Origin of the sequence: Mycobacterium sp. SMC-18 (assembly GCF_045310895.1) — a bacterium.
In the GTDB taxonomy this organism is placed as follows: Bacteria; Actinomycetota; Actinomycetes; order Mycobacteriales; family Mycobacteriaceae; genus Mycobacterium.
In genome coordinates this window covers 55,762-171,104 of the sequence record NZ_JBJIAL010000013.1, presented here as the reverse complement: position 1 = coordinate 171,104, position 115,343 = coordinate 55,762, and the positions used below count along the sequence as shown (strand labels likewise).

The 115,343-nt window shown below is 67.5% G+C and carries 97 protein-coding genes and 1 tRNA gene; 46 read left to right on the top strand and 52 right to left on the bottom strand.

The features are described 5' to 3' along the window. Positions 1-302: 302 nt before the first annotated feature. Positions 303-1,133 carry a hypothetical protein gene (locus ACJH6J_RS14370; RefSeq protein ID WP_212813573.1) on the bottom strand — a complete coding sequence of 277 codons (831 nt, stop codon included), beginning with the start codon at positions 1,131-1,133 and terminating at the stop codon, positions 303-305. Between the two features lie 99 nt (positions 1,134-1,232). Further along, positions 1,233-1,322 (bottom strand) — tRNA-Ser (locus ACJH6J_RS14365). A gap of 64 nt (positions 1,323-1,386) precedes the next feature. On the opposite strand from ACJH6J_RS14365, the gene ACJH6J_RS14360 reads away from it, so the two are divergent. Further along, complete coding sequence (locus ACJH6J_RS14360) at positions 1,387-2,358, top strand: NAD(P)H-quinone oxidoreductase (RefSeq protein ID WP_406804110.1); 972 nt, start codon at positions 1,387-1,389, stop codon at positions 2,356-2,358. 143 nt (positions 2,359-2,501) lie between these two features. Beyond that, complete coding sequence (locus ACJH6J_RS14355; RefSeq protein WP_212807475.1) at positions 2,502-2,900, top strand: thioesterase family protein; 399 nt, start codon at positions 2,502-2,504, stop codon at positions 2,898-2,900. On the opposite strand, the gene ACJH6J_RS14350 is transcribed toward ACJH6J_RS14355, so the two are convergent. Then, the gene (locus tag ACJH6J_RS14350) at positions 2,901-4,097 is read right to left on the bottom strand and encodes a cysteine desulfurase-like protein (RefSeq protein ID WP_212807477.1); all 1,197 of its coding nucleotides are present in this window, start codon (positions 4,095-4,097) and stop codon (positions 2,901-2,903) included. Between the two features lie 109 nt (positions 4,098-4,206). Here ACJH6J_RS14350 and ACJH6J_RS14345 point away from each other — a divergent pair, with 109 nt between their 5' ends. The 6 genes from ACJH6J_RS14345 (at position 4,207) to ACJH6J_RS14320 (ending at position 10,089) form a co-directional block, all read left to right on the top strand. Beyond that, the gene (locus ACJH6J_RS14345; RefSeq protein ID WP_406804109.1) at positions 4,207-6,165 is read left to right on the top strand and encodes a DUF6541 family protein; all 1,959 of its coding nucleotides are present in this window, start codon (positions 4,207-4,209) and stop codon (positions 6,163-6,165) included. Between the two features lie 13 nt (positions 6,166-6,178). Further along, a complete protein-coding gene (locus ACJH6J_RS14340) occupies positions 6,179-6,709 on the top strand; it encodes a bacterial proteasome activator family protein (RefSeq protein WP_406804108.1) in 531 nt (176 codons plus the stop codon). A gap of 3 nt (positions 6,710-6,712) precedes the next feature. Beyond that, a complete protein-coding gene (locus tag ACJH6J_RS14335; protein ID WP_406804107.1) occupies positions 6,713-7,516 on the top strand; it encodes an ABC transporter ATP-binding protein in 804 nt (267 codons plus the stop codon). A 5-nt stretch (positions 7,517-7,521) separates the two neighbouring features. Then, complete coding sequence (locus tag ACJH6J_RS14330) at positions 7,522-8,448, top strand: glycosyltransferase (protein WP_406804115.1); 927 nt, start codon at positions 7,522-7,524, stop codon at positions 8,446-8,448. Further along, positions 8,445-9,275: an ABC transporter permease gene (locus ACJH6J_RS14325; RefSeq protein WP_406804106.1), complete on the top strand. Its 831-nt coding sequence runs from the start codon at positions 8,445-8,447 to the stop codon at positions 9,273-9,275. The genes ACJH6J_RS14330 and ACJH6J_RS14325 overlap by 4 nt, the downstream gene beginning before the upstream one ends. Positions 9,276-9,453: 178 nt before the next feature. Continuing rightward, positions 9,454-10,089: a hypothetical protein gene (locus ACJH6J_RS14320; RefSeq protein WP_406804105.1), complete on the top strand. Its 636-nt coding sequence runs from the start codon at positions 9,454-9,456 to the stop codon at positions 10,087-10,089. A gap of 98 nt (positions 10,090-10,187) precedes the next feature. Here the strand turns inward: ACJH6J_RS14320 and ACJH6J_RS14315 are convergent, their stop codons facing one another. Continuing rightward, a complete protein-coding gene (locus tag ACJH6J_RS14315) occupies positions 10,188-11,603 on the bottom strand; it encodes a hypothetical protein (protein ID WP_267325935.1) in 1,416 nt (471 codons plus the stop codon). Positions 11,604-12,018: 415 nt separating this feature from the next. Then, positions 12,019-12,669 (bottom strand): winged helix-turn-helix transcriptional regulator, encoded by a 651-nt coding sequence (locus ACJH6J_RS14310; RefSeq protein WP_406804104.1) that lies wholly within the window; start codon positions 12,667-12,669, stop codon positions 12,019-12,021. Positions 12,670-12,749: 80 nt separating this feature from the next. On the opposite strand from ACJH6J_RS14310, the gene ACJH6J_RS14305 reads away from it, so the two are divergent. After that, on the top strand, positions 12,750-13,649 hold the full coding sequence (locus ACJH6J_RS14305) for an alpha/beta fold hydrolase (protein ID WP_406804103.1): 900 nt from the start codon (positions 12,750-12,752) through the stop codon (positions 13,647-13,649). Here the strand turns inward: ACJH6J_RS14305 and ACJH6J_RS14300 are convergent. Next, complete coding sequence (locus ACJH6J_RS14300) at positions 13,618-14,100, bottom strand: carboxymuconolactone decarboxylase family protein (protein WP_406804102.1); 483 nt, start codon at positions 14,098-14,100, stop codon at positions 13,618-13,620. The two genes, ACJH6J_RS14305 and ACJH6J_RS14300, sit on opposite strands and share 32 nt — an antisense overlap. A gap of 49 nt (positions 14,101-14,149) precedes the next feature. On the opposite strand from ACJH6J_RS14300, the gene ACJH6J_RS14295 reads away from it, so the two are divergent. Continuing rightward, a complete protein-coding gene (locus ACJH6J_RS14295; protein ID WP_406804101.1) occupies positions 14,150-15,568 on the top strand; it encodes a PLP-dependent aminotransferase family protein in 1,419 nt (472 codons plus the stop codon). Here ACJH6J_RS14295 and ACJH6J_RS14290 read toward each other — a convergent pair. After that, a complete protein-coding gene (locus ACJH6J_RS14290) occupies positions 15,558-16,181 on the bottom strand; it encodes a metal-dependent phosphohydrolase (RefSeq protein WP_406804100.1) in 624 nt (207 codons plus the stop codon). The two genes, ACJH6J_RS14295 and ACJH6J_RS14290, sit on opposite strands and share 11 nt — an antisense overlap. A gap of 46 nt (positions 16,182-16,227) precedes the next feature. Between ACJH6J_RS14290 and ACJH6J_RS14285 the strand changes: the two genes are divergently transcribed. From ACJH6J_RS14285 to ACJH6J_RS14240, 10 genes are all read left to right on the top strand, one after another. Continuing rightward, positions 16,228-16,689 carry a GtrA family protein gene (locus ACJH6J_RS14285; RefSeq protein ID WP_406804114.1) on the top strand — a complete coding sequence of 154 codons (462 nt, stop codon included), beginning with the start codon at positions 16,228-16,230 and terminating at the stop codon, positions 16,687-16,689. Positions 16,690-16,714: 25 nt separating this feature from the next. Beyond that, a complete protein-coding gene (locus ACJH6J_RS14280; protein ID WP_406804099.1) occupies positions 16,715-18,127 on the top strand; it encodes an FAD-binding protein in 1,413 nt (470 codons plus the stop codon). A gap of 18 nt (positions 18,128-18,145) precedes the next feature. Then, the gene (locus ACJH6J_RS14275; protein ID WP_406804098.1) at positions 18,146-18,925 is read left to right on the top strand and encodes a decaprenylphospho-beta-D-erythro-pentofuranosid-2-ulose 2-reductase; all 780 of its coding nucleotides are present in this window, start codon (positions 18,146-18,148) and stop codon (positions 18,923-18,925) included. Continuing rightward, on the top strand, positions 18,925-20,811 hold the full coding sequence (locus ACJH6J_RS14270) for a galactan 5-O-arabinofuranosyltransferase (protein WP_406804097.1): 1,887 nt from the start codon (positions 18,925-18,927) through the stop codon (positions 20,809-20,811). The genes ACJH6J_RS14275 and ACJH6J_RS14270 overlap by 1 nt, the downstream gene beginning before the upstream one ends. Positions 20,812-20,822: 11 nt before the next feature. Next, positions 20,823-24,020, top strand: coding sequence for an arabinosyltransferase domain-containing protein (locus ACJH6J_RS14265; RefSeq protein WP_346415248.1), 3,198 nt, complete (start codon positions 20,823-20,825; stop codon positions 24,018-24,020). A gap of 307 nt (positions 24,021-24,327) precedes the next feature. Further along, entirely contained in the window at positions 24,328-27,582 is a 3,255-nt protein-coding gene (locus ACJH6J_RS14260; RefSeq protein ID WP_346415249.1) for an arabinosyltransferase domain-containing protein, read from the top strand. Between the two features lie 20 nt (positions 27,583-27,602). After that, on the top strand, positions 27,603-30,797 hold the full coding sequence (locus ACJH6J_RS14255; protein WP_244872734.1) for an arabinosyltransferase domain-containing protein: 3,195 nt from the start codon (positions 27,603-27,605) through the stop codon (positions 30,795-30,797). A 183-nt stretch (positions 30,798-30,980) separates the two neighbouring features. Beyond that, positions 30,981-31,781, top strand: coding sequence for a DeoR/GlpR family DNA-binding transcription regulator (locus ACJH6J_RS14250; protein ID WP_212807507.1), 801 nt, complete (start codon positions 30,981-30,983; stop codon positions 31,779-31,781). A gap of 78 nt (positions 31,782-31,859) precedes the next feature. Then, positions 31,860-33,098: a glucose-1-phosphate adenylyltransferase gene (gene glgC / locus ACJH6J_RS14245; RefSeq protein ID WP_212807509.1), complete on the top strand. Its 1,239-nt coding sequence runs from the start codon at positions 31,860-31,862 to the stop codon at positions 33,096-33,098. A 53-nt stretch (positions 33,099-33,151) separates the two neighbouring features. Next, a complete protein-coding gene (locus ACJH6J_RS14240; protein ID WP_371824588.1) occupies positions 33,152-33,508 on the top strand; it encodes a WhiB family transcriptional regulator in 357 nt (118 codons plus the stop codon). 31 nt (positions 33,509-33,539) lie between these two features. Here the strand turns inward: ACJH6J_RS14240 and ACJH6J_RS14235 are convergent, their stop codons facing one another. Next, positions 33,540-34,454, bottom strand: coding sequence for a LysR family transcriptional regulator (locus ACJH6J_RS14235; protein ID WP_318983975.1), 915 nt, complete (start codon positions 34,452-34,454; stop codon positions 33,540-33,542). A 58-nt stretch (positions 34,455-34,512) separates the two neighbouring features. Here ACJH6J_RS14235 and ACJH6J_RS14230 point away from each other — a divergent pair, with 58 nt between their 5' ends. Continuing rightward, entirely contained in the window at positions 34,513-35,277 is a 765-nt protein-coding gene (locus ACJH6J_RS14230) for an SDR family NAD(P)-dependent oxidoreductase (protein ID WP_318983976.1), read from the top strand. 13 nt (positions 35,278-35,290) lie between these two features. Here ACJH6J_RS14230 and ACJH6J_RS14225 read toward each other — a convergent pair whose 3' ends face one another. From ACJH6J_RS14225 to ACJH6J_RS14205, 5 genes are all read right to left on the bottom strand, one after another. Beyond that, entirely contained in the window at positions 35,291-36,688 is a 1,398-nt protein-coding gene (locus tag ACJH6J_RS14225; RefSeq protein WP_318983977.1) for a nitrate/nitrite transporter, read from the bottom strand. 173 nt (positions 36,689-36,861) lie between these two features. Beyond that, on the bottom strand, positions 36,862-37,605 hold the full coding sequence (narI, locus tag ACJH6J_RS14220) for a respiratory nitrate reductase subunit gamma (RefSeq protein WP_318983978.1): 744 nt from the start codon (positions 37,603-37,605) through the stop codon (positions 36,862-36,864). Next, the gene (gene narJ, locus ACJH6J_RS14215; protein WP_318983979.1) at positions 37,602-38,288 is read right to left on the bottom strand and encodes a nitrate reductase molybdenum cofactor assembly chaperone; all 687 of its coding nucleotides are present in this window, start codon (positions 38,286-38,288) and stop codon (positions 37,602-37,604) included. Before narJ ends, narI begins: the two co-directional genes overlap by 4 nt. Beyond that, positions 38,285-39,880 (bottom strand): nitrate reductase subunit beta, encoded by a 1,596-nt coding sequence (gene narH, locus ACJH6J_RS14210; RefSeq protein WP_318983980.1) that lies wholly within the window; start codon positions 39,878-39,880, stop codon positions 38,285-38,287. Before narH ends, narJ begins: the two co-directional genes overlap by 4 nt. 12 nt (positions 39,881-39,892) lie before the next feature. Next, positions 39,893-43,558 carry a nitrate reductase subunit alpha gene (locus tag ACJH6J_RS14205; RefSeq protein ID WP_406804113.1) on the bottom strand — a complete coding sequence of 1,222 codons (3,666 nt, stop codon included), beginning with the start codon at positions 43,556-43,558 and terminating at the stop codon, positions 39,893-39,895. A 557-nt stretch (positions 43,559-44,115) separates the two neighbouring features. Between ACJH6J_RS14205 and ACJH6J_RS14200 the strand changes: the two genes are divergently transcribed. After that, the gene (locus tag ACJH6J_RS14200; protein ID WP_318983982.1) at positions 44,116-45,354 is read left to right on the top strand and encodes a DUF222 domain-containing protein; all 1,239 of its coding nucleotides are present in this window, start codon (positions 44,116-44,118) and stop codon (positions 45,352-45,354) included. Positions 45,355-45,471: 117 nt separating this feature from the next. On the opposite strand, the gene ACJH6J_RS14195 is transcribed toward ACJH6J_RS14200, so the two are convergent. The 12 genes from ACJH6J_RS14195 to glf form a co-directional block, all read right to left on the bottom strand. Then, a complete protein-coding gene (locus tag ACJH6J_RS14195) occupies positions 45,472-46,398 on the bottom strand; it encodes an alpha/beta fold hydrolase (protein WP_318983983.1) in 927 nt (308 codons plus the stop codon). A gap of 157 nt (positions 46,399-46,555) precedes the next feature. Further along, positions 46,556-48,130 carry an acyl-CoA carboxylase subunit beta gene (locus tag ACJH6J_RS14190; protein ID WP_212807528.1) on the bottom strand — a complete coding sequence of 525 codons (1,575 nt, stop codon included), beginning with the start codon at positions 48,128-48,130 and terminating at the stop codon, positions 46,556-46,558. A 10-nt stretch (positions 48,131-48,140) separates the two neighbouring features. After that, entirely contained in the window at positions 48,141-53,579 is a 5,439-nt protein-coding gene (pks13, locus tag ACJH6J_RS14185) for a polyketide synthase Pks13 (RefSeq protein ID WP_406774513.1), read from the bottom strand. 45 nt (positions 53,580-53,624) lie between these two features. Next, positions 53,625-55,508 carry a long-chain-fatty-acid--AMP ligase FadD32 gene (fadD32, locus tag ACJH6J_RS14180; protein ID WP_406804096.1) on the bottom strand — a complete coding sequence of 628 codons (1,884 nt, stop codon included), beginning with the start codon at positions 55,506-55,508 and terminating at the stop codon, positions 53,625-53,627. A gap of 219 nt (positions 55,509-55,727) precedes the next feature. Beyond that, positions 55,728-56,741: a cutinase family protein gene (locus ACJH6J_RS14175; RefSeq protein ID WP_212807532.1), complete on the bottom strand. Its 1,014-nt coding sequence runs from the start codon at positions 56,739-56,741 to the stop codon at positions 55,728-55,730. 114 nt (positions 56,742-56,855) lie between these two features. Continuing rightward, positions 56,856-57,725 (bottom strand): alpha/beta hydrolase-fold protein, encoded by an 870-nt coding sequence (locus ACJH6J_RS14170; protein WP_406774526.1) that lies wholly within the window; start codon positions 57,723-57,725, stop codon positions 56,856-56,858. Positions 57,726-57,968: 243 nt separating this feature from the next. After that, positions 57,969-58,970: an esterase family protein gene (locus ACJH6J_RS14165; RefSeq protein ID WP_133426184.1), complete on the bottom strand. Its 1,002-nt coding sequence runs from the start codon at positions 58,968-58,970 to the stop codon at positions 57,969-57,971. A gap of 163 nt (positions 58,971-59,133) precedes the next feature. After that, a complete protein-coding gene (zomB, locus tag ACJH6J_RS14160) occupies positions 59,134-61,128 on the bottom strand; it encodes a flagellar motor control protein ZomB (RefSeq protein ID WP_371824498.1) in 1,995 nt (664 codons plus the stop codon). Beyond that, complete coding sequence (locus ACJH6J_RS14155) at positions 61,125-62,039, bottom strand: decaprenyl-phosphate phosphoribosyltransferase (protein ID WP_212807536.1); 915 nt, start codon at positions 62,037-62,039, stop codon at positions 61,125-61,127. Before ACJH6J_RS14155 ends, zomB begins: the two co-directional genes overlap by 4 nt. Continuing rightward, entirely contained in the window at positions 62,036-62,575 is a 540-nt protein-coding gene (locus ACJH6J_RS14150; protein WP_212814508.1) for a phosphatase PAP2 family protein, read from the bottom strand. The genes ACJH6J_RS14155 and ACJH6J_RS14150 overlap by 4 nt, the downstream gene beginning before the upstream one ends. A 26-nt stretch (positions 62,576-62,601) precedes the next feature. Next, the gene (locus ACJH6J_RS14145) at positions 62,602-64,551 is read right to left on the bottom strand and encodes a glycosyltransferase (protein WP_212807538.1); all 1,950 of its coding nucleotides are present in this window, start codon (positions 64,549-64,551) and stop codon (positions 62,602-62,604) included. A 5-nt stretch (positions 64,552-64,556) separates the two neighbouring features. After that, the gene (gene glf / locus ACJH6J_RS14140; protein ID WP_212807540.1) at positions 64,557-65,786 is read right to left on the bottom strand and encodes a UDP-galactopyranose mutase; all 1,230 of its coding nucleotides are present in this window, start codon (positions 65,784-65,786) and stop codon (positions 64,557-64,559) included. A gap of 201 nt (positions 65,787-65,987) precedes the next feature. On the opposite strand from glf, the gene ACJH6J_RS14135 reads away from it, so the two are divergent. Next, the gene (locus ACJH6J_RS14135; protein ID WP_212807542.1) at positions 65,988-66,980 is read left to right on the top strand and encodes a hypothetical protein; all 993 of its coding nucleotides are present in this window, start codon (positions 65,988-65,990) and stop codon (positions 66,978-66,980) included. A gap of 155 nt (positions 66,981-67,135) precedes the next feature. Continuing rightward, positions 67,136-68,752, top strand: coding sequence for an N-acetylmuramoyl-L-alanine amidase (locus tag ACJH6J_RS14130; protein ID WP_212807544.1), 1,617 nt, complete (start codon positions 67,136-67,138; stop codon positions 68,750-68,752). 10 nt (positions 68,753-68,762) lie between these two features. Here the strand turns inward: ACJH6J_RS14130 and ACJH6J_RS14125 are convergent, their stop codons facing one another. The 3 genes from ACJH6J_RS14125 to ACJH6J_RS14115 are packed head-to-tail and all read right to left on the bottom strand — an operon-like array spanning position 68,763 to position 71,090. Then, entirely contained in the window at positions 68,763-69,575 is an 813-nt protein-coding gene (locus tag ACJH6J_RS14125) for an HAD family hydrolase (RefSeq protein WP_212807546.1), read from the bottom strand. After that, on the bottom strand, positions 69,575-70,312 hold the full coding sequence (locus ACJH6J_RS14120) for a 1-acyl-sn-glycerol-3-phosphate acyltransferase (protein WP_212807548.1): 738 nt from the start codon (positions 70,310-70,312) through the stop codon (positions 69,575-69,577). The genes ACJH6J_RS14125 and ACJH6J_RS14120 overlap by 1 nt, the downstream gene beginning before the upstream one ends. A gap of 4 nt (positions 70,313-70,316) precedes the next feature. After that, complete coding sequence (locus ACJH6J_RS14115; protein ID WP_212807550.1) at positions 70,317-71,090, bottom strand: 1-acyl-sn-glycerol-3-phosphate acyltransferase; 774 nt, start codon at positions 71,088-71,090, stop codon at positions 70,317-70,319. 52 nt (positions 71,091-71,142) lie between these two features. On the opposite strand from ACJH6J_RS14115, the gene ACJH6J_RS14110 reads away from it, so the two are divergent. Genes ACJH6J_RS14110 through ACJH6J_RS14100 form a run of 3 tightly spaced genes read left to right on the top strand, consistent with a single transcriptional unit; the run spans position 71,143 to position 73,789 of the window. Then, complete coding sequence (locus ACJH6J_RS14110; RefSeq protein ID WP_406804095.1) at positions 71,143-71,820, top strand: phosphotransferase; 678 nt, start codon at positions 71,143-71,145, stop codon at positions 71,818-71,820. Positions 71,821-71,858: 38 nt separating this feature from the next. Next, complete coding sequence (locus tag ACJH6J_RS14105) at positions 71,859-73,421, top strand: Rieske 2Fe-2S domain-containing protein (protein WP_212807554.1); 1,563 nt, start codon at positions 71,859-71,861, stop codon at positions 73,419-73,421. Continuing rightward, a complete protein-coding gene (locus tag ACJH6J_RS14100; RefSeq protein ID WP_212807556.1) occupies positions 73,418-73,789 on the top strand; it encodes a hypothetical protein in 372 nt (123 codons plus the stop codon). Before ACJH6J_RS14105 ends, ACJH6J_RS14100 begins: the two co-directional genes overlap by 4 nt. 14 nt (positions 73,790-73,803) lie before the next feature. Here the strand turns inward: ACJH6J_RS14100 and ACJH6J_RS14095 are convergent, their stop codons facing one another. Together ACJH6J_RS14095 and ACJH6J_RS14090 are read right to left on the bottom strand one after the other, a co-directional pair. Then, positions 73,804-74,052: a hypothetical protein gene (locus ACJH6J_RS14095; RefSeq protein ID WP_244872731.1), complete on the bottom strand. Its 249-nt coding sequence runs from the start codon at positions 74,050-74,052 to the stop codon at positions 73,804-73,806. A 69-nt stretch (positions 74,053-74,121) separates the two neighbouring features. Further along, on the bottom strand, positions 74,122-74,931 hold the full coding sequence (locus tag ACJH6J_RS14090) for a DUF5718 family protein (RefSeq protein WP_406804094.1): 810 nt from the start codon (positions 74,929-74,931) through the stop codon (positions 74,122-74,124). Between the two features lie 105 nt (positions 74,932-75,036). Here ACJH6J_RS14090 and ACJH6J_RS14085 point away from each other — a divergent pair, with 105 nt between their 5' ends. Then, on the top strand, positions 75,037-75,762 hold the full coding sequence (locus ACJH6J_RS14085; RefSeq protein ID WP_406804093.1) for a hemerythrin domain-containing protein: 726 nt from the start codon (positions 75,037-75,039) through the stop codon (positions 75,760-75,762). Here the strand turns inward: ACJH6J_RS14085 and ACJH6J_RS14080 are convergent. Next, on the bottom strand, positions 75,759-79,073 hold the full coding sequence (locus ACJH6J_RS14080) for a BTAD domain-containing putative transcriptional regulator (RefSeq protein ID WP_406804092.1): 3,315 nt from the start codon (positions 79,071-79,073) through the stop codon (positions 75,759-75,761). The two genes, ACJH6J_RS14085 and ACJH6J_RS14080, sit on opposite strands and share 4 nt — an antisense overlap. A 20-nt stretch (positions 79,074-79,093) precedes the next feature. Beyond that, positions 79,094-80,350, bottom strand: a complete 1,257-nt coding sequence (gene serS / locus ACJH6J_RS14075; protein ID WP_406804091.1) for a serine--tRNA ligase — start codon at positions 80,348-80,350, stop codon at positions 79,094-79,096. Positions 80,351-80,472: 122 nt separating this feature from the next. Between serS and ACJH6J_RS14070 the strand changes: the two genes are divergently transcribed. Genes ACJH6J_RS14070 through ACJH6J_RS14060 form a run of 3 tightly spaced genes read left to right on the top strand, consistent with a single transcriptional unit; the run spans position 80,473 to position 82,548 of the window. After that, complete coding sequence (locus ACJH6J_RS14070) at positions 80,473-81,948, top strand: septum formation family protein (RefSeq protein WP_406804090.1); 1,476 nt, start codon at positions 80,473-80,475, stop codon at positions 81,946-81,948. A gap of 2 nt (positions 81,949-81,950) precedes the next feature. Next, positions 81,951-82,301 (top strand): metallopeptidase family protein, encoded by a 351-nt coding sequence (locus ACJH6J_RS14065; RefSeq protein ID WP_406804089.1) that lies wholly within the window; start codon positions 81,951-81,953, stop codon positions 82,299-82,301. Positions 82,302-82,350: 49 nt separating this feature from the next. After that, positions 82,351-82,548 (top strand): hypothetical protein, encoded by a 198-nt coding sequence (locus ACJH6J_RS14060; RefSeq protein WP_406804088.1) that lies wholly within the window; start codon positions 82,351-82,353, stop codon positions 82,546-82,548. On the opposite strand, the gene ACJH6J_RS14055 is transcribed toward ACJH6J_RS14060, so the two are convergent. Both ACJH6J_RS14055 and pheA read right to left on the bottom strand, forming a co-directional pair. Next, positions 82,549-83,223 carry a histidine phosphatase family protein gene (locus ACJH6J_RS14055; RefSeq protein WP_406804087.1) on the bottom strand — a complete coding sequence of 225 codons (675 nt, stop codon included), beginning with the start codon at positions 83,221-83,223 and terminating at the stop codon, positions 82,549-82,551. After that, the gene (pheA, locus tag ACJH6J_RS14050; RefSeq protein ID WP_061010121.1) at positions 83,220-84,125 is read right to left on the bottom strand and encodes a prephenate dehydratase; all 906 of its coding nucleotides are present in this window, start codon (positions 84,123-84,125) and stop codon (positions 83,220-83,222) included. The genes ACJH6J_RS14055 and pheA overlap by 4 nt, the downstream gene beginning before the upstream one ends. A gap of 121 nt (positions 84,126-84,246) precedes the next feature. On the opposite strand from pheA, the gene ACJH6J_RS14045 reads away from it, so the two are divergent. The 3 genes from ACJH6J_RS14045 (at position 84,247) to ACJH6J_RS14035 (ending at position 86,536) form a co-directional block, all read left to right on the top strand. After that, the gene (locus ACJH6J_RS14045) at positions 84,247-85,041 is read left to right on the top strand and encodes a DUF2470 domain-containing protein (RefSeq protein WP_406804086.1); all 795 of its coding nucleotides are present in this window, start codon (positions 84,247-84,249) and stop codon (positions 85,039-85,041) included. Positions 85,042-85,066: 25 nt separating this feature from the next. Then, positions 85,067-85,834, top strand: coding sequence for a CPBP family intramembrane glutamic endopeptidase (locus ACJH6J_RS14040; protein WP_406804085.1), 768 nt, complete (start codon positions 85,067-85,069; stop codon positions 85,832-85,834). A gap of 153 nt (positions 85,835-85,987) precedes the next feature. Then, positions 85,988-86,536: a ferritin gene (locus ACJH6J_RS14035; protein ID WP_064861164.1), complete on the top strand. Its 549-nt coding sequence runs from the start codon at positions 85,988-85,990 to the stop codon at positions 86,534-86,536. Positions 86,537-86,539: 3 nt separating this feature from the next. On the opposite strand, the gene ACJH6J_RS14030 is transcribed toward ACJH6J_RS14035, so the two are convergent. Genes ACJH6J_RS14030 through ACJH6J_RS14020 form a run of 3 tightly spaced genes read right to left on the bottom strand, consistent with a single transcriptional unit; the run spans position 86,540 to position 88,753 of the window. Next, the gene (locus ACJH6J_RS14030) at positions 86,540-87,394 is read right to left on the bottom strand and encodes a glycerophosphodiester phosphodiesterase (protein ID WP_406804084.1); all 855 of its coding nucleotides are present in this window, start codon (positions 87,392-87,394) and stop codon (positions 86,540-86,542) included. Between the two features lie 4 nt (positions 87,395-87,398). Next, positions 87,399-88,349, bottom strand: coding sequence for a DUF4328 domain-containing protein (locus tag ACJH6J_RS14025; RefSeq protein ID WP_406804083.1), 951 nt, complete (start codon positions 88,347-88,349; stop codon positions 87,399-87,401). 59 nt (positions 88,350-88,408) lie between these two features. Then, a complete protein-coding gene (locus tag ACJH6J_RS14020; protein ID WP_406804082.1) occupies positions 88,409-88,753 on the bottom strand; it encodes a rhodanese-like domain-containing protein in 345 nt (114 codons plus the stop codon). Positions 88,754-89,148: 395 nt separating this feature from the next. On the opposite strand from ACJH6J_RS14020, the gene ACJH6J_RS14015 reads away from it, so the two are divergent. The 4 genes from ACJH6J_RS14015 to ACJH6J_RS14000 all read left to right on the top strand — a co-directional run bounded on the left by ACJH6J_RS14015 (position 89,149) and on the right by ACJH6J_RS14000 (position 91,668). Next, on the top strand, positions 89,149-89,304 hold the full coding sequence (locus ACJH6J_RS14015) for a hypothetical protein (RefSeq protein ID WP_212807585.1): 156 nt from the start codon (positions 89,149-89,151) through the stop codon (positions 89,302-89,304). A gap of 144 nt (positions 89,305-89,448) precedes the next feature. Beyond that, positions 89,449-90,072 carry a superoxide dismutase gene (locus ACJH6J_RS14010; RefSeq protein WP_212807586.1) on the top strand — a complete coding sequence of 208 codons (624 nt, stop codon included), beginning with the start codon at positions 89,449-89,451 and terminating at the stop codon, positions 90,070-90,072. A gap of 219 nt (positions 90,073-90,291) precedes the next feature. Continuing rightward, complete coding sequence (locus ACJH6J_RS14005) at positions 90,292-90,822, top strand: peptidase (RefSeq protein ID WP_212807587.1); 531 nt, start codon at positions 90,292-90,294, stop codon at positions 90,820-90,822. Between the two features lie 447 nt (positions 90,823-91,269). Continuing rightward, positions 91,270-91,668: a transcriptional regulator gene (locus ACJH6J_RS14000; protein WP_406804081.1), complete on the top strand. Its 399-nt coding sequence runs from the start codon at positions 91,270-91,272 to the stop codon at positions 91,666-91,668. Between the two features lie 48 nt (positions 91,669-91,716). Here ACJH6J_RS14000 and ACJH6J_RS13995 read toward each other — a convergent pair whose 3' ends face one another. The 3 genes from ACJH6J_RS13995 to ACJH6J_RS13985 form a co-directional block, all read right to left on the bottom strand. Beyond that, complete coding sequence (locus ACJH6J_RS13995; RefSeq protein ID WP_318984003.1) at positions 91,717-92,883, bottom strand: hypothetical protein; 1,167 nt, start codon at positions 92,881-92,883, stop codon at positions 91,717-91,719. Next, positions 92,880-93,371, bottom strand: a complete 492-nt coding sequence (locus ACJH6J_RS13990) for an ImmA/IrrE family metallo-endopeptidase (RefSeq protein ID WP_061006642.1) — start codon at positions 93,369-93,371, stop codon at positions 92,880-92,882. The genes ACJH6J_RS13995 and ACJH6J_RS13990 overlap by 4 nt, the downstream gene beginning before the upstream one ends. Positions 93,372-93,433: 62 nt before the next feature. Beyond that, positions 93,434-94,312 (bottom strand): hypothetical protein, encoded by an 879-nt coding sequence (locus tag ACJH6J_RS13985; protein ID WP_318984004.1) that lies wholly within the window; start codon positions 94,310-94,312, stop codon positions 93,434-93,436. 1 nt (position 94,313) lies between these two features. On the opposite strand from ACJH6J_RS13985, the gene ACJH6J_RS13980 reads away from it, so the two are divergent. The 4 genes from ACJH6J_RS13980 to rraA all read left to right on the top strand — a co-directional run bounded on the left by ACJH6J_RS13980 (position 94,314) and on the right by rraA (position 96,792). Further along, positions 94,314-94,463 carry a hypothetical protein gene (locus ACJH6J_RS13980; RefSeq protein ID WP_406784083.1) on the top strand — a complete coding sequence of 50 codons (150 nt, stop codon included), beginning with the start codon at positions 94,314-94,316 and terminating at the stop codon, positions 94,461-94,463. Between the two features lie 723 nt (positions 94,464-95,186). Beyond that, positions 95,187-95,843 carry a DUF6474 family protein gene (locus ACJH6J_RS13975; RefSeq protein WP_212807597.1) on the top strand — a complete coding sequence of 219 codons (657 nt, stop codon included), beginning with the start codon at positions 95,187-95,189 and terminating at the stop codon, positions 95,841-95,843. Between the two features lie 21 nt (positions 95,844-95,864). Next, entirely contained in the window at positions 95,865-96,287 is a 423-nt protein-coding gene (locus tag ACJH6J_RS13970; protein WP_318984006.1) for a hypothetical protein, read from the top strand. Between the two features lie 25 nt (positions 96,288-96,312). After that, positions 96,313-96,792 (top strand): ribonuclease E activity regulator RraA, encoded by a 480-nt coding sequence (rraA, locus tag ACJH6J_RS13965; RefSeq protein ID WP_212807599.1) that lies wholly within the window; start codon positions 96,313-96,315, stop codon positions 96,790-96,792. Between the two features lie 54 nt (positions 96,793-96,846). On the opposite strand, the gene ACJH6J_RS13960 is transcribed toward rraA, so the two are convergent. After that, positions 96,847-98,316, bottom strand: a complete 1,470-nt coding sequence (locus ACJH6J_RS13960; protein ID WP_406804080.1) for a flavin-containing monooxygenase — start codon at positions 98,314-98,316, stop codon at positions 96,847-96,849. Positions 98,317-98,394: 78 nt separating this feature from the next. Here ACJH6J_RS13960 and ACJH6J_RS13955 point away from each other — a divergent pair, with 78 nt between their 5' ends. Continuing rightward, positions 98,395-99,027 carry a TetR/AcrR family transcriptional regulator gene (locus ACJH6J_RS13955; protein ID WP_406802584.1) on the top strand — a complete coding sequence of 211 codons (633 nt, stop codon included), beginning with the start codon at positions 98,395-98,397 and terminating at the stop codon, positions 99,025-99,027. Between the two features lie 17 nt (positions 99,028-99,044). Here ACJH6J_RS13955 and ACJH6J_RS13950 read toward each other — a convergent pair whose 3' ends face one another. From ACJH6J_RS13950 to ACJH6J_RS13940, 3 genes are read right to left on the bottom strand one after another with little or no spacing between them, the layout of a single operon-like run. Continuing rightward, the gene (locus ACJH6J_RS13950; RefSeq protein ID WP_406804079.1) at positions 99,045-100,229 is read right to left on the bottom strand and encodes an FAD-binding domain; all 1,185 of its coding nucleotides are present in this window, start codon (positions 100,227-100,229) and stop codon (positions 99,045-99,047) included. Further along, positions 100,226-100,717: a nitroreductase family deazaflavin-dependent oxidoreductase gene (locus ACJH6J_RS13945; protein WP_406804078.1), complete on the bottom strand. Its 492-nt coding sequence runs from the start codon at positions 100,715-100,717 to the stop codon at positions 100,226-100,228. The genes ACJH6J_RS13950 and ACJH6J_RS13945 overlap by 4 nt, the downstream gene beginning before the upstream one ends. Before the next feature lie 42 nt (positions 100,718-100,759). After that, positions 100,760-101,386, bottom strand: a complete 627-nt coding sequence (locus ACJH6J_RS13940) for a TetR/AcrR family transcriptional regulator (RefSeq protein WP_406804077.1) — start codon at positions 101,384-101,386, stop codon at positions 100,760-100,762. 57 nt (positions 101,387-101,443) lie between these two features. Here ACJH6J_RS13940 and dinB point away from each other — a divergent pair, with 57 nt between their 5' ends. Both dinB and ACJH6J_RS13930 read left to right on the top strand, forming a co-directional pair. Beyond that, on the top strand, positions 101,444-102,667 hold the full coding sequence (gene dinB / locus ACJH6J_RS13935) for a DNA polymerase IV (protein ID WP_406804076.1): 1,224 nt from the start codon (positions 101,444-101,446) through the stop codon (positions 102,665-102,667). Between the two features lie 28 nt (positions 102,668-102,695). After that, complete coding sequence (locus tag ACJH6J_RS13930) at positions 102,696-103,127, top strand: pyridoxamine 5'-phosphate oxidase family protein (protein WP_406804075.1); 432 nt, start codon at positions 102,696-102,698, stop codon at positions 103,125-103,127. Here the strand turns inward: ACJH6J_RS13930 and ACJH6J_RS13925 are convergent. From ACJH6J_RS13925 to ACJH6J_RS13910, 4 genes are read right to left on the bottom strand one after another with little or no spacing between them, the layout of a single operon-like run. Then, on the bottom strand, positions 103,124-103,516 hold the full coding sequence (locus ACJH6J_RS13925) for a hypothetical protein (protein WP_406804074.1): 393 nt from the start codon (positions 103,514-103,516) through the stop codon (positions 103,124-103,126). The genes ACJH6J_RS13930 and ACJH6J_RS13925 overlap by 4 nt on opposite strands. Next, positions 103,513-103,833, bottom strand: a complete 321-nt coding sequence (locus ACJH6J_RS13920) for a DUF4333 domain-containing protein (protein ID WP_406804073.1) — start codon at positions 103,831-103,833, stop codon at positions 103,513-103,515. Before ACJH6J_RS13920 ends, ACJH6J_RS13925 begins: the two co-directional genes overlap by 4 nt. A 28-nt stretch (positions 103,834-103,861) precedes the next feature. Beyond that, positions 103,862-104,284 carry a hypothetical protein gene (locus ACJH6J_RS13915; RefSeq protein ID WP_406804072.1) on the bottom strand — a complete coding sequence of 141 codons (423 nt, stop codon included), beginning with the start codon at positions 104,282-104,284 and terminating at the stop codon, positions 103,862-103,864. Positions 104,285-104,294: 10 nt separating this feature from the next. Continuing rightward, positions 104,295-105,299 (bottom strand): PHP domain-containing protein, encoded by a 1,005-nt coding sequence (locus ACJH6J_RS13910; RefSeq protein WP_406804071.1) that lies wholly within the window; start codon positions 105,297-105,299, stop codon positions 104,295-104,297. 72 nt (positions 105,300-105,371) lie between these two features. Here ACJH6J_RS13910 and ACJH6J_RS13905 point away from each other — a divergent pair, with 72 nt between their 5' ends. Continuing rightward, positions 105,372-106,223 (top strand): LLM class F420-dependent oxidoreductase, encoded by an 852-nt coding sequence (locus ACJH6J_RS13905; protein WP_406804070.1) that lies wholly within the window; start codon positions 105,372-105,374, stop codon positions 106,221-106,223. 532 nt (positions 106,224-106,755) lie between these two features. On the opposite strand, the gene ACJH6J_RS13900 is transcribed toward ACJH6J_RS13905, so the two are convergent. The 4 genes from ACJH6J_RS13900 to gltB form a co-directional block, all read right to left on the bottom strand. Next, entirely contained in the window at positions 106,756-107,547 is a 792-nt protein-coding gene (locus ACJH6J_RS13900; RefSeq protein WP_406804112.1) for a polysaccharide deacetylase family protein, read from the bottom strand. A 186-nt stretch (positions 107,548-107,733) separates the two neighbouring features. After that, a complete protein-coding gene (locus ACJH6J_RS13895) occupies positions 107,734-109,065 on the bottom strand; it encodes a glycosyltransferase 87 family protein (RefSeq protein ID WP_406774503.1) in 1,332 nt (443 codons plus the stop codon). 148 nt (positions 109,066-109,213) lie between these two features. Beyond that, a complete protein-coding gene (locus tag ACJH6J_RS13890; protein WP_406784081.1) occupies positions 109,214-110,680 on the bottom strand; it encodes a glutamate synthase subunit beta in 1,467 nt (488 codons plus the stop codon). After that, positions 110,673-115,280 carry a glutamate synthase large subunit gene (gene gltB / locus ACJH6J_RS13885; protein WP_406774525.1) on the bottom strand — a complete coding sequence of 1,536 codons (4,608 nt, stop codon included), beginning with the start codon at positions 115,278-115,280 and terminating at the stop codon, positions 110,673-110,675. Before gltB ends, ACJH6J_RS13890 begins: the two co-directional genes overlap by 8 nt. Between the last annotated feature and the right edge of the window lie 63 nt (positions 115,281-115,343).

Below are 115,343 nucleotides of genomic sequence, written 5' to 3'. Positions count from 1 at the left end.
AGGAAGGCGAGGTTCTTCGAACCCTCTCTCCAGCCTTAGCAGCATGGCCGGTTCAAACTGGGTTTGCACGCCGATGTCTCCGCCTGTCATGCCCAGTGCTGCCCGTCTCAAGCCCACGGTCGATGGTGCCCGCTGGTGAGCAGCGGCGGCACCGGCCGTACGCCTCTGAGTGGACGGGCTTGACAGCATCGTTCAGCCAGGAGTCGGCGCCGTCACTCGCCGGTGCACCAGAAGTAGCCCGCGTGTGCAGAGCAGTACCTGGACGACCAATGTCGAGCACTGGCTTGACAGCTTGGCCGCCACTACGGCGTATGACGAAGACGCATCCAGTCGTCGATAAGTTCCCACACCGAATTGCGCTTTCCCGCGTAGGAGACAAACTCGCCTGAATCGGTAGCCCAGATGTCGGTGTCCTCTGGGTCGGTGTCCACAAGGATGCAGGCGGAGGTGTTTTCGTCATAGACGATGAAGAGCGTTTCAGTGTTCGGCAGCCGTACTGGCGTGGGAGTCTGAAACCGAACATCAGCACTGTCTTGGGTACTCCATGACTTCCAGTCGATCAGTTCCCCGCTCCGAATGATGCCCATCGGTACTTGAAGGTGGTATCCGATGCCGTCGTGTAGTGACGTGTAGAAGGTTTGGAATTCTGGCGAAAAATTCGTCGCCGGAGGCGTGAGCTGCGCCGTCGGTGGGTACCCAATGATGAACTTCTGACCCCGCCCCGCAGTTTCAATGGCGTAGAGCAAACCCAGACCGTCGTACAAGTCGGATGTCGCTTTCACCAACACAACATCGATGCCCTCGCTTTCGAGCACCTGCAGAAAGCGGGGCAACTGCGTCGGCAACGCCTTGCGCCAGTGTTCAATGGCGATCTGTACTGCGCTCAATGGATCGGCGGTCACCAACTGGAGCCACCATGCAGGTATTGTTTGCTGCTCCTCGAGGGTGAGCGTGCCGATCTCGTCGACCAAGGTCAGTGTGCCGTGCATTTTCGAGGAAGAGGAGTCGGCCAAATCCTTGCGGGACAAGGTAATTCCTCCATCTTTGGTGAACTGTTGTGGTTCAGTCGGTGCCGCGCTCGAGCGAGTGTTTGGCGAGGTCAAGCCGTGGTTGTTTTCGGTGGACACAGTCACGATCCGGGCGTTGCTGTCACGCGGCGAGAGAAGCGCTCAACAGCAACAACGACGCCAGAACGCTGTCCTGATCAGTTTCAACGCAAAGAAGCGAACATTTGGCGGTGGCGGAGGGATTTGAACCCCCGGTTGGGTTTAACCAACTCTCGCTTTCAAGGCGAGTGCATTAGGCCGCTCTGCCACGCCACCGCCGAACAGCCTAAGGGGTCCGGGCCCGAACAAGCTCAGAGGGTCCGTGTGTAGCGTTGCGACTATGCGCGCGATAGTCGTCGAATCCCCAGGTCAACTGGCATGGTCCGAGGTACCGGACGTGACGGCCGCCGATGGCGAGGTCGTCATCGACGTCACGACTGCGGGAGTGAACAGGGCCGATCTACTGCAGGCCGCCGGCCTGTATCCGCCCCCGCCGGGCGCCAGCGACATCCTGGGACTCGAGGTTTCGGGCGTCATCTCCGAGGTCGGTGCCGGTGTCGGGAACTGGGCTGTCGGTGACGAGGTGTGCGCTCTGCTGGCCGGCGGCGGCTATGCCGAGAAGGTGGCCGTGCCTGCGGCCCAGGTCATGCCGATCCCCGCGGGGGTGAGCCTGCAGCATGCGGCCGGTCTGCCGGAGGTCGCCGCCACGGTGTGGTCCAACCTGTCCATGACCGCCCACCTGCGGTCCGGCCAGCTGGTGCTGCTGCACGGCGGCGCCAGCGGCATCGGCACGCATGCGATCCAGGTCGCGCACGCGCTGGGCGCCCGCGTCGCGGTCACCGCGTCACTCGAAAAGCTGGAGCTGTGCCGCGAACTGGGCGCCGACATCCTGATCAACTACCGCGACGAAGACTTCGTCGAGCGGATCACCGAGGCGGGCGGCGCCGACGTCATCTTCGACATCATGGGTGCGGCGTACCTGGACCGGAACATCGACGCCCTGGCGCCCGACGGCCGCGTGGTGATCATCGGTATGCAGGGCGGCGTCAAGGGCGAACTGAACATCGCCAAGCTGCTGGGTAAACGGGCCGGCGTCATCGCCACCGCGTTGCGCTCCCGCCCGCTCGACGGGCCGTCCGGCAAGGCCGCGGTGATCTCCGAAGTGGTGCAACATGTTTGGCCCATGATTGCCGACGGCCGGGTGAAGCCCATCATCGGCGCCGAGCTGCCCATCGAACAGGCGGCGGCAGCCCACCAGCTCCTGCAGGCGGGGGCGGTATCCGGGAAAGTGCTTCTGCAAGTCAGGGATTGAGCTCGCCGAAACTGACCACATGGCGGTTTCGAGGCCGGTTTTCCGCCACCAGGTCACGCTCGCGGCGCTGAGCGGAATCGATGAACTCACCGAAAGCGCAACGCCCTGAACGCAGGATCAACCGAGGCCGATAGGTTGGCAGAGTGACGTTCACGTACACCGCGCCGGTCCGCTATCTCGAGGTCGACCAGCAGGGCGTGGTCTTCAACATGTGGTACCTGGCCTACATGGACGAGGCCTTCGGCGCGTTCATCGCCCGGACGGCGTCATGGCGCGACATCTTCGAGGCGGGCGTCGACGCCCAGGTGGTCCACACCGAACTGGACTGGTCAGGCTCCCTGAAGTGGGGCGACCAGATTCACGTCGACGTCACCGTGCCGGCCCGGGGCCGCACCTCGTTCACCGTCGAATTCCTCATCCACGCAGGCGATTCCGCGCGGCCCATCGTCACCGCGCGGACCGTCTACGTCTGTATCGCGACCGACGGCTCCGGGAAGGTCGAACCGCCGCAGCTGCTGCTCGACGCTCTGGCCTACGCGTAACTAACCGAGCGACGCCAGCGCCCGGACGAGCTGGTCCACTTCGGCCGTCGTCGTGTAGTGCCCGAGACCGACCGTCACGGCACCGCCGACGTCATTGACGCCGATGGCCTCCAGCACCCGGGAGTTGCCGTCCGACACGGCCAGTACGCCGTTGTCGGCGAGCCGGCTGATGACGCGGTCGGCGGGCACGCCCTGGACGGCGAAGCTCAGCACCGGAATGGCGGCCTCGGGTGCGCCGAGCACCATGACCAACGGCAACGACCGCAGCGAGTTACGCAGGTACCCGAACACCCGGCTGAGGTAGGCCTCGGCCGACTGCATGGATCGTGCGAGCCGTTCGCGGCGGGAGCCGGTCGCGGCGTCGTCGAGGTTCGCCAGGTACTCGATACTGGCGACGACGCCACCGAGCAGTCCGAACTGGTGCGCGCCCACTTCCAGGCGCGCGGCCCCGGTGGCGTTCGGATCGAGCGAAACCGCCGCCAGGGTGTCGATCATCGCGGGGTCGCGGAACACGAGCGCACCGATCGGCGGGCCACCCCACGCGATCGCGTTCAGCGCCACCACATCGGCGTCGACGTCGTTGATGTCGAGCAGTCGGTAAGGCGCGGCCACCGAGTGGTCGACGACGACCATGCCGCCGTTCTCCCGGGCCATTTTGGTCACGGGCCGCAGATCAGTGACGGTGCCGAGCTTCGAGGATGCCGACGTGATCGCGATCAGCCGGGTCGGCCGGGTGATGAGCGTCTCCCACTGCCAGCTGGGCAGTTCGCCGGTCTCGATGTCGACCTCGGCCCACTTCACCTTCGCGCCATAGCGATTCGCGGCCCGCAGCCACGGCGCGATGTTGGCCTCGTCGTCCAGGCGGGTGACGACCACTTCGTAGCCCAGCCCCGACCGCGACGCCGACGCCTCGGCCAGCGAGTTCAGCAGGACGGCACGGTCGGCGCCGAACACCACGCCGCGCGGGTCGCCACCGACGAGATCGGCGACCGCCTGTCGCGCGGCGGTCAGGACCGCGGCGCTGCGCTGCGCGGCCGGATGCGGGCCGGCGGCCGACGACATGGAACCGCGGAAGGCGGTCGAAACGGTGGTCGCTACCGAATCCGGCAGCAGCATTCCGGTCGGGGCATCGAAGTGCACCCAGCCGCCGCCCAATGACGGGTGCAGACCGCGCACCCGGGCGACGTCGTATGCCATGCCATGCCAACCTTCGAGCGATTCAGGCCTGCCAGCCAAATTTTTCCGGCGGGCGTGCCCCGCTGCACACCGGCGAAAGCCGGGCCACCCGAACAGCCATACTAGTGCAGTGAGCTTGGCGTCCGGCGTCCTTGTCGCCCTGTTGATCATGGTGATCCCTGGAGCAATCACCGCCCGCGTAGCACAGCTAACCTGGCCCGTTGCCATCGCAGTCGGCCCCGCAGTGACCTACGGCATCGTGGCCCTGGCCGTCCTGCCACTGGGTGCCGTCGGGGTCCCCTGGAACGGCTGGACGGCTCTGCTGGCATTCGTCATCGTGGTCGCGGTGGTTGCCGGGCTTCGTCGTGCGCTACGGCGCTACCGCGACACCGCGGCAGAAGCGCTCGCGATAAGCCGCGGCCCGGCCCTGTTCGTCGCCGCGGGAATTCTCGTCGGCGCGACGGCGATCGCAATTTCAGCAATCCTCGGCATGCCACATTGGCAATCCATTCCGAGCACCTGGGACTCGGTCTGGCACGGCAACACCATCCGCTGGATTCTCGACGTCGGTCAGGCCTCACCCACCCACATGGGTGAGCTTCGTAACGTCGAGACGCACGCGTTGCTGTACTACCCGTCGACCTTCCACGCCCTGGCCGCCGTCTTCTGCCAACTCACCGGTGCCGCGCCCGCGACGGCCTACACCCTGCACTCCCTGGCGGCCTCGGTCTGGCTGTTCCCGGTCAGCGCGGCGAGTCTCACGTGGGCCATGGTCCGGCCGTACAAGTGCCAGCGCTGGAGCGCCGGAGCCGCCGCCGCGGCGGGGGCGCTGGCGGCGTCGTTCACCGCGGTGCCCTACGTCGAGTTCGACGTTGCCGCCGTCCCCAACCTGGTGGCCTACGGCCTCGCCGGGCCGACGACCGTGCTGATCATGTCGTGCCTGCGGCACCGTGACCGGATCCCGCTGGCCGTCATCGCACTGATCGGGGTGTTCTCCACCCACATCACGGGCGGCGTCGTCGTCGTCACCTTCGTCGGCGCCTGGTGGCTGTGCGACACCCTCCGGAATCCGGTGCGCGGCCGGCTCGCCGACTTCGTGACCCTGGCGGCCGTCGCCGTGCCGTCTCTGCTGCTGTTGCTGCCCCAGTTCATCGGAGTGCTCGCGCAGGCCGACATCATCGTCGGGCACGCTTTCGTCACGCATCAGACCCGGCTCCGGGTGCTGTTCAACGCCATCGTGCAGCACACGCGCCACCTCAACGACTACCCGATTCAGAACATGCTGATCGCGCTCGGCGGCATCGGCGGTCTGATCCTGCTGATCAAGCGCGTCTGGTGGCCGGCGTTTGTGTGGGTGGTGCTGATGGTCGCGATCGTGCATTCCGGTGCGCCGTTCGGCGGTCCGATCGGCGCGCTGATCGGGTCGTACGCGGACCTCTACTACAGCGACCCGCGCCGGCTGTCCGCCGTGGTCACCCTGCTGATCACGCCGTTCGCCGGCATCGCATTGTTCGCCGTCATCGCCTTCGCCGTCGGTTGGCTGCAGAAACGTGCGCCCCGGACAGAGCGGTTCTGGGCCGCGGTGACAGTGGCCCTGCTCGCGTTTTCGACGGTCGGCCTCGCGTGGCACTACTTCCCGCGGCACCGCTACCTGATCGGCCAGAAGTACGACCAGATCATGGTCAACGACAAGAATCTCCAGGCCTTCGCCTACCTGGCGACGCTGCCCGGCGCCAAGGACACCTTGATCGGCAACGCGAACACCGACGGCACGTCGTGGATGTACGCGGTCGCCGGCCTACATCCGCTGTGGACCCACTACGACTACCCGCAGCAACAGGGCCCGGGCTACCACCGCTTCATCTTCTGGGCCTACGCCGACGACGCCGACACCGATCGGCGGATCGCCGAGGCCGTGCACGCCCTGAACATCAAGTACGTGATCACCAGCTCGACCATCGTCAAGGGGTTCGTCATGCCCGACGGACTAGTGTCGCTGGATAGGTCGAAGTCGTGGGCGAAGATCTACGACAACGGGCGGTCCCGTATCTACGAGTGGCGCGGCGACGCCGCGCCGGCGAACAGATAGGAACAGTGCAGGCATGACGCTGAAACCAGAAGACGACGACGACAACATCGAGGTCATCGGCGGAGACCTGGCGTTGGGCGGGGAACCAGGACAGGACCCCGACCATGGCGACGAAGGCAAGTCGCTGACCGACCTGGTCGAGCAGCCGGCCAAGGTCATGCGCATCGGCACCATGATCAAGCAGCTGCTGGAAGAAGTACGCTCCGCGCCGCTCGACGAGGCCAGCCGGAACCGACTGCGCGACATCCACCGGTCGAGCATCCAGGAGCTCGAGGACGGCCTGGCCCCGGAACTGACCGAGGAGCTGGAGCGACTGTCGCTGCCGTTCTCCGAGGAGAAGGTGCCGTCGGCGGCCGAACTGCGCATCGCGCAGGCCCAGCTGGTGGGCTGGCTCGAAGGCCTGTTCCACGGCATCCAGACGGCCCTGTTCGCGCAGCAGATGGCGGCTCGTGCACAGCTCGAGCAGATGCGCCAGGGCGCCCTGCCCCCCGGCGCCGACGGTGGCCGCGGCCCGTTCCAGTCCGGCACCGGTCAGTACCTGTAGACCGTGTCGGAACCGCACATCTCCACGCAGAACGCGTGGGTCGAATTCCCGATCTTCGACGCGAAGTCCCGTTCGCTCAAGAAGGCCTTCCTGGGTAAGGCCGGTGGCGGGATCAACCGCAACGAATCGAATGTCGTTGTGATCGAAGCGCTTCGGGACATCACGATGTCGCTCAACATGGGTGACCGGGTGGGCTTGGTCGGACACAACGGCGCCGGTAAGTCGACGCTGCTGCGCCTGCTGTCGGGCATCTACGAACCGACGCGCGGTTCGGCGACCGTCCGCGGCCGCGTGGCCCCGGTCTTCGACCTGGGTGTCGGTATGGATCCCGAGATCTCCGGTTTCGAGAACATCATCATCCGCGGTCTGTTCCTCGGGCAGACCCGCAAGCAGATGCTGGCCAAGGTCGACGAGATCGCCGAGTTCACCGAACTCGGGGAGTACCTGTCGATGCCGCTGCGCACGTACTCCACGGGTATGCGCGTGCGCCTGGCCATGGGTGTGGTCACCAGCATCGACCCCGAAATCCTGCTGCTCGACGAGGGCATCGGCGCGGTCGACGCGGAATTCCTCAAGAAGGCCCGCACCCGGCTGCAAGCCTTGGTGGAACGCTCCGGAATCCTGGTGTTCGCAAGCCATTCCAACGAATTCCTGGCCCGGCTGTGCCAGACCGCGATGTGGGTCGACCACGGCACCATCCGCATGACCGGTGGCATCGAGGACGTCGTCCGCGCTTATGAGGGCGAGGACGCGGCACGGCACGTGCGCGAGGTGCTCGAAGAGAACGAGCGCGAGCGCCAGACGTGACCGACATGTTGTGCGCGGTGATCGTCACCCACCGACGGCCGGAGCTGTTGGCGAAATCCCTTGCCGTGGTGTGTTCCCAGACGCGACTGCCCGACCACGTCATCGTCGTCGACAACGACAACGATCCGGCGGTGCGGGTTCTCGTCGAGTCCCAGCCGGTCGCGACGACGTACCTCGGTTCGGCCCGAAACCTCGGCGGCGCAGGCGGTTTCGCCCTCGGCATCCTGTATGCCCTGTCGCTGGGCGCCGAGTGGGTGTGGCTGGCCGACGACGACGGGCGTCCCGCCGACTCGTCGGTGCTCGCGACGCTGCTGGACTGTGCGGCCAGGCACGACCTGGCCGAGGTATCGCCCATGGTGTGCGACCTGAATGAGCCTGCGCGCCTGGCTTTTCCGCTGCGCCGCGGGCTGGTGTGGCGGCGGCATGTATCGGAGTTGCAGGTCGACAAAGATGCGGGGGTCGATCTGCTGCCCGGTATCGCATCGTTGTTCAACGGCGCACTGTTCCGGGCATCGACACTGGAAGCCGTTGGCGTACCGGACATCCGGCTGTTCGTCCGGGGTGACGAGGTCGAGGTGCACCGCCGGCTCGTCCGCTCCGGGCTGCCGTTCGGCACCTGCCTGAACGCGGTATATCTGCACCCGCAGGGTTCTGACGAATTCAAGCCGATCCTCGGCGGTCGTATGCACACGCAGTACCCCGACGACGCCACCAAGCGCTATTTCACGTACCGCAACCGCGGCTATCTGCAGTCGCAACCGGGCCTGCGGAAGCTGGTCCCGCAGGAATGGGTGCGGTTCGGGTGGTACTTCCTGATCAGCCGGCGTGACCCGGCCGGGCTGCGCGATTGGATGCGGTTGCGCCGCTTGGGACGAGACGAGAAGTTCAGCAGGCCCGGTTCGGGCGGACCCAATACAGGAGGGCAGCGATGACGTTCACCGACGCGGCCGCGCAGTCCAAGACGCTGCGCCGCGCCTGGGGCGACCTGGTGACCGGCTTCGGCAAGCGCGAACTCTGGCTGCACCTGGGCTGGCAAGACATCAAGCAGCGCTACCGGCGCTCGGTGCTCGGCCCCATCTGGATCACCATCGCGACCGGCACCATGGCCGTGGCGCTCGGCGGCCTGTACTCCCAGCTGTTCCATCTGCCACTGGCCGAGCATCTGCCCTACGTGACCCTCGGCCTGATCATCTGGAACCTGATCAACGCGTCCGTCCTCGAAGGCGCCGACGTGTTCATCGCCAATGAGGGCCTCATCAAACAACTTCCGACGCCGTTGTCGGTACACGTCTACCGGCTGGTGTGGCGCCAGGTGTTGCTGTTCGCGCACAACATCATCATCTTCGTGATCATCGCGATCATCTTCCCCAAGCCATGGTCCTGGGCCGACCTGTCGGTGATCCCGGCGCTGGCGCTGATCGTGGCCAATTGCGTCTGGGTGGCCTTGTGTTTCGGCATCCTGGCCACCCGGTACCGCGACATCAGCCCGCTGCTCGCCAGCCTGGTGCAGCTGCTGTTCTACATCACGCCGATCATCTGGAACGACCAGACACTGCGCCTCCAGGGTGCGGGCACCTGGGCGAAAATCATTGAGCTGAACCCACTTCTGCACTACGTAGACATCGTCCGCGCGCCGCTGCTGGGCGAGCCCCAGGAGTTGCGGCACTGGCTCGTGGTGATCACGTTGACGGTGCTGGGCTGGATCGTCGCCGCGATGGCCATGCGGCAGTACCGCGCCCGCGTCCCGTACTGGGTGTAATTCGCCTTCGCACCGATCCGGCGCGCGGATTCGGCAGATGAGATGTCGCGTATGTCACTACCCCGGGCTTAGCTGGTTGTTTCCACGGACCCGGCCGGTCACCTGAGCGTCACCTCAGGTTCGGTGGCGCGGAGTTCAATTGGGGCGACCGGCTTTCCGCGTTCCAACAGGAGCAACCATGACCATCACCGAAAACCCCACCACCAACGACACCGCGAACGGGCAGGTCATCGAGGCCGAGCTCGTCCACACCGCCGAGGCTGCCGCCGACGAAGCGACCAACACCGGCCTCGCCATCCGCGAGGTGCTGAGCGGCGTGCTGGAGCGTCAGCTCGACGCCGGCCACAGCCTCACCCGCCAGCTGGTCAGCGCGACCTCGGCCGCCACCGAAGCGGTCGTCGAGTCGCCGGCCAAGGTGATCTCCTCCATCCGTGACGGCGCCACCCTGCCGGACGCGGTGAGCGAGACCGGTTCCGCCGTTCAGGACGTGCTGGCCGAGTCGGGTCGCGACATCCGCAGCGCCGTCGGCGAGTACGTCGGCCGTAATGCGGTGGGCCCCAACGCCATCATCGCCGGTGCGTCGCAGGTGGCCGGCTCGCTGGTGCGCGCCCAGGGCGCCCTGACCGCGACCGCCGTGGACGGCCTGTTCACCGTGGCCGGCACCGCGGCCCAGGGCGTCGACGACGTGCGTGAGGTCGCCACCCGCGAGTGGAGCGAGCTGCGCACCACCGCCACCTCGGCCCGCGAGGCCATCGAAGCGCAGGTTTCCGCTTCACGCGAGAGCATCCGGGACGCTTTCGACACGACTGCCTGATTACTGCGACGCTCGGGATCGGTCGGAGTACGGGCCGATCCCGAGCACCCGCATGTCTGAGCAGCCGACTGCGCCCGGCCTCAGCGCATCACTGCTTCTTACTCACCGCCGGCCTTGGCCGCGCGGTGCGTGCCCTTGCTCGCACCCTTGCCGGCCGAATCGTGCGAACGGCCGCTGCCGCTGCCCGAGTCAGACGCAGAGCTGTCCGCGCCCTTCGCCTCTCCGGCGCCCCGCTTGGGCTTCGTAGTGCCCTTGCGGGTCGACGTCGTCGACGCATCATCGGCCCCCTTGGCACCGCCCGCGGTCGACGCCCCGGTACCGGCGTCAGTACTGCTCGACGGCTTCGCGCCGGGCGTCGGGTGATCCGGCTTCGCCGCGGGCGCGCTCGGAGCAGCGGCGCCATCGCCATCAGCCGCGGAAGCCGATGACCCCGCGTTGTCGGATGCGGCGGTCTTGGCCGGTGCGGAGTCGACATCGGAACCAGCCGCGGCGGTTGTCGTCGCCCCACTCTCGGCGACCGGCGCCGTCTTGCCGGCTGCGGTCTTGTCAGACGCCGCCTTCTCCGCCGACACCGTCGAAACCGCTGCGAGCGACTTCGTCTCGACAGCCGGCTTGGCGGTGGGTGTTGCCGTCGACAAGGCGACCATGGTCGGCGCGGGCGACGGGACACTGGCTGCGGCCACGGGCGGCGGAGTCACTGGTTTGATCGCAGTTGCGATGATGCCCAATGCATTTCGCAGCCCTTGCACGATGCCGTTCGGCCCGAGGATGCCCGCGCCGTCACCGTTGTACCCATTGAGCACCGCGCCGGTGATCGCCCCCGGCATGGCAACGATCGCGTTCACGACCGCAGCAAGATTCCTCGCGTTGAGCCCGTTGACGATGTTCTGGAGTCCATCGCCAGTGGCTGTCACGACGTCACTCATCACCGCAAGCAACGGGAATCCAGCCGCCAGGACCCAACCCGCGCCGCTCGGTGAGGTGATGGCGGTGTCGATCACGTTCAGCATGTTCTGCACCGGCTTACGGAATGCGGCTTGAACATCGGTGAGGATGCTGGTGGTCAGGATGGGCAGCACGAACGGCGTCAGTACCGCGCTGTACAGCGTCTGCACCGCGTCGGCGACCTGCCCGGCGGCAAGTTGTTGGAATGCCTGCTTCAGGGCTTCCGGCGTCGTGCCCAACTGCTGACCGACCGCAACCAGATAGTCCCGGACAGACCCGCCGACGGCGACGGCACTGGCGATCTGGTTCCGCACCACCTCACCGAGGACGGGGGCCGGGTCCGCGATCACCTCGGTGACGAGACCTTTCGTGTTCTGCAGAGCCTCGGTGATTATCTGCCCCCACTGGGTGATCGGGTTCACCTGCGCCGTGAGTTGGACCGCACTGGCGTGGAATGCCGGCAGGTGCAGGTCTGGCAGAGGCTGATACGTGACGGGAGAAACGGCGATGACGCCGGCCCCGATCAGCGCAACGCCAGTCGTGAGGCTGGAGCGAACAGCATGTTGCATGGTGCTTTCCCCTGAACGGTTGATGTGATGTTGACCACAGAACCAGAAAGCGATATTGCCAATGATTTCACAGAAATCGACCGATAGAACGTGTTCCATTTTCGATAAATGGCCAGTCAGAACGCCCATTAGCGCTGCGCTTATTAGCTGCTCAGATCAGAGTCGGTGCCGGGAAACAGCCATTAGATGCATTCATCATTAACTATTTCGTCAGATATTTCGGTCGCCAGCTCCACGTCAGGACAATTGCTACCAATTGGAAATATTGCACAAGCTACTGGTCGCCCGTAGCGCTCGAAGGTGGCACAGATTCGCCCGCTACGCCGACGTGGCCCGCAGCGCCGACAGTCCGCGCGACGCACCCCCACAGTCAGCGCGGCACCGCCGGGCCGGAACGGGCGGAGTTGCTACACGATCACCCGATCCGGACGCCCACTCCGGCGCCGAAGACCGCACGGACGGCGGCCTCATCGCCATCGACTTCGACGATCCCGAGCGCACGGGCGTCGCTCAGGCCGAGCGCTCCCGCGGCGAGACCGAGGATGCAGGCGGGGATGGCAACGACGGAGGCATCGAGCGTGCGACCGTCATGTGGACCGACGTCGAAGCCTGAACGCGTGGCGCGCAGTTGCAGGGTCTGGTCGCCGACCACGAGGCCGATCGTCACGGCGGAGCGGGCCTTGACCCGGCCGTTGAGGAGCGCCGGGACGGCCAGGGTCAGCCACTCCGGCCGGAAGGAATCACTGTCGGCGGGACCGCTGATCATCAGCGGCGTGGACCAGCGGAGCAGGCTCTCGATCGGCTGGCGCAGCTGCGCGCCCCAGGGGGTCAGGGTGTACTCGACCGCACTGCCCTCACCGGCCAGCCGCCGCTCGACGACGCCCGCGGCCTCGAGGTCCCGGAGCCGATCCGCGAGCAGGTTGGTCGCGATACCCGGGAGCCGGGCGATCAGATCGCGGTAGCGGCCGGGTGCGATGAGAAGTTCGCGAACGATCAGCAGATTCCATCTGTCGCCGACGATTTCGAGCGAACGGGCGAGCCCACAGTATTGGTCGTAGCTTCGCATTGCCGCCCTTCTACTTGAGTTTCTCAAGTGATTATGAGATGTTCAAGCATACCCGGAAGCCGATCCGAACAGGGGTTGCCATGACCGACACCGCTTCGACCACACGGCCCGCCTGGGTCGACGACGAACTGTTCCCGTTCGAGAGCCACTTCATCGAGATCGACGGCCACACCGTGCACTACGTGGACGAAGGGTCCGGCCCCACGCTGTTGATGCTGCACGGCAACCCGACCTGGTCATTCCTCTTCCGCGAGGTAATCGGCTTGCTGCGCAAGGACTTTCGGTGCATCGCCCTCGACTACCCCGGCTTCGGGCTGTCGACGCCGAGACCCGGTTACCGGTACCTGCCCGAGGAGCACGCCGACGTCGTCACCGCGTTCGTCGACGCCCTGGACCTCGAGGACGTCACGCTGGTCGGCCAGGACTGGGGCGGCATGATCGGTATCGCGGTGGCGCAGCGGCGGCCGGAGGTATTCCAACGGTTGGTACTGGCGAATACCTGGGCCTGGCCGGTCAACGGAGATCTGCATTTCGAAGCGTTCGGCCGCATCATGGGCGGACTTACGACACGCTTCCTGGTCCGTCAATTCAATCTGCTGGTCAATGCCTTCATCCCCACCGGTCACCGCAGGCGCAAGCTCACCGACGCCGAGATGGACCACTACCGCCGCGCGCTGGACACCGCGGACCGGCGCCAGGCGTCCGCCGTCCTACCCGGCCGGGTGCTGGCGAGCCGGGACTTCTTCGCGGAGGTCGAAGCCGGGCTGCCGAACGTCGCACATCTGCCGACCCTCATCGTCTGGGGCGACGCCGACATCGCCTTCCGCGCCCAGGAGCGCGAGCGGCTGGAGGCGACGTTCCCCGACCACACGACGGTGATCGTCGAGGGCGCCGGAACCTATGTCGAGTCCGACGCCCCCGAGGAATTCGCCGCTGCGGTCCGCGCGTTCAGCGACGGCGCGGGACGGCCTTCCGAGTAGCGGCGTTCAGCCGGTTCCACGAGTTGATGGCGGCGGCCATGCCGACGACGTGCGCGAGCTCGCGCTCGGTGAACACGGCGGCCGCCTGGGCGTAGACGTCGTCGGGAACCGGGCCGTGGCTCAGATCGGTGATGGCTTCGGTGATGGCCAGCGCGGCCCGCTCGCGTTCGGTGAACAGGTCACCGGCTTCCTCCCACGCCGCGACCAGGGCCAGGCGCTGCTCGGTCTCGCCGAAACGGCGCGCGTCATGGACGTGCATGTCGAGGCAGAAGGCGCAGTGGTTCATCTGCGAGGCGCGAATCTTGATGAGTTCGCCGATGGTCGAATCGAGCTCCTTCGACGCGGCGTTGCTGAAGGCCATCATCCCGGCGTACAGCTCGGGAGCTGCCTCGTAGATATCGATCCGCTTGGCGTGGGCGGTGGTGGTCGGTGCGTTGAGTGTCTCGGTCATGCCATCCACGCTAGCCATCAAAAACCCGCGAACATGGTTCAATTTCTATGTGGTTTCATGGGCCAATTCTGCGGCGGGCGGTGCCGGACTGGACCTGCATCTGGACCTCGGCCAGTCCGTCCAACCGGGCCGCCGCGGCACTCGCGACCAGCTGATCCAGGCGCTCAGAGACGCGGTCCGGTCACGCCGCCTGCCGGCCGGCACCATGCTGCCGCCCTCCCGGTCACTGGCCGCCGACCTCGGCTTGGCCCGCAACACCGTCGCCGAGGCCTATGCCGAATTGGTCGCCGAAGGCTGGCTGGGCTCCCGCCAGGGCGCGGGCACGTGGGTGATCGGCTCGCACACCGAATCGGCACCGGCCACCCAGCGCGCCCAACCGGGCACGCCTACCCACAACCTCATGCCCGGTTCGGGAAACGTCGCGGCCTTCCCACGGCAGGCCTGGCTGGCGTCGGCCCGACGGGCCCTGACCAACGCCCCGACAGAGGCGCTGCGCATCGGCGACGCCCGCGGCCGCCACGAACTGCGCGCGGCCCTGGCCACGTATCTGGCCCGGGCCCGCGGCGTGCGCACCACGGCCGAATCGATCGTCATCTGCGCCGGCACGCGGCACGCCGTCGAGTTGCTGTCAAAAGTGTTCGCGCCGAACACCATTGCCGTCGAGAACTACGGGCTGTTCCTGTTCCGGGACGCCATCGCCGGCAATGGGGCCGGCACCGTGCCGATCCGGATCGATGACCACGGCGCCGTCGTCGACGATCTCGAAAAGACCAGCGCCGCAGCGGTTCTGCTCACACCGGCGCACCATTTCCCCCACGGGGTACCACTGCATCCCACCCGGCGCACCCGCGCCCTCGATTGGGCCATCCACACGAAAAGCTATGTCCTGGAAGATGACTACGACGGCGAGTTCCGTTACGACCGGCAACCGGTAGGCTCGATGCAGGGCCTGGATCCCGATCGGGTGGCCTACCTGGGCTCGGCCAGCAAGAGCCTGGCGCCGGTGCTGCGGCTGGGCTGGATGGTGTTGCCCGACAACCTGATCGACCCTGTCCTGGCGGCGGCGGGCGGGCAGCAGTTCTACGTCAACGCCATCGACCAGCTGACCATGGCCGACTTCATCGAATCCGGCCAGTACGACAAGCACATTCGCCGCATGCGCAACAGCTACCGGCGCCGGCGCGACGCGCTCGCGGCAAGGCTGTCGGGTCTGGATGTCGAGATCAGTGGCCTGTCCGCCGGACTGCACGCCCTGATCCGACTGCCCGACGGCACAGAACATGAGGTCATGCGGCGCGCAGCCGACGCCGGCATCGCGTTGTCCGGGCTGGCGCTGCTGCGGCATCCCGACGCGGCGGACACTCCGCCCCAGGACGGCGTGGTGGTGAGTTTCGGCACTCCCGCCGATCACGACTTCAACGCGGCGCTCGACGCGTTGCACGACGTGCTGAAGGCCGTCAGCCGCTGAGCGCCGCCAGCTCCGCCTTCAGATTCGTCCGTGCCGCGTCCTCCCACAGCCGCCGCCCCTCATCGGTGCGGTACAGCGACGGCCCGGCGAGCATCGCCGCAATCATCCGGCCGCGCCACAGACCGAAATCCGCGTCGCTGACATGGCCGTACTCGGCCCGCACCCGCGCGGTGTTGTGTTGGTAGTCGGCCGGCGGCACGGCCAGCACTGCCAGGTCGGCGTCGGACAGCACCTGGCCGTTGTGATCGTCGGCTGCGGGATCGTGGGCGATGGTCACCCGCACCAGGCGGCCCACCTCCGCCACGAATGCCGGGTCCACCCCCAGATCGGTGAGGTCGGACTCCGCCAGCAGGGCGCTGTTCTCCTCGTCGTCGGACTGCCCCGCGTACACCGCGTCGTGGTACCAGGCCGCCAGGCGGACCGCGTCGGGATCGTCGGCGAACTCCTCCAGGGCGTCCACTCCGGACAGGATGCCGCGCAGGTGGCTGAGGTCGTGGTAACTGCGGTGCGGCTCGGCCCACCGGCCGAGCAGCGACGCCCCGACGTCGTCGACGCGAGGCGACGACGAATGCCGCGCCAGCAGGGTGTGCCATGCCTGAAGCAAATCGGTCACGTGTCCATGGTGCACGTAAGCTGCCCGGGTGGCCGAGCCAGTGGACATCCCCGCCGAACACCATGCAGAACACAGCGCCGAGAAAGCCGTCGAGGCGTCGCTGGGCCTGGTGACGCAGGCGTGGCGGTTCATCGTGACGGGCGGCCTGTCCGCGATCGTCGATTACGGGCTGTACGTACTGCTCAGCTTCGCTTTCGTGGCCAACGGCATGCCGGACACGCGGGCCACACTCATCGCGAAGACGCTCAGCTTCATCGCAGGCACGACGACGGCCTACCTGATCAACCGGCGCTGGACCTTCCAGGCCGAACCGAGCCGGGCGCGCTTCATCGCGGTTGTGATCCTGTACGCCGTCACCTTCGGGCTGCAGGTCGGCATCAATCAGCTGTTCTATCTGCAATTCGCGGGCGAGTCCTGGCGGCGGCCGGTGGCCTTTGTCATCGCCCAGGGCACGGCGACAGTGATCAACTTCGTGGTGCAGCGAGCCGTGATTTTCCGGTTGAAGTGACGTTGGCCGGTACCCTTTGACCGTTATGTCTACCCAGCCTGACGTCACGCTGCCCCTGACGCGCCGCGCCCTCACGGGATTCGGCCGTACGGCACCGTCCGTGACAAACGTGCTGTCCACACCCGATGTCTCAGTGATCGCCGAGGCGGTCAAGAGGGTCGCGGACGCAAACTCTTCCAGCCCCGCCCACCTGCGCCGGGGCATCCTCGGCCGCGGCCTCGGCCGGTCCTACGGCGACCAGGCGTGCAACGGCGGCGGCATCGTCGTCGATATGACGGCGCTGAACCGGATCCATTCGATCAGCTCCGAGACCGCCATCGCCGACGTCGACGCCGGCGTCAGCCTCGATCAGCTGATGAAGGCCGCGCTGCCGTTCGGGCTGTGGGTACCGGTGCTGCCGGGCACCCGGCAGGTCACCGTCGGCGGCGCGATCGCCTCCGACATCCACGGCAAGAACCACCACAGTGCGGGCAGCTTCGGCAATCACGTGCTGTCACTGGACCTGCTGATGGCCGACGGTGAGGTGCACACCATCACCCCCGAGGGCCCGGACAGCGAGCTGTTCTGGGCGACCGTGGCCGGCAACGGGCTCACGGGCATCGTGATCCGGGCGCGCATCAAGATGACGCGCACCGAGAGCGCCTACTTCATCGCCGACGGCATCGCCACGCACGATCTGGAAGAGACCGTCGCGGTGCACCAGGACGGCAGCGAGGACAACTACACGTACTCGAGCGCCTGGTTCGACCTGATCAGCCCGGAACCCAAGCTCGGCCGCGCCGCGGTGAGCAGGGGCAGCCTCGCCAAGGTGGATCAGCTGCCCGCCAAGCTGGCCAAGGATCCGCTCAAGTTCACCGCGCCGCAGCTGCCGGCGATCCCGAACCTGTTCCCGGTCAGCTTCATGAACAAGCTCTCGCTCTCCATGATCGGCGAGGCGTTCTACCGGATGAGCGGCAACTACCAGGGCAAGATCGTCAACCTGACGCAGTTCTACCACATGCTCGACATCACCTCGGGTTGGCAATATGCCTATGGCCCAGCGGGTTTCGCCCAGCATCAGTTCCTGGTTCCCCCGGATGCGCTCGAAGAGTTCAAGGGCATCATCCGCTGGATGCACACGCAGAAGCAGTACTCGGCGCTCAACGTCTTCAAGCTGTTCGGCCCAGGCAACAAGGCGCCGCTGAGCTTCCCGATGCAGGGGTGGAACGTCGCACTCGACTTCCCGAACCGGCCCGGCGTCAACGAGTTCCTCAACGAACTCGACAAGCGCGCAATGGAATTCGGCGGCCGCGTCTACACGGCCAAGGACTCGCGCGTCAGCGCCGAGAGCTTCCACAAGATGTACCCGCGGATCGACGAGTGGATCGCCACCCGCCGCAAAGCCGACCCGAACGGCGTGTTCGCCTCCGACATGGCCCGTCGGCTCGAGCTCCTCTGAATCTTGAAAAGGAAACCCATGATTGACGCAACCGGCAACCCGCAGACCATTCTGCTGTTCGGCGGCACCTCGGAGATCGGCCTGGCCATCGTCGAGCGCTACCTCAAGAACGCCAAGGCCCGGGTGATCCTCGCCGACCTGCCGAACGCCCCGAAACGGGACGCCGCCATCGCCCAGATCGAGGCAGCCGGCGCCAAGGAGGTCGTGTACCTCGACTTCGACGCGCTGGACACCAAGTCTCACCCGGCGGTCATCGAATCTGCTTGGGAGCAGGGCGATGTCGACGTCGCCATCGTCGCGTTCGGCATCCTCGGCGACGCCGAAGAACTGTGGCAGAACCAGTCCAAGGCCGTGCTGACCGCCCAGATCAACTACACCGCAGCCGTTTCCGTCGGTGTGCTGGTCGGCGACAAGATGAAGGCGCAGGGCTTCGGGCAGATCATCGCGATGTCGTCGGTCGCCGGCGAACGGGTCCGTCGCTCCAACTTCGTGTACGGCTCGACCAAGGCCGGGCTCGACGGCTTCTACCTGGGCCTCGGAGAGGCGTTGCGGGAGTTCGGGGTTCGGGTTCTGGTCATCCGCCCCGGCCAGGTCCGCACCACCACGACGCTGGAGCACTGGAAGGCCACCGGCGCCAAGGAGGCGCCGTTCACGGTCGACAAGGAAGACGTCGCCAACCAGGCCGTCGCTGCCGCCGCCAAGGGTAAGGAGCTCATCTGGGCGCCCAATCCGGTGCGCTACCTGATGGCCGTCATCCGGCACATCCCGCGGTCGGTCTTCCGCAAACTCCCGCTCTGATGCGCAGCGCGCTGGCCGCGAGTGCCAGGGTGAGCGGCCAGATGCTGGCCGCCATGGCACTGGCAGTGACCATCGCGGTCATTGCGCTGCAAGCGATTGCACGCGTGCAGTGGCCGGCGTTCAACTCGTCGAACCAGCTGCATGCCCTGACCACCGCCGGCCAGTGCGCCGTGCTGATCGGGCTGCTGCTCGCGGGGTGGGCGTGGCGCCGCGGCTGGCGCAAGAGCGCCAAGGTCGCGGCCACGTCGCTCCTCGCGGCGTTCTCGGTCGTCACCCTCGGCATGCCGTTGGGCGCCACCAAGCTGTACCTGTTCGGCATCTCGGTCGACCAGCAGTTCCGCACCGAGTACCTGACGCGCCTCGCGGATACCGCTGTGCCGCACGACATGACGTATCTGGGGCTGCCGCCGTACTACCCGTCGGGCTGGTTCTGGCTCGGCGGTCGAGCGGCCGCGCTGACCGGCACGCCGGCGTGGGAGATGTTCAAGCCGTGGGCGGTCATCACGATCACCGCGGCGATCGTGGCCGCATTCGTGTTGTGGACGGCCATGATTCGCTTCGAGTACGCCCTGGCGGTGACGACGGCCACCGCGGCCGTCACGCTGGCGTACTCCTCCACCGAGCCCTACTCGGCCGTCCTCGTCGTCATGCTGCCGCCGGTGTTCGTGCTGGCGTGGTCGGGGCTCAAGGCTTCCTCGCCGGAGGCGAGCGATGGCGGACGCCGCGGCTGGGCCGCGATCATCGGCACGGGGATTTTCCTCGGCATCGCCGCGCTGTTCTACACCTTGTTGTTCGGCTACGCGGCGTTCACTCTCACGCTGATGGCGCTGCTGCTCGCGGTGTCCCGGCGCCAACTGCAGCCGCTGATCCGGGTGGCCGTCATCGCCGTGATCTCCGGCGTCATCGCCGCCATCCACTGGGCGCCGTACTACCTCGCCTTGCTCAAGGGGCACCCCGCCGACAAGGGCACCGCGCAGCACTACCTGCCGATGGCCGGCGCGCAGCTGACCTTCCCGATGCTCGACGCCACCCTGCTGGGCGTCATGTGCCTCGTCGGCACGCTGTGGCTGGTGGTCAAGGGCCGCAGCTCGACACGCGCTGCCGCGCTGGGCATGGCGGTCGTGTCGGTGTACGCGTGGTCGCTGCTGTCGATGCTGGCCACCCTGGCCCGCACCACGCTGCTGTCATTCCGGCTGCAGCCCACCCTGCTGGTGCTGCTCGTCGCGGCCGGCACCTTCGGCTTCCTGGAGGCCGCCCGCGCGCTGGCGAACCGCTACGCGCAGCCGACCACCAACCGGATCATCGCGGTGGCCGCCGTCATCGGCGCGATCGGCGCGGTGTCGTTCAGTCAGGCGATCCCGGACATCCTGCGGGCCGACATCGCCGTCGCCTACACCGACACCGACGGCTCCGGCCAGCGCGCCGACCGTCGTCCCCCGGGCTCCGAGCGGTACTACCAGGAGATCGACCGCAAGATCACCGCGGCGACGGGCAGGCCCCGCAACGAGACCGTCGTGATGACCGCCGACTACAGCTTCCTGTCCTATTACCCCTACTACGGGTTCCAGGGCCTGACGTCGCACTACGCGAACCCGCTGGCGCAATTCAAGGAACGCTCCGGCGCCATCGAGAGCTGGGCGACCATGACCAACCCCGACGCCTTCGCCAAGGCGCTCGACACGCTGCCGTGGCCGGCGCCGACGGTGTTCCTGATGCGCCATGGCGGCACCGGCACCTACACGCTGCGCCTGGCCGAGGACGTCTACCCCAACCAGCCCAACGTGCGGCGCTACCAGGTGGCCCTCGACGAGCGGCTGTTCGACAGCAAGCACTGGCAGGTCACCGATATCGGCCCGTTTGTGCTGGCCATCCGTAGCGGCCACTAACATCTAGGCCCGTGGCCGGGGAACCTGAGGTAGAGCGCAATCACCGCACAGCGCGGTGGATCGCGATCGTGGCCGGACTGCTCGGCGCGTTCCTGGCGATGGCGACGCCGCTGCTGCCGGTCACCCAGACCACGGCGCAGCTGAATTGGCCGCAGGCGGGCGTCCTCAAGAGCGTCGACGCGCCGCTGATCGGCTATGTGGCCACCGACCTCGACATCACCATCCCGTGTTCGGCGGCGGCCGGCCTCACCGGCCCGGCCACCACGCTGCTGTCCACCGTGCCCAAGCAGGCACCCAAGGCCGTCGACCGTGGCCTGCTGATCGAGCGCGTCGGCGGCGACCTGCTGGTGATCGTCCGCAACACCCCGGTCGTCAGCGCACCGCTGACCCAGGTGCTCAGCCCCGCGTGCAAGGAACTGCGATTCACTGCGCATGCCGACAAGGTCACCGGCGAGATCGTCGGCCTCGTGCAGGGACCGAAGGACAAGAACCCCGGCAAGCCACTGCGCGGTGAGCTCACCGGCTACGACTTCCGCCCGCAGATCGTCGGCGTCTTCACCGACCTGTCCGGTGCGGCGCCGCCGGGGCTGACGTTCTCGGCGACCGTCGACTCGCGCTACAGCACGGCCCCGACCCTGCTGAAGATGCTGGCGATGATCTTCGGCGTGGTGCTCACCGTCGTCGCACTCAGCGCCCTGCACGTGCTGGACCGCGCCGACGGCGTCCCGCACAAACGTTTCCTGCCATCGCGCTGGTGGTCGGTGAAGCCGCTGGACGGCGTCGTGATCACGACGTTGGTGTGGTGGCATTTCGTCGGCGCCAACACCTCGGACGACGGCTACATCCTCACCATGGCCCGCGTCTCCGAACACGCCGGCTACATGGCCAACTACTACCGCTGGTTCGGCACCCCCGAAGCGCCGTTCGGCTGGTACTACGACCTGCTGGCGCTGTGGGCGCACGTCTCCACATCGAGCATCTGGATGCGCCTGCCCACGCTCCTGATGGCCCTGGCGTGCTGGTGGGTGATCAGCCGCGAGGTGCTCCCCCGGCTCGGCCACGCGGTCAAGAACAGCCGCGCCGCCGCCTGGACGGCCGCCGGGATGTTCCTGGCGTTCTGGCTGCCGCTCAACAACGGCATCCGGCCGGAGCCCATCATCGCGCTCGGCATCCTCCTGACCTGGTGCTCGGTGGAACGCGGCGTCGCGACCAGCCGGCTGCTGCCGGTGGCCATCGCCATCATCATCGGTGCCCTGACGTTGTTCTCCGGCCCGACGGGCATCGCCGCGATCGGTGCCCTGCTGGTCGCTGTCGGCCCGCTGAAAACGATTGTGGCGCGGCATACTTCGCGCTTCGGTTATCTGGCTCTGCTGGCGCCGATCCTCGCCGCGGGCACGGTGACGGCGATCCTGATCTTCCGTGACCAGACGCTGGCCGCCGAGCTCGACGCCAGCTCCTTCAAGACCACCGTCGGCCCCGCGCTGAGCTGGTTCGACGAGCACATCCGCTACGAGCGGCTGTTCACCACCAGCCCCGACGGCTCGGTGGCCCGCCGCTTCGCGGTGCTGACGCTGCTGCTGGCATTGGCGGTATCGCTCGCAATGTCGTTGCGCAAGGGGCGAATTCCGGGCACTGCCGCCGGGCCGGCCCGCCGCATCGTCGGCATCACGATCATCTCGTTCCTGGCGATGATGTTCACGCCCACCAAGTGGACACACCACTTCGGCGTGTTCGCCGGGCTGGCCGGTTCGCTGGGCGCACTGGCCGCCATCGCGGTCGGCACCGTGGCCATGCGCTCACGCCGCAACCGCGCGATGTTCGCCGCGACGGTCCTGTTCGTCATGGCCCTGTCGTTCGCCACGGTGAACGGCTGGTGGTACGTGTCCAACTTCGGTGTGCCGTGGTCGAATCAGTTCCCCGAGTGGCACTTCGGCTTCACCACGTTCCTGTTCGGGCTGTCGTTCCTGACGCTCCTGTGGGCGGCGTGGCTGCACTTCTACGACCACGATCCCGAGCGCCCGGTCAGTCGCCGGATTCCCCAGGCGCCCTTGGCAATTGCGTCGTGGATCGTGGTGTTCTTCGAGGTGCTGTCACTGACCCTGGGCATGACGCAGCAGTGGCCGGCCTGGTCGGTGGGTCGTTCGAACCTCCAGGCGCTGACCGGTAAGACCTGCGGCCTGGCCGACGACGTCATGGTCGAACAGGACACCAACGCGGGCAAGCTCGTGCCGCAGTCCGGGACGGTCGGCGACGCCCTCGGCGCGGGCAGCGCAGAAGGCTTCACCCCCAACGGAATTCCCGCCGACGTCTCCGCGGACCCGGTCATGGAACCGCCCGGCGGCACCAACTTCGCCGACAACGACGGCGGCCCCGTCAGCGGTGCGGAACCGGGTACCGAAGGCGGCACCACCTTTGCGGCCGGAGTGAACGGTTCAAAGGCCCGGCTGCCCTACAACCTCGATCCGGCCACCACCCCGGTGCTCGGCAGTTGGCGCCCCGGCGTACAGATCCCGGCGCGGATGCGCTCGGGCTGGTACAAACTGCCGCCGCGCGATCAGGCCGGACCGCTGCTCGTCGTCGCCGCTGCGGGCCGTTTCAATCAGGGCGAGGTACGCGTCGAGTACGCCACCGACGCCCAGGCCGCGGCCGGCAAGATCGCCGGCGCGGTCGGCTTCGCCGATGTCGGTGCCGCACCCGCCTGGCGCAATCTGCGCGCCCCGATGGCCGCCATCCCGGCCGACGCCACCCTGATCCGCATCGTCGCCACCGACGACGACCTCGCGCCGCAGCACTGGATCGCCCTGACCCCGCCGCGCATCCCGAAGCTGCGCACGTTGCAGGACGTCGTCGGCTCGAAGGACCCGGTGATGCTGGACTGGCTCGTCGGCCTGGCGTTCCCGTGCCAGCGGCCGTTCGGTCACAACAACGGCGTCACCGAGGTGCCCAAGTGGCGCATCCTGCCGGACCGCTTCGGCGCCGAGGCCAACTCGCCCGTCATGGACTACCTCGGCGGCGGGCCGCTCGGCATCACCGAGCTGCTGTTCAAGGCCACCCCGGTGCCGACGTATCTGAAGGACGACTGGTTCCGGGACTGGGGCTCGCTGCAGCAGTTCACGCAGTACTACCCCGACGCGCAGCCGGCCCAGATCGACCTCGGGAAGGCCACGCGCAGCGGGCTGTGGGCCCCGGCGCCGCTGCGGCACTCGTAGTCAGTGGCCGCCGGATGGCCGCCGGGCGTGTCGGCTCTGCTGCCACATGTTTGAGCTGTCCCGGGAGCGAGCACGCCATTCCTGACCAGGTGGCGGTGAACCGGCCCAGAAATCGCCGTGCCGTCAGTCTCGCCGCCGACATATTTGTCGCGATCGTGCGCACCCGGAAGTGGCGCACGACAAGTACGCCGTCCGGCTGTCTGCCCAGGGCAGCAAGCTCTATTGAGGGTCACATTCCGGCCAACTAGCTCGACATTCCCCGTCAGTGGCCCAGGCCACATATAACTGTCGCCTAGTCTTGAGCCTCGTGCCTGCCAGGACTGCCCGTCTCGTCGCGATCATCGCGGGCCTTGCCGGTCTGCTGCTCTGCGCGCTGACCCCACTGCTGCCCGTCAAGCAGACGACCGCGACCATCTTGTGGCCCCAGGCCCCCGGTGCCAGCGGAAACGTCTCCGATCTCACCGCCCCGCTGGTGTCGGGTGCGCCGCTGGCGCTGGATGTCTCCATCCCGTGCTCGGCCATCGCCACCGTGCCGGCGGCCGGTGGTCTGGTGTTCTCGACGATCCCACCGGACGGCATCGACGCCAGCCGCAACGGCCTGTTCGTGCGCGCCAACGCCGCGGACGTCGTCGTCGCTTTCCGGGACACCGTCGCCGCGGTCGCCAAGCGGTCCGACATCGCCGCCGGGAAGTGCAGCAACCTGCATCTCTGGGCGACCAACGGCGGCGTCGGCGCCGACTTCATCGGCCTGCCGGGAGCCGCCGGCACCGGCAGTGTGGAGAAGAAGCCCCAGGTGGCCGGCATCTTCACCGGCCTCAAGGTGCCCGCACAGCCCGGCTTGTCCGCGCGCGTCGACGTCGACACCCGGTTCATCGTGGTCCCGACGTTCGTGAAGTCGGCCGCCATGGCGCTCGGTGTGCTGCTGACGCTGGTCTCGATCGCCGCGCTGGCACTGCTGGACCGCCTGGACGGCCGCCGTGTGCACGACGGCTGGCAGCGCTTCTGGAAGGTCAGCCGCTGGCACTGGCTCGCGGACATCGCGGTGTTCGCCGGCCTCGGAGGCTGGCACCTGATCGGCGCCATCTCCTCCGACGACGGCTACAACCTGACCATCGCGCGGGTCTCCAGCCAGGCCGGCTATGTCGCCAACTACTACCGCTACTTCGGCACCTCCGAGGCGCCGTTCGACTGGTACCAGTCGGTGCTCGCCCATATGGCGAGCATCAGCACCGCCGGCGTGTGGATGCGGCTGCCCGCACTGCTGGCCGGCATCGCGACCTGGACGCTGCTGTCTCGCTGGGTGCTGCCGCGGCTCGGCCCCGGCGCCCGCGGGGTGTCGTCGAACGCAATCGCGATCTGGACCGCGGCGGCTGTCTTCCTGGCGGCCTGGTACCCGTTCAACAACGGCCTGCGCCCCGAGCCGCTGATCGCCTTCGGTGTCATCGCGACCTGGGTTCTCATCGAGTACGCCATCGCCACCCGGCGCCTGGCGCCCGCGGCGGTCGCGATCATCGTGGCGGCGTTCACCGCGACGACGGCGCCGCAGGGCCTGATCGCGCTGGCCCCGCTGCTCGTCGGCGCCCGCGCGCTGGTCCGCACGGTCCGCAGCCGCCGGGCCGGGACGGGCCTGCTGGCCCCGATCGCGACGCTGGCCGCCTCGGCGTCGCTGATCCTGACGGTGATCTTCCGGAACCAGACCCTGGCGACCGTGGCCGAGTCGGCGCGCATCAAGTACACCGTCGGCCCGACCATCTCCTGGTACCAGGAATTCCTGCGCTACTACTTCCTCACGGTCGAAGACAGCGTCGACAGCTCCATGACCCGCCGCTTCTCCGTGCTGATCCTGCTGCTGTGCCTGTTCGCCACCCTCGCCCTCCTGCTGCGCAAAGGCCGGGTCCCCGGCCTGGCCAGCGGTCCGGTGTGGCGCCTGCTCGGCAGCACCATGCTCGGCCTGCTGCTCCTGCACTTCACCCCGACCAAGTGGGCCGTGCAGTTCGGTGCGTTCGCGGGCCTCTCCGGTGCGTTCGGGGCGATCATCGCCTTCGCGTTCGCGACGGTCGGGCTGCACAGCCGGCGGAACCTGGCGCTGTACGTGACGGCACTGCTGTTCGTGCTGGCCTGGGCGACGTCCGGGATCAACGGCTGGTTCTACGTCGGCAACTACGGCGTGCCGTGGTTCGACCGGCAGCCCGTGCTGGCCGGCCACCCCGTCACCTCGATGTTCCTGGTGCTGGCGATCATCTCCGCCCTGCTTGCGGGCTGGCTGCACTTCCGCATCGACTACGCCGGGCACACCGAGGTCGCGGAGACCCGCCGCAACCGGGCGCTGGCGTCGACGCCGCTGCTGATCGTCGCGGTGATCATGGTCGTGCTCGAGGTCGGCTCGATGGCCAAGGGCTTCGTGCAGCGCTACCCGCAGTACACGACCGCGCGGGCCAACCTGGATGCGCTCGGGTTGTCCGACAAGAGCTGCGCGATGGCCAACGACGTGCTGGTCGAAGCCGACACCAATGCCGGCACGCTGCAGCCGGTGCCCGGCCAGACGTGGGGCAAGTACGGACCGCTGGGCGGCGAGAACCCCGTCGGCTTCACGCCGAACGGGATCAGCGACTCGCTCGCACCGCCGCATCCGGTGGTCGCGAACCCCGGCACCGTGAACTCCGACGGGTCGCCCAACAAGCCCAACGTCGGCGTCGCCTTCGCGGCCGGCACCGGTGGCGGCTACGGCCCGACGGGTGTCAACGGCTCCAACGTGTTCCTGCCGTTCGGCCTGGACCCCGCCCGCACCCCGGTGATGGGCAGCTTCAAGGAGAACGGCGTCGCCGCCAAGGCCACCTCCGCCTGGTACCAACTGCCGCCGCGCAGTGCGGACCGGCCGCTCGTGACCGTCGCCGCGGCCGGTGCCATCTGGTACTACGACGAAGAGCACGAGTTCCACTACGGCCAGTCGCTCAAGCTCCAGTGGGGCGTGCACCGGCCGGACGGCAGCTACCAGGCCCTCGCCGAGGTGCAGCCCATCGACACCTTCGCCCAATATGCTTGGCGCAACCTGCGATTCCCGCTCGCGTGGGCACCGCCGGAGGCCAACGTCGCCCGCATCGTGGCCGACGATCCGAACCTGTCGGAGGACCAGTGGTTCGGGTTCACGCCGCCGCGGGTCCCGACGCTGCAGACCGCGCAGCAGTTCCTGGGTTCGCAGACGCCGATCCTCATGGACATCGCCACCGCCGCGAACTTCCCGTGCCAGCGCCCGTTCTCCGAGCATCTCGGTGTCGCGGAGCTGCCGCAGTACCGCATCCTGCCGAACACCAAGCAGGTCGTGGTGTCGTCGAACATGTGGCAGTCCGCGCAGAAGGGTGGCCCGTTCCTGTTCATCCAGGCGCTGTTGCGGACGTCGACCATCCCCACCTACCTGCGCAACGACTGGTACCGAGATTGGGGCTCCATCGAACGGTACGACCCGGTGGTGCCGCCGTCAGTGGCGCCGCCCGCAGCGATTGACCAAGGCACCATGACCGTCAACGGCTGGAGCCGCCGCGGCCCGATCAGGGCCCTGCCATGAAGCCCGATCAGGGTCTTCCGATGACCGGGACGGGAATGAACGCACAGCAAGTCAAGGTCACCCGCTGGGTGGCCATCGTCGCGGGCCTGATCGGCTTCGTGCTGTCGGCACTGACGCCGCTGCTGCCGGTGGTGCAGACGACAGCGCAGCTGAACTGGCCGCAACAGGGCCAGTTCGGCAACGTGACGGCGCCGCTGATCTCGCAGACGCCGGTGACGATGACGGCGACCATCCCGTGCGACGTGCTGCGGACGCTGCCGCCCTCGGGCGGGCTGGTGTTCGGCACGGTACCCAAGGACGGCAAGCAGGCCGCACTGAACGGCCTGCTGGTCAACGTGTCCAGCAGCCGCGTCGACATCACCGACCGCAACGTGGTGATCGCCAGCGTGCCGCGACTGAAAGCCATTGGTAATCCCGGTTGTTCGCGCATCGAGATCATCTCCGACAAGAACGGCACCTTCGCGACGTTCGTCGGGCTGACCGGCACCGACGGCAAGGAACTGCGCACCGGGTTCGCCGACCCGAACCTGCGGCCCACCGTCGTCGGCATCTTCACCGACCTCAAGGGCGCTGCTCCGCAGGGACTTTCGGTGTCCGCCACCATCGACACCCGGTTCATCAACCGGCCGACCATCATCAAGTACACCGCCATGTTCGGCGGCATCGCGGCGACCATCGTTGCGCTGCTGGCACTTTGGCGGCTGGACCGCCTCGACGGACGTCGCATGCAGCGCCTCATCCCGAGCCGCTGGCGGACCTTCAACATCGTCGACGGCGTCGTGATCGGCGGGTTCCTGCTGTGGCATGTGCTGGGCGCCGGGTCATCTGACGACGGCTACATCCTGGGCATGGCGCGCGTCGCGCCGCATGCGCAGTACATGATCAACTACTTCCGCTGGTTCGGTAGCCCCGAGGATCCGTTCGGCTGGTACTACAACGTGCTGGCCCTGATGACGCACGTCAGCGACGCCAGCATCTGGATCCGCCTGCCGGACTTGATCTGTGCGCTGATCTGCTGGCTATTGCTGTCCCGCGAGGTGCTCCCCCGCCTCGGACCCGCAGTCGTGGGCAGCAAGGCCGCCATGTGGGCCGCGGGCCTGGTCCTGATGGCCGCGTGGATGCCGTTCGACAACGGCCTGCGCCCCGAAGGCCAGATCGCCACTGGCGCCCTGATCACCTACGTCCTGATCGAACGTGCCATCGGCACCAGCCGGCTGACCCCGGCGGCGCTCGCCATCATCAGTGCGGCGTTCACCCTCGGGATCCAGCCGACCGGCCTGATCGCCGTGGCGGCGCTGCTCGCCGGTGGCCGACCGATTCTGCGCATCCTGGTGAAGCGGCGCCGCGAGGTCGGCACCTGGCCGCTGGTGCTCCCACTGCTGGCCGCCGGTTTCGTCGTCCTCACCGTGGTGTTCGTCAACCAGACCGCGGCAGGCGTGTTGGAGGCCACCAGGATTCGCACCGCGATCGGCCCGAGCCAGGCGTGGTACACCGAGAACCTTCGGTACTACTACCTGTTCCTGCCGACGGTCGACGGCTCGATGACCCGGCGCTTCGGCTTCCTGTTGGCCGCGCTGAGCCTGTTCACGTCGATGTTCATGATCCTGCGGCGCAAGCGGGTTCCCGGTATCGCCCGCGGACCGGTGTGGCGCCTGATGGGCATCATCTTCGCCACCATGTTCTGCCTGATGTTCACCCCGACCAAGTGGGTGCACCACTTCGGCCTGTTCGCGGCCGTGGGCGCCGCGATGGCCGCGGTGGCCACCGTGCTGGTGTCGCGGTCGGTACTGAAGTCGGCGCGCAACCGCATGGCCGTCACCTCGGCGGTGCTGTTCCTGCTGGCGCTGGTTTCGGCCACCACCAACGGCTGGTGGTACGTGTCCAGTTACGGTGTGCCGTTCAACAACGACATGGTCGCTGTCGGCGGAATCAAGCTCAGCACAATCTTTTTGGTGCTGTTCGTGATCACCGCGGTGTGGGCGTTCTGGCTGCACTTCAACAGCGACCGTCCCGAAGGCCGCCTCACCCGGCTGGTCACGGCGGCCCCGATTCCCCTGGCCGCCGCGTTCATGGTGGTGGTGTGCGTGGCATCGATGGCGATCGGCGCGGTGCGCGAGTACCCGACGTACTCGAACCTGGCGAGCAATCTGCGGGCGCTCAAGGGTGGCTGCGGACTGGCCGACAACGTGCTGGTCGAGCCGGATTCGAACGCCGGCTTCCTGACGCCGCAGCCCGGTGAGTACGGGCCGCTCGGCGCGCTGGGCGGCGTGGGCCCCGTCGGCTTCACCCCCAATGGCGTGCCGGATCGTATTGTCGCCGAGGCAATTCGGCAGGACTTCCCGATGCCGGGCACCGACGCCGACTGGGACGCCGCGACGAAGCTCAAGACACCGGGTATCAACGGATCGACGGTGCCGCTGCCCTACGGCTTGGACCCCGCGCGGGTGCCGGTCGCCGGCACGTACATCACCGGCCCGCACTCGCAGGCCAAGCTGACGTCGGCCTGGTACGGCCTGCCGGCCGCCGACGCCGCGCATCCGCTCGTGGTCGTCACGGCCGCCGGCACCATCACCGGCTACAGCTCGCTCAAGGGCCGCACCGAGGGTCAGACCGTCGAGCTGGAGTACGGCCGCACCGGCCCCGACGGGCACCCCGTCGCCGGCGGACGCGTCGCGCCCTACGACATCGGCCCCACGCCGTCGTGGCGCAACCTGCGCTTCGACCGTCGCGAGATTCCGGCCGACGCCACCTACGTCCGCGTTGTGGCGGTGAACCTTTCGCTCAACGAGGGCGACTGGATCGCCGTCACCCCGCCGCGCGTGCCCGAGCTCAAGACCGTCGAGCAGTTCATCGGCAAGACCCAGCCGGTGCTGATGGACTGGGCTGTCGGCCTGGCGTTCCCGTGTCAGCAGCCGATGCTGGTGCGCAACGGCGTGACCGAGGTGCCGAAGTTCCGCATCACACCGGACTACACCGCCAAGAAGCAGGACACCGACACCTGGCAGGACGGCATCAACGGCGGCCTGCTGGGCATCACCGACGTGCTGCTGAAGGCCCACGTGATGTCGACGTACCTGTCCGACGACTGGGGCCGGGACTGGGGCTCGCTGCGTCAGTTCACGACCGTCGTCGACGCGACGACGGCCGAGCTGGACCTGGGCACCGCGGTCCACAGCGGGCTGTGGTCACCGGGGAAGATGCGGATCAAGCCCTAGCTCACTGCGCCGGATGGCCAGTTGTCACACGCTTTCGTCGGAAAGCTGTGATGACTGGCCATTCGGCGTTTGTGGGTATGCCCGTCTGATGGCGCGCCGAGGCGCCCTTGACAGATTCCCAATAAAACACAATCATTAGCAATCAAATCCAAGTGTTGCAGATCACAGATCGAGGGAGGTGTCGTGGCATCCACAGGACCCGCCTCCCGCGATGCTGCGGGCGCTCTCTACGCCGACCAGCGCAAACAGCAGCTACTCGAGATGCTTCGCCGCGATGGTCGAATCGACGCCGCCCGGACGGCGTTGGAGCTCGGCGTGACGGGCGAGACCATCCGCAAGGACCTCATCCTGCTGGAGCGCCAGGGCCTGTTGCGGCGGGTGCACGGTGGCGCGGTACGCGTCGACTACCTCCCCTACGAACCTGCCGTCGAGACCCGGACCGAGTTCCTCGCCGAGAAGGCCCGCATCGCCAAGGCCGCGCTCGCACATCTTCCGGAACGTGGATCGGTTCTGATCGACGCCGGGTCCACCACCGCGCAGCTGGTCGAGCAGTTTCCCGGCGACCGCGAACTCACCGTGTACACCAACTCGTTGACGCAGGCACTGACCCTGCTCAACCGGCCACTGCTGACGGTCTACACATTGGGCGGCCGGGTCCGGTCGAAGACCTTTGCCGAGGTGGACGATTGGGCGGCCCGCGCGCTCGCCGAGATCAACGTCGACGTCGCCTTCCTGGGCGCCAACGGCATCAGCATCGACCGCGGGCTCACCACCCCCGCCCCGTCTGAAGCCGCCGTGAAACGACGCATGCTCGCGTGCGCACACCGCCGCATCCTGCTCGCCGACCACAGCAAGTTCGGGGCCGTCAGCGGCGCCCAGTACGGCCGGCTGGAAGACATCCAGCTGCTGATCACCGACACCGGCGTCGACAGCCGGCAACTCTCCGAGCTTTCCGCCGCCGGCGTGACCGTGGAGCAGGCGTGATATCTGCCGCCAACGCAACAACTTTCGCCAATCCATGAGTTCACCAGCCGTCGCCCGCTGCCCAGAAGGAGAATGCACATGGCCGATCCGAAAATCCTCGGTCTGGTCCTGGCCGGAGGCGAAGGCAAACGGCTGTCCCCACTGACACTCGACCGAGCCAAGCCCGCGGTGCCGTTCGCCGGACTGTACCGACTCGTCGACTTCGCGCTCTCGAATCTGGTCAACGCCGGCGTACTGCGGATCGCCGTCCTCACGCAGTACAAGAGCCACAGCCTCGATCGCCACATCACCACGACGTGGCGAATGAGCAGCCTGCTCGGCAACTACGTGACTCCCGTACCCGCCCAACAGCGTCTGGGCCCGCAGTGGTACACGGGTTCGGCCAACGCCATCCACCAGTCACTGAACCTCATTCACGACGAAAAGCCCGATCTCGTTGCGGTTTTCGGCGCCGATCACGTGTACCGCATGGACCCGCGGCAGATGATCAAGCAGCACCTCGACGGTGGCGCCGGCGCCACCGTCGCCGGAATCCGGGTGCCGCGTGGCGAGGCGAGTGCCTTCGGCGTGATCAAAACCGCGGGCGACGGACGGCAGGTCGAGGCGTTCCTGGAGAAACCCAGCGACCCGCCGGGCCTACCCGACGCCCCCGACGAATCGTTCGTCTCGATGGGCAACTATGTCTTCTCGACCGAGGTACTCATCGATGCGCTACATGCCGACGCCGCCGACGAGTTCAGCAAGCACGACATGGGTGGCGACATCATGCCGATGATGGTCGAACAGGGCCGCGCCCAGGTCTACGACTTTCAGAGCAACCAGGTCCCGGGCACCCATGCCGAGAACAGCGGTTACTGGCGCGACGTCGGAACGTTGGACTCCTACTACGACTCCCACATGGACCTGTGCGCCGTGGTCCCGGCTTTCGACTTGTACAACAGCGCGTGGCCGATCCTGACGCACATTCCGCCCCACCCACCGGCGAAGTTCGTCCACGATGATGGCGACCGGGTCGGCCGCGCCGTCAACAGCGTCATCTCCAACGGCGTGATCATCTCCGGCGCGCTGGTCCGAGAATCGGTCCTGTCACCTGGTGTTCGCGTCGAGGAGCACGCCACGGTGGACCGCTCGGTGATCCTGGACAACACCGTGATCGGCGCACATGCCTTGGTCCGCAACGCCATTGTCGACAAGAACGTCGTGATTCCGGCCGGCGCCCAGGTCGGCGTCGACAAGGAGCATGACAGGGCACGCGGCTTCGTCATCTCCGACGGCGGGGTGACGGTCGTCGGTAAAGGCCAACGGGTCACCGCATGACCAACAACCGAGTAGGAAGCAGGAGGTAGAACATGATCGGGAAGCGAACCGCGTTGCCACTGCCCGCACCGGCGATCCGGCCGGTGGCCGACGAATGGGAATGGCAGGAGTCTGCCCGTTGCCGCTCAATGGATTCCAGCGTCTTCTTTCACCCCGACAACGAACGGGGCCGGGCGCGTAGACAACGCGAACAACGCGCCAAAGAGATTTGTCGCCAATGTCCGGTGAAGGCCCCGTGCGCCGCCTTTGCACTGCTGTCCGGCGAGCCGTACGGCATCTGGGGTGGCGTATCTGAATCCGAACGTCTTGCTGCGCTGGGTATTTCAGATCCGCGCGCGGCCGGAAACCTGAGTACGTCGAAGCGCCGGGAGGCCCGACGCGCCGGACTGGCTGCTGCGAGCGGTGAATAGGAATAGCGCCACACCGCCGGGAACACTGAACTCACTCGTGGTCGGTGACGGCACTGCGCACGCACTCCCGCAGCCACTGGTGGCGACGATCGAGTTCGAACGCAGGATGCCAGATCATCCGGTAGGGCATCGTCGCGATCTCGGCCGGCGCGGGCAGCAGGCGTAGTTCAGAGCCGGCGATCCAAGCGTCGACAAATCGACCGGGAAGTGTTGCCACCAAATCGGTTCCATGAAGCATCGGAAGCGTCGCGGTGTGATACGGCACCGTGACCACCGCCCGGCGGACCCTGCCCAGCTCCGCGATGCGGTAATCGATATCGGGCTGCACCCCATCCGCCACGTCCACGACCACGTGGCCGAACTCGAGATACTCCTCAAGGGTTATCGCGCCTCGCGCCGCCAGCGGATGCCCTTCGGATACAACGCACTTGAAGTGCTCGGTGACGAGCTGAGTGGCGTTCAGATCGTCCGGCGTGTGGCCCCCGTAGAGCCCCAGATCGACCGCGCCACGGCGGATCTGATCCTCGATCCCGTCGGGGCGCCAGCTGCGGAAACGTATTGTCGTGCCAGGTGACTGCGATCGGATCAAGCGTGCGATGGCAGGGCCGTAGGTGTGGACAGCGTAGTCACTCCCGGCGATGTGGACCGGCTGCGTTGACGCGCCGGGATCGAACTCCGCTGGCGCCAGGAGGGTTTCGAGCAGCGGTATCAGCGTGGTGAGCTGGCGGTGAATGTCCTCGGCACGGGCCGACAGCCGGAATCCGTCCGGATCGCGAACGAGCAGCGGGTCATCGAGCAGTCTGCGCAGCCGCTGCAGGGCGCGGCTCATGGCAGGTTGGCTGAGCCCGATTCGGGACGCAGCGCGCGATACCTGCCGTTCCTCGAGCAGTGCGACCAATGGTGTCAGCAGATTCAAGTCTGCCCGCTCGGTATGCGTCGTGAGCATAGCGAATATCATAGATATGCATGTGACAAATGGTCGGTGCGCGAGCAGGCTTGGAGCCATGAAGATTTCCGGCAACACCATTTTCATCCCGGGTGCCACGAGCGGCATCGGGCTCGCGTTGGCAATCGCCCTGCGGGACAAAGGAAACAACGTCATCATCGGCGGCCGCCGCGAACAGCTGCTCCGCCAGATCACCGCCGAACATCCCGGGATCGATGCGGTCCGTATCGACACCGCGGACCCCGACAGCATCCAAGCCGTGGCCACTCAGGTGCTGGCCGAGCATCCCGATGTGAACGTGGTGATCACCATGGCCGGGGTGATGAAGATCGAAGACTGGCACGCACCGGAGAGCTTCCTGGCTGCGGCAGAAACGACCATCAACACCAACGTGCTGGGCACGATCCGGCTCATCGCCGCATTCATCGAACATCTGCAGACCCAACCCGCTGCCACTGTCATCACCGTGTCGTCAGGCCTGGGATTCACTCCGCTGAAGGTGACTCCGAGCTACAACGCCTCCAAAGCTGCCATCCACCTGCTGACCGAGACGCTGCGGCTGCAATTCGCCGGTTCCTCGGTGGAATTCAAGGAACTCCAGCCGCCCGCGGTGCGGACCGACCTGGTGCCCGGGCAGCGCGACAGCGAGTGGGCCATGCCGCTCGAGCAGTTCGTGAGCGAAGTCGTCGCGATCCTCGAGAACCAGCCGGCTGCCGATGAGATTCAGGTCGAGAACGTCAAGTTCTTACGTTATGCCGAAGTGCGCGGTGAGTACGACCATGCGGTGGCCGTTCTCAACTCGGCCGACCCGCACAGCAACTGACCGGACGGCCGACTCAGGCCACGCCGACCGCTTCGGCCGGCTGGGCGGGTTCGATCACAGGCAGCGGGGTCCGGATGTAGCGCGTCCAGGTCAGCGTCAGGGCGGCGATGTAGAAGGTGACGAACACCCAGAACGCCGCGGTGGCAGAACCACTGGACAGGTAGGACTGCCGCAACGCCAGGTTGATGCCCACGCCTCCCAGCGCGCCGATGGCACCGGCGAAGCCGATGAGGGCGCCGGACATCCCGCGGGACCAGTTCTGCCGGTCGATCTTGCTGCCCACCACCGAGTGGCTGCGGGCCTCGAAGATCGACGGGATCATCTTGTACACCGAACCGTTGCCGATACCCGACAGGATGAACAGCGCGACGAAGCCGACGATGAAGCCGGTCAGGGTGGCCGCGTCGACGGCACCGCCAGTGTGGTCGTGGTAGGTCGACACCGAAATCAGCAGTGCGCCAAACACGATCATGCCGGCGAAGGCTGCCACGGTCACGCGAGCACCGCCGATGCGGTCGGCGAGCTTCCCGCCGTAGACCCGGGCCACCGAACCGAGCAGCGGACCCACGAACGCGATCTGAGCCGCGTGCAGCGCCGCCTGCGCGGCACTCTGGCCACCCGCGACGAAGTTGATCTGCAGGACCTGGCTGAAGGCGAACGAGAAGCCGATGAACGAGCCGAACGTCCCGATGTACAGGAAAGCGATGCTCCAGGTGTCCGGCTCGGTCAGGATGGCACGCATCGCCCCGGAGTCGATTCGGTGCTGTGCAAGGTTGTTCATGAACAAAGCGGCACCGATCGCGGCGACAGCCAACAGGACAAGGTAGATCGCGCACACCCAGTGGGGTGCGCGGTTACCCGCCACGGCGATCACCAGCAGGCCCACCACCTGAATGGCCGGCACACCGAGATTGCCTCCGCCGGCGTTGATTCCGAGCGCCCAGCCCTTGAGTCGCTGCGGGTAGAACGCGTTGATGTTGGTCATCGACGACGCGAAGTTGCCACCACCGAGGCCGGCGAGTGCCGCACACACGAGATACGGCCACAACGGAAGCCCCGGATGCGCCAGCAGCCACATGCTGCCCAGCGTCGGAACGAAGAGCACGAGCGCGGAGAAGACGGTCCAGTTGCGGCCACCGAAGGTCGCGGTCGCCATCGTGTACGGGATGCGCAGGCAGCCACCCACGAGAGTCGCGGTGGCGGCCAGCAGGAACTTGTCCCCGGCGGTGAAGCCGTACACGGACTGCGGCATGAACAACACCATGACCGACCACATGGTCCAGACCGAGAGCCCGATGTGCTCCGCGATCACCGACCAGATCAGGTTCCGCCGGGCGACATTCTTGTTACCGGCCTCCCAGGCAACGATGTCTTCGGGGTCCCAGTCAGTAATGGTTCGAGATCGAAACATGTTGCAAACATAGAATTTTCATGTTTCCCCGAGGCTCCGAGCGATGACCCGGCGGTGACAATTCACTCACCCGCAGGCGGGTCATCGTGTGAGGCGTCTCAAACGCCGAACGTGAAGTAGATGACCAAGATTCGGCGATTTCTCGCTCTTGACGTTCGGCACAGCAGCAGGATCTAGACCCAGCGACTGCGAGGAGGCGGCGCCTGCGGCGTCACCCAGGCCTTCGCGTACCGACTGTTGCTGGCGCGCTGCGGGTCCCGGCTGCGGTAGACGACGTACGGCCGCACCAGGTACCCGACCGGGGCGCTGAACATGTGCACCAGCCGCGTGTAGGGCCAGATACCGAAAAGCGTCAGGACGATGAGCACGTGCACCTGGAAGGACAGGGGCGCTGTCGACATCAATTCGGGCGTCGGGTGCGGAGTGAAAAGACTCCGTAGCCAAGGGGATACGGTCTCCCGGTAGTTGTATGCCGACACCACGTTGCCCAGGGTGTTGACCATGCCGGTGACCAGTGCGCCGACCAGCAGCAGGTACATGAGCTTGTCACTGACGGTGGTGGCAGCGCGTACGGCGGGCACCTTCGTACGGCGGTACAACAGGATGGCGGCGCCGGCGATCACCGCGAACCCCGCCGGCGCACCCATCCCGATCGCCATCAGGTGATAGGTGTGTTCGGAAATGCCGATCGCCGAAGTCCACGATTCCGGGATGAGCAGGCCGACTACGTGTCCGCCCAGCACGCCGAGGATGCCGAAGTGGAACAGTGGGCTGCCGAGCCGCAGCAGTCGGCTCTCGTAGATCTGCGATGACCTTGTGGTCCAGCCGAATTGGTCGGTCCGGTAGCGCCAGATGTGCCCCAACACGAACGACGTGAAGGCGATGTACGGCAACGTCATCCACAAGAGGTTGGTCATCGTCTGCCTCCAGTCATGGCGGGATCCATCATCATCGGATCCATGCCGAACGGATCCAGGCCGACGTCCTCCTCTGGCGGGCCGTCGGCGGCGAGTTCAGTGATGCGCCGGCGATCGGCGGTGTTGATCGGCGGCAGGGTCGCCAGGACCGCGGCCAGCAGAGCGGCATATGGAGAACCGCTGTCCTGCAACGACAGCCGCAACAGCTCGAGAACCGGCACGTGCTCGGCCAGGAGTCGTTCGCCGCGCGCCTGGTCGACGGTGGCGGCGAATTCGAGCACCAGCGGCAGGTAGTCGGGCAGCTCTTCGTCGCCGATGGTGATGTCCGCCTGCCGATAGGCGTGCTTGAACCGCAGCAGCGCCATCCCTCTCTTGCGGGTGTCGCCGTAGGCGTAATACGTCAGGTGCAGGCTCGTCCGTCGGCGCATGTCGAACGTCTCGACGTACCGGGTGGCGCGCTCGGTGGCGTTGGTCTCGCAGAAGTACCACAGGAAGTCGGTCACGTGAGTGCGGATCGGCTCCGGCAGTTCACCTGCGGCAGCAGCCAGTTCGTCGGTGAGGGCGCATGTTTCGGCGGTCGGGTAGTCGAGCAACAGCGCCGTGATGCGCCACACCAGCCGTTGCTGGTGCTCGGACAGGTCCGGACCGGTCGCCGTCCGGCGCCCCAGGGACAGGAGCTTCATCGGCTCGGCACCAGTCCGTCGGGACTGCGGCCGTCCCAGTTGAGCAGGTTGACCCGCGTCGGATCGTCCTTCGGCACAGCACTGTTGGTGTCGACGAGGTGGAACTTGTCAGCCATCGCGTCGAAGGCCGACATTCCCGGACCACCGTCACCGTCGAGGCTGCAGCCGGTGGCGATCGCGTCGAGTCGGTGCGCGTCGGAACCCGCACCGCTCGGAATGACGTATCGGTCTTGGTATTTGGCGATGGCCAGCAGCCGGTACATCGACTCGATCTCCTCGCCGGTGAGTCGCACCGACTCGGGAATGGTCTCGTCGAACTCCTCGCCGAGGTTCGCCGACCGCATGTAGGCGCGCATGGCGGCCAGTCGCTGTAAGGCCGCCCGGACGGGCCCGACCTCCCCCGCGGTGAACAGCTCGGCGAGGTACTCGATCGGGATCCGCAGCGTGTCGATGGCGCCGAACAGGTTGTTCTTGTTCTCGCCGTCGTGGCCGGTTTCCTTGAGGATGTCCACCACCGGCGACAGCGGAGGGACGTACCAGACCATCGGCATGGTGCGGTATTCCGGGTGCAACGGCAGCGCCACCTGGTAATCGACGATCAGCCGGTAGACCGGTGAATTCTGCGCAGCCTCAATCCATTCGGGCGAGATGCCGGCTCGCTCGGCCTCGGCGACCACGCGCGGGTCGTGCGGGTTGAGGAACACCCCGAGCTGCGACGGATACAGGTCCTTTTCATCGGTGACCGACGCCGCTTCCAGCACCTTGTCGGCGTCGTAGAGCATCACACCGATGTACCGCAGCCGGCCGACGCACGTCTCGGAGCAGACCGTCGGGATACCCACCTCGACACGGGGGTAACAGAAGGTGCACTTCTCGGCCTTGCCGGTCTTGTGGTTGAAGTAGATCTTCTTGTACGGGCAGCCGGTGACGCACTGGCGCCAGCCGCGGCACTTGTCCTGATCCACCAGGACGATGCCGTCCTCGGCACGCTTGTAGATGGCGCCCGACGGGCACGCCGCGGCACAGGCCGGGTTCAGGCAGTGCTCGCAGATCCGCGGCAGGTAGAACATGAACGTCTGCTCGAATTCGAGCTTGACCTTCTGGCTGACCTCTTCGACCTTGGCCAGCAACGGATCCCGGCCCACCTGCTCGGGTCCGCCGCCGAGATCGTCGTCCCAGTTGGCGCCCCAGGTGACCTTGGTGTCCTGCCCGGTGATCAGCGACTTGGGCCGGGCCACGGGCGTCGTGTCCATCAATGGCGACGACAGCAGGTTGTCGTAGTCGTACGTCCACGGGTCATAGTAGTCGCTGACCGTGGGCAGGTCCGGATTGGCGAAGATGTTCAGCAGCCGCTTGAACCGCGAGCCCGATCTGAGCGTGAGCTTGCCGCGCTTGTTGAGCGTCCACCCGCCCTTCCAGCGCTCCTGGTCCTGGTACTGGCGCGGATAGCCCTGCCCGGGGCGGGTTTCCACATTGTTGAACCAGACGTACTCGACACCGCTGCGGTTGGTCCACGCCTGCTTGCAGGTGACGCTGCAGGTGTGACAGCCGATGCACTTGTCGAGGTTCATCACCATCGCAAGTTGCGCCATGACTCTCATAGGTCAGTACTCCACTTCTTGCGAACGGCGACGGATCGTCGTCACCTCGTCGCGCTGATTACCCGTGGGGCCGTGGTAGTTCAGTGCGAAGGACTGCTGGGCATAGCCGCCGATCAAGTGCGTGGGCTTGATCATGATGCGGGTCAGGGCGTTGTGAATACCGCCGCGCTTGCCGGTCTTCTCGGTACGCGGCACGTCGACCGCCTTGTCCTGGGCGTGGTACATGAAGACCAGGCCCTCGGGCATCCGGTGGCTGACGATCGCGCGCGCGTTCACCACACCGTTGCGGTTGGTGCACTCGATCCAGTCGTTGTCCTTCACCCCGATCTTGGCGGCGTCGACATCCGACATCCAGATCGCCTGTCCACCACGGGAAAGCGTGAGCATGTACAGGTTGTCCTGGTACGCCGAGTGGATGGACCACTTGGAGTGCGGTGTCAGGTAGCGGACGGTGATGCCACCACTGGTGTCACCGACGGCCGGCTCGTCGAACAATGCGGTCATGTCCAACGGCGGGCGGAACGTCGGCAACTGCTCCCCCATCTCGTCCATCCAGTCGTGGTCGAGATAGAAGTGCTGGCGCCCGGTGAGGGTGTGCCACGGCTTGAGCCGCTCGGTGTTGATGGTGAAAGGTGAATAGCGCCGGCCACCGGTTTCGGACCCCGACCACTCCGGCGAGGTGTTGACCGGCATGGGCCGGGACTGGGTGTCCGCGAAGGTGATTCGCTTGCCTTCGTTCTCGGCGGCCAGGTCGACGAGTTCGGTTCCCGTCCGACGCTGCAGGGCCTCAAAGCCCTCCACCGCCAGGCGGCCGTTGGTGGTGCCGGACAGCGCGAGGATGGCTTCGGCCGCGTGCGTGTCCTTGGCCAGCGACGGCCGTCCCGCCGCGACGCCACGATCGGACACTCCGTTGACGCCGGCCAGGTACTCGACTTCGGCATCGGGGTGGGTGGTGACGCCCTTGACCGTCAGACCCAGCGTTTCGACGAGGGGGCCGAGCGCGGCCATCTTGTCGGCCAGCGCCGGGTAGTCGCGTTCCACCGTCACCAGGCGCGGCATGGTCTTTCCCGGAATCGGTTCGCATTCGCCGGCTTTCCAGTCCAGAACCTTTCCGCCGGGCTGGGCGGTGGCGTCGGAGCTGTCGTGGGCCAGCGGCATCGCGACGATGTCCTTGCGCTTACCCAGGTGCTTCTCGGCGAGCCAGGAGAAGCCGCGGGCGATCCGGTGAAAGGCGTCGAAGTCGGTCTTGGTTTCCCACGGCGGCGAGATGGCCGGCGAGAAGGCGTGGACGAAAGGATGCATGTCGGTACTCGAGAGGTCGTGCTTCTCGTACCACGTCGCGGCCGGGAGCACGATGTCCGAGTACAGCGTCGTGCTGGTGTTGCGGAAGTCCAAGGACAGCAGCAGATCCAGCTTCCCTGCCGGTGCCTCGTCGCGCCAGCGCACATCCTGCGGATGTACGCCGTCCTCATCGCTGGCCGCCACGTTGTTGTCGGCGCCCAGCAGGTGCTTGAGGAAGTACTCGTTGCCTTTCGCCGACGAGCCCAGCAGGTTCGACCGCCACACCGTCAGGCAGCGCGGGAAATTCTCCGGAGCATCCGGGTCCTCGCAGGCGAACTGCAGGTGCCCGGACTTCAGGCCGTCCAGTACATGCTGTGCAGCGTCCTTGCCCTGACGCTCGGCTTCGTCGGCCAGATCCAGCGGATTACGGTTGAACGTCGGGTAACTCGGCATCCACCCCAGCCGGCTCGCGAGAGCGATGTTGTCCGCCGCGGTGCGGCCCGCCAGCATGCCGGTGGCGAGCGGTGAGGTCATCGGCTCGGTGGTGAAGCTGTCGTAGCGCCACTGGTCGGTGGCCAGGTACCAGAAAACGGTGCCCTGCATCTGGCGCGGTGCCCGCTGCCAGTCCAGCCCGAATGCCAGTGTCCCCCAGCCTGTTACCGGACGACACTTCTCCTGGCCGACGTAGTGTGCCCAGCCGCCGCCGTTGACGCCCTGACAGCCGGTGAGCATCACAAGAGACAGGAACGAGCGGTAGATCTGATCCGAATGGAACCAGTGATTCGTGCCGGCACCCATGAGGATCATCGAGCGGCCTTTGGAACGCTCTGCGTTGTCGGCGAATTCGCGCGCGATACGCTCCGCGGCCTGCGCCGGCACGCCGGTGATGGCCTGCTGCCACGCCGGGGTGTACGGCTCGGTGGCGTCGTCGTAGCCGGTGGGCCAAGTGCCCGGCAGACCGTCACGGGCCACGCCGTACTGGGCAAGCATGAGGTCGAAGACCGTGGTGACACGCTGTCCCGCAACGATTCTGGTCGGGACGCCGCGCTCCAGGACGCCGGGCTGGTCGGTATCGAACCGAGGGAGTGCAACGGTAGCGACATCATTGGCGCCACCGTGCAGCGTGAGGAGGGGGTCGACCCCCTGCAGGTCCAGGTTCCATTTTCCTTCACCGGAGGCGGTGAAGCGATGGCCCAGGGACCCGTTCGGCACCACCGGGGCGCCGTCGGCGTCGAGCAGTACCGGCTTGGAGACCGCGGCTTCCGTGTCCGCGTGTTCGCCGCCGAGATCCGCTGCGGTGAGGAACTTTCCGGGCACCAACCGGCCGTCGCGCTCGGTCAGAGCGACCAGGAACGGCAGGTCGGTGTACTTCTTGACGTAGTCGGTGAAGTACGGGGTGTTCTTCTCGACGAAGAACTCCTTGAGGATGACGTGGCCCATCGACATCGCGAGCGCGGCGTCGGTACCCGGGTGGGCCGGCAGCCATTCGTCGGCGAACTTGGTGTTGTCGGCGTAATCCGGCGACACCACAACGACTTTCTGGCCGCGGTAGCGCGCCTCGGTCATGTAGTGCGCGTCGGGCGTGCGCGTGACGGGGACGTTCGAGCCCCACATGATCAGATAGCCGGCGTCGAACCAGTCGGCGGATTCGGGGACGTCGGTCTGGTCACCGAACACCTGCGGCGATGCCACCGGCAGGTCGGCGTACCAGTCGTAGAACGACAGCATCGACCCGCCCATGAGCGAAATGAACCGTGCCCCAACGGCATGACTCACCATCGACATGGCGGGGATCGGTGAGAAGCCCGCGACACGGTCCGGGCCGTAGGTCTTGACGGTGTAGACGTGGGCGGCCGCGGCGATCTCGGCGGCCTCCCACCACTCGGCGCGGACGAAGCCGCCGCGGCCGCGCGCCGACTTGTAGGCCTTGGCCTTCACCGGGTCCTCGACGACGTCGGCCCAGGCCAGCACCGGGTCCTGCAACCGTTCCTTGGCTTCGCGGTAGTAGTCGAGCAGGAGACCCCGGACGTACGGATAACGCACGCGCGCAGGCGAATACGTGTACCAGGAGAAGGACGCGCCACGAGGGCAGCCGCGCGGCTCGTATTCGGGCTTGTCGGCGCCGATCGACGGGTAGTCGGTTTGTTGCGACTCCCAGGTGATCACGCCGTCCTTGACGTAGATCTTCCACGAGCACGAACCGGTGCAGTTGACGCCATGCGTGGAGCGCACCACCTTGTCGTGGGCCCAGCGGTCGCGATAGAAGTCGTCCGCCGAGCGCCCGCCGACCTTGTGGATCGTGCGCTGGTCCCCGGAGATCTCGCCGCGGTGAAAGTACTTGGACAGTCGCAACAACGCATCGCCGGACGTCGCCGGGCTTCCTGCCAACTCGGCCACAAAGCCCTCCTTTCGAGCCGTCGAAACATGAGGCTAGAACCGGCCGAACGACTGTCAAAAGAACGCACAGAACCCCTCTGAGCCTGTGCGACCGCGTTAACAGGGCTGTCATGTCCTGAAACAGACGCGATTTCGGCATCGTGGTTTCTACCTGCGAAGATTCGCCCGTCAGGACTGACGCGCAGCAGCCGGTGTGCGTCACCCGTCACATTGCCGCGGCCGTGCGCCCCGGATTTCTTATCAGCGCGGTAACAAACCGGAGGCGGTGCCCGGAACGGTAGATCCCCTTCCACAGACAACCCTCACGCGCGATTCCGCCGCCTACAAAATCGACGTACACCACGCCTTCGGACGGGCTCTGGCCATCACCGCCGGGCGAGTCAACCATCATCACCGGCCTACTCGGTGAGGTCCTCGCCGAATACACCGACCCGCACCCGGCCTACGCCCGGCAACCGTCGGCCGCGCTCGCCGGTGTCCTGAGACCTCACCACAAAAATGCGAAAACCCACCGTTGCGAGTCGAACATATGTTCGATATAGTGTGTTATGGGAATCGCACCGGAACTCACCACCAGCCTCGACACCCTCCGCGGCGTGCAGGTCCCCGACGACATGCCCGCGGGCGACATTCTGGAGGCGCTGCCGTACGTGGTGAAGCTGCGCAATGTGATCGATCATCTGGCAGCGATGGTGACCGGGGTGCTGGATCGCCGCGGGGTCGCGGCCGCGCAGGGACGGACGTCGCGGGAGGTGTTGATGGCGTTGGGGTGTGCCCCGTCGGTGGCACAGCGACTGGTGCGTGTCGGCGGCGCGTTGCCAATGTTGCCGACCCTCGCTGCGCACGCTCGCGATGGGGCGATCTCCGGTGAGCATGTGGATGCGATCGTCAAAGGCATCAACCACATCCAAGCCCGCGCACCCGGTGAGGTGGACGAGGAGACCCGGTTCGCGCAGGTGACCGATCTGTTGGGGCAGTTCTTCTCCGGCGCCACCCCCGCAGACATCGACAAACGCGCCCGCCGGCTGGGCAACCGGGTCGCCGCCGCCGAAGGGGGCCTGCCGGCCGCCGAGGATCGGTCGGTCAACACCGTCGAGCACCGCGTCACCTCCGATGGTCGGGTGCAGGTGCGCGCGGACTTGGACGTGGAGGTGGGCGCCAAGCTGGTCGCAGCGATCGAGGAACACTCGGCACCGCGGCCAGAACCCGACGGCACCCCCGACACCCGCACGGCGGGCAGGCGGCGGGCCGACGCGCTGGAAGCGGTGCTGGACATCGCCGCCCGCGGCGGCGACACCGCGTCCGCGCCGCGCACCCAACTGCTGATCACCGTGCCCGCCGACGCCCCCGACCTGGCCACACTGGAATTCATCGGATCGATCAGCACCATGACCCTGGAACGAATCTGCTGCGACACCACCGTCACCACCATGATCGTCGACGGCGAACACGTACCCCTCGATATGGGGCGCGAGAAACGCCTGTTCCCGGCGCACCTACGCAAAGCGCTCTATCACCGCGATGAATGCTGCATCAAATGCGGCGCCCCACCCGGACGCACCCACGCCCACCACATCATCCACTGGACCCACCACGGTGAGACCTCACTAGCCAACGGCTGCCTGCTGTGCCCAGCCTGCCACGCCAACGTCCACCACGACGGCTGGGACGTCGTCATGGGCCTGGACAAACACCCCTGGCTCATCCCACCCGCGGCCGTCGACCCACACCGAAAACCCATCCCCGCATACAACCGCCGCACCATGCACCTCGACACAGCCGCCTAACACGCAAAGCATTGCGCACCTTGACAACTCAATAGAGAACCTGGCCCTCATGTTCGCGCGGCGGGTCGAATTCGCATCCGCCGCGCGAACATCACGGCTCGCCAATTTCGGCAGCGCCTAGGGTGTCCCGATGAAGTCGACGCCGGCGGTGATCGCCGGGCGATGCCGCAGAATCCGGTAGTGGGCCAGCCGGCCCAGGCCCTTCGTGGTCTCGAGCCGCGCGCCAGGCCACACCTCTGCGATCTCGACACTGGACGAGTAGGGGCTGTCCGGATCATCCGGATCGTGGATGAGCAGTAGCGGCCGGTCGCCGGCGTATTTGGCCGACGCGGTGATGTCGGTGCCCAGCAGCGGCATGCCGAGCCGTCGGTCCAGGCGCCGGTGCAGGCGGTCCCGGATCCGCGGCCCGAAGTTGTGGCGTTCGGCGAAAGCGTCCAGGTACCAGGTGAAGTCGCCCATCGGGGCGAGGAACACCAAGCGCCCCGTCTGCGCACCGCGCGCCGCGGCCAGCGCCGCCGCCTTTGCACCCAGCGAATGACCGACTACGGCGTGCGCCGGCCCGTGCTGAGCGATGACGGCCCGCACTGCTTCCGCGCACTCGACGATGGTGGTGCGGCCCGGCGCCAGTGCCCCCGGCTCCGAATCGTGGTGGCTGGGGAGGTCGAACGCGATGACCCGATACCCCGCCGCGACAAGGGGTTTGACGAAAACCGCCATGTGCGCCCGGCACCCGCCCCAGCCGTGTACCAGGTAGACCAACGGGCCCGAACCCCACGACTGCCCGGCAATGCGGTGGCCGTCCCACGCCGCTTCAAACGGCGTGCTGTCCGGCAGACCGGGCGGCATCTTGGTGCTCAGGTCGACGTCCGGAACCGTGCACCACAATTCGGTGGCCCAGCGAGCTCCGATCGCGGGCGCGAACCGCTCCAGCCACCAGAAGGCCCGGCGCGTTCGGGCCGGGACCGGGGGGAGCACACCGGCATCGGTGTCGGTCACCGCTTCGCCGTTTCGAGCCTGACCGGCACGCGATTCCGTCAATGCCATGCGTCAACCACCTTGGTACGAAGAGTGTCATCCTGCGACGACCGTCGCTGACGGTCTGGCACTACCCACGACGGCCCCATCGCAAACATCGGCCACCAGACGCAAATGTCCCCCAAACACTGTGTGTCGGGGGACATTTGAGTCAGCTCGCGCGAGATCAGAGTGGCGTCAGGCCGTGCTTGCGGGCGATGCGGTCGTGCTTCTGCTTGTCGCGCAACAACTTCAGCGACTTGCGCAGCAGCAGCCGGGACTCGTGCGGCTGGATCACGGCATCGATGTAGCCACGTTCTGCCGCGGTCCACGGAATCGCCATGTTGGCGTTGTAGCCCTCGATGAAGTCCGCCTTGATCTTCTGCACCTCGGGCGCATTCGGATCGGGGAAGCGCTTCACCAGCAGCTGCGCCGCACCCTGGGCACCGATCACCGCGATGCGTGCGGTCGGCCAGGCGAAGTTGAGGTCGGCCGACAGCTGCTTCGAGCCCATGACGGCGTAACCACCGCCGTAGGCCTTACGGATCACGAACGTCACCTTCGGCACGTCGGCCTCGACGATGGCGTTGAAGAAGCGGCCACCGCGCTTGATGATGCCGCCGGTCTCCTCGGCGACACCCGGCAGGGCGCCGGGGGTGTCGACGACGAAAACCAAAGGCAGGTTGAAGGAGTCGCAGAACCGGATGAACCCGGCCGCCTTGTCGGAGGCCTCGTTACCGATGGCGCCCGCCATGAACAGCGGCTGGTTGGCGATGACGCCGACCGGCCGGCCGTCGACCCGCGCGAACGCGGTGATCATCTCCGGAGCGCGCTGTTCGGCGATCTCGAAGATGTCGCCGTCGTCGAACATGCGGAGCAGGATGTCCATCATGTCGTAGCCGGCGTTGTCGGCGTCCGGCACGATCTTGTCCAGCTCGAAGTCGCTGGGCGTCAGCTCCGGCTCCAGGCCCGGGTTGACGATCGGCGGGTCGTCCCAGGTGTTGGCAGGCAGGAAGCTCAGGTAGTCGCGGACGTACTGGAAGGCGGCGGCCTCGTCCTCGACGACCTTGTGGATGTTGCCGCGCTGCGCCTGGACATCCGCGCCACCGAGCTCGTCGAAGGTCACGTCCTCGCCGGTGACGTCCTTGATGACGTCCGGGCCGGTGATGAACATGTAGCCCTGATCGCGCACGGCCACCAACAGGTCGGTCTGGATCGGCGAGTACACCGCACCACCGGCGCACTTGCCGAGGATGATCGAGATCTCCGGCACCGTGCCGCGCAGCATCTCGTGGCGGCGGCCGAGCTCGGCGTACCAGGCCAGCGAGGTGACGGCGTCCTGGATGCGGGCACCCGCGGAGTCGTTGATGCCGATGATCGGGCAGCCGACCATGGCCACCCACTCCATCAGCTTGGCGACCTTGCGGCCGAACATCTCGCCGACCGAGCCCTGGAACACCGTCTGGTCATGGCTGAACACCGCGACCGGACGGCCGTCGATGGTGGCGTGGCCGGTCACCACACCGTCGCCGTACAGCGCGTTCGGGTCGCCGGGCGTCTTGGCGAGCGCGCCGATCTCGAAGAAGCTGCCCGGGTCGACGAGCGCGTGGATGCGGGCGCGGGCCGACGGAATGCCCTTCTTGTCGCGCCGCGCCTTGGCCTTCTCGTCACCGGGATCGGCTGCCAGCTCCAGCTTTCGGCGAAGCTCTGCGAGCTTCTCTGCCGTCGTGGCAGGGCTGCGCTGTTCGGTAACTTCAGTCACGGTTCTCCTACTACTTCCCGGCCTGGATCTGGTTGATGGCCTGGCTCATGTGCGCCCCGACCTTGGCAATGTACGGCTCGTCGATGGCCTGGATGTGCTCGCCGCCGATATTCACGACCTCGAGATCGGGCGCGAACTCGCCCCATCCGCCGTCGGGCTGACGGGTCGCGTACGCAGGTTCGAACACGATCGCGTCGTCGTGGTAACGGTCCGCCATGTAGAGCACGACGTGGCCGTCATACGGCTGGATGTCGATGGTGTCCAGCGCGCGGTTGTCGAGATACGACGTGCGCTGGTGCTCGATGATGCCGCCCGGGATCTGCACGCCGCTCTGCGCGACGATGTCCAGCACGAACTTCACCTGGCCCTCGTCGTCGAGCTTCTCCAGCTCCTCGTACGGAATCTCCGGAATCTCGACGTTGAAGGTGCGCTCGGCGAAGCGGGCATAGCGATCCCAGCGGGCTCGCATACCGGCCTGGCTCTTGTCGATCGGCGTGCCGGGTCGCACGCAGTCGATCAACCCGACGTACTGCACATCGGCACCGGCCTGCTTGAGCCCGATGGCGCACGCGTATGCCAGCGCCCCACCCAGCGACCAACCGGCCAGCACGAACGGGCCCTTGTGCATCTCCAGCAGCTTCGGCACGTACTCGGCGGCGCGCTCCTCGATGGAGCCTTCGACGCGTTCGATGCCGTAGACCGGGATGTCCTCGGGCAGGCGCTTCAACAGCGGCTCGTAGACCACCGTCGAGCCACCGGCCGGGTGGAAGACGAACAGGGGTACCTGCGACCCACCTTCTTTCGGTGCCCGCAGGGTGCGGACGAAGCCGTCCACCACGCCGTCTTCCAGCTGATCACGCACGATCGTGGACAGCTCTTCGATCGTCTTGGCCGTCCGCACCTGCTCGACCGTCACGATGCCCTCGGCGCGCTCGGAAAGCCGCTCGGACAGTTTGGTCGCGGTCGCGTCGTCGACGGCCGGCAGCTCGTTGAAGATGCCACCCGGTGACTTGCCGGTGACGATCGCCCACGTCGCGAAGGTGACGCGCTCAGCCGCATCGCGCGGCGGCACGTCGGCGCCGAGCGCCTCGGTGACCGCCTCCTGCGTGAGGACCTTGGCGGCAGCCGCCGCAGCGGTCGCCTGGCTCGGTCCGGCCGGTCCCGACGGGTTCGTCGGCGGCGGCGGGACGGCCGCCGGGCCGGCGGGGTTCGTCGGGGGCGGCGGAACCTCCAGCGCGACAGCGGAGTCCGTGGCGATCTCGGCCGCCGCCGGCTTGTCGTCGTCCTTGTCGGCCAGCGGGTGCCCGGCCTCGGCCAGCTTGGCCTCCAGCTCGGCGACCGTCGTCGCGCCACCCATCAATTCGGCCTGCGCGGCGGCGATCTCCTCGGCCGTCTGCCCCTTCTGTGCCTCGGCAAGCTGGCCGACCTCGTCGCGGTGCTCGATGGCGTAGTGGATCAGCTTCTCCACCGCGTACAGGTTGGCGTCACGCACCGCGGTCAGCTGGATCGGAGGCAGGTCGAAGTCGTACTCGACGCGGTTCTTGATCCGGACCGCCATCAGCGAGTCCAGACCCAGCTCGATCAGCGGCACCTCCCACGGCAGGTCCTCAGGCTCGTAGCCCATGGCGCCGCCGACGATGGCACCCAACCGGTCCGCGACGGTCTCGCCGGAATCCGGCGACCACTTCTTGAAACCGGCGGCCAGGCCGGCGCCCGCGGTCAGGTTGTCCTGCAGGATGGCGGCGTCGTCTTCGGGTTCCGGTGCGGCGGCGGCGGTTTCGGCCACTGATGCGCCGACGGCGGCCGGCAGGGCCGCACCACCCATGGCGACCGGCAGCGCCGCACCATCACCACCGCGGGTGACGACGGCGTCGTACACCAGGGTGAAGGACTCGCCCATGCGGGCGTGCACCTGCACCGTGCCGCCACCGGGGTGCCGGGTCAGCGTGGTGACCAAGCGCGCGCCCTCACCCGGGATGGCACGCTGCTCGTAAGCGGTCAGCGCCGCATCCGGAAGCACCTGCGCCGCAGCGGCTTTCACCAGCTTGGCCAGCGCCGCGGCGTCGACCTCGCCGCGCGGGGCGTACTCCCACACGTGCCGGCCGTCCGGGGTCGCGACGTGGCTGCCCGGCTCGATGGCCGAGCTGTCGGCGGTGAAGTGCGCGTCCAGCCAGTGCGGCTTGCGCTTGAAGCGCGTCGGCGGGATGGGCGCGTAGTCGACGGCCGGGTTCTCGGCCGGCGAGAACAGCGTCCGGAAGTCCAGGTCGTGGCCGTGCACGAACAGCTGGGCCATGGCGTTGGTCATCGAGTCGACCTCGTCCTGCTTACGGGCGAGGGTCGGGATCAGCTGACCGTCATGCAGGCCGGCCGACATCGTGGTGAGCCCAACCTGCATGAGTGCCACCGGGTTCGGCGCAAGCTCGAGGAAGGTGGTGTGCCCGTTGTCGACGGCGTTGCGGATGCCGTGGGTGAAGTAGACGCTGTGGCGCAGCCCCTTCTTCCAGTACTCGACATCGTGGATCGGCTCCGCACCGGCCCGGATCAGCTGACCCTCGTGCACCGTCGAGTAGTAGGCCGTCTGCAGCGGGCGCGGCTCGATGCCCTGGATTTCCGCGGACAGCTCACCGAGCAGCGGGTCCATCTGCTGTGTGTGGCTGGCGCCCTTGGTCTGCATCTTGCGGGCGAACTTGCCCTCGGATTCGGCGCGGGCGATGATCGCGTCGACCTGCTCCGGCGGACCTCCGATGACGGTCTGGGTCGGGGCGGCGTAGACGCACACCTCGAGGCCCGGGAAGTCGGCGAAGACCGTCTTGATCTCCTCGGCCGAGTACTCGACCAGCGCCATCAGGCGGATGTACTCGCCGAACAGCATGGCCTCGCCCTCACCCATGAGGTGGGCACGCGAGCAGATCGTGCGGGTGGCGTCGGCCAGCGACAGGCCACCGGAGAAGTAGGCCGCGGCCGCTTCACCGAGCGACTGGCCAACTACCGCACCGGGTTTCGCGCCGTGCGCCTTCAGCAGCTCGCCGAGCGCGATCTGCAGCGCGAAGATCACGGTCTGGACGACCTCGATCGGGTATTCGCAGGTCTCGTTGGTGTAGTCGATGGCGTCGTCGAGGATCAGCTCGACGACCGAGTAGCCACGCTCGTCCTGGATGAGCGCGTCGACCTTGTTGATCCACTCCGCGAAGATGGGATCGTTCAGGTACAGGCTCTTGCCCATCTTGCGGTGCTGCGCACCGAAACCGGCGAGCACCCACACCGGGCCGTTGGTGACCGGGCCATCGGCGGCCAGCACCAGCGGGCTCTGCTTGCCCTCGGCCAGCGCCCGCAGACCCTTGACGGCTTCGTCGTGGTCGTGCGCGAGAATCACTGCGCGCGAACGGCCGTGGTTGCGGCGCGACAGCGAGCGACCGATGGACTCCAGCGAGTAGGACCGGCCCACCTCGCTGTCGATCCAGTCCGCCAGCTCAGCGGCAGCCGACTTCTTGCGCGAGGTGAGGAAGCCCGAAACCGCAAGCGGGACAATGCGCTTGACCGGCTCGGCAGCCTCCAGCTCGGCGCGGCCGGCCTCGATCAGCTCCAGCGCCCGCTCGGTCAGGCCGGGGAGCTCGGGCTCGTCGTCGGTCCCGTAGCCGTAGAACTCGGCGTCACCACGCGTGTCGTTGTCGTCGTCGATGAACTCGCCGTACTCGTCCATCTTGACGCCACCCACGTAGACGGCGCCCGCATCCGAGGCCGGCTTCTCCTCGGCCACAACCTCTTTCGGCTCCGGCTCGACGAGGTCACTGGGCAGCACCTGACGCATGACGATGTGCGCGTTGGCGCCACCGAAACCGAAACCGGAGACACCGGCGATGGCGTGACCGCTGTAACGCGGCCAGTCCGACAGCTCGGCGTTGACCTTGAGGTGTTCCTTGTCGAAGTCGATGTACGGGTTGGGGCCCGCGTAGTTGATCGACGGCGGCAGCTTGTCGTGGTACAGCGCCAGCGTCATCTTCGCGACGCTGGCCGCACCGGCGGCCGACTCCAGGTGTCCCACATTGGATTTCACGGCGCCCAGCAGCGCCGGCTTGTCGGCGGCGCGGCCACGGCCCACGACGCGGCCGAGCGCGTCGGCCTCGATCGGGTCACCCAGGATGGTGCCGGTACCGTGCGCCTCGATGTAATCGACGGTCTTCGGGTCGACGCCGGCGTCCTTGTAGGCCTTGCGCAGCACCGCTTCCTGCGCGTCGGGGTTCGGGGCCAGCATGCCGTTGGAGCGGCCGTCGTGGTTGATGGCCGAACCGGTGATCACCGCGAGGATCTCGTCACCGTCGCGACGGGCGTCGGCGACGCGCTTGAGCACGACCATGCCGCCACCCTCGGAACGGGCGTAGCCGTCGGCATCGGAGCTGAACGACTTGATGCGGCCGTCCGGCGCCAGGACGCCGCCGACCTCGTCGAAGCCGACCGTCACCATCGGGGTCACCAGGGCGTTGACACCACCGGCGACGACGACGCTGGCCTCACCCGAGCGCAGCGCCTTGACGCCCTCGTGGATCGCGACCAGCGACGACGAACACGCGGTGTCGATGGCCATCGACGGCCCGCGGAAGTCGAAGAAGTACGACACCCGGTTGGCGATGATGGAGCTCGCGGTGCCGGTGATGGCGTACGGGTGCGTGATCGACGGGTCGGACACCGACAGGAAGCTGTAGTCGTTGGTCGAGCTACCGACGAACACGCCTACCGACTCGCCGCGCAGCGACGACGCCGGGATACGGGCGAACTCCAGTGCCTCCCAGGTCAATTCGAGCGCCATCCGCTGCTGCGGATCGATGTTGTCGGCTTCCATCTTGGCCAGCGCGAAGAACTCGGCGTCGAAGCCCTTGATGTCCGACAGGTAGCCGCCGCGGGTGCGGGCCTTGGCCACGCGCTCGGCGATCCGGGGCTCGGACAGGAACTCTTCCCAGCGGCCCTCGGGCAGGTCGGTGATGGCGTCGCGGCCTTCGACCAGCGCCCGCCACATCTCGTCGGGCGTGTTCATGTCACCCGGGAAGCGGGTGGCCAGGCCGACAATCGCGATGTTCATCGCGTCGTCGTCGGCGTCGCGGGACCAGTCCTCGGCGTTCGCGGCGTCCGTGTCTTCCTCGGGCTCGCCCTCGACGATGACCTGCGCCAGCGACTCGATGGTCGGGTGCCGGAACGCCACCGTGGCGGTCAGCGTGACACCGGTGAGGTCCTCGATATCGGACGCCATGGCGACCGCGTCGCGCGACGCCAGGCCGAGCTCGACCATCGGCACCGACTCGTTGATGGAGTCCGCCGGCTGACCGGTGGCATTGGCCACCCAGTTGCGCAGCCACTCCCGCATCTCCGGCACGGACATGCCGTTAGCCCGAGCGGGAACCTGCCCCTCCTGCGGCGAAGTGTCGATTTCGTTCGAATTGTCTTCGGTGTCAGTCATTTTCACTGTTCACTTTCGCCGCCGGACAGGGTTGCCGGGTGTGGGTCAGTTCAGATCGTCGGGGAAGGCGTTGGCCACCTTGCCGCTGCGCAGCGTGCCGTCCAGGTACGCCGCACGGGTGGCCCGGCGGCCGATCTTGCCGCTGGAGGTGCGCGGGATGGCGCCGGCCGCGGTCAGCAGCACGTCGCGCACGGTGACGCCGTGACGGACCGCGATGGCGGCCCGGATGTCGTCGACGATCGGCTGCGGTTCGAGCTTGTGCGCGCCCGGGGCCCGCTCGGCGACGATGACCAGCTGCTCGGAGCTGTCGTCGGGATCGCGCTTGAGGCCCGAGTGGGCGTCGGCGAAGACCTCGTCGGGCAGCTGGTTGGCCGGCACCGAGAACGCCGCGACGTAACCGACGCGCAACGCCTTGCTGGCCTCCTGCGCCGAGTACTCGAGGTCCTGCGGGTAGTGGTTACGGCCGTCGATGATCACCAGGTCCTTGACGCGGCCGGTGATGTACAGCTCGCCGTCGTGGTAGGCGCCGTAGTCGCCGGTGCGCACCCAGGTGGCGTCGTCGGCCGCGCCCTCGGCGTGCGACGGGCTGGTGCGCGACTTGAGGGTGTTCTGGAACGTCTCGACGGTCTCCTCGGGCTTGCCCCAGTAGCCGGTGCCCATGTTGGCGCCGCTGATCCAGATCTCGCCGATCTGGCCGTCGGGCAGCTCGGTGGCGGTCTCGGCGTCCACGATGACGGCCCATTCGTCGACACCGACCTTGCCGGCGCCGGCCTGGGCGACAGCCTTCGGCGAGTCGTCCGGAACCACCACGAAGGTGCCGGTGTTGAGGGCGTCGCGATCCACCGACACGATGGTCGGCTCGTCGGCCGACGGCGTGGTCGACACGAACAGCGTCGCCTCGGCCAGGCCGTAGGACGGCTTGATGGCCTTGGCGGGGAAGCCGAACGGACCGAAGGCCTCGTTGAACCGCCGCACCGTCGCCGCCGAAATCGGCTCGCTGCCGTTCAGCACGGCCTTGACGTTGGAGAGGTCGATCTTCTCCTTGGGCACGCCACGGGCGGCGGCGTGGTCGAACGCGAAGTTCGGGGCCACGGAGATGGTGCCGCCGGTGTCGCCTTCCTTGCGGGCGAGCTCACGGATCCAGCGCTCCGGCCGACGCACGAAGGCCGCCGGGGTCATGAACGTGAAGCTGTGGCCGATCATCGGCGCGAGCAGCGCGGTGATCAGGCCCATGTCGTGGAAGAACGGCAGCCAGGACAGGCCGCGGTCGCCCTCTTCGCCCTCGAGGGCCTCGACGACCTGCACCACGTTGGTGGCCAGGTTCAGGTGGGTGATCTGCACGCCCGTCGGGATGCGGGTCGAACCCGACGTGTACTGCAGGTAGGCGATGGTGTGCTCGTCGACGTCGTCGAATGGGATCCAGGTGACGGCGACCTCGTCCGGCACGGCGTCGACGGCGATGACACGCGGACGTTCATTGGCCGGGCGGCTGCGGAAGAACTTGCGGACGCCTTCGGCGGCGGCGGTCGTGGTCAGGATGGCCGACGGCTTGCAGTCGTCGAGCACGGCGTGCAGGCGGCCGACGTGGCCGGGCTCCGACGGATCGAACAGCGGCACGGCGATGCGGCCGGAGTACAGGACGCCGTAGAACGCCACGAGGTATTCGAGGTTCTGCGGGCACAGGATTGCGACGCGGTCGCCCACCTGGGTCACCTGTTGCAGCCGCGCGGCCACGGCTTTGTTGCGCGCGCTGAACTGCGACCAGGTCAGGTCTTTGGCCTCGCCGTCACGCTCCGTGGAGAAGTCCAGGAACCGGAACGCGAGCCGGTCCCCACGGACCTTCGCCCAGCGCTCGACGTGCTTCACGATGCCGGCGCCGTCCGGGAAGGCGATCTTCCCGTTCTTGACGAACGGGTTGTGGAACGCCATCAAAATCTCCTGTTCACAGCCTGCCGCGCTGGTTACGTCGTATGCGGCCAGTCACGCCAAATCCCGGCAAATGGTACCGGGCAGTAGCGATATGCCACCCCAAGATGCCCAGTCAATGATAAGACCGTGCTCTTAGCTATCTCTTAATGTTAGGTGACGCGAATTCGCAGGCCAAATCGCCCCACCGGTTTTGTACTCGCCAGTAGCCAACAAGTGATGTCAGCCGTGTTTGGGGTGCGGCGCGTTGTCGACGAGGTCCTTGGCCCAGTTCAGCGTCCACTGTGTGGAGGTCTGGCCGTCGAGCGTCCAGAACTGCGGCGTGTTGTACAGCGCGTGCACCGGTCCCGCGGCGCTGCCCGACAGCGTGGCGAGCGTGCTGGGCAGGTTGACGACGTTGAACGCCTCGGTCGGCGCGGCGCAGATCAGGTCGCCCTTTCCGCAGATCTCGTTGACCCGGTCGTTGAGCGCACCGAAGCCGCCGACGCGCGGTCCCGTCATGTTCAGCCCGAGCATGCCGAGCGGCAGTTCGTGCAGCGTGATCTCGGCGCCCTGTCCCGGCGGGTTCGGACCGATGTCCTTGCCGACATTGGGCTGGCGCCGGCCGTCGGCGATCAACGTCACGCCGAGCACGAGGTCCTGGTCGATGGGACCGCGGCCGTTGCCGATGTCACTGGCGATGTCGCCGGCGATCACCGCGCCCTGTGAGAAGCCGATGATGACGAAGCTCGTCAGCGGGCAGCGGTTGTTGATGTCCGTGATGGCTTCGACGGCCTTCTTCTTGCCCTCTTCGCGGCTGTCGTTGTACGACATCTGATTGTCCGCGGCCAGCGGGTTATGGAACTGCGCGGTGTAGGGCACCGTGTACTGCGCCAACCGGTCGGCACCGAACTGCTGGCCGAGCGGGTTGCTGACGTTCAGCAGCAGCGCGATCGGGAACGACGGCGTCGGGTTCAGCGGGTCGAGCGCCCGTGAGGACTCCCAGGTGCCCGGGATCGAGATCAGCTGCACATCGGGGCAGTCGGCCGACTGGTACGCCGGCCGCGGCTTGGACGGCTTCGCGCTGGGACCGGACGTCGGCGGCTGCGCCGAGGGCGGCGTCGGCCCCGGGATCTCACCGGGCTGACGCAGCCACACCACGATCGCGAACGCGACCACGATGACCAGCAGTGCCACCGCACCCGCCGCGGCAATGGCGAGGATGCGATGGCGGCGGCGGCGATTGTTGGTGGCCATGTGGTGTGAGGTCTCCTGCGGGCTGAATCAAGCGGTTGCCATCCGAATCTAGTCAGCAGGCGTCACGGACTGGTCACGCCGGCGCGTTCCGTCGGCAAGATCACTCCGGTTGGGCTAGCGGATGACGCTCACCAGTTCGCCCGACATGGCACCGAGCTGACCACTCCAGCTGCCCCAGTCGTGCTGCGGGCCGTCGGGGAAGTCGAAGTGCCCGTTGTGGCCGCCCACGCTGCGGTAATGCGCGTAGAAGGCGCGGTTGCTGCCCTGCGCCTGGTCGCAGTAACCGATCATCGCGGCCGGGTCACTGCAGGTGACCGTCGACGGGCTGAACACCCAGATCCGGGTGTTGTTCTGGTTCAGCAGGCTCACGTGCACATCCGGGTCGTGCCACTTCCAGCGGCCCAGCTGCGGGGCGCCCCACATGCCGTAGGTGTCCACGCCGCCGAACTCACGCATGCCGGCGGTGATGGCGCCGTTGAACGTCGTCGCCGACGGGGTCAGGAAGCCCGACAGCGAGCCCGCGAAGCGGAACCGGTCCGGGTGGAACTCGGCCAGCGTCAGGGCCGCGGTGCCGCCCTGGGCCGCGCCGACGACGCCGTGGCCGTTGGGGGCCAGGCCCTTGGTGGCGGCCAGATAGTCCGGCAGCTCCTGGCTCAGGAACGTCTCCCACTGCTTGCTGCCGTCCTGCTCCCAGTTGGTGTAGAAGCTGAACGCGCCGCCGGCCGGGGCGACCACCGAGATGCCCTTACCGGCGAGGGTGCCCATGGCGTTGCCCGCGGTGACCCAGTTGCTCACATCCGGGCCGGCGTTGAAGGCATCGAGCAGATAGACCGCGTGCGGGCCACCGGCCTGGAACGTCACCGGGATGTCGCGGCCCATCGCGGCCGAGGGCACCATCAACGTCTCGACACCCGCGGCGCGGGCCGTTCCGGTGCCCGTCAGGAGGCCGCCGGCGAGCACTACCGCCGCCGCCGTCGCGGCCATCGTCCGGAACATTGCCTGCAGCCCCATAACCAACCTCACCTGTCGTGATCGTCGAGCGTCCTGAACCCGCGTTGTAGTGAACCACATCACCTCGACGGCTGTCCCGGACAAAGGGAGGGAACGTTGCCAGCGGATGGGGTGATGTTCGGCTACGCCGCCGTAAACGACTGGCGGCGACGACCCGTCAAGGTCGCCGCCGCCAGTGCGAGTTGTTGCCAGAGGATTTACCTCAGGATGAGCGTGTTACGCCTGTCCCGAAGCACCCAGCACACGCTGCAGGTCAGGCTTCATGGCCTGCAGCTGCTGGCCCCAGTAGCCCCAGTCGTGGGTGCCGCTGTTGGGGAAGTTGAACACACCGTTGGTGCCACCGGCAGCCAGGTAGGTCTGCTGGAAGGTGCGGTTGGTGCGGATGGTCAGGCCCTCCAGGAACTTGGCCGGCACGTTGTCGCCGCCCAGGTCGCTCGGGTTGCCGTCGCCGCAGTAGACCCACAGACGGGTGTTGTTCGCCACCAGGGTGCCGATGTTCACGAACGGGTCGTTGCGCTTCCAGGCGTTGTTCGGGTCGCCAGTGGAGCCCCACATGTCGTCGGCCTTGTAGCCGCCGGCGTCACCCATCGAGATGTTGACCAGGAACGGCCACCAGCCCTCGGACAGGTTCAGGAAGCCCGACATCGAGCCCGCGTAGATGAACTGCTGCGGGTGGTAGATGGCGAGGGTCATCGCGGCCGAGCCGGCCATCGACAGACCGACAGCAGCGCCACCGGTCGGCTTGACCGACTTGTTGGCCTGCAGGTAAGCGGGCAGCTCCTGGGTCAGGAAGGTCTCCCACTTGTAGGTCTGGCAGCCCGACTTGCCGCACGCCGGCTTGTACCAGTCGCTGTAGAAGCTGGACTGGCCACCGACGGGCATGACCATCGAGATGCCCGAGCCGTTGTACCACTCGAAGGCGGCGGTGTTGATGTCCCAGCCGTTGTAGTCGTCCTGCGCACGCAGACCGTCCAGCATGTACACGGCCGGCGAGCCCGCGCCACCACTCTGGAACTGGATCTTGATGTCGCGACCCATGGCCGCGGACGGAACCTGCAGGTACTCAACCGGCAGACCGGGACGCGAGAAAGCCCCTGCAGTCGCCGTTTCACCGACGACCCCGACAAGACCGGGCAGCGCTGCCGCGGCAACGGCCGCAACCGCCATCCGGCGCGGCATGGCCTTGGCCATCGACCGCATCTTCCCAACGAAACTCATACCGCTCCCTAATCTTTCCTATGACGGCGTACGGACAACCCTCATCACCGCCTCTGCCGTTGAGGTGACGATCAGGCCGGGCGCACACGCCCGAGTGGTTATCGCCGCATGGTTCCCCGGCGTTACCTACGCTTCAGACCGTGCCAGCGCTCATGCGCTGAAACTACGGACCGGTAGCCGGTAAGCCAGTGTAAGGGGTCGACAGCCTCGGAGGCACATCGAGCTTGCACCTGTACAACTCGTATAACGGCACGCGATCGATCCGGTAACGCGTAAATGTGAACGCGTGTACCAGATTTGACATGAAGCGGTGAACGCCCATCGGGGCGCGCACCGAGCTCAGCATCGTCTCGGTCTCCGGGCATGTCAGCGCGACCGCTGCTTGGGCCACCCAGTCCTCGTCGAGATACGTCGGAATCCACGGGCGCTTGCGCAGGAACGGCCCCTCGGCCACCGCCCAGTCCGGGAACAGATCCTTGTCGTGACCGATGCGCGCGTCGTCCAGCCGTGCCGTGTGCGCGGCCAGCGGGTTGGCCAGCCCGATCTGGTCGATCACCCGGACCTCGAGCGGCAGGTTCATGCCCATCATGCCCAGGTTGGTGAAAAAGACTGTGTGTGGACCTTTTTCGAACCAGTTCGGCGGCGGCGGCGACGTCGGGTCCGGAACCGGCGGCGGCATGGCCGGAACCACGTCCCACTGGTCGTAGTTGCCCGACGGCAGCAGCAGCGCACCGACCGGGGTGTTGTCGATGGCCGCCAGCACCGCTCGCATGCGCGGGTAGTCCAGGTAGTCCGCGGCCGTCAGCGGATGCGCATGCCCGGTGGCCTGCGAATAGAAGCGCCGTTCGTCGACGATTCCCGAGTAGGTCACGCGGGTGGCGTCGTATCCGAGGCCCGGCGAGTTGGCCGCCCACAGCGACCAGCCGACCACCGCCAGCCACAGGGCCGCCGTCGTGCCGGCCAGCGCGTAGCCGACCTCGCGGGCGATGTTCTTGCCGTCGGGAAGCACGATCGGAATCACCGCAACCGGGATGACCAGGCAGAACAGCGGAACCAGCAACACCCGGCCGTGCATGAAGTCGCCGCCCTGACGCAGCCAGTACAGCCCCTGCACCAGGCCGCTGCCGGCCATGAAAATCACTACGGCAGTGGGACTTTGAACCCGGCGGGCCAGCGAGCTGTAGCCGCGCGGGGCCGTCTGGCCCCACCAGGGCCGGCTGTGAGTGACGAACAACACAATCGCCAGCGCCACGGTCAGCACCGCGGGGATCCACAACAGGTAGGGCCGGTTGAAGTTGCCGAGGTAGACGAACCCCTGCTGCCACTTGGAGCCGGTGGCGTCCTTGGCCAGCGCGGTGATGGGCACCAACAGGCCGTAGTAGCCCATCCGGAAGATCTCGTAGGCGATCGGGAGCAGGCCGCCGGCCACCACGATGACGAGGCGGCGGCGCCGGCCCCGGGCCGCGACCAGTTGCATGACGAGGGCCACCCCGCCGATCAGGGCGAGTTCGGGCCGCACCAGGACCGACAGGCCGGCCAGACAGGCCAGGGCGCCGTCGAACCGGGCGCTGGTGGCGTTGGCATCGGCTTCGCGGGCCTCGGGCGGGGCCACGGCCAAGGCCTGCGACCAGCACACCATCATCCACCAGAGCAGCCCCAGGTAGGCCATGATCAGGCCGTTCTCCAGGCCCGACGTCGCGAAGTCACGCGCCGGCGGCACGGCCATGTAGACGAGGGCGCCGGCCGGCACCAACAGCGCGCGACGCCCCCGCAGTCCGGGGGCGTACAGCCGGCCGGTGCCGAGCATCGCGAAGACCAGGCCCGCCACGCTCAGCGTCAGCGCCAATGCCAGGACCACGTACTCGAGCTGCACCGAGCCGCCGATCCAGGCCCCGAGGGTGACCAGATAGGTCCACAGCGTCGACGTGTTGGACTCGACGCGCTCACCGACGTTGAAGACGGGACCGTTGCCGGCCAACAGGTTTCGCACCGTACGCAGCACGATGAGGCCGTCGTCCGCGATCCACCGGCGCTGCCAGGCGCCCCAGCCGAACAACGCGGCAGACACCGCGACGCTCAACCACAGGCTGATCCGCGCGGCCCGGCCATACGGGAAGACCGGCCCGCGCAGCAATTGCCGAGCGGGCGAGTCGATCACCGGACCAGTCCGGGCAGAATCGCGGCGACCAGCGTGGCGACCAGGGCGACGCCCAGCAGCTGCAACACGCGGTCGTTCAGCACGATCTCCTCGGGTTCACCCGCTGCTCCGCTGTCGACATCGACGGCGTAGCGCAGGATCGCGACGGTGAACGGCACCATCGACACGGCGAACCACGGGCCCTTGTTGCCCTCGAAGGCCCACAGGCCGTAGCAGAGCACCACGGCCGTCGCCGACAGCGTCCAGACGAACCGCAGGTAGCTGCTGGTGTAGGACTCCAGCGCCTTACGGATCTTGGCGCCGGTGCGTTCGGCGAGTTGCAGTTCGGCGTAACGCTTTCCGGCCGACATGAACAGCGAGCCGAACGCGAACACCAGCAGGAACCACTTGGACAGCGGGATGCCGGCGGCCGCGCCACCGGCGATGGCGCGGATCAGGAATCCCGACGAATTGATGCAGATGTCCAGCACCGCTTGATGTTTCAGACCGAAGCAGTAAGCCAGCTGCGTCGCGAGATACACCGCCATGACGATCGCCAGGCTGGGCGTGAGCCACCACGAGATGGCCAGCGAGCCGACACCGAGCACGACGGCCAGCGAGTAGGCCAGCTGTACCGAGACGACACCGGCGGCGATGGGCCGGTATTGCTTGGTCGGGTGGACCCGGTCGGCCTCGACGTCACGGGCATCGTTGATGAGGTAGATACACGACGCGGCCATACAGAACACCACGAACGCGACACCGACGGCCTTGAAAACCTCGCTGTAGCTGTAGTGGGCCCCGACGCCGAGCGACGCCAGCGGTGCGGCCAGAACCAGGACGTTCTTCACCCATTGCCGCGGCCGCAGCGCCTTGACGATGCCGGCGGCCAGATTCTTCGGCGGCCCCAGCTCCTGCGTCTGTTCGGTCATACCCCAGCCTTCGGTTCGCGCTTGGCAGTTCGCTCCGAAACCGCCCCGACTGATTCGGCGACCACGGTTCCCACCACGACACCGGTGAGCACATCACTGGGGTAGTGCACGCCGAGAACCAAGCGGGACAACGCCATCGGCGGTACCAGGAACCACGGCAGCGACAGGCCCGTGGCCCGGCCGATCAGGATCGCGGCGGCGGTCGTCGACGTCGCATGCGCCGACGGGAAGCTCAGCCGGCTCGGGGTGCCGACGTTGACGGCGATGGCCGGGTGCTGCGGGCGTTCGCGCTTCACCACCCGCTTGATCAGGACGGCGGCCGCATGGGCGAGGAACGTGCCGACACCGGCCGTCACCCAGGCCCGGCGGCGCTGCGGCTGCAGCAGCGCGCCCAGACCGCACACGGCGAACCAGCCCAGGCTGTGCTCACCGAAGTACGACAGCGCCCGGGCGCCGGCAAGGACGCCGGGACGACCGGTCAGCGCGGACTGGACACCGACCAGGATGGCGTCCTCGCCGCGCGGCGCACTGGCGATGGCATCACCCTCGATACCTTCGAGGCTCACCGGGCACCAGCCGACTCGGGCTGGGAGGCCAGCAGCACGGTCTCCCACTTTTCCTTGCTCGTCAGCTCCGGCAGGGCGTTGCGGTACACCTTCCGCATGCGGTTGAACTTGCGGACCAGCAGCGCCTGACGCTTGAGCGACTCACGCAGCAACTCGAACATCTTCTCGCGGTCGCGCTGGCGGTAGACGACACCGCGGCCGTCGGCGGTGGTGACGGTGACACCGTCGACCATGCACAGCGAGAACCAGCGGGCATCCTGCGTCGCGACGTTGATCTGCGGCCGCACATGGTGTTCCGGGTCGTGCGGCTTGAGCTGGTTCACGACGCCGCGGGTGAGCCGGACCGCGATGGCGGGCAAGCTGGTGGGAATCTTGACCTTGCGGCGCCACTTCTTGTCCGACGGCGCGGGCAACGAGGTCGCGCTCTCCAGCACCACCGCGTCCGGGTACTCGGCACGCATGGCGCGCACCTCGGGCAGCGCGGACTCGAGGATGGTGAACAGGTTGTCCGGCCCGGCGAGGAAGTCGTCCATCGCCCGGTTCTGGATGGCCACCGTCGAATACTCAAGGCACAGAAGGTGTTTCATGGTCGCCTTGAAGTGGCTCGCCACCAGGCCACGGATGTTGCCGTCCCAGTGCAGCGCCGCCACGACGAGGCGGTTGCGCAGGTGGAAGTACGCCTGCCAGTCGATGGCGTCGTCCTTGTCGCTCCACGCCATGTGCCAGATCGCCGCCCCCGGCAGGGTCACCGTCGGGTAGCCGTGCTCGCCGGCACGCAGGCCGTAGTCTGCGTCGTCCCACTTGATGAACAGCGGCAGCGGCTGACCGAGTTCCTCGGCCACCGCGCGCGGGATCATGCACATCCACCAGCCGTTGTAATCGACGTCGATGCGGCGGTGCAGGATCCGGCTGCGGTACTCCTCCTCGTCGGCGAGGGGGTACTTCGCGAAGTTGTGGTCGTACTCGGCGTTGATGGCGTGCGTCCACATGAAATTCGCCGAATCGACCATCTCGCCCATGACGTGCAGGTGCGAGGGTTCCTGCAGGTTGAGCATCTGGCCGCCGACCAGGGTCGGCGTCTTGGCGAACCGGTTGAACGCCAGCGCCCGCAGGATCGAGTCGGGCTCGACGCGGATGTCGTCGTCCATGAACAGAATCTGTTCGCAGTCAGTGTGTTTCAGCGCTTCGTACATGACGCGGCTGTAGCCGCCGGAGCCACCGAGGTTCGGCTGGTTGTGGATGGCCAGCCGGTCGGCCAGCGGCGCCGCGGCCGCCGCGAAGTCGGGGTGGTCCTTGACCTTGTTGGCGCCCTGATCGGACACGACGACCGCACCGATCACCTTGTCCACCAACGGATCCGACGTCAGCGCCGCGAGGGCGTTGACGGCGTCCGCCGGGCGGTTGAAGGTCGGGATACCGACGGTGATGTTCGCGCGGCCCGGCGCTTCCACGGGGGCGTACCACCCGGCGTTGTGCACCGTCACCGCGCTGTCGGTGGTGATGTCGAACCAGATCCAGCCGCCGTCCTCGAACGGCTCCAGGCCGATCTCGAACTCGACCACCGCCGGGAGGCCGTCCTCACCACTGGCGATCTCGCTGCCGCCCACGGTGATTCGCGCGCCGGTCGCCTTCGACCGGTAGACGTCGACACGGGCGCTGCCGGTCAGCTCGACGCGCAGCACCACCGACGTCAGGATCGTCCAGCGCCGCCAGTAGCTGGCCGGGAACGCGTTGAAGTAGGTGGCGAACGAAACCTCGGACTCCCCACCGATTTCCAGGGTGGTGCGGGTCGGGGCGTGCGCGCGCCGGGCGTTGGTGGACGACTCCTCGATGTACAGCTTGCGGACGTCGAGGGGCTCACCCGGACGGGGCAGGATGACCCGCGACAGCAGGCTCACCGCACGGGACTCTCCCGACGCCAGTGCGCCGGATGGGATGTCGCTCATGGTCTTCAGCTACTTTCTGCACCGGCGAGTGCCACGCCGTCACGAAGATGCGGCATCAGCACGTTGTCGTACATGTTCAGCGCACTGGCGATGGCCATGTGCATGTCGAGGTACTGATAGGTGCCCAACCGGCCCCCGAACAGCACCCGGTTCTCCTCGGTTTCGGCCTTGGCCCTGGCGCGGTAGGCCGCCAGGATCGCGCGATCCGAATCGGTGTTGATCGGGTAGTACGGCTCATCGTCGTCGTTGGCGAAGCGCGAGTACTCCCGCATGATGACGGTCTTGTCGGTCGGGTAATCCCGCTCGGGGTGGAAGTGCCGGAACTCGTGGATGCGGGTGAAGGGCACGTCGGGATCGTTGTAGTTCATGACGGGCGTGCCCTGGAAGTCCCCGATGGGCAGCACTTCCATCTCGAAGTCCAGGGTGCGCCAGCCCAGCCGCCCCTCGGAGTAGTCGAAGTAGCGGTCGAGCGGGCCGGTGTACAACACCGGCGCGTCGGGGTTCTCGGCCCGCAGCCGGTCGCGCACGTCGAACCAGTCGGTGTTCAGCACCACGTCGATGCGCTCGTCGGCGGCCATGTTCTCCAGCCAGGCGGTGTACCCGTCGACCGGCAGACCCTCGTAGGTGTCGTTGAAGTAGCGGTTGTCGAAGTTGTAGCGCACCGGCAGGCGGCTGATGATCGACGCGGGCAGATCCTTGGGATCGGTCTGCCACTGCTTGGCGGTGTAGCCCTTGACGAAGGCCTCGTAGAGCGGCCGGCCGATCAGCGAGATGGCCTTCTCTTCGAGGTTCTGCGCGTCGTCGGTGTTGATCTCGGCGGATTGCTCGGCGATCAGGGCGCGGGCCTCGTCCGGGCTGAAGTAGCGCCCGAAGAACTGCGACACCAGACCCAGCCCCATCGGGAACTGGTAGGCCTGGCCGTCGTACATGGCAAAGACGCGGTGCTGGTAGCCGGTGAAGTCGGTGAACTGCCGCACGTAGTCCCACACCCGCTGATTGGAGTTGTGGAACAGGTGCGCGCCGTACTTGTGCACCTCGATGCCGGTTTCGGGCTCGGCCTCGGAATAGGCGTTGCCGCCCAGGTGGTGACGGCGCTCGACGACCAGCACCCGCTTGTCGAGTTGGGTTGCCGCGCGCTCGGCAATCGTCAGTCCGAAGAATCCGGAGCCGACGACGATGAGGTCATAAGGGCCGGAGGACTGGGTCGCAGCGCCCCGGGAATCAGCGGAGGTCATCGGCGTTCAGGGTATCCGACAGAGGCCGTTCGGCCCGAAAACACCCGGTCGGGTCGGGCAGTGCGCGGGCCGGTCGCAATTCGCTCACGATTCCGCATCGTCACTCTAATCCCACTAATCACAGCTTTAACATCGATTGCGTCAGTACCGACGACTCAGCAAGCCAGCTCGAGCCGTACCCCACAGATTGAGGAGACTTCCGTGCCTAACCGACGTCGACGCAAGCTCTCGACAGCCATGAGCGCAGTCGCCGCCGTGGCCGTCGCAAGTCCGATCGCACTCGTGGCGGTCGCCGAGATGACCCCGGCAAACCCGACACCGCAGCACCGGGAATTCGTCCAGGCCGCGCTCGTGACCGACCTGCCCAACGAGGTCATGTCCGCGCTGTCGCAGGGCCTGTCCCAGTTCGGCGTCAACCTGCCGAACCTCATGGGCGGAGCCGCGAGCTCCCCCAGCCCGCTGACCGGTGGCCTGACCCCGCAGACCGGCCTGACCCCCGGCCTCGGTACCAGCCCCAGCCTGGGCACCACCCCCGGCCTGACCCCGCCGGCCGGCCTCACCCCGGCGGGTGGGCTCACTCCGCCGGCCGGTCTGACCCCGGGCCTGGGCACCACCCCGTCGACCGGGCTGACCGCGCCTGGCCTGACCCCGCCGACCGGGGCGACCGCACCCGGCCTGACCCCGCCGACCGGCCTGGGCGCCACCAGCCCGTCATCGCTGACCCCGGGCCTGGGCGCCCTGCCCAGCGCGGGTCTGACGACCCAGGGCGCGACCCTCCCGAGCGTGAGCACGCCCGGGTTGACCGCTCCCGGCCTGAACGCCACGGGTCTGACGACGCCGTCGATCAGCGCGAGCCCGGCGGGCCTCGGCACCGCAGGCATGCCCATGACCGATCCCAACGCGAGCCTGGGCCTCGGCCCGGGCCAGGGCCTCGGTGGCAGCTACCCCATCCTCGGCGACCCGTCGGTCGGCCTGGGTGGCGGTGACGGCCTCGGCCTCGGCGCGGCGCCGAGCAGCGGTGGCGGCGGGCTGATCAGCGACCTGACCAGCGCGGCCAACCAGCTGGGTGCGACGCAGGCGATCGACCTGCTGAAGGGCATGGTCGTGCCGGCCATCACGTCAGCGGTGAAGTCCGCCCAGGCCGCCCCCGCGGCAGCCGCTGCGGCCGCACCGGCACTGCCGGCCCCCGCGTGACATCTGTCATACACAACTGAAGACCTGTAACCGAGACGGCACCGCAGAAGCCACAAGGCTCTGCGGTGCCGTTGCGGCGTCTTGCAGAGAATTGACAGCCCAGTAATCCGTGTCGAAACACGGGTAACACCTGACACATACGTAACATTCGCGCTGTGCCGCGCCGTCGTCCCGCACCGTCAATACTGTTGTCCGCCCTGGCGGCGACCGTCGTGATGGTGCCGCTGGCCGTCAGCGGCATCCCCGGCATCCCCGGCCTGACCGACGACAAACCGTCCGCACCCGAGCTCCACACGCAGCCACTGGCCGGCGTCGGCGGCGGACAGACCGTCCGGGAAATTCACCAGGACACGCCCTTCTCCCTGGTCGCCCTCACGGCGTCGGACTTCACCGGAACCTCGGCGCGCGTGCGCGCCCAGAAGGCCGACGGAACCTGGGGCCCCTGGTACGAGGTCGAGGCGCCCGACGGCGTCGGGGAAGCGCATGCCACCACGCGCGGCACCGAACCCGTGTTCGTCGGCCGCACCAACACCGTCCAGATCGCGGTGACCCGGCCCGCCGAAGCCGCCGCCACGCCGCCGGCCGGCGACCGGCCGCAGGGCCCCGGCCTGGGATACCGCCCGGTCGACGTCGAAAAGCCGTTGGGCCCCAGCATGAAAGCGGTGCTCATCAGCCCGCCGGAGGCACCCGCGGACGTGCAGTTCCAGCCGACCGCGGTGTCGGCGCCCAACCAGCCGCCCAACATCATCAGCCGCGCCCAGTGGGGCGCCAACGAGAGCGTCCGCTGCGGACAACCGGTCTACGACCCGGGCGTGCGCGCGGCCATCGTGCACCACACCGCAGGCAGCAACGACTACGCGCCCGAGGATTCCGCGGGCATCGTCCGGTCGATCTACGAGTACCACACCCGCGAATTGGGTTGGTGCGACATCGCTTACAACGCCCTGGTCGACAAGTACGGACAGGTCTTCGAGGGCCGGTTCGGCGGCATGACGCGACCCGTGGAGGGCTCGCACACCGGTGGCTTCAACGTCGACACCTGGGGCGTGGCCATGCTCGGTGACTTCGACGCCGTGCCCCCGACGCCGTTGCAGCTCAAGATGACCGGCCGGCTCATCGGCTGGCGGCTGAGCCTGGACCACGTCAACCCCCTCGGCAGCGTGGTGCTGACGTCGGGTGGCGGCTCGTTCACCCACTTCCCCGCCGGCGCGACGCCGACGCTGCCGACGATCTTCACCCACCGCGATGTCGGCAACACCGACTGCCCGGGTAACGCCGCCTATGCCGCCATGGGCGAATTGCGGGACATCGCAGCCTCTTTCACCGCGCCGCCCGGCGCCCTGAGCGCGATGGACATGCTGCGCGGCGGCGCCATCTTCGACAAGTGGCAGGCGATGGGCGGGGCGTCCGGCCCTCTCGGTGTCGCCACCTCACCGGAGGCCGCGGCCGACGGTCACACCCGCTACGCGACCTTCGACCACGGCGCCATGTACTGGTCGCCGAACACCGGCGCCCAGCCGCTCACCGGAGCGCTGTACGACGCCTGGGGCGCACTGGGTTTCGAACGCGGCGCCCTCGGGCTGCCCACCAGCGGCGAGATCGCCGAACCCCAGTGGATCGTGCAGAACTTCCAGCACGGCACCCTCAACTTCGACCGCGAGAACGGCACCGTGACGCGCGTCATCGACGGTGTCCCACAAGAACTTCCGCCGCCGCCGAAGCAGGAGCCGGTGCAGCTCGAGCGGTTCAGCCGGATCGAGATGCAGAGCTAGCGGGCTCGGACTAGAGCCACCAGCGTTCGAGGACCCGGGCCACCCCGTCGTCACTGTTGGTCGTGGTGACCTCGTCGGCGGCCGCCAGGGCCTCCGGATGCGCATTGCCCATCGCCACGCCCAGCCCGGCCCAGGTCAGCATCGGGATGTCGTTGGGCATGTCGCCGAACGTCACGACGTCCTCGGCGGTGAGGCCCAACGGCCGGATGATCTCGGCGACGCCCGTCGCCTTGCTGATGCCCAGCGGCACGACCTCGATCAGCCCGTTGTTGGTCGAATAGGTCAGGTCACCCGTGACGCCGACGTGCGGCGCCAGCGCCGCGGCCAGATCGGCGCTGTGCGCGCCGGCCTTGCGGATCAACAGCTTCACCGCCGGCACGCTGAGCATGTCCTCGACCGAGACCTCGGTGTTGTCCGGGTTGTGCCAGGCATGCTCGTAGCCGGGCGAACTCGCGAACTGCGGCATCGACTCGTCGAACGCGGTGCGGCCCACCCGTTCGACCGCCAGCCCGACGCCGGGGATCACCCGGGTGGCGATCTCGGCCAACTCGCCCAACGCATCCGGGCTCAGGGTGTGGGCCGAGACGATCCGGTCGGCCGCGGAGTCGTAGAGCACCGCGCCGTTGGCGCACACCGCCATCGGCGACAGTCCCAGGGCGTCGACCACCGGGGGAATCCAGCGTGGCGGCCGGCCGGTGGCGAGCACGAACTTCGCGCCGTTCGCGACGGCGGCCTGCACGGCGGCGCGCGTCCGCGGCGTCACCCGCTCATGGGTGTCGAGCAGCGTGCCGTCGACGTCGGTGGCAATCAGTGCGGGCAGCATCACCGGCCCCCAGCTGCCCGGCGGGCCCGCTCGGCCTTCTCCAGCACTTCGGCCTCCTCGGGCGTCGGGGCGCCGCCGCCCAATCGGCTCGGCACCCAGTATTCACCCGGCGGGTGCGGGTACTCCTCCTGGACGGCGTGCAACTGCTCGGTCATCGTCTGCTGCAACGTCGCCATCACCTGCGCGACAGGACCGCTCGCCTCGATCGGCGCACCCACCCGAACGATGACGGGAATCTTCTTGCGCCCCAGCCGCTTCGGGTGATCCTTGGTCCACATCCGGTGCACGCCCCAGACGATCACCGGGATGATCGGCACCTGCGCGTCGAGCGCCATCCGCGCCACGCCGGTCTTGAACTCCTTGAGCTCGAAACTGCGGCTGATCGTGGCCTCCGGGTACACCCCGACCAGTTCCCCGGCGCGCAGTCGCTCGACGGCGATGGGATATGCGTCGCCACCGGAGCTGCGGTCGACGGGGATGAGCCCGGCGCGCTTGACCAGGAAATTGCCCATCGGCACCTGCTGCACCTCGGCCTTGAGCATGAAGCGGACCCGGCGCCGCCGATGCGTGGCGGCCAACCCGGCCGGCAAGAAGTCGACGTACGCGGTGTGGTTGATCGCGATCACCGCACCGCCCGTATCCGGAATGTGTTCCAGCCCTTGGTAAGTGATCCGGGTTCCCGTGGCGGCGACGGCCGCCTTGGCGGCAATCTCGATGCCGCGGAAAACTGGCTCCATGGCGCTACTCCGGCGCCCCTTCCGCCTGCCGCGCCGCCCGACGCGCCGCTTTCTCGCGGGCTTCGTCGAGGTCCATCTGGTCGGCCTCGGCCAGCGTCGGCGCGCCGCCGCCCAGCCGGTGCGGCACCCAGAACTCGCCCGCGGGATGTTCGGGGTAGCGGTCCTGGACTTCCGACAGCAGGTGCTGCATGCGGGCGTGCAGCAGCGCCGTCAGCTCGGCGGCGGGCAGCGTCGGGTAGATGGGCTCACCGACGTGGATGAAGATGGGCACCTTGGGACGGCGCATGTTGCGCGGATGACCCTTGGTCCAGATCCGCTGGGCACCCCAGATGATGTGCGGGACGATCGGCACGTCGGCCTCGATGGCCATGCGGGCCGCGCCCGACTTGAACGCCTTGATCTCGAAGCTGCGGCTGATGGTGGCCTCGGGGTACACGCCGACAAGCTCGCCTGCCTTGAGCTGCTTGACCGCCTCGGCGTAGGAGTCCGCGCCGCTGCCGCGGTCGACGGGGATGTGGCGCATCTTGCGCATCAGCCAGCCGCCGTACTTGTTGTCGAAGACTTCCTTCTTCGCCATGAACCGCACCTTGCGGCCGCGCTTCTGCATGACGGCGGGCAGCCCGGCGAACGTGAAGTCGAAGTAGCTGGTGTGGTTGATCGCCACCACCGCGCCGCCACTGACCGGCAGGTTCTCCGCGCCCGTCACGGTGAAGGTCAGACCCTGCGCCCGCCACACCGTGCGCGCCAGCTTGATCACGGTGCCATATACCGGTTCCACGGGGATCAGCCTAGTGCGGACCGTCGGTACCGTGCGTGGAAAGGTCGGGTGGGTGACCTTCCCCAGCGGACCCGTACCTGTTCCCGACGTCGTCGACACCCTCGCCGCCGGCCGTCCCGTCACCGCGGTCTGGGAGAACGAACTCGGCGGCGTGACGTTCGCCATCGGCGCCGGCGCCGAGTACGTGAAGACCTATCCCGCCGAGCACGCGCCGCTGCTGACCGACGAGGCCGTCCGGCTGCGCTGGGCCGTCCGGTACATAGCCGTCCCGCGCGTGCTCGGCGCGGGACCGGGCTGGCTGCACACCGCGGGCCTGCCCGGCCGCTCCGCCGTCGACCCGCTGTGGTCCGACGATCCCGAGACCGCGGCCCGCGCGATCGGGGCCGGCCTGCGGGCCATGCACGACGCGCTGCCCGTCGCGGACTGCCCGTTCGGGCGGCCCTCCTGGGTCGTCGACGTCCCCGATCCGGACCGCCTCGTGGTCTGCCACGGTGACGCGTGCTCGCCGAACACCCTGATGAGCAACGACGGCGCGTTCGTCGGGCACGTCGACATCGGGGACCTCGGGGTGGCCGACCGGTGGGCCGACCTCGCGATCGCCACCATGTCCCTGGACTGGAACTACCCCGGCAACTACGAGGCCGCCCTGCTGGACGCCTACGGGGTGGCGCGGGACGACGAACGCATCGACTACTACCGCTCGCTCTGGGACGCTCCGGAATCCAGCTAGACTCGCTGGCGAACTCGTCACCGCCAAAAGGGGCATTTGTGCAGGTCACAAGCGTTGGACACGCCGGATTCCGGATCGATACCGCCGCGGGCAGCATTCTCTGCGACCCGTGGGTGAACCCTGCCTACTTCGCGTCGTGGTTCCCGTTCCCCGACAACAGCCGGCTGGACTGGGATGCGCTCGGCGACTGCGACTACCTGTACGTCAGCCACCTGCACAAGGACCACTTCGACCCGGAGCACCTGCGCGCGCACGTCAACAAGGACGCGACGGTGCTGCTGCCCGACTACCCGGTGCCGGACCTGCGTCGCGAGCTCGAGGCCCTGGGCTTCCACAAATTCTTCGAGACCACCGATTCGGTGAAGCACCGCGTCAGCGGGCCCAAGGGTGATCTGGACATCATGATCATCGCCCTGCGCGCCCCGGCCGACGGCCCGATCGGCGACTCGGGCCTCGTGGTGTCCGACGGCGAGACCGTCGCGTTCAACATGAACGACGCCCGCCCGATCGATCTGGACATGGTGGCCACCGAGTTCGGTGACGTCGACGTGCACATGCTGCAGTACTCGGGCGCCATCTGGTACCCCATGGTCTACGACATGCCGGCCCGGGCCAAGGAGGCCTTCGGCACCCAGAAGCGGCAGCGCCAGATGGACCGCTGTCGCCAGTACATCGCGCAGGTCGGCGCCACCTGGGTGGTGCCGTCGGCCGGGCCGCCATGCTTCCTGGATCCCGAATTGCGTTGGCTGAACGACGATCACGACGATCCGGCCAACATCTTCCCCGACCAGGCGGTGTTCCTGGACCAGCTGCGCAGCCACGGCCACAACGGTGGGCTGCTGATGATCCCGGGCACCGTGGCGACGTTCACCGGGTCGGCGCTCGACTCGCTTGTGCACCCCATTCCGGACGCCGAGGCCGAGGCGATCTTCACCACCGGCAAGGCCGCCTACATCGAGGCCTACGCGCAGCGCATGGCGCCCGTGCTGGCTGCCGAAAAGGCTTCCTGGGCACCGGCTTCCGGCGATTCGCTGCTGGAGCCACTGCGCGCCAAGTTCGAACCGATCATGGTGCAGAGCGACCAGATCTGCGACGGCATCGGCTATCCGGTTGAATTGAGGATCGGCACTGGGGTCGAATCTCAGACCGTGGTCCTGGACTTCCCGAAACGGGCTGTGCGGGAGGCGATTCCGGACGAGAAGTTCCGCTACGGCTTCGGTATCGCACCCGAGCTGGTGCGCACCGTGCTGCGCGACGACGAGCCGGACTGGGTCAACACCATCTTCCTGTCCACCCGGTTCCAGGCGTGGCGGGTCGGCGGCTACAACGAGTACCTGTACACGTTCTTCAAGTGCCTGACCGACGAGCGCATCGCCTACGCCGACGGCTGGTTCGCCGAGGCGCACGACACCTCGGCGTCCATCGAGCTGGGCGGCTACGAAATTCAGCGCCGGTGCCCGCACCTGAAGGCCGACCTGTCGAAGTTCGGGATCGTCGAGGGCAACACACTGACCTGCAATCTGCACGGCTGGCAGTGGAACCTGGACAACGGCCGCTGCCTGACCTCCAAGGGTCATGAGTTGCGGAGCGCCAAGCGGTGACGAGCGCCCAGTCCGGCGCTCGCCCGGACGCGCATTACGACGACGGCCAGATCTTCCTGGACCGGCAGGCGATCACGTTGCGCCGCTACCACTTTCCGTCGGGCACGTCGAAGATCATCCCACTCAGCGCGGTCCGTGGCTACAAGGCCGAGTCGCTCGGCTTCATCATGGACCGGTTCCTGATCTGGGGCGGCACGGACCCGCGCCGCTGGCTGCCGCTGGACATCTGGCGGCCCATCAAGTCGACGCTGGTGACCCTTGACGTCGTCGGCACCACCCCGGCGCCGGCCTGTACCCCGTTGCGGCCCAAGGAGTTTCTGGCGACGCTCGACGAGTTACTGGGAGAGCAGGCCGCTCGCCGACAGTGACCAAATGGCGGCTGCTACCACCTGGTGCCGTCGAGCCCCGGAATCACGCACCGCCCGTCCGCGGCGACGCGGCCGATGAGCATGCCGTCGTAGCCGGTACACGACGAGTTGAGCGGCTCGCAGGTGTTGATGGACGTGATCACCTTGTCCTGGCCGCACGGGGTACCGGGAGCGGGTGGATCGGCGGCGGCCACAGCAGCGCTGAAGCCCAACGCGAGCATCACCGTGGACGCGAGGACGAGAGAGCGGGTCGAGTCGAACATCATGGACACCTCCGGCCGATGGCCCCGACGTGCACCAATGCTACGCCGAAATCGGCGAGGTGAACCCGGCTAATTCGCGGTCCGCACCGTCTGCAGCAACTCCGAGACGTCGTCCGAGGCGGTGTCGTACACGCGCACGATGGCCCGGTCGCCCGGCTTGAGGTAGGTGGACTCCCCCAGCTCGGTGTAGCGCGTCGCGCCGATGCCGACGAGCAGGTGCGCCGGGTGCCCCGCGGCCACCATCAGGGCGCCGACATCCTCCAAAGGTGTGTCGTCCGAACCCTTCTGGTTCGCCAGCCGGTCGACGATCCAGTCCAGCAGCTGCGTCCCGTAGTACGAGTAGCCCAGCAGCGGGCTGTCCTGGCCGTACGCCTGCTCGACACCGCTGCCATCGTCGAGGAAGCTCGCCAGCCGCAGCGACGACGTCGGTCCGTCGGGGCTCAGGTCGTCGATCGCGAAGAACCGCGGGGCCACCCCCTTGGAGGCCGGACCCCAGTTCTTCTTGTGGCTGATCTTCGGTGCGTTCGGCCGGCGGATCGAGCAGTCGTTGAACGCGCCCAGCGCGAACGGCCGCAGCCCGACAACCCGGTCGCCCGACCACGACACCTCGCACGCCAGCCCGACCTCGGGCTCGATCTGCAGGTTCAGCGGGGTGTCACTCACCGGCAGGATCACCGCGTCGGTCGACAGCGGGAACTCGCCGAGGAACGTGTCGCTGCCCGGCGCGTACCAGGGGAAGATGCCCTTCGGCGCCCCGCCCTCGGACCGGACGTTGACGAAATCGACTGCCTCCCCGGCCTGTTCGAGGTGTCCGGCGAAGTTGCCCGCCACCCCGAAGCCGAACCAGCCACGCATGTCGTCGAGGTCGAGATCGCTCATGGCTGCCACCCTACTGCGGTCGTGACCAGCACCAACAAGCCACAACCAAGTCGCGCTTAAGTCACGGGCACCAGGCTGTGCACAACCGATCACGAGGAGTCTGCCGTGCCCACCTCCGTCCACCCCGTCACCGTCGCACCCCGCCGGCCTGGCGAACCCGAGCCCGACCTCCTGGGCATCACGCTGGCGCACCGCGCCATGCTCGTCGACCTGGTCCGGCTCACCGAGCTCGCCAAGGCCGTGCGCGACCGCGACGTCATCTGCACACCCGCGCGGGCGCGCGCCATCTCGCAGTACATCGAGCTGCTGTGCGACTCGATCCATCACCACCACAGCACCGAGGACACCGTGCTGTGGCCGGTCATCCAGGCCAGCGTCGGCGATCATCTCGATCTGAGTGAACTCACCGACGACCACGCGGCGCTCGACCCACGCCTGGATCAGCTGCGGGCCCGTGCCGCGGCGTTCCGGCTGTCCAACGGTGACCGCAAGGTCGCGTTCCTGATGGCGTTCGAACTGGCCGAGCTCACCGCGCTGCTGACCGAGCACATCAACGACGAGGAACTCGACCTGTTCCCCCTGATCACCGAGCACGTGTCGGTGGACGACTGGGAGGACGTGGAGGCGGCCGCCCGCGCCGGCAGCCGGATGTCGTTCGACGGCCCGCGCTCGCTCGCGGTGATGACCGACGACGAGCGCGCCTCGATGGCGGGCAAGTTGAGCCTCGGGCTGCGCGCGTTCCTCGCGGTGCTGATGTTCCGGCATCGGCGCGTGATGCGCACCGTCTTCGGCGACCTCGCGGAGAGCCGGCTCGAGGCCCTGGCCGGCTAGTCGATGAAGCTGCGGGCCTCGGCCGCGAGCCGCGCCCGCAGCGTCTCGGCGGCCTTGCGGTACCGGCGGGCGTCGTCAGGACGGTCCAGCGCCTCGGCGGCCGCGGCCAGCGCGTCGTCGACGGGGCCGACCATCAGCCCGTCGACCCCGAGCCCGGCGATGCTGCCGGAGTAGCGCTCGAGTTCGGCAGTGCGGGCCCGCACCTCGTCGAGGTCACCCATCGCCACGGCGGCGTTGACCCGCAACACCGTGAACGGCACCCAGAAATAGGCCCGCTCGATCGGTTTGCGGTCCGGCCACAGCGCCCGGGCCTCGGCCTCGCGGCCCCGGGCGAACAGAGCCAGCACCGCCGCGTCCAACGCGGCGACCGAAATCTCGCGGTAGAAGAACACCAGCTCGTCGGCCAGCGTGCCCAGGTCGCCGAGGCCGAACTCACCCGTCACCCGGCCGACCATCGCCAGCTTCGCGCCATTGGCGGCGCCGTTCTCGGCCATCCGCGCGGCCAGGTCGGTGTATGCGCTCACCGCCTCGTCGAGCCGGCCGGCGAGCAGGTACATCCGGGCCTGGAACAGGCCGAGCACGCCGAGCAGGTGGACCAGCTGGCCCGTGCTCGCGCGCGCCACCGCGAGATCGACGTGGCGCTTCGCCGTCGCCAGGTCGGAGCGGTTGCCGGCGGCCAGCGACAGCAACCAGTGCGCCACCGCCTGATAGTCGGCCTGCTCGGCGGCTTCGGCGGCCTGCAGCAGTTCGGCGGCGAGCACGTCGCGCTCGTCGTCGAGGTCCGGTCCGAGAGCGCAGAACGCGTGCACGTTGAGCGCGGTGCACAACAGGCGGCCCGCCCCGGGATCGTCGGCGTACACCTGACGCGCCAGCGCGAGCATCTCGGTGCTGGCAGCCAGCGCGCCGTCCGGGTCGTTGCCCTCGAGTTCCACGTAGAGCGCCTTGAGCAGCCGGATCCGGTCCGCCGCGGAAACGTCGCCGGCCAGCACGTGCCGCAGCAGCCCGATCATCTGGCCGTCGGATTCGTCGTACTCGCGGTCACGCCACACCAGCGGGGTGTCCCACGCGGTGAGGATGCGCACCACCAGGTCATCGCGCGACCGGCCCGACACCAGCTGCAGCGCGCATTTCATCTCACTGCGCGCGGTGACGGCGTCGCCGGACTGCGCGAGCGCGGCGATCAGGCCGCAGCGAACCTCGATGTCCTGATCCAGCATCGCCACGCTCGGCGCCAGCTGCCGGCTGGCGGCCAGTTCGAGCATCTGGACCGCGGCCCGCCACTGCCGGGCGGCTTCGGCATGGGCCCCGACCGAACTCGCGTCGCGAGCCGCGGTGGTGGCGAAATCGGCTGCCGCCGAAGCGGTTTCCGCGGTCGCGGAGGCGACGGCGTGGTGGGCCAGCGCAGCCGGGTCGACCGAGCGGCCCGGTGCGCGCAGCAGCTCCAGCGCCGCGGCATGCAACCGGGACCGGCGCAGTTTCGAGGTGTCCTCGTACAGGGTGTCGCGGACCAGACCGTGCGCGAACTGCAGCCGGCCGGGCGTCGGCTCGTCGAGCAGGCCCAGCAGCACGGCCGGTTCCAGGGCGTCGAGCAGATCGTCGGGGTCACTGCGGCCCAGCTCGGCCAGCAGGTCGACGTCGATGTCGCGGCCCAGCACCGCGGCCTGGCGCAGCGCGGTCACCGTGGGACCGGGCAACCGGGCCAGCCGGCGCCGCAGCACGTCACGCACGCCCACCGGCACCGAAGCCCACACCGCGTCGGGCCCCTCGGCGGCCATCAGCCGGGCCAGTTCCCGCACGAACAGCGGGTTGCCGCCGGTCCGTTCGCGCAGCAGGCGCAGCGCCTCGCCGCTGGTCGTCAGGCCGCAGTCGGCGGCGACGGCGGCGGTGGCCGCCGCGTCCAGGCCGCCCAGGATCAGGTGCGCTGACGTGTGGACCGTCAGCGCGGCCCGCGCCACCTCGAGTTCGCCGCGATCCTCCGACGGGCGGTAAGTCGCGATGACCAGCACGCGACGGTCCTGAATCCGGTCGGCGACGAGGCGCAGCAGCTCCAGCGTGAGGCCGTCGGTACGGTGCAGGTCGTCGAGGATGACCGCAAGGGGCTGCCGGTCGGCGACGGCGTTCAACGCATCGGCGACCGCCTGCCCCAGCCAGAACGTGCCCTGGTCGGTGGCGGCGTCGTCGTGCAGCAGCGGGGCCAGCGCCTGCCGGTCCTGATCCGTCGCATCGACCAGATCGCGGAGCACCTCGGTCCACGCCCACCCCGCCGGCGCGCCGTGGACTTCCTGACACCGGCCGTGCACGGTCCGCCAGCCGGCCGCGCGCAGCCGGGCCGCGGCGGTCGCCGCCAGTGTGGTCTTGCCGGAGCCCGCCTCACCGCCGACCCACAGCACCGCACTGGCGCCGGCGGCGACGCGGCGCGCCACGGCGTCGATGGTCGCGAGCTCCTCGGCGCGGCCGTATGCCGCCTGCCCGGTGCGCTCGCGCGGCGCGGCGTCCGGGACCGCGGTCGCGGTCGACGGGAGCGGCACGGGCCGTGACGGTTCCAGATGGTCGGCCTGACGCAGGATGTCGCGCTCGAGATCGCGCAGGGCGCGGCCCGGCTCCAGCCCCAACTCGTCGATCAGGTGCTCGCGGGTGCGCCGGAGCACCTCGAGCGCGTCGGCCTGCCGACCTGTGCGGTACAGGGCGGTCGCCAGGACCGCGGCCGCGCCTTCCCGGCCCGGATGCGCGGCGACGTGGCCTTCCAGCGCCGCGACGGCGGTGCCGTACCGCCCGAGCTCGACGTGTGCGGCGGCGTGACTTTCCACTGCGGCCAACCGCAGCTCGGTCAGCCGCGAGACCTCCGGCACCGCCCACAAGGCGTCACCGGCCCCCGCGAACGGCTCGCCGGCCCAGCCGGCCAGCGCGCCGTCGAGCAATTGCGCACGCCGCAATGGATCTGATTCATCCTGTGCCGCAGCCACTTTCGCTTCGAAAAACCACGAGTCGACGGCGTCGTCCGGCAGCCGCAGGCAGTATCCGGGCGCCGCGCTGACCAGGACGCGGGCCGGCGCCCGGCGCTGCCGGCCGGGTTCGAGCACGCGGCGCAGATGCGAGACGTAGACCTGCAGCGCGGACAGCGCCTTGGGCGGTGGTTCGCCCTCCCACAGATCGTGGATGAGCCGGTCGACGGACACCGTGTGTCCGCGCGCGGCCACCAACCGGGCCAGCAGCGCCCGCTGCATGCGCGCGCCCAGATCCACCGGATCGTCACCGACCCATGCCCGCACCGGACCGAGCACCGTCACCCGCACCGGTTGTGCCACCGTCATGCCCCCCGCCGACGTGGTTCCTACTTGGGCTGTAACACCGAGGTGCCGACGTACGGCACGAGTGCGTCGGGTACCCGGACGCTGCCGTCGGGCTGCTGGTGGTTCTCCAGGATCGCGACCAGCCAGCGGGTCGTGGCGAGCGTGCCGTTGAGGGTCGCCGCCGTCTGCGGCTTGCCGTTCTCGTCGCGGTAGCGGGTGGAGAGGCGCCGGGCCTGGAACGTCGTGCAGTTGGAGGTCGACGTCAGCTCGCGGTACGCCTGCTGCGTCGGCACCCAGGCCTCGCAGTCGTACTTGCGGGCCGCCGACGAACCGAGATCGCCTGCGGCGACGTCGATCACGCGGTAGGGCACCTCGATCATGGCGAGCATCTGACGCTGCCAGGAGAGCAGCTTCTGGTGCTCGGCCTCGGCGTCCTCGGGCTTGCAGTAGATGAAGGCCTCGACCTTGTCGAACTGGTGCACCCGGATGATGCCGCGGGTGTCCTTGCCGTAGCTGCCGGCTTCCCGGCGGAAGCACGACGACCAGCCGGCGTACCGCAGCGGGCCTTCGGACAGGTCCAGGATTTCGTCGGAGTGGTAGCCGGCCAGCGGCACCTCCGAGGTTCCGACGAGGTACAGATCGTCGGCCTCGAGGCGGTAGATCTCGTCGGCGTGCGCACCCAGAAATCCGGTGCCGCGCATGACTTCCGGGCGCACCAGCACCGGCGGGATCATCAGCGTGAAACCGTTCTCGGTGGCCAGTCGCACGGCCAGCTGGAGCAGGCCGAGCTGCAGCAGGGCGCCCTGGCCCGTCAGGAAGTAGAACCGCGAGCCCGACACCTTGGCGCCGCGCTCCATGTCAAGCAGGCCGATGGCCTCGCCGAGTTCCAGGTGGTCCTTCGGGTTCTCGATCTCCGTCGGGGTACCGACGATCTCGAGCACCTCGAAGTCGCTCTCGCCGCCGGCGGGGACGCCGTCGATGATGACGTTGCCGATGGCCAGGTGCGCGGCGGTGAACGCCGCCTCCGCCTCAGCCTGCCTGGCCTCGATGTCCTTGATCGCCGCGGACAGTTCCTTGGCCTTCGCCAGCAGTGCGGGCCGTTCCTCCGGCGAGGCCGCGCCGACGAGCTTGCTCGCCGCCTTCTGGTTGGCCCGGGCGGTGTCGGCCTCCGCGATGGCGGCCCGACGGGCCGCGTCGGCCTCCAGCAACGCATCGACAAGGGCCGGGTCTTCGCCACGGGACCGTTGCGATGCCCGTACCCGGTCCGGATCTTCGCGGAGCAACTTGAGGTCGATCACGGGCGTCAGACTACTTTTCTCGCCGCGGCCGTGGAATGTCGAGGGCCTGTAGCGGGGTCCGGCCACAACCACATAACGGTACAACTGCAACTCTTGTCACAGCTCCTACGGCGGCTGTCACAATGGAACCGATGTTGGACGCACCCCCGGCAGTCGAGCAGGGCCTGGACACGCCCCCAGACGCGCCGAAGACGACGACCACCTGGCGGCAGCGCATGCACGGCATGCAGGCCACCGGGACGCAGCGCGCGCTCGTCCTCACCGCGCTCGGCGGACTGCTCATCGCCGGTGTCCTGACCGTGCTGCCGGATGGCTCGCTCGGCCCGACCGGGCTTGGCTTCAACACCGGCCGCGTCAACGCCGGCCGCGTCAGTGACACCCTCGACCACGCCAAGCCCGGCGAGTGTCTGAACTGGCCGGATCGCTCGCCGGACGCCGTCGAGATCGTCGACTGCAAGAACGAACACCGCTTCGAGGTCGCCGAGTCCCTGGACATGCGGACGTTCCCCGGCAGTGAATACGGCCCCGACGCCGCGCCGCCGTCGGACGCCCGGATCAAGCAGATCAGCCAGGAACAGTGCCAGAACGCGGCGCGCGACTACCTCGGCCCGCGCTTCGATCCGAACGGCAAGTTCGCGGTCAGCCTGGTCTGGTCGGGCGACAAGGCCTGGAAGACCAAGGGACAGCGCCGCATGCTGTGCGGCCTGCAGCTACTCGGCCCGAACAGCCAGCAGCTGGCCTACAAGGGCAAGGTCGCGGACGTCGACCAGTCCAAGGTGTGGCCGGCCGGCACCTGCCTCGGCATCGACCCGGCGACCAACCAGCCCATCGACATCCCGGTCGACTGCTCGGCGCCGCACGCCATGGAGGTCACCGGCGCGGTGAACCTGGCCGACAAGTACCACGACGTCATGCCGGCCGAACCCGACCAGCTGGCGTACATCAAGGACAACTGCACCCGGGCCACCGACGAGTACCTGGCCCCGGTGCAGCTGCGCGCCACCACGCTGACGCTGATCTACAGCTCCATCGCGCTGCCCAGCTGGACCGCCGGCAGCCGGCAGGTGTCCTGCAGCATCGGTTCCTCGCTCGGCAACGGCGGCTGGTCGACGCTGATCAACAGCGCCAAGGGACCGCTGCTGATCAACGGGCAGTCGCCCGTCGCGCCGCCGGCCATCCCGGAGGAGCGACTGAACCTGCCGCCCATCCCGGTCGTCGAGCCGCCGGTGGACACGTCGTCGCAGGGCTCGTCGTCATCATCGTCGTCGTCATCGTCGGGTTCGCAGTCCGGTCAGTCGAGCCAGTCGGGCCAGAACCAGCGCAGCCAGCAGACCTCGCAGTCGCCACAGGGCAACCAACACATGCCGGGCCAGACCGACACGTCGAACCCGAACACCAACGGCAACACGCCCGGTACCCCGCAACAGCAGCAGGGCAACACGTTCCTCAACGGTCCGCCGCCCGCGCCCGCGCCGCCGCCCGGGGCGGGTGCGCCGCTCGACGGCCCGCCGCTCGAGGAGGCGCCCGCGCCGCCGCCGGCCGGACCCGTGGGTGGGGGTGCGCCGCCCGGACCGGTGGTGCCGGCGCCCGCGCCGTAGCCATGCCGGTACGCATGGGCCGGCAGCGGTTCGAGGAACTGGTGTCCGACGCGCTCGACCTGATCCCGCCCCGGCTCGCCGCAGCGCTCGACAACGTCGTGGTGCTGGTGCGGCCGCGTAATCCGGACGATCCCGACATCCTCGGGCTGTACGAAGGCGTCGCGCTGACCGAGCGCGATTCCTTGTATGCGGGCGCGCTGCCCGACACCATCACGATCTACCGCGACGCCCTGCTCGACATGTGCGACTCCGAAGCGCAGGTTGTCGACGAGGTCGCCATCACCGTGATCCACGAGATCGCCCATCACTTCGGCATCGACGACGAGCGGCTGCACGAGTTGGGCTGGGGCTGAGCCGCGCGGCACCGCGGCATTGTCGGACCGCGGTGCTACAACAGAGTTCATGAGCACCACCTGCCGCAATTGCGTGGATGGGCTGGCGCACTGCCACGGCACGGTCATCGTGCACGTCGGCCTGCCGGCCGAATGCACCGACGAGACGTGCGCGCTGCCCGAATCCGAACACACCCTGCGCATCGACTGCGACGTGGTCGGGTGCGGCTGCGCAGAACCCGCGATGGATCTGCGCGCCGCGGGATAGTCAGGCCATCGGGTCGGGTGCCGGCGGCGCCAGGGGGTCGTGACCCGGGTAGAACGGCGGCGTCTTCACGCCCCACTGCACGCAGCTCCACCGCCCGTCGGTGATCGGGCTGAGCACGACGCATTCGGCGTTGAGCAGGTGATGTTCCAACGCGAAATCGGCGTCCACACCGGCCAAGTGGGCGGCGACCAGCCGGATCGCCGCACCATGACTCACCACCACGATGTCGCCGGCCCGGTCGTGATCATCGAGGCTGCGCACCCGCAGGTTCGTCAGCACCGGCACATACCGGTCCAGCACCTCGCGGCCGGTCTCGCCGCCCGGCATCGCGACATCCAGCTTGCCCCGCTGCCAGTCCTCGTAGATGGCGTCGAACTGCTCGATGGCGTCGGTGTCGCTGCGGTCCTCCAGGTCGCCGACCTGTACCTCGTGGATACCGTGTGCCTCGACCGGATCGAGGCCCAGGCCGTCGGCGATCTCGGCGGCGGTCTGCTGTGCGCGAGCCGCGACCGAATGCACCACCAGGCCGACGGGATGTGCCCAGTCGATTCCGAAGTCGCGGGCCTGCTGGCGACCGAGTTGGGTCAGCGACGCCCCCGGCGGCCGGGTGTCCAGCCGTTTGGCGACGTTCGCCTCCGACTGCCCGTGCCGCACCAGAACCAAACGGCCACTCATCCGCGTTGCCCCTCTCTCAACCCCGCCAGCCACTGCGCCGCCTCATCGGTGACCGGCGGAGCCGCACCGGCAGCCACCCCGGTCGGCCATGACCCCAGGTACCGCACGTCGGCCACCCGCCGGTGCAACGCCTTCAGCGCCTCGGCGACCGGCGCGTCGTCGATGTGTCCGACACAATCCAAGAAAAAGATATACGTACCCAATTCCGTTCTCGTGGGCCGAGATTCGATACGGGTCAGGTCGATGTCCCGAATCGAGAACTCCGTCATCGCAGCCACCAGGGCACCCGGTTCGTTGCGCAACCGCAGCACGACGGACGTCCGGTCGGCACCGGTGCGCGGCGGCGGCGGGCCGGGGCGCCCGACGAGCACGAAACGCGTTCTGGCGTTGGGCTCGTCGACCACACCGTCGGCCAATGAGTCCAGTTCCCACCGTACGGCCGCCAGCGCGGTACTGACACCGGCATCTACCAGACCTTCGGAAACCTGCTGCGCCGCACCGGCATTGGAGATCGCGGGCACGAGGGTGGCGTGCGGCAGCTGTTCGGCCAGCCAGCGGCGTACCTGGGCCGCGGCCACCGGGAACGCCGCGATGGTCGACACCGCATCGGCGGTGACGCCCGGTCGGACGACGATGCTGAACGCGACGTCGAGCGTGTGCTCGGCGAAAATCTGCACCCCGCTGCCGGAGGACAAGCTGTCCATGGTCGGCAGCACCGAGCCCTCGATGGAGTTCTCGATCGGCACGCACGCGTAGTCCGCGGCCGCCATGCGCACGGCCTCCAGCGCCGCGCCCGTGCTGTCACAGGCGACCGGTTCGAAATCCGGATCGTCGGCGACCAACTGCAGCATGGCCGCTTCACTGAAGGTGCCTTGCGGCCCGAGATAGGCGATGCGTGCCACGCCGCAACCCTACTGGCTGCCGGCCGGGCGAGGCTCGCGACGCGGGCCTTTCGGTAGGCCTTGCGCCAACACCATCCGGTAGTTAACTTAGGCTTACCTCACTTACTAGCGAAGGCGGGACATGCGCGACCTCACGACGACAATCGCAGCACCGACCACGGCAGAACGCGTCCGCAGCGCGTGTGCCCGGGCCGCCGACGCGACGCTGGCCGCCGACGGCGTCACGCCGACCACCACGCCGGTGCACCACCTACTGGCCGACGGCTCCGTCATCCTGACCGTGCCGGCGTCGGGCCTGCTCGCTGCCACCGTCACGGCCGCCGGGGCGCGCGGCGTCGCCGCCATGCTCGAGCTGACCGACCTGGCCGCCCTACCGCTGCGCGAACGGGTGCGCGCACTGGTCTGGTTCCGCGGCCGCCTCCACTACGTGCCCGCGGCGCGCGTCCCGGCCATGCTCGACCTCGTCGCGTCGGAGAATCCACACCCGGCATTGCTCCAGGTGAATGCCGGAGCGGACCACGAAGACCCACACACGCTGGTCCGGCTCGAGATCGAGTCCGTCGTGGTGGCCGACGCCACCGGCGCCGAGTCGGTGCCGGTCGGCGCGCTCCTGGCAGCCCGGCCCGATCCGTTCTGCGCCATGGAGTCGCACTGGGTGCAGCACATGGAGAGTGCGCACCGCGACATGGTCGACCGGCTCGCCAGCCGGCTGCCGGTGACGCTGCGCCACGGCCACGTGCGCCCGCTGGGCCTGGACCGCTACGGCGTCCAGCTGCGCGTCGAACGCGAAGACGGCGACCATGACGTCCGGCTGCCGTTCACCAAGCCCGTCGACGATGTCACCAGCCTGAGCCGGGCCATCCGCACCCTGATGGGCTGCCCGTTCCTCAACGGGCTCCGCGCGCGCAAGATCTGAGGGCGCCCCGGTTACCGTAGCTGCGATGACCGGGCCGCAGCAGGAGCACACCGAACGTCGCGCGCTGCGCATCGAGATCGTCGTGGTGCTGGCGGTGACGTTCGGCCTGTCGGCCTACACGGCTGTCGTCAGCCTGGCCGAGGCCGTCATCCTCGGGTTGTCCGGACAGAAGGTGGCGCTCAACCACCGCCGCTCCCCGATCGACTTCATCGACTTCCTGCTCAATCTCAGCCCGGTCTTCACCCTGGTCAGCTGGGGCTTCCTGGCGCTGTACCTGTTGTGGCGCAGCGGCTTCCGGCCCGCCGCGATCGGGCTGGGGCACTTCCGGTGGCGCCCCGACCTACTGGGCGGCCTGGGACTGGCCGCGCTGATCGGCCTGCCCGGTCTCGGTCTCTACGTCGCCGGCCGAGCGCTGGGCATCGGCGTCGACGTCGTCCCGAGCACGCTGGGTGACACCTGGTGGCGCATTCCGGTCCTGCTGCTGATGGCGTTCGCGAACGCCTGGGCCGAAGAGATCATCGTCGTCGGGTTCCTGCTGACACGCCTGCGCCAGCTGGACGTCTCCGCGACCAAGTCCCTCGTCCTCTCGGCCCTGCTGCGCGGCACCTATCACCTGTACCAGGGGTTCGGCGCCGGACTGGGCAACATCGCGATGGGCCTGGTGTTCGGGTACACCTGGCGGCGCACCGGCCGGTTGTGGCCGCTGATCATCGGGCACGGCGTGATCGATGCGGTGGCGTTCGTGGGTTATGCCTTGGCCGCCCGTCATTTGGGCTGGCTGCATCCCGCGTAATTCCGCCGGATGCCAGCCAAGCCTCACCTCTATTTGTATTCAGCAATTCGAATTAATGGATATTGCATACGTCACAGCGGGTAAGGATATGCTTTCCTGAATTAGGTTGACCTTGCATGACAAGGCCATTTGACCTGCATTATCTTCATTTTCATGACCGACGTGACGCGCCTCGAGACGAAATTCCACCAACTGCTCCAGGAACAGATTCGGAGCGAATTCGGCGCGTCTCAGCAATACATTGCCGTCGCGGTCTACTTCGATGGAGAAGACCTCCCACAGCTGGCGAAGCACTTCTATGCGCAGGCCGTCGAAGAACGCAATCACGCCATGATGCTGGTGAAGTATCTGCTCGACCGCGACATCGACGTCGAGATCCCCGGCGTCGACCCGGTGCGCAACAGCTTCGCCTCACCGACCGAGGCCCTCAAGCTCGCGCTCACCCAGGAACGTGTGGTGACCGAACAGATCAGCCGGCTGGCCAGCGTCGCCCGCGAAGAGGGCGACTACCTCGGCGAGCAGTTCATGCAGTGGTTCCTCAAGGAACAGGTCGAAGAGGTCGCGACCATCACCACGCTCGTGAAGATCGCCGACCGCGCCGGCGAGAACCTGTTCAATCTCGAGGATTTCGTCGCCCGGGAACTGGCCGGCACGGGTGCCGCCGACCCGACCGCGCCCGAGGCCGCCGGCGGCAACCTCTAGCCGTCAGGCCTCCGCGTCCTGGCCGGAGTCCCGGCCCGCGCCGGTCAACCCGTTCTGCAACCAGTCCTTGGTCCGGCCCGGGTGATTGGTGGCGACCCATCCGACACCGAGATCGGCGCAGTAGCGCACGTCCTCGTAATGGTCGACGGTCCAGCAGTACAGCGCACGCCCGTGCGCGGCGGCATGGTCGACCAGTTCGGGGTGCTCACGCAGCGTGGTGATGGACGGGCCCACTGCCGTCGCACCGACCGTCGTCGCCGCGCTGCCGCCCAGGTATCGCGACGTCTCGCCGAGCAGCACGGTCGGCAGCATCGGTGCGGCCCGGCGGATGCGCCACACCGCGGCCGCCGAGAACGACATCACCACGGCGCGGGCGAGGTCGGCGGAGGCCGGCGCCGCGATGCCGTACCGGTGCAGCAGTGCGAGCACCTTGCTCTCGACGAGTGCGCCGTACCGCACGGGGTGCTTGGTCTCGATGAACAGCTTCACCGGCCGGCCCCAGTCCAGCGCCAGCCGGATCAGGTCGTCGAGGGTGAGCAGGCCGGCCGAGCTCTGGCCGCCGTCGGCCCGGCTGGGATGCCATGCGCCGTAATCCAATTCGCGCAGCTGCGCGAGGCTCATCTCACTGACCAGCCCGGTGCCGTTGGAGGTGCGGTCCACCTTGCGGTCGTGGACACACACCAGATGTCCGTCGCGGGTCAGCCGGACATCGCATTCGAGGCCGTCGGCGCCCTGGCTCAGCGCCAGTTCGTAGGCCGCCAGCGTGTGCTCGGGCCGCTCGGCCGATGCGCCACGGTGTGCCACCACGAAAGAGCTGTGGCGTGTGCCGTCCGTCCCGCCAGTGCCGTCCACGCCCATGGTCCTATGCTGCCGGTTCCTCCGCTGTGGGCTCAACCGGAACCGCCGATTGGGCACCTGATTCTTCGGCCTGCTCCGCGTCGACGACGACCCAGCGCTGTGCGGGTGCGTCGGCCTGCGTGCGTTCGAAGGCGTGGTAGACGCGCAGGACCGTCGCCAGCGACAGCATGCCCATCAGGTACGCGATGATCGTGACCTCGGTGCTGTCGGCGATGCCCTGCGGGTCGGTCGCGAACATGCCCACGATGGACCACGCGACGACCAGACCCGACACGGCCCAGATCGCCCACCAGATGCCGATCGGGCGGCGCAACGTGCTCATGCGGTTCTCGACCGTGGCCATCTCGGTGACGAACACCGGCGCGAGGAACATGTTGACCACCGGGACGAGGCAGCCGACCCGCAGCACCCAGCGGCGGCGTGGCTCGGTGGTACCCGCGCGGTGATAGGCCGCCGCGCGGCGGGCGATCAGCCAGTTGGTGAACACGATCGCCGTCGCCAGCACCGCGAACAGTGCGACGACGCTGGCCGCGACGCCGAGCCAGCTGCCCCCGATCGCCACCCAGGGGTTGAGCAGCACGGTGCGGTTGATCAGCAGCAGGATGTAGCGCACGACGTGCATCAGCGCCGCGGCGCCGAGCGCGATCATCGTGATGGCCGCGACCGTCTGCACCACCGCGGTCGACGGTCCGCGATGCGTCTGCTCCCACTCTGCGGGCTGCCCGGGCGCCTGGGCGAACTCTTCGGTCAGGCCCCAGCGCGGGATGTGGTCGTAATGCGGGGTCGGCCCCAACGGCGGCTGATGCCGGCGTGGCTTCGGCGCCGGACCCGGCCGGACGGCGATCCAGCGATAGCCGCGCGACGATTTCGTCTGCCCGGCAGCCGGCGTGTGCGCGACGGGCGCGAGCAGCGGACCGCGGCAGCGCGGGCACCACTGACGCTGGCGATCACGCACGTTCCAACGCGTCGAGCACCGGGAACAGACCTGGATCACGGGACCAGCCTACGGGCCCGTCAGACGGCGCCGGGAGCGCCGTCGTCGGTGACGATCGCGCGGCCGGCCCCGGACCAGGCCAGCATGCCGCCGTTGACGTTGATCGGCTCGAACCCGTTGCGCGCCAGGTAGTGCGAGACCTTCAGCGACCGGCCGCCGGCATGGCAGATGACGTACAGCGCGGCATCACCGTCGATCTCCCCCAGCCGGGCGGGCACCTCGCTCATCGGGATGTGCTGGGCCCCTGCGGCGTGGCCACGGGCCCACTCATCGTCTTCCCGCACGTCGAGCAGGACCGCGTCCGAGTCGAACGCGGTGGGCAACTGATCGACGTCGATCTGCGGCACGTGCACATCATCATCCATGCGTACATGCTGGCACGGGCGGGGCTCACGCCACCACAGCACGCCATGACAGCAATCGCAGAACTATCCACAGTTTCCACAGGTTCATCCACAGGGCGACGGGAGGCCCGCCGACGGCCTTACCGGCCACAGCGCGCCGAACGCATAATTGACTGGGGATAAACAAGGGGCCATTGGTCCCCGTTGATCAACAGGCCGACACGCGGCGTGAGCGAAAAAGCTTGCCGGGCTAAGTAAATCCGGGGCCGCAAATCCGGCCCGCCGCCGATGGGGCCCGATTTCCCCGTCCCGCCGGCAAACAGTTATGATCGGCGTCACAACATCGGGTTGTGACAATCCTCACTCCGCTCGAAATCGGGAACTCAGGGTTGTTCTGGCAGGTCAGGGAGTATGCAATGGCGGCACATCCGTTGCGTCCGGGTTCGGGCGCATCGCCCGAGTGGCAATCGGCGTTCCCGTCCCGCACACACAGCCAACTCGTCGCGTGTGTCCGCGCCGGAATCATCGCGCTGGTCCTGCTCGTCGTGCTCGTTCTGATCGTTCTGGTCTAAAGGCCCAACAGGCACCGATCCCACCCCTGTTCCGGGGGTGTCCTTGCGGTGCGCGCAGCGATGGAGCAATGTGGTCTGGGATCTGTGGACGAACCCCAACTAGGGTCGTTGATCCCGCACGCGATCATCTAAGGAAGGAATCCTGTGGCTGAGTACACCCTGCCGGACCTGGACTACGACTACGGCGCCCTGGAGCCGCACATCTCCGGTCAGATCAACGAGATCCACCACAGCAAGCACCACGCGGCCTACGTCAAGGGCGTCAATGACGCGGTGGCCAAACTCGAAGAGGCGCGGGCCGGCGACGACCACGCCGCGATCTTCCTGAACGAGAAGAACCTGGCCTTCCACCTCGGCGGCCACGTCAACCACTCGATCTGGTGGAAGAACCTGTCCCCCAACGGTGGCGACAAGCCGACCGGCGAGCTGGCCGCGGCCATCGACGACCAGTTCGGTTCGTTCGACAAGTTCCGCGCGCAGTTCACCGCGGCCGCCAACGGCCTGCAGGGCTCGGGCTGGGCGGTGCTCGGCTACGACAGCCTGGGCGGCCGTCTGCTGACCTTCCAGCTGTACGACCAGCAGGCCAACGTGCCGCTGGGCATCATCCCGCTGCTGCAGGTCGACATGTGGGAGCACGCCTTCTACCTGCAGTACAAGAACGTCAAGGCGGACTACGTCAAGGCTTTCTGGAACGTCGTCAACTGGGCCGACGTGCAGGAGCGCTTCGCCGCCGCCACGACCAAGACCAACGGTCTGATCTTCGGCTGATCTCACGCTTTCCGGTAACGGGGCGTCGCGCATGTGCGCGGCGCCCCGTTCTCGTTTACCACCGAAGCCCCCATCTCGCGAGCCGGCAGCCACATTCGGCCCACGTGACACTTCTGGCACTCGGGCCATCTTGCGTGCTAACGCGTCACTGCCGCACCCTGGAATCAGCGATCCACTGCCGTATCGACTGATTGCTGATCGAGGTACCGGAGGGCAGCCATGGAGAGGTCTGGGCAAGCCGTCGAGATTGCACCGTTCCATTCCGGCGGCGCGTTGAAGGGGTTCGTGGTGTCCGGCCGGTGGCCCGATTCCACCAAGGAATGGGCCCAGCTACTGATGGTCGCCGTCCGGGTCGCCTCGCTGCCCGGGTTGCTGGCAACCACCACCGTCTTCGGTACGCGCGAGGAACTGCCAGAACATCCACAGCCGGGCACCGTCGGCCTCGTCCTCGCGGAAGGGCCCGTTGTTGGCGAAGCAGCGGTGACACCGGGATACTTCGCCGACCATCAGCCGACGGCCCTGTTGATGCTCCACCCGCCCGCCGAGACGACACCCTCCCTACCGGAGTGCCACGGCGCCGCGTCGGGGTGCCTGCTGCTACCGGGACTGCCTTACCTGGGACTGGAACATCGCGCCGCGTGGGTCGAAGCCGAAGCCGACGGCACCATCACCTCGATGGTCAGCAGGGTCGGCGTCGATCCCATCAGCCATCCCGACACCGCCATTCTGGCGATGCTGCTTGCCGCTTGACCCAACGGTGGGTTAACAGCAAAGAGGTCGGGTAATTCGCCATGTCGCCGGCCGGCGGCCCAGGGCGCTCCCCTTCCTGCTCACGCGGTTGCCACGTCCTGCCGCTCGGGTTAATCGTCGGTACGCTAACGGCAAACACTTCGGACGACACCGAGCGCCCGACACCCGGATTGCTGAATCATCCCCCGCCCGACAGCGATTGTGACGCGACGTGCAGCCGAGGTCCGGGCAAAATAGCACACGCGTCAAAATTTGCCTCATCAGGCCGCCGACCGGGACCGGGATCCACCCCCAGAACCCCAGCTCGGAGCCCTTTGAGCCGACAAATTTGGTAGCTGGAGCGACTTTTCCGTGGTTTGCACTTGGTTCCCGGCGCAACTCTCGCTACGATAGTCAGCAAATAGTGACACTGACGCCTGCGGATATCGCTAAGTGGAGGAATAACCGATGAGCATGACGTTCGCCGCTCGGCTGAACCGGCTGTTTGACACCGTCTACCCGCCCGGACGCGGCCCCCACACATCTGCCGAGGTGATCGCCGCACTCAAGGCCGAGGGTGTGACCATGTCGGCCCCGTACCTGTCGCAGCTGCGTTCGGGCAACCGGACCAACCCGTCTGTCGCGAACATGGCTGCGCTTGCCAACTTCTTCCGGATCAAGCCGGCTTACTTCACCGACGACGAGTACTACGAGAAGCTCGACAAGGAGCTGACCTGGCTCGCCAACATGCGCGACGAGGGCATCCGCCGGATTGCCGCTCGGACGGTCGGCCTGTCCCCCGAAGCCAAGAAGGACCTCGCCAACAAGGTCGACGAGCTGCGTCGCCAGGAGAACCTCGACAGCTGAACCGGTTAGCCCTATCGGGCTCGACCACATTACGACCAGCGGATTCCGTTAATCCGCTGGTCGTACTGCTTTCACGCGCCCGACGGACGCCTTCGGGGCGGTTCCGGGCGCATCCGCCTTACCCTGCCGATCCAGCTCGCGGTACTGCGCGGCAATCGCCAGAATCCACTCCCGATCCGAATACGTCGCGGGCTGCCTGAGCCAGCTCGGCCCCGGGAACTTCGTCCGCGAACCGCCCTTCGGACGGCTGCTACGGCCGTCGTAAATCCAGCTGGCCACCCGCCGCGCCTGCACATCCGGCGCCACGTCGACGCGTCCGGAACCGGCGGCCTCACCGGCACCGTCCAGGACGGCGGTGGCCTCCAGGTACAGCGCATCGGAGATCAGCGACATCTGCTCGGCCACCCGGAAGAGCAGCGGACCGCGGGGCCGCACACCGATCCCGATGTTCGGATGGCGGCGGCTCAATTCGGCGAGCAGCGGGGCGATGGTCCGCAGTTCGCGCCGCGCCCCGAACCAGTCCTCGACACTGGGCAGCAGCGAGCCGCTGGCCACCACCAGCATGGCGCAGCCGAGAATCGTCGCCGCCGCGCCGACACCGACCAGTTGAGTGCTGCCCACCGCCCGCAACAGGATGAAGGCGCTGGCCAGCACGATCAGCACGATGCCGACGCTGAAGACGAACAGGGCGCGGCCCCTTCGGGTGCGGTTGGAATTACGCACCCCGGCCCACGCCACCAGCGTCAGCGCCAACAACACGTACAACAACGGCAAGAGCCACGACAACGAGTTGCCGCCCGAACCCAGATTTCTGCGCAGGTACTCCTCGGGCGCCATCTCCGGCTGCTGCGGGGTCAGGAAGAACAGCACCAGCGTGAGCAACGCGATCGCCCCGGCGACGCCGTACTGGGCCAGGGCGATGCGGCGGATGACGAGCGGTTTACGACTCGACGATGCGGAGGTGATCATCACGCAACTGCCTGCGGCACAAGCGATCAGCGCCACCTGGCTGAGCATGCTGGACACGTTCGGCCAATGCAGGATGGTGTCGAGCAGGAGCGTGAGCGGCTCCCAGTTCAGTGCCGCGACCAGGCCGAGGCTGCCCAGCGCAACGATCATCGCGGCACTGACGAGGGACTGTTTGTTGACCAGCGCCCAACCGATACGCAGGCCGGTCGCCAGGCCGAGCAGGCCGGCGATAACCCAGATGATCAACCAAACGCCTCGCCGAGACGGATCTGGACGATCGAGGAGCGGTCAGAAGGCAGCCGGCCCAGCCGGTGGATGAGCAACGCGGCGAAATCCTCGGCTTCCTGTTCGGCTTCCTCACCGGCGGGCCCCATACAGCCGGTCCGCTGATTCAGCATGTAGCCGATGAGATCGGAACTCGCCAGTTCCATGGAGTCGCGGGCGGCCTCGACGACGGACACGCCCTCATGACCCAGCACCAGGTGGCCGAGCTCGTGGGCGAGGGTCCGGTCACCGGCCGGCAGTCCCTTCTGCAAGAGGAACACGTCGCGGTCGTTGTACTGGCGCCACTGCCCACAGACGCCGGGCGGCAGGTCGGCCATGGTCACCTCGATCGGGCGGCCACGGTCCTCGCTGACTGCTTCGACGAGACGGGCAAGTGAGACCTCGCCACGTCGCGGGGCAAGATCCAGCACCGAATTGACTGCGCGTGTGACACGGCGGCTCGCGGGCATGCCGAACCCCCTTTCGCTGCGATTGGCACGGTTGCCATCAATTGTGCCGCAGACCCATTGCCTCAGGTCATAAATCGTGCAGTGCCGCTGCGGCGGACCACGTGACCAGCGCGCGCCTGCCGGTAGCCGACCAGGCCACCGGCGCCCGTCAGGATGAGGATGCCGGTGAAGCCGGGAACGGCCACCGCGGCCACCTCGCTGAGACCGGCTGCGCGCAGGTAGTCAGGATATCCGGCGCGGAACGCGGGTTCAGCGATGATCTCGTTCTTGGTGCCGAACGTGGTCGGCTGCGGCGACCGCACCGCCGGGAGTTCTGCCGGGGCGCTGACGACGACCGGGTTGTCGAGCTTCAGCGCGGGAAACGCCGGCGTATCCAGCACCGGCGCCAGCGGTAGGCCCGCAGCCGGCACCGGCATGCGGTTCGGGCGCCCGACGTTCAGGTTCATCGTCGGAACGACTTGTGCACTCAGCATCGACAGCGACGTCTGCATGAAGGGCAGCGACGTCGCGGCGTCGAGCGTCGCGTTGGTGAGCCCTGCGACGAAGTCATAGACCGGCTCGATGTGGGCGAGGACGAAAACCGGGATCGCGGCGAGCTGCGCCAGCACCGGGATGTTCGACATGTCGGGCAGCTGCGGGAGCTGATCCCACTTCGGCAGTCGCGGCACCAGCGACGCCAGCGGGATCTTCGTCAGATCGATGCTCTGCACGGCCCCGGTCGGCGACGTGTGGACAGCCGCGGACGGCAGGGAGAACGTCAGACCCATCAGGTTGATGCTGGTGGTCGGTCCGGCCGGGGTCGCCTTGACCGTCGCCTTGGTGGGTGACGCGGTCGGCGACGCGGGGCTGTCCGAACCGCTTCCCGGCTTGACGCCGCCTGCGGTGGGCAGGCCGGGCAGGCCTGGCAGCTTGGGCAGACCCGGGAGCGACGGCAGGCTCAAGATGTTGGGCAGGCTCGGGAACCGGATGGCGGGGACGCTCGCCGCGGTCGCGGGCGCGGGACCGGTCGCGGCCGCCGGCTGCGGTTGGCTTGTCCCGCCCGTCGTCGCGGGTGCGGTGGTGCCGGACGTCGCACCGGTTTCCGTCTGCTGAGTCGACGAGCCGGCCGACGGCTGATGTTCGCCAGCGGCCGCGTTCGGCGTTCCAGAATCCTCGGGCCGCCCCGGAGAAGCGACATTATTTTGTTTGCTGGGGGCGTTGCTTTCAGACGCATTCTTGCCGGATTCACCGGTTTTGCCGGGGTCGTGAACACCGGCTTCAGAACCACTCTTGGCAACGCCGCCGGAGGCACCGCGCTTATCCTTTTTGCCGCCAGAACCGGCGCCACCGGGCGACGGCGCCTGTGACTGGCCGTCCGTCGGCTTGGCCGGCCGCGCCGGGGCCTTGTGCCCGCCACCAGCGGACGAGCTGCCACCGGGCTTCGTGCCGCCGTGAGAAGCCCCGCCACCGTGGCCACTCGAGTCACTACCAGAAGCTGCCGTATCAGCGAAGGCGTTCGCACCACCCAGGCCAGCGATCAACAGCCCAGATGCCATCAGCGCGGCAGCTGTAGCTATTCGTTGGCGTGGCGCCATCGTTCCCTCTGCTTTCATGGCATCAAAAACCCGCTCCGATGAATTCCTAATAATTGTCGCACAGCCGTCGGACTTTGTTTGCTGGATAAAGTAGCGAGAAATGTGGGAAATTCCACCCCCGAATTGCGGCGGAATTCGACCCATGGCCCGATGCCCGATTCGGGCCCACGGACGATAAGGTGACGTCACCATCGCAGCAAGATCGTGCACACGTGTCGAGACGACCGGGAGGTCAGCCGGAATGGGCCTGTTCAAGCGACGCAAGAGCCGGGCAACCCGTCGCGCCGAGGCGAAGGCGATCAAGGCGAAGGCGAAACTCGAGGCACGGCTGTCCGCCAAGAACGAGGCCCGGCGCATCAAGGCGGAAGGCCGTCGGCAAACGAAACGGGACCGGGCCGGCGTCAAAGCCCAGCGGGACAGCGACAAGATGGCACTCAAGGTTGCTGAAACGCAGCTGCAGGCGGTCCGTGAAGGCAAGCTGCTGTCGCCGACCAAGATTCGCCGGCTGCTGATGGTGTCGCGAATCCTCACCCCCGTTGTCGTGCCCGTGGCGTACCGGGCCGCGATTGCCGCGCGCGGTCTCATCGACCAGCGCCGCGCAGACCAACTGGGTGTTCCGCTGAGCCAGATCGGGCAGTTCTCCGGCGCCGGCGGCGCGCTGTCCGCCCGGATCGCCGGTGCGGAGCGCTCGCTGCGCCAGGTCGCCGAGAACAAGCCCAAGGACGCCGAGACCAAGCAGTTCGTGGCGACGCTGTCGAGCAAGCTCGCCGATCTGTCCGCCGCGGTGACGGCGGCGGAGAACATGCCGGCGCCGCAGCGGCGGACCGCGCACGCCGCCATCGAAAGCCAGCTCGACGGCATCGACGCAGACGTCCTGGCCCGCCTCGGGGTGTCCTGACCCACCCGGAGGAGCACCCGCATGGCAGACGAGCAGAAGTCCCCCGACGAGGAGTCGCAACCCGGCGTCCCCCCGAAGGAGACGCCGGCCAAGAAGACGCCCGCGAAAAAGGCGCCCGCGAAGAAGGCTCCAGCCAAGAAGACGCCCGCCAAGAAGGTGCCGGCGAAGAAGACGCCCGCCAAGAAGGCCGCAACCACCGCGCCGGCCAAGAAGGCCCCGGCGAAGAAGGCTCCACCGAAGGTCGCGCCACCCGCACCCCCGCCTTCCGAGGCGCCCGCGCCCCAGCCGCCCGCTCCCGAGACCCCGGCACCCGCACCCCTGCCCGTGCTCGACCTGACTCCGCCCGTGCCGCAGCGCTCGCAGGTGCCGGTCACCGCGGTGATCGTCGCGAGCGTCCTGGCCCTGCTCGTCGTGCTGCTGGCCCGACGCCGCGCCGCCGGCTGACTCCGCGCCCTGAGATAATCGGCGGGTGACCATCGAACCCCGCGCCACTGCCGACCTCGTCGACGAGATCTATCCCGATGTCCGCAGCTGCGATCTGCAGCTGCAGAACTACGGCGGTCGAACCATGTTCGCCGGCCGCATCACCACGGTGAAGTGCTTCCAGGACAACGCCCTGCTCAAGTCGATCCTGTCGACGCCGGGCGACGGCGGCGTCCTCGTGGTCGACGGCGACGGATCACTGCACACCGCCCTCGTCGGCGACATCATCGCCGGCCTCGCGCACGACAACGGCTGGTCGGGCGTCATCGTCAACGGTCCGGTGCGCGACGCCTCGACGCTGCGCACCATCGACGTCGGCATCAAGGCGCTGGGCACGAACCCCCGCAAGGGCACCAAGACCGGCGCCGGTGAGCGCGATGTCGAGGTGACCTTCGGCGGCGTCACCTTCGTCCCGGGTGACATCGCCTACTGCGACGAGGACGGCATCGTCGTCGTGACACCGTGACATCAACACGGAAAAGCCCCCACCGCGAGGTGGGGGCTTTTCTCGTCTGACGGATCAAACCGTCACTGCGGCACGGTGTTTCGTGAACTGCAGCGCCTGCTCGTCGACCTTGCCGTACCGGATGGTCCGCATGTCGAAGAAGTAGTTCTGCTTCAGCTTCCACGGTGCTTCCGAACCCGACTTGGGCAGGCTGTCCATGGCCCGCTTGAAGTAGCCGGGGGTGAAGTCCATGAACGGCAGCTCGTCGACGCTGTCGCCCGGGTGCTGCGGCTCGACGCGGTCGAATCCGTTGGCGTCCATGTAGTTCAGCACGCGGCAGATGAACTCGGACACCAGGTCGGCCTTGAGCGTCCAGGACGCGTTGGTGTAGCCGAAGGTGATCGCCATGTTCGGCACGCCCGACAGCATGAGGCCCTTGTAGGTCATGCAGGACGGCAGGTCGATCGGCTCGCCGTTGCGGTTGGCGGTCGCGCCACCGAACAGCTGCATGTTCAAACCCGTTGCGGTGACGATGATGTCGGCCTGCAGCTCCTCGCCGGAGGTCAGCTTGATGCCATTCTCGGTGAAGGTCTCGATGGTGTCGGTGACGACGCCGGCCTTGCCCGAGCGGATGGCCTTGAACAGATCGCCGTTGGGCGCCAAGCAGACTCGCTCGTCCCACGGGTTGTAGCGCGGGCTGAAGTGCTTGTCGTAGTCGAAGCCCTCCGGCAGCCGGCGCTCGGCCATCTGGCGCAGCGCCTTCTTGAACACGGCCGGGAACTTGCGGGCGATCTGGTACTGCCCGGTGCTGTAACCGATCTGCTTCCAGCGGTTCACGAAGTGCGCCAGGTGCTTCGGCAGATATTTGTTGGCCTGCTTCGCAATCGGATCCTCGAGCGGCAGCGCACCGATGTAGGTGGGCGAGCGCTGCAGCATGGTCACGTGCCCGACGCCGCCGTTCACCAGTGACGGGATCAGCGTGACGGCCGTGGCGCCGGAACCGATCACGACGACGTTCTTGCCGGTGTAATCGAGGTCCTCGGGCCAGTGCTGCGGGTGCACGATCTGGCCCTTGAAGTCGGCCGCGCCGGGGAACTCGGGCGAGTAGCCCTCGTCGTAGTTGTAATAGCCGCTGCACACCGACAGGAACGACGCGGTGATCTGCTTTTCCTCGCCGCCGGCGGTGATGTTGATGGTCCAGCGGTTCTCGGCGTCCGACCAGTCGACCGAGGTGACGCGCTGGCCGGTGCGGATGTGCTGGCGGATGCCGTTCTCGTCGGCGGCCTCGTTGATGTAGTTCCAGATCGACTGGCCGTCGGCGATCGACTTGGCCGACTCCCACGGCTTGAACCGGAAGCCGAGGGTGAACATGTCGGAGTCCGAGCGGATGCCGGGGTACTTGAAGAGGTCCCAGGTGCCGCCGATGTTCTCCCGGCGCTCCAGGATCACGTAGCTCTTGGTGGGGCAGCGGTCCTGGAGGTGCCAGGCGGTGCTGATGCCGGAGATGCCGGCACCGACGATGACAACATCGAAGTGTTCGATCATGGTACCGACGGTATCAACATGGTGTTGAGTCGGTCAACGGTGTGTTGAAAAACTCGACAAACTGTTAGGCTCAACTGCGTGAGTACCGCTGCGCAGACCCGGGCGCCCCGGGGCCGTCGTGCGGCACGCCCCTCGGGCGACGAGCGCGAAGCGGCCATCCTCGCCACCGCAGCCGCCCTGCTCGAGCAGCGCTCGTTCTCCGAGATTTCCGTCGATGACCTTGCCAAAGGCGCCGGCATCTCCCGCCCGACGTTCTACTTCTACTTCGCGTCGAAAGAAGCCGTGCTGCTGTCGTTGCTCGATCCGCTGATCAAGCGCGCCGACACCGGCTTCGACGGCGCGCTCGAGGACATGCCGGCGGACCCGAAGAAGGCCATTCGGCACGGCATCGAGATCTTCTTCAGTTCGTTCGGCTCGCACCCGGCCACCGCCCGGGCCGGCGTCGAAGCGGTCAGAACAGTTCCCGAACTCCGCGAGTTCTGGGCCGGGCTCATGCAGAAGTGGATCAACCTCACCGCCGCACTGATCGCCGCCGAACGCGCGCGCGGCGCCGCGCCGGACACCCTGCCCGCCCGGGATCTGGCCACCTCGCTGAACCTGATGAACGAGCGCATGATCATGGCCACCCTGGCCGGCGAGCCGGGCGCCGTCGCGCACGACGACGTCGTGAACACCCTCACCCACATCTGGCTGAGCAGCATCTACGGCTGAAGTCCGCCACTCTTGCGCTACATCGCGTAATCCGGCAATTCGATGTCGTCGCGGAATTCCCGCCGGATCACCCAGGCCGCCAGTGCCGGGATATCCAGCAGCCGGCTGACGCGGTTACGGGTCCAGAGGCCGACCGAGGTCCGCGGTGCCAATACGCCCGCGAAAGCTCTGGCGGACTCTTGTTTGCCCTCGATCAGCGGTCGGACCAGCTGCTCATAGCGGCGAAACGCTTCACCGTGCTCACCGCCGGACCGGTCGAGTTCGCCTGCGAGCACGTACGCCTGGAGCATCGCCAGTCCGGTTCCCTCGCCAGCCAGCAACGACACGCACGAAGCTGCGTCCCCGACCAGTGCGACGCGCCCCTGCGACCAGCGGTCGATCTTGATCTGACTGACCCGATCGAAGTACAGATCCTCGGCCCGATCCAGCGCGGCGAGGATCGCCGGGCACTCCCATCCGTCATCGCCGAAAACCTGCCGCAAAGCTCTCCGGACACCGGTGCCGTCGGCCGTCTCCGCAGCGATCAGCTGATCGTCGGAGACGATGAACAGGAACAGGGTCTTATCGTTCCGCTGCGCAAACCGGGCGACCACGCGCCCAGGCCTGCCGTGGGCGAGGTAGACGAGTTCATCGCGCGGGTGGTATCCGTCGGATTCGAATGCCGCGACCCAATAGCCCAGCTGCCTCTGGAATGTGGGGTGAGTGCCGAAAACCAGACTGCGCACCGTGGAATGAATGCCGTCGGCGCCGATCACTAGGTCGAACTCGCGGTGCCCGCCGTGTTCGAGCACGACCTCCACTCCCTCGTCAGATTGTTCGATCACGGTGATCCGGTCGCCGAACACCGTCTCGACGTCGTCTCCGACTGCCTCGTAGATCAGCCTCGCCAGCTCGCCGCGCGGCAAGCTGATGTATCGCCCGTCGAAGACCCGCCGGAACGGGCTGACGGCGAACCCGCCTGTCTTGCGGCCGCGGCCATCGACCAGCCGGACCTGCTCGATCCCGTAGCCTGCCCGCTGTATTGCGTCCGCCAAGCCCATCCGCTCGGCGATCGCGTAGCCGACGCCCCAGAAGTCGATGAGGTAGCCGCCGGTGCGTAGCTGCGGCGCCGTCTCGATCAGCACCGGGTCATGGCCGCTGCGGGACAACCAATAGGCCAGTGTCGGCCCGGCTATGCCCGCGCCACTGATGGCGATCTTCATGAGGTCGTGTCGAGCCGCAACTCGACCATCGGGAGCGCCGTGTGGGTTGGGCTCACTTCGGTACCCAAGGTCTGGTCGAGGACGCCTTTGAGTCGGGCCCAGGCGCGCGGATGGCGCTCGATGTACGCACCCAGCGCGCGGTCCGCGGCCGACCGAGGCAGCACCCGCGCCGTCGCGGGCATCGGCGGGCGGCTGCCGACGTAGACCCGCACCCGGGGATTGGCCTCAATGTTGCGGAACCACTGGGCTTTCGTGCCGAAGCCGGAGGCCACCACATACGTATCGGCCGACGGATGGTCGATGACTTCCAGGACGACGTAGCGGCGGGCCCCTGACGTGCGTCCGGTGTGTTCCAGCATCAGCATCCGTGAACCGAACAGCGCGCCCCCGTGGGTCCGATAGATCCAGATCGGCGCGCGCACCAGACGTCGGCACCGCAGCAGCCTGGCGCCGCCGGCCGCCAAGCCACCAGTACGGGGCGTGGACATTGTTGTCTCCCTACCTTTCTCGCGCACTGTCGATGAGGCCGCTCACGTGGTGCCAGGCGATCCGGTCAGGCCATCGCGGTAGATGGCGAAGGCTTCGGTGGCCCAGCGCTCCATGCCGGCGGCGGTCAGCGGGTCGACCCCGAGCACTTCGGCGACGCGCCGACGCAGCATGAGCACCGCCAGGTCGTTGAGCAACAAGAAGGCCGCGCGCACCGCCGGATCGTCGCCGGCATCCGCCGTTCCGGCCGCCACCATCGCGCCGAGCGCGTCCTGGCTGATGGCGTACAACCGGGCGAACAGAACGGATCCCATTGCGCCGCCGACGATCAGCGATCTGCCCAGGTAATCCGGAATCGGCGACTGTGGCGGCAGGTGGACGGCGAAGGCCTCGAGCAGCGTCGGCGTCGCGGAGGGCTGCGTGCCGTCTTGGACCGGTGCTGTCACCTCGGTCAGCAGCGCCTCCAGGGTCTGCACGACGTAGTTGTCGACCGCCTCCACCAGTCCGTCTTTCGAGCCGTAGTGCCGGACCAGCAGCGCGGGCGAGACACCGGCCGCGGCGGCGATGTCGCGCATCGTCACCGCGTCGGCACCGCGCTCGGCGAACAGGCGCAGGGCCTCGTCGCGAATCCGTGCCCGCGCGGTCCGGTCGTCGACCATAGGTGAATGCATGTTCACCAATGTAAACAATTGTTTAGCCGAGCGCCAGGCGCTCATCGATGCGAACATATGTGCGAAGATTGGCGAGTGTCGGATGTTGAAGCAGCCGCGATCCTGCACGCCGACCTCGACTCGTTCTACGCATCGGTCGAGCAGCGTGATGATCCCGCGCTGCGCGGCCGGCCGGTGATCGTCGGCGCCGGTGTGGTGCTGGCGGCCAGCTACGAGGCCAAAGCGTTCGGCGTGCGCACCGCGATGGGCGGGCATCAGGCCCGCGGCCTGTGCCCGCAGGCCATCGTCGTGCCGCCGCGGATGTCCGCCTATTCAGAGGCGAGCCGCGAGGTCTTCAAGGTTTTCCATGACACCACGCCGCTGGTCGAGCCGCTGTCGGTCGACGAGGCCTTCCTCGACGTCAGCGGCCTCGGCCGGGTGTCCGGCACCCCGGTGCAGATCGGGGCAGCGTTGCGGGAAGCGGTGCGTGAGCGTGTGGGGCTGCCGATCACCGTCGGCATCGCGCGCACCAAGTTTCTGGCGAAGGTCGCGAGCCGCGAAGCCAAGCCCGACGGACTACTACTGGTGCCGCCGGACCGCGAGCAGGCCTTCCTGCATCCGCTTCCGGTGCAACACCTCTGGGGCGTCGGCGCCAAGACTGCGGAGAAGCTGCGCGAACACGGCGTCGAGACGGTGGCCGACGTCGCGGCCCTCACCGAGTCGGCGCTGGGCGCCATGGTGGGCGCGGCCATGGGGCGTCAGCTTTTCGCGTTGTCGCACAACATCGACCGCAGGCGTGTCACCACCGGCGTGCGACGACGGTCCGTCGGCGCCCAGCGCGCGGTGGGACGGCGTGGAAACACCATGTCCGACAACGACATCGACGCGATGATCATCAACCTGATCGACCGCATCACCCGCCGCATGCGCAGCAGCGGCCGAACCGGCCGGACGGTCGTCCTGCGGCTGCGGTTCGACGACTACAGTCGCGTGACGCGCTCGCACACCATGCACCGCGCGACCGCGTCGACCGAGGAAATCCTCACGGCCGCACGTGGATTGGTGGCGGCCGCCGGACCGATGATCGCCGAACGCGGCCTGACGCTGATGGGGTTCTCGGTGTCGAACGTCGACACCGCCGGCACCGAGCAGCTCGAGCTGCCCTTCGACGGCGAACCCGACACCGCCGCGGTGGACTGCGCCGTCGACCTGGTGCGCCAGAAGTTCGGCAACGCGTGCCTGACGCGCGGCGTGCTGGTCGGCAAGGACCCCGGCTGGGAAATGCCGATGCTGCCGGAATAGCGCGGAACGAAGCGGCGTTGGCGGAGTCATGCCGAGAAAACTGACCGAAGCCGAGCGTGAACAGTTCCTCGCCGACAAGCACGTAGGGGTGCTGTCCGTTGCCGCCGAAGATGGCCGTCCGCCGTCGAGTGTCCCCATCTGGTACGACGTCACCTCCGACGGGCTGATCCGGATCAACACCGGCGCCGGCAGCCGCAAGGCGAAGCTGATCCAGCAGGCGGGCGTGGTCTCGCTCGTGGTCCAGCGGGAAGAGCCTCCGTACCAGTACGTGATCGTCGAAGGCTCGGTCGTCGACACCGCCACACCCGCGCCGGAAGACGCACGGCAAGCCATCGCGATCCGCTATCTGGGCGAAGAGGCCGGGCGCGAGTTCGTCCGTTCGATGGCAGGTGTTGCCACCGTCTTGTTCACTGTCCGCCCCGACCGCTGGCTAACGGCCGACTTCTCTGACGAGGTCTAACCCACCGGATACATCCATCCCGCATCGGCGACGCACTGCTGGATCGGAATTTTGATGTCGTCGGTCGTGATCAGGTGGTGCATGCAGTTCGAATTGCCCGACCAGAACAGCCGCAGGTCGCCGGTGTCGTGGCACTCGATCCATTGGCCTTCGGCGTCCTGGCGCCATTCGACGAGGTGATCCACCGCGTGCAAGAGCCGGTTCTCGGCATCCAGGCGCAGATGGATTTGGAAGGTCAGCGCCACGGCCAGGTCTTCGAGCACCTGTCGCCAGTCCGGATCGCCGGACTTCCACTCGGCCACGAGGTCGACGCCCTCGGGAGCGCCGTCACGGATGAGCCACGGGCGCGCCGGACTGTTCAGCTGCAGTAGCCGGTCGTGCAGCGTCACTTACCGGGGATGATTTCGATGCTGAGTGCGATGTCGGAACCCCGGATATCCGCGACTCGCGCCGTCGCGTGGCGACTCGTCTTGCCCGTGACGACGGTGCAGGTCTGGGTGGCCCCGATGGCGGCCTCGATGCCACCGTCGCAGGACACGGAATCGATGTTCGACGCGGTCTGCGTGCTCAGCTTGTTCTTGACCGCCGTCTCCAATTTGTCCTTGGACATGGTGGTGGCCCCGCTACCGACGCGAAACGAACACGAGGCCAGGAGAACTGCCGCAGCCAGCGTGGCGACCCGACGCGCTTTCGATCGAAGTGCCATGTTCACCGAGTATGCCCGCACACCGGGTTCAGAACTGCGCAACCACAAATCCCGACAACAGCACCAGGAATCCGCCGACCTCACCCAGGATCAGCGCCACCATCCCGGCGTGCAGACCACCGCTGGGGTGCTCGAACTGGTTGGTGGTGTCCTGCCGGAGCCCATGCTGGATGTACGCGGCAATGGCTACGACGAAGAAGAACACCAAAACCATTGCGGCCGTGAGGTTCACCCACGCCGGCCAGGAACTGAGCTGGACGAACACCGCCACCAGCAGCGTGGAGAACGAGTACATCAGCGCGGCCCGGTGCGCGATGTCGACGTAGGGGTGCGCCAGATGGTCGGGGTTGACGGCCATCTGCCGGTACTTCCAGATGCCGAGGATCAGGGCCAGCAGGAAGATCAGGCCGGCAGCGAAAAGCGTGATGACGGTTGCGGTACCGAGAACCATGCGCCAGACGCTACGCGGCGGCCCAGGACAGCAGTCGCTCGACCGGCCAGGTGTTGACGATCCGGTCCTGCGGAACACCGGCATCGAGCGCCCGCTGCGCCCCGTAACCGAGAAAGTCCAGCTGCCCGGGCGCGTGCGCATCGGTATCGATCGAGAACAGACACCCGGTGTCCAACGCCAGGTTCAGCAACCGGGTCGGCGGGTCGCGCCGCTCAGGGCGCGAATTGATCTCCACCGCAACATCATTGGCGGCGCACGCCGCGAACACCGCTTCCGCGTCGAACTTCGATTCCGGCCGGGTGCCACGCGAGCCCTCGACGAGGCGACCGGTGCAGTGGCCCAGTACGTTCGCCTGACCACCGGACACCGCGCGGACCATGCGCCGGGTCATCGCGGCGGCGTCCATGGCCAGCTTGGAGTGCACGCTGGCCACCACCACGTCCAGCCGCTCCAGCAGTTCGGGTTCCTGATCCAGCGAGCCGTCTTCGAGGATGTCGACCTCGATGCCGGTGAGAATCCGCATCGGTGCGAACCGGTCCCGGATTTCGTCGATGACGTCCAGCTGCTGACGGAGCCGGTCCGGACTGAGCCCGTTCGCCACGGTCAGCCGCGGCGAGTGGTCGGTGAGCGCACAGTACTCGTGGCCCAAACGCTGTGCGGTGGCCATCATTTCGCTGATGGGCGCCGAGCCGTCGGACCAGTTGCTGTGCAGGTGCAGGTCGCCCTTCAGCGCCGTGCGCAGCGCTCCCCCGCCCAAATCGGCTGCCGCCGTACGAAGTTGGACGAGCGCGTCGGGCTCACGACCGGCCCAGGCCTGCGCGATCACGGCTGCGGTCTTGGGTCCGACGCCGGCCAGCGTCTGCCAGCCGTTGGTGCGGCCCAGCTTCTCGCGTTGTTCGGGTGTCAGCGCCTCCACCACGTCCGCGGCCTTGCGATAGGCCATGACGCGACGGGATTCCTCACGAGCGCGGTCCTTGTAGAAGGCGATCTCCCGCAGCGCGGCCACTGGGTCCATGGCATCCAGTCTGCCAATGCGCGGAGGAAACTCACAGGAATTAGGAGCCCGTCGTGACTAGTTTCAATAAGCGTGCGATTCGCCTTCAAAACCTCACCGCAAGACACAACCTGGTCGGACATGCTCGCCGTTTGGCAGGCTGCCGACGACATCGACGTGTTCGAGTCCGGCTGGACCTTCGACCACTTCTATCCGATCTTCTCCGACTCGACCGGCCCCTGCCTGGAGGGCTGGGTCACGCTGACCGCGCTGGCGCAGGCCACCGAACGGCTGCGGGTCGGCGTCCTGGTCACCGGCATCCACTATCGGCACCCGGCAGTGCTGGCCAACATGGCGTCCGCGCTGGACATCGTCTCGAACGGCCGGCTGGAACTGGGTATCGGCGCCGGCTGGAACGAAGAGGAGTCCGGCGCCTATGGCATCGAGCTCGGCTCGGTCAAAGAGCGGTTCGACCGCTTCGAAGAGGCCTGCGAGGTGCTCAAAGGCCTGCTCAGCCAGGACACCACGACCTTCGACGGCAAGTTCTATCAGTTGAGGGACGCCCGCAACGAGCCGAAGGGGCCGCAACAGCCGCATCCGCCGTTCTGCATCGGCGGTAGCGGCGAAAAGCGAACCCTGAAGATCACCGCCAAGTACGCCGATCACTGGAACTTCGTCGGCGGGACGCCGGAAGAGTTCGCCCGCAAGCGCGACGTGCTCGCCGCGCATTGCGCCGACATCGGCCGGGACCCCAAGGAGATCACCCTGTCGGCGCACGTCCGGCTCGGCCAGGACCGCGACTACCGCAAGGTGGTCGACGAGGCTGCGGGCCTGGGCGCCGAAGGCCTGGACCTGGCGATCATCTACATCCCCCAACCGCATGACCCGGCCGTGCTGGAGCCGCTGGCCGAAGCCATCCGGGACTCAGGCCTGCTCACTGCCTGAGATACGGCAACCGCCCGGAGCCGAGAATTCGGTTCCGGGCGGGTGTGCGTTCTTAATTATCGCGGAGGTCACAAATCGATAACGATCAGCAAAGCAGCTGACGTTACTGCCGAATACCGTCGGCCAGAGCGGTCGAGCGAGCGCTAGACGCCGAAGCGGACCATGTCCGCAGCGGTGACCAGACGCTCGTTCTTGGCCGGAAACTCACGGCTCTTGACCGGGTGGCGGAGCAGGGACCAGGCAATACGTCCCATGCGTGAACGCGATAGCGGGTTGTTGTACACGGTGATCACTCCTGCGGTCGGCGATTGGTTGCACCGTGGGGCCAGACTATCGCAAGGCCCCCGCGATTTCATTACAACGCCGGTCATCGGCAAACCTTTGGAGGCGCGCCGAAAGTAACAGCGGCGTGTCGCGTGTGACTGGTGTGATTCATGTTGCGGAAGAAGCCCTTAATGCACTCTTAATTTAAGAGAGTGACCAGCCGGGCAAGTGACCCAACAGACAATATGAGCTACGTCACTCGGGTGAATCAGACCGGAAGCTCGCGCGGCTTCCGGAACACGTCGTCCAGCGTGACGGTGCGCAGATTGCGCTCCTTCAGCAGATCGACCAGTTGGCCGTAGACGTGCGTCACCGGCAGGTGGTTGAGGTGGCCGATGACCACGGTCTGCTCTGTGAAGTACTTGCCCGCCATCTTGAGGATGTAGTCCTCGGTGACGATGTTCTCGTCGCCCAGCGATCCCGTCCACATCGTCGGCGTCGAGTAGCCGAGCTCCGCGGCGATCTTGTCGACGATCGCGTTGTGGCTGCCGTACGGCGGCCGGTAGTACGGCCGGGAGTCGATCCCGAAGGTCGACTGCAGGAACTTGTGGTTGCGCTCCAACTGGTCGACGATCTCGTCCTTGGACAGTTTCGCCAGGTCCGGATGCGACCAGGTGTGGTTGCCCAACTGAATCTGGCCCGACTCCACCAGCGGCAGCATCAGGTCCCGGTTCTCGGTCCACGACTGGTAGCGGCCGTTGACGAAATAGGTGAGCCGCATGCCGGTGTCCCGTGCGAGCTTGGTGTACGCGCGCACCACCTCGGAACTCACGCCGTCGTCGAGCGTGATCGCCACGCGATTGCCGGCCACGTCCGGCAGGCTGCTGAGCTCGCCACCACCTGGTAACGCCAATCCCATGCCCCACTGGACCGGTTCCTTGGGAGCCTTCGGCGGCGCTGCGGCCACGGTCGCGGCCGGCCCGTCGACGGCGCACCGCGCCAGGCCCACGCCGGCCACCACCGAGGCCGACAAGCCCACGAGAAAACGTCGCCGGCTCAGCTCGGAGCCGGCGAACAGGGATGCGGGTGCGCTGGTGTAGTTCGCCATAAGTATTCAGTTCTGGTCGATCGGGACCCGAACCGATCAATTGTGCAACTCCAGTCACACCAGCCTCACGCGACACACCCGACGGTATCGAGTCGTTATCAACGGCATCATCAGGTACCGAGGCGCGCCCCGACCGCGCTAGACGCGAGCAGGCACCTCGTCGTCAAGGAATTCCGGCGGGTAGTCCCCGAGATCGTCGGCACTCATGGCCGTCGCGCCCACCACACGCGGCTCCGACGTACTCAACCGCAACCAACCGACCGCACCGATCAGGAAGCACAGGTACACCAGCGGATACCAGCCGCTCATCACTTGGCCGATCCAGAACGGCCGCAGGTCGAGGAAATTCCAGTACACGCCGCTGAAGTACATCGTGGTGTGGTTCCGGCCGGGTTTGTGCAGCGTCCACATGAACACCGCCGCGAACAAGCCGGCGGCACGGTACGCCCAGCCCCGAGCCCAACCACCCTGCGTCGTACAGGCTTTCCCGACGAGCCAGAAGATCACCGGCGCGAACCAGACCCAGTGCGCAGCCCAGCTGAACGGCGAGACGGCACAACCGGTCAGGCCCACCACCACGAGAGCCAGGGCCTGCTCGCCGCGGCGGTGGGCCCACCACGCCACCGCCAGTCCGGCAACCAGGACCAAGAGGCTCAGGGTGATCCACAACCATTCAGGCCGTGGAAGTGGTGCGAAGAAGCGCGCGAGAAAGCCGTTGATCGACTGGTTCGCCAGGTGATCGATAGGCGCGATGTGCGTGGTATCTCCGAGGTGACTCCAGAACCAACCGCTGTCCGCCGGAAGGAATGGCCAGGTACCTACCATCGTTGCCACGAAAGTCCCTGTGGCAACGGCAAAAGTACGCCATTGTCGAGTCAGCAGCAGGTACGGCAGGAACACCAGCGGCGTCAGCTTGATGCCCGCCGCCAGCCCCAACCCGATACCTCGAGAACGGGAAGCTTTGGGCCGCAACAGATCCAGCAGCACCATCGCCATGAGCAGCACATTGATCTGTCCCCACCAGAGCGTGGCCTGCACCGGCTCGACATCTATGACCGTCACGCCGAGTGCCGCGCTGACCGTCGCCAGTCGCCAGTCAGCGCGAACGCCGGCCAATCGCATTGTGCGCCAAGCCAACAGCGCCAAAAGCCCTACCGACAGGACCAACAGCGACCACTTCGCGACTTCGAAGCCGGCCAACGCGAAAGGGGCAAGCAGCACTGTCGCGAACGGCGGGTAGACGAACCACGCCTCTTTCAACGCCGGCGTCTCGTACAACGGCTTGCCGTGCCAGAGCCCATCGACCGCAGCTCGGTACGTCGACAGGTCGAAGTCGTTCTCCATCAATCCGAAGAACTTCACATCGAACGGCACCAGCTGGTTGTGCACCACCAACGCCAGTATCGCGACCGCGACCGCACCCAACACCACTGGATGCGGCAGTCGCGTCGGCCCTCCCCCACTGCTCACCGGCCGATTTTATCGAGCAGTGCGTGCGGCGCCCGTCGCCAATCTGCACCACCCATGCAGCGTGAGAGTCACCGGTTCTGCGTTCCTGACGTGAAAAAACCGTGGCCCGGCGGTGCATCGCACCACCGGGCCACGGTTGATTGTCAGATCAGCGCTGCGGCGCAGCCGTCGGCTTGATGGGCTTCGGCAGCGCCGACTCACCCATCAGGTAGCGGTCCACGCCGGCGGCCGCGGCGCGGCCCTCGGCAATGGCCCACACGATCAGCGACTGACCGCGGCCCATGTCACCGGCGACGAAGACGCCGGGCACGGTGGTCTGGAAGTCGTTGTCCCGGGCCACGTTTCCACGGTCGGTGAGCTCGACGCCCAGCTCGGTCAGCAGGCCCTCACGCTCGGGGCCGACGAAGCCCATGGCCAGGAAGACGATGTCCGCCGCGAGTTCGAAGTCCGAACCCTCGACCTTCTCGAACTTGCCGGCCTTCATGACGACCTCGTGCACCTTCAGCGCCGAGACCTTGCCGTCGGTGCCCACGAACTCCTCGGTGTTGACCGAGAAGACGCGCTCGCCGCCCTCTTCGTGTGCCGAGGACACCCGGAACATGAGCGGGTAGGTCGGCCACGGGGTCGACTCGGCGCGCTCCTCCGGCGGACGCGGCATGATCTCGAACTGGTGGACGCTCTCGGCACCCTGCCGGTGGGCGGTGCCCAGGCAGTCGGCGCCGGTGTCACCGCCACCGATGATGACGACCTTCTTGCCCTTGGCCGTGATCGGCGGCTCGCCGTCGGGTCCGAGGACGTCGTCGCCCAGCTGCACGCGGTTACCCCAGGGCAGGTACTCCATGGCCTGGTAGATGCCCTCGAGCTCGCGGCCCGGGATCGGCAGGTCACGCCATGCGGTCGCGCCGCCGGCCAGGACCACCGCGTCGTAGTCTTCCTGCAGCTGCTCGACGGTGATGTCGACGCCGACGTTGACGTTGGTCCGGAACTGCGTGCCCTCGGCCGTCATCTGCTCCAGACGACGGTCGATGTGCCGCTTCTCCATCTTGAATTCCGGGATGCCGTAACGCAGCAGACCACCGATGCGGTCGGCCCGCTCGAGCACGGTCACGTCGTGGCCGGCGCGAGTCAGCTGCTGGGCAGCGGCCAGACCGGCCGGTCCGGAACCGACGACGGCGACCTTCTTGCCGGTCTTCACGTCCGGGATCATCGGCTTGACCCAGCCCTGGTCGAAGGCGTTGTCGATCAGCTCGACCTCGACCTGCTTGATCGTCACCGGGTCCTGGTTGATGCCGAGGACGCACGACGCCTCACACGGCGCCGGGCACAGCCGCCCGGTGAATTCCGGGAAGTTGTTGGTGGCGTGCAGGCGCTCGATGCCGTCGCGCCAGCGGTCCCGGTACACCAGGTCGTTCCACTCGGGGATGAGGTTCCCGAGCGGACAACCGTTGTGGCAGAACGGGATACCGCAGTCCATGCAGCGCGAGGCCTGGACCTGCAGGGTCTCCTTGGAGAACTCCTCGTAGACCTCTTTCCAGTCCTTGAGGCGCAGGTCGACCGGCCGGCGGACCGGGGTCTGACGGTGGGTGTGCTTGAGGAAGCCGTTCGGATCAGCCACGAGCGGCCGCCATGATCGCTTCGCTGACGTCCTCGCCGGCGGCCTCGGCCCCGGCGATCGCCTCCAGTACCCGCTTGTAGTCGCGAGGCATCACCTTGATGAACTGCTCCTTCTGATTCTGCCAATCGGCCAGAATCCGCTGTCCCACAGCCGATTCGGTGCCATCGACATGGGCGGTGATGATCTCGTGCAGCCACAGTTCGTCGGTGGCGTCCAGCGCATCGAGATCGACCATCTCGCCATTGATGTTGCCCGGCAGGGCGCCCTTCGGGTCGTAGACGAAGGCCATACCGCCGGACATACCGGCGGCGAAGTTACGGCCGGTCTCGCCGAGGATGACGACCTTGCCACCGGTCATGTACTCGCAACCGTGGTCGCCCACGCCCTCGACGACCGCGACGGCGCCCGAGTTACGCACCGCGAACCGCTCGCCCACCACACCGCGCAGGAACGCCTGCCCGCTGGTGGCACCGAACAGGATCACGTTGCCGCCGATGATGTTCTCCTCGGCCACGTAGCCGGCGGGCGCGTTCTTCGACGGGCGCACCACGATGCGTCCACCCGAAAGACCCTTGCCGACATAGTCGTTGGCGTCGCCGTTCACCCGGAGGGTGATGCCCTTGGGCAGGAACGCGCCGAAGCTGTTACCCGCCGAGCCGTCGAACGTGATGTCGATGGTGCCGTCCGGCAGACCCTGGCCGCCGTGAACCTTCGTGACCTCGTGGCCCAGCATGGTGCCGACGGTGCGGTTCACGTTGGTGATCTTCATGGCGAGGCTGACCGGCACCTCGGACTCGATGGCGTCCCGGCACTCGGCGATCAGCTGCTGGTCGAGCGCCTTGTCCAGACCGTGGTCCTGGCTCGACGTGCAGTACAGATCCTGCTTCATGAAGGCCGACTCCGGTTCGTACAGCACCGGGGTCAGGTCCAGCTTCTGCGCGCGGTAGTGCGCGATGGCCTTGCTGGTGTCCAGCGCGCCGACCTGGCCGACCATCTCGTTGATGGTGCGGAAGCCCAGCTGCGCCATGAGTTCGCGGACCTCTTCTGCGATGAACAGGAAGAAGTTCTCGACGAATTCCGGCTTGCCGGTGAACCGCTCGCGCAGCACCGGGTTCTGGGTGGCCACACCCACGGGGCAGGTGTCGAGGTGGCAGACGCGCATCATGATGCAGCCCGAGACCACCAGCGGTGCGGTGGCGAAACCGAATTCCTCGGCGCCCAGCAGCGCGGCGATGACGACGTCGCGGCCCGTCTTGAGCTGACCGTCGACCTGCACGACGATGCGGTCGCGCAGACCGTTGAGCAGCAGGGTCTGCTGCGTCTCGGCCAGGCCCAGCTCCCACGGTGCACCCGCGTGCTTCTGCGAGGTCAGCGGCGTCGCACCGGTGCCACCGTCGTGCCCGGAGATGAGCACCACGTCGGCGTGCGCCTTCGAGACACCCGCGGCGACGGTACCGACGCCGTTCTCCGACACCAGCTTCACGTGGATACGGGCCTCGGGGTTGGCGTTCTTCAGGTCGTGGATCAGCTGCGCCAGATCCTCGATCGAGTAGATGTCGTGGTGCGGCGGCGGCGAGATCAGGCCGACACCCGGGGTCGAGTGGCGCACCTCGGCCACCCACGGGTACACCTTGTGCCCCGGAAGCTGACCGCCCTCACCGGGCTTGGCGCCCTGGGCCATCTTGATCTGGATGTCGGTGCAGTTCGTCAGGTAGTGCGACGTCACACCGAAGCGGGCCGACGCGACCTGCTTGATGGCGCTGCGCCGCCAGTCGCCGTTGGCGTCCCGCTCGAAGCGCTCGACGTTCTCGCCGCCCTCACCCGAGTTCGACCGTCCGCCAAGGCGGTTCATGGCGATGGCCAGCGTCTCGTGGGCCTCGGCCGAGATCGAGCCGTAGCTCATCGCGCCGGTGGAGAACCGCTTGACGATCTCGCTGGCGGGTTCGACCTCGTCGATCGAGATCGGTTCGCGCACACCTTCTTTGAACGTGAACAGGCCACGCAGGGAGGCCATGCGCTCGCTCTGGTCGTCGACCAGCTTGGTGTACTCCTTGAACACCGAGTACTGCCCGGTGCGGGTGGAGTGCTGCAGCTTGAACACCGTGTCCGGGTTGAACAGGTGGTATTCGCCCTCGCGGCGCCACTGGTACTCGCCGCCGACCTCGAGCTCACGGTGTGCCCACTCGTCGGGCCGGTCGAGGTAGGCGAGGCTGTGCCGCGCCGCGACGTCGGCCGCGATGTCGTCGAGGTCGATGCCGCCGGTCGGACAGGAGATGCCGGTGAAGTACTCGTCGAGCACGCGCTGGCTGATGCCGACGGCCTGGAACAGCTGGGCGCCGGTGTAGGAGGCCAGCGTCGAGATGCCCATCTTGGACATCACCTTCAGCACACCCTTGCCGGCGGCCTTGACGTAGTTGGCCTTGGCCTGGTCGCTGGTCAGACCGGTGATGACACCGCGGTCGACCATGTCCTCGACGGTCTCGAAGGCCATGTACGGGTTGATGGCGGCGGCGCCGACACCCACCAGCATGGCCATGTGGTGCACCTCGCGGGCGTCACCGGACTCGACCACGAGGCCGACCTGGGTGCGGGTGCGTTCCCGGACCAGGTGGTGGTGGACGGCCGCCGTCGACAGCAGCGACGGGATCGGCGCAAGCCATTCGTTGGACTCACGGTCCGACAGCACGATGATGCGGGCACCGTTGCGGATGGCCTGCGACACCTTGGTGCGGACGTCCTCCAGGGCGCGGCGCAGACCCTCTCCACCGTCGGCGACGGGGTACAGGCAGCTGATGACCGCGGCGCGCATGCCGTGCTTGCGGCCCCGGATCTCGTGGTCGGGGTCGACGCAGATCAGCTTGGACAGGTCGCCGTTGCGCAGGATCGGCTGCGGCACGACGATCTGCCGGCACGAGTTCTCGTCCGGGTTCAGCAGGTCACCCTCGGGGCCGATGACGCCCGAGAGGCTGGTGACGACCTCTTCGCGGATGGCGTCCAGCGGCGGGTTGGTGACCTGTGCGAACAGCTGCTGGAAGTAGTCGTAGAGCATCCGCGGCCGCTGCGAGAGCACAGCGATCGGGGTGTCGGTACCCATGGAGCCCAGCGCCTCGGCGCCGGTGCGGGCCATCGGCACGATCAGCTGATTGACCTCTTCGTTCGTGTAGCCGAACGCCTGCTGGCGCAGCACCACGCGGTGGTGCGGCATCTTGACGTAGTCGCCCGGGGGCAGATCGTCGATGTGGAACAGGCCGTTGTCGAGCCACTCCTGGTAGGGGTGCTCGGCCGCGAGCTTGTCCTTGATCTCCTCGTCGTCGACGATCCGGCCTTCGGCCATGTCCACGAGGAACATCCGGCCGGGCTGCAGGCGCATCTTCTTGACGACGGTCGAGGGGTCCAGATCCAGGACGCCGGCCTCAGAGGCCATGACGACGAGCCCGTCATCGGTGACCCAGATGCGCGAGGGGCGCAGGCCGTTGCGGTCCAGGACCGCGCCGACGATGGTGCCGTCGGTGAAGCACACCGACGCGGGTCCGTCCCACGGCTCCATGAGCGATGCGTGGTACTGGTAGAACGCCCGGCGGGCGGGGTCCATGGTCTCGCTGCGTTCCCATGCCTCGGGGATCATCATCAGCACGGCGTGGTGCAGCGGACGTCCACCCAGGTGCAGGAGTTCGAGCGCCTCGTCGAACCGTGCGGTGTCCGAGGCGCCCGGCGTACAGACCGGGAAAATCTTGTTCAGGTCGTTGTGGTACCCGAACACGTCGGTGTGGATGAGCGCCTCACGGGCCCGCATCCAGTTCTCGTTGCCGTTGACGGTGTTGATCTCACCGTTGTGCGCGACCCGGCGGAACGGGTGCGCCAGCGGCCACGACGGGAACGTGTTGGTCGAGAAGCGCGAGTGCACGATGCCCAGCGCGCTCTTCATCCGCTCGTCCTGCAGGTCCAGGTAGAACGCCTTGAGCTGCGGGGTGGTGAGCATGCCCTTGTAGACGATGGTCTTGCCCGACAGGCTCGGGAAGTACACCGTCTCGCGACCGGGGCCGTCCTGGCCCGGGCCCTTGGTTCCCAGCTCGTGCTCGGCGCGCTTGCGGATGACGTAGGCGCGGCGCTCGAGCTGCATGCCGTCGGCGCCGGCGATGAAGATCTGCCGCAGGGTCGGCATGGCGTCACGCGCCAGCGCACCGAGCGACGACTCGTCGAACGGCACATCGCGCCAGCCCAGGACCTGCAGGCCCTCGGCTTCGACGATCTTCTCGACGGCCTCGCACGCCAGCTTGGCGTCGCGGGCCGACTGCGGCAGGAAAGCGATGCCCGTGGCGTAGCTGCCTTCGGCAGGAAGCTCGAAGCCTTCCTCGGCGCACACGGCGCGGAGGAACTCGTCGGGAACCTGCAGCAGGATGCCTGCGCCGTCGCCGGTGTTCGGCTCGGCACCTGCGGCACCGCGATGCTCCAGGTTCAGCAGTGCCGTGATCGCCTTGTCGACGATGTCGCGGCTCCGACGTCCGTGAATGTCCGCGACCATGGCGACGCCACAGGCGTCGTGCTCATGCGCGGGGTTGTACAGCCCGACCTTGCTGGGTCCGCCGTGCTGCGGCGCCATTCCCACCTAACCCTTCACCATCTTCTTTACGAAGCATCGCTTGACCGCCGCTTTCAACGGCGT

Excerpts from the sequence above, each read along its gene's own strand:
- ACJH6J_RS14360 (WP_406804110.1), top strand. The coding sequence starts at position 1,387 with ATGCGCGCGATAGTCGTCGAATCCCCAGGTCAACTGGCATGGTCCGAG.
- ACJH6J_RS14350 (WP_212807477.1), bottom strand. The coding sequence starts at position 4,097 with ATGGCATACGACGTCGCCCGGGTGCGCGGTCTGCACCCGTCATTGGGC.
- ACJH6J_RS14340 (WP_406804108.1), top strand. The coding sequence starts at position 6,179 with ATGACGCTGAAACCAGAAGACGACGACGACAACATCGAGGTCATCGGC.
- ACJH6J_RS14330 (WP_406804115.1), top strand. The coding sequence starts at position 7,522 with ATGTTGTGCGCGGTGATCGTCACCCACCGACGGCCGGAGCTGTTGGCG.
- ACJH6J_RS14325 (WP_406804106.1), top strand. The coding sequence starts at position 8,445 with ATGACGTTCACCGACGCGGCCGCGCAGTCCAAGACGCTGCGCCGCGCC.
- ACJH6J_RS14320 (WP_406804105.1), top strand. The coding sequence starts at position 9,454 with ATGACCATCACCGAAAACCCCACCACCAACGACACCGCGAACGGGCAG.
- ACJH6J_RS14315 (WP_267325935.1), bottom strand. The coding sequence starts at position 11,603 with ATGCAACATGCTGTTCGCTCCAGCCTCACGACTGGCGTTGCGCTGATC.
- ACJH6J_RS14310 (WP_406804104.1), bottom strand. The coding sequence starts at position 12,669 with ATGCGAAGCTACGACCAATACTGTGGGCTCGCCCGTTCGCTCGAAATC.
- ACJH6J_RS14305 (WP_406804103.1), top strand. The coding sequence starts at position 12,750 with ATGACCGACACCGCTTCGACCACACGGCCCGCCTGGGTCGACGACGAA.
- ACJH6J_RS14300 (WP_406804102.1), bottom strand. The coding sequence starts at position 14,100 with ATGACCGAGACACTCAACGCACCGACCACCACCGCCCACGCCAAGCGG.
- ACJH6J_RS14280 (WP_406804099.1), top strand. The coding sequence starts at position 16,715 with ATGTCTACCCAGCCTGACGTCACGCTGCCCCTGACGCGCCGCGCCCTC.
- ACJH6J_RS14275 (WP_406804098.1), top strand. The coding sequence starts at position 18,146 with ATGATTGACGCAACCGGCAACCCGCAGACCATTCTGCTGTTCGGCGGC.
- ACJH6J_RS14270 (WP_406804097.1), top strand. The coding sequence starts at position 18,925 with ATGCGCAGCGCGCTGGCCGCGAGTGCCAGGGTGAGCGGCCAGATGCTG.
- ACJH6J_RS14255 (WP_244872734.1), top strand. The coding sequence starts at position 27,603 with ATGACCGGGACGGGAATGAACGCACAGCAAGTCAAGGTCACCCGCTGG.
- glgC (WP_212807509.1), top strand. The coding sequence starts at position 31,860 with ATGGCCGATCCGAAAATCCTCGGTCTGGTCCTGGCCGGAGGCGAAGGC.
- ACJH6J_RS14235 (WP_318983975.1), bottom strand. The coding sequence starts at position 34,454 with ATGCTCACGACGCATACCGAGCGGGCAGACTTGAATCTGCTGACACCA.
- ACJH6J_RS14230 (WP_318983976.1), top strand. The coding sequence starts at position 34,513 with ATGAAGATTTCCGGCAACACCATTTTCATCCCGGGTGCCACGAGCGGC.
- ACJH6J_RS14225 (WP_318983977.1), bottom strand. The coding sequence starts at position 36,688 with ATGTTTCGATCTCGAACCATTACTGACTGGGACCCCGAAGACATCGTT.
- narI (WP_318983978.1), bottom strand. The coding sequence starts at position 37,605 with ATGACCAACCTCTTGTGGATGACGTTGCCGTACATCGCCTTCACGTCG.
- narJ (WP_318983979.1), bottom strand. The coding sequence starts at position 38,288 with ATGAAGCTCCTGTCCCTGGGGCGCCGGACGGCGACCGGTCCGGACCTG.
- narH (WP_318983980.1), bottom strand. The coding sequence starts at position 39,880 with ATGGCGCAACTTGCGATGGTGATGAACCTCGACAAGTGCATCGGCTGT.
- ACJH6J_RS14200 (WP_318983982.1), top strand. The coding sequence starts at position 44,116 with ATGGGAATCGCACCGGAACTCACCACCAGCCTCGACACCCTCCGCGGC.
- ACJH6J_RS14195 (WP_318983983.1), bottom strand. The coding sequence starts at position 46,398 with ATGGCATTGACGGAATCGCGTGCCGGTCAGGCTCGAAACGGCGAAGCG.
- pks13 (WP_406774513.1), bottom strand. The coding sequence starts at position 53,579 with ATGACTGACACCGAAGACAATTCGAACGAAATCGACACTTCGCCGCAG.
- fadD32 (WP_406804096.1), bottom strand. The coding sequence starts at position 55,508 with ATGGCGTTCCACAACCCGTTCGTCAAGAACGGGAAGATCGCCTTCCCG.
- ACJH6J_RS14175 (WP_212807532.1), bottom strand. The coding sequence starts at position 56,741 with ATGGCCACCAACAATCGCCGCCGCCGCCATCGCATCCTCGCCATTGCC.
- ACJH6J_RS14170 (WP_406774526.1), bottom strand. The coding sequence starts at position 57,725 with ATGGCCGCGACGGCGGCGGCGGTAGTGCTCGCCGGCGGCCTCCTGACG.
- ACJH6J_RS14165 (WP_133426184.1), bottom strand. The coding sequence starts at position 58,970 with ATGAGTTTCGTTGGGAAGATGCGGTCGATGGCCAAGGCCATGCCGCGC.
- ACJH6J_RS14155 (WP_212807536.1), bottom strand. The coding sequence starts at position 62,039 with ATGACCGAACAGACGCAGGAGCTGGGGCCGCCGAAGAATCTGGCCGCC.
- ACJH6J_RS14145 (WP_212807538.1), bottom strand. The coding sequence starts at position 64,551 with ATGAGCGACATCCCATCCGGCGCACTGGCGTCGGGAGAGTCCCGTGCG.
- glf (WP_212807540.1), bottom strand. The coding sequence starts at position 65,786 with ATGACCTCCGCTGATTCCCGGGGCGCTGCGACCCAGTCCTCCGGCCCT.
- ACJH6J_RS14125 (WP_212807546.1), bottom strand. The coding sequence starts at position 69,575 with ATGCTGCCCGCACTGATTGCCACCGACGTCGACGGCACGCTGCTCGAC.
- ACJH6J_RS14120 (WP_212807548.1), bottom strand. The coding sequence starts at position 70,312 with ATGGAGCCAGTTTTCCGCGGCATCGAGATTGCCGCCAAGGCGGCCGTC.
- ACJH6J_RS14095 (WP_244872731.1), bottom strand. The coding sequence starts at position 74,052 with ATGTTCGACTCGACCCGCTCTCTCGTCCTCGCGTCCACGGTGATGCTC.
- ACJH6J_RS14090 (WP_406804094.1), bottom strand. The coding sequence starts at position 74,931 with ATGAGCGATCTCGACCTCGACGACATGCGTGGCTGGTTCGGCTTCGGG.
- ACJH6J_RS14080 (WP_406804092.1), bottom strand. The coding sequence starts at position 79,073 with ATGACGGTGGCACAACCGGTGCGGGTGACGGTGCTCGGTCCGGTGCGG.
- ACJH6J_RS14070 (WP_406804090.1), top strand. The coding sequence starts at position 80,473 with ATGGAACCGATGTTGGACGCACCCCCGGCAGTCGAGCAGGGCCTGGAC.
- ACJH6J_RS14065 (WP_406804089.1), top strand. The coding sequence starts at position 81,951 with ATGCCGGTACGCATGGGCCGGCAGCGGTTCGAGGAACTGGTGTCCGAC.
- ACJH6J_RS14060 (WP_406804088.1), top strand. The coding sequence starts at position 82,351 with ATGAGCACCACCTGCCGCAATTGCGTGGATGGGCTGGCGCACTGCCAC.
- ACJH6J_RS14055 (WP_406804087.1), bottom strand. The coding sequence starts at position 83,223 with ATGAGTGGCCGTTTGGTTCTGGTGCGGCACGGGCAGTCGGAGGCGAAC.
- ACJH6J_RS14045 (WP_406804086.1), top strand. The coding sequence starts at position 84,247 with ATGCGCGACCTCACGACGACAATCGCAGCACCGACCACGGCAGAACGC.
- ACJH6J_RS14040 (WP_406804085.1), top strand. The coding sequence starts at position 85,067 with ATGACCGGGCCGCAGCAGGAGCACACCGAACGTCGCGCGCTGCGCATC.
- ACJH6J_RS14035 (WP_064861164.1), top strand. The coding sequence starts at position 85,988 with ATGACCGACGTGACGCGCCTCGAGACGAAATTCCACCAACTGCTCCAG.
- ACJH6J_RS14030 (WP_406804084.1), bottom strand. The coding sequence starts at position 87,394 with ATGGGCGTGGACGGCACTGGCGGGACGGACGGCACACGCCACAGCTCT.
- ACJH6J_RS14020 (WP_406804082.1), bottom strand. The coding sequence starts at position 88,753 with ATGGATGATGATGTGCACGTGCCGCAGATCGACGTCGATCAGTTGCCC.
- ACJH6J_RS14015 (WP_212807585.1), top strand. The coding sequence starts at position 89,149 with ATGGCGGCACATCCGTTGCGTCCGGGTTCGGGCGCATCGCCCGAGTGG.
- ACJH6J_RS14005 (WP_212807587.1), top strand. The coding sequence starts at position 90,292 with ATGGAGAGGTCTGGGCAAGCCGTCGAGATTGCACCGTTCCATTCCGGC.
- ACJH6J_RS14000 (WP_406804081.1), top strand. The coding sequence starts at position 91,270 with ATGAGCATGACGTTCGCCGCTCGGCTGAACCGGCTGTTTGACACCGTC.
- ACJH6J_RS13990 (WP_061006642.1), bottom strand. The coding sequence starts at position 93,371 with ATGCCCGCGAGCCGCCGTGTCACACGCGCAGTCAATTCGGTGCTGGAT.
- ACJH6J_RS13980 (WP_406784083.1), top strand. The coding sequence starts at position 94,314 with ATGTTGGGCAGGCTCGGGAACCGGATGGCGGGGACGCTCGCCGCGGTC.
- ACJH6J_RS13975 (WP_212807597.1), top strand. The coding sequence starts at position 95,187 with ATGGGCCTGTTCAAGCGACGCAAGAGCCGGGCAACCCGTCGCGCCGAG.
- ACJH6J_RS13970 (WP_318984006.1), top strand. The coding sequence starts at position 95,865 with ATGGCAGACGAGCAGAAGTCCCCCGACGAGGAGTCGCAACCCGGCGTC.
- ACJH6J_RS13960 (WP_406804080.1), bottom strand. The coding sequence starts at position 98,316 with ATGATCGAACACTTCGATGTTGTCATCGTCGGTGCCGGCATCTCCGGC.
- ACJH6J_RS13950 (WP_406804079.1), bottom strand. The coding sequence starts at position 100,229 with ATGAAGATCGCCATCAGTGGCGCGGGCATAGCCGGGCCGACACTGGCC.
- ACJH6J_RS13945 (WP_406804078.1), bottom strand. The coding sequence starts at position 100,717 with ATGTCCACGCCCCGTACTGGTGGCTTGGCGGCCGGCGGCGCCAGGCTG.
- ACJH6J_RS13940 (WP_406804077.1), bottom strand. The coding sequence starts at position 101,386 with ATGCATTCACCTATGGTCGACGACCGGACCGCGCGGGCACGGATTCGC.
- dinB (WP_406804076.1), top strand. The coding sequence starts at position 101,444 with ATGTGCGAAGATTGGCGAGTGTCGGATGTTGAAGCAGCCGCGATCCTG.
- ACJH6J_RS13930 (WP_406804075.1), top strand. The coding sequence starts at position 102,696 with ATGCCGAGAAAACTGACCGAAGCCGAGCGTGAACAGTTCCTCGCCGAC.
- ACJH6J_RS13920 (WP_406804073.1), bottom strand. The coding sequence starts at position 103,833 with ATGGCACTTCGATCGAAAGCGCGTCGGGTCGCCACGCTGGCTGCGGCA.
- ACJH6J_RS13915 (WP_406804072.1), bottom strand. The coding sequence starts at position 104,284 with ATGGTTCTCGGTACCGCAACCGTCATCACGCTTTTCGCTGCCGGCCTG.
- ACJH6J_RS13910 (WP_406804071.1), bottom strand. The coding sequence starts at position 105,299 with ATGGACCCAGTGGCCGCGCTGCGGGAGATCGCCTTCTACAAGGACCGC.
- gltB (WP_406774525.1), bottom strand. The coding sequence starts at position 115,280 with ATGGCGCCGCAGCACGGCGGACCCAGCAAGGTCGGGCTGTACAACCCC.